This window comes from Bradyrhizobium sp. AZCC 1577 (assembly GCF_036924575.1).
Classification (GTDB): Bacteria; Pseudomonadota; Alphaproteobacteria; order Rhizobiales; family Xanthobacteraceae; genus Bradyrhizobium.
In genome coordinates this window covers 399903-512484 of the sequence record NZ_JAZHRQ010000001.1, presented here as the reverse complement: position 1 = coordinate 512484, position 112582 = coordinate 399903, and the positions used below count along the sequence as shown (strand labels likewise).

Annotated in this window: 109 protein-coding genes, 1 tRNA gene and 3 pseudogenes (2 of these 113 only partly in view); 59 read left to right on the top strand and 54 right to left on the bottom strand. The window is 62.8% G+C overall.

Annotated elements, in window-relative coordinates:
* Positions 1–960, bottom strand: partial view of an ArnT family glycosyltransferase gene (locus tag V1278_RS02380; RefSeq protein WP_334379577.1) — the 5' end (the start) only. Its footprint begins 975 nt before the window's first position; the window shows 960 of its 1935 coding nt (coding positions 1–960); its start codon is at positions 958–960; the stop codon falls past the left edge of the window.
* Positions 961–1236: 276 nt separating this feature from the next.
* Here V1278_RS02380 and V1278_RS02375 point away from each other — a divergent pair, with 276 nt between their 5' ends.
* The gene (locus V1278_RS02375) at positions 1237–1395 is read left to right on the top strand and encodes a hypothetical protein (protein WP_334379576.1); all 159 of its coding nucleotides are present in this window, start codon (positions 1237–1239) and stop codon (positions 1393–1395) included.
* Here V1278_RS02375 and V1278_RS02370 read toward each other — a convergent pair.
* The 9 genes from V1278_RS02370 to murJ form a co-directional block, all read right to left on the bottom strand.
* A complete protein-coding gene (locus V1278_RS02370) occupies positions 1388–1783 on the bottom strand; it encodes a hypothetical protein (RefSeq protein WP_334379575.1) in 396 nt (131 codons plus the stop codon). The two genes, V1278_RS02375 and V1278_RS02370, sit on opposite strands and share 8 nt — an antisense overlap.
* 78 nt (positions 1784–1861) lie before the next feature.
* Positions 1862–2566 (bottom strand): HAD family hydrolase, encoded by a 705-nt coding sequence (locus V1278_RS02365; RefSeq protein WP_334379574.1) that lies wholly within the window; start codon positions 2564–2566, stop codon positions 1862–1864.
* A 12-nt stretch (positions 2567–2578) separates the two neighbouring features.
* Positions 2579–3028, bottom strand: a complete 450-nt coding sequence (locus V1278_RS02360; RefSeq protein ID WP_028347833.1) for a Fur family transcriptional regulator — start codon at positions 3026–3028, stop codon at positions 2579–2581.
* A 52-nt stretch (positions 3029–3080) separates the two neighbouring features.
* Positions 3081–3566, bottom strand: coding sequence for a ribosomal protein S18-alanine N-acetyltransferase (rimI, locus tag V1278_RS02355; RefSeq protein WP_442893692.1), 486 nt, complete (start codon positions 3564–3566; stop codon positions 3081–3083).
* A complete protein-coding gene (gene tsaB, locus V1278_RS02350; RefSeq protein ID WP_334379573.1) occupies positions 3563–4258 on the bottom strand; it encodes a tRNA (adenosine(37)-N6)-threonylcarbamoyltransferase complex dimerization subunit type 1 TsaB in 696 nt (231 codons plus the stop codon). The genes rimI and tsaB overlap by 4 nt, the downstream gene beginning before the upstream one ends.
* Positions 4259–4345: 87 nt before the next feature.
* Complete coding sequence (locus V1278_RS02345) at positions 4346–4915, bottom strand: NifU family protein (RefSeq protein ID WP_334379572.1); 570 nt, start codon at positions 4913–4915, stop codon at positions 4346–4348.
* Positions 4916–5030: 115 nt separating this feature from the next.
* The gene (locus tag V1278_RS02340) at positions 5031–5525 is read right to left on the bottom strand and encodes a universal stress protein (RefSeq protein ID WP_213252785.1); all 495 of its coding nucleotides are present in this window, start codon (positions 5523–5525) and stop codon (positions 5031–5033) included.
* A 92-nt stretch (positions 5526–5617) separates the two neighbouring features.
* Positions 5618–6670: a tryptophan--tRNA ligase gene (gene trpS, locus V1278_RS02335; protein WP_334379571.1), complete on the bottom strand. Its 1053-nt coding sequence runs from the start codon at positions 6668–6670 to the stop codon at positions 5618–5620.
* A gap of 193 nt (positions 6671–6863) precedes the next feature.
* Positions 6864–8408, bottom strand: a complete 1545-nt coding sequence (gene murJ / locus V1278_RS02330) for a murein biosynthesis integral membrane protein MurJ (RefSeq protein ID WP_334379569.1) — start codon at positions 8406–8408, stop codon at positions 6864–6866.
* A gap of 112 nt (positions 8409–8520) precedes the next feature.
* Between murJ and V1278_RS02325 the strand changes: the two genes are divergently transcribed.
* From V1278_RS02325 to V1278_RS36815, 5 genes are all read left to right on the top strand, one after another.
* Positions 8521–9522: an adenosine kinase gene (locus V1278_RS02325; protein ID WP_334365940.1), complete on the top strand. Its 1002-nt coding sequence runs from the start codon at positions 8521–8523 to the stop codon at positions 9520–9522.
* A 155-nt stretch (positions 9523–9677) separates the two neighbouring features.
* A complete protein-coding gene (locus tag V1278_RS02320; protein ID WP_334379568.1) occupies positions 9678–9884 on the top strand; it encodes a hypothetical protein in 207 nt (68 codons plus the stop codon).
* Between the two features lie 4 nt (positions 9885–9888).
* The gene (locus V1278_RS02315) at positions 9889–10089 is read left to right on the top strand and encodes a hypothetical protein (RefSeq protein WP_334365942.1); all 201 of its coding nucleotides are present in this window, start codon (positions 9889–9891) and stop codon (positions 10087–10089) included.
* Positions 10090–10456: 367 nt separating this feature from the next.
* The gene (locus tag V1278_RS02310) at positions 10457–10621 is read left to right on the top strand and encodes a hypothetical protein (RefSeq protein ID WP_334365943.1); all 165 of its coding nucleotides are present in this window, start codon (positions 10457–10459) and stop codon (positions 10619–10621) included.
* Positions 10622–10905: 284 nt separating this feature from the next.
* On the top strand, positions 10906–11268 hold the full coding sequence (locus V1278_RS36815; protein ID WP_442894616.1) for a LuxR C-terminal-related transcriptional regulator: 363 nt from the start codon (positions 10906–10908) through the stop codon (positions 11266–11268).
* Here the strand turns inward: V1278_RS36815 and V1278_RS02305 are convergent.
* A pseudogene (locus V1278_RS02305) lies at positions 11256–11655 on the bottom strand (hypothetical protein). The gene V1278_RS36815 and the pseudogene V1278_RS02305 overlap by 13 nt on opposite strands.
* Positions 11656–11899: 244 nt before the next feature.
* Between V1278_RS02305 and V1278_RS02300 the strand changes: the two are divergent.
* Together V1278_RS02300 and V1278_RS02295 are read left to right on the top strand one after the other, a co-directional pair.
* Positions 11900–12163: a hypothetical protein gene (locus tag V1278_RS02300; RefSeq protein WP_334379567.1), complete on the top strand. Its 264-nt coding sequence runs from the start codon at positions 11900–11902 to the stop codon at positions 12161–12163.
* A 192-nt stretch (positions 12164–12355) separates the two neighbouring features.
* Positions 12356–12490, top strand: a complete 135-nt coding sequence (locus tag V1278_RS02295) for a hypothetical protein (RefSeq protein ID WP_334379566.1) — start codon at positions 12356–12358, stop codon at positions 12488–12490.
* A 1408-nt stretch (positions 12491–13898) separates the two neighbouring features.
* On the opposite strand, the gene V1278_RS02290 is transcribed toward V1278_RS02295, so the two are convergent.
* On the bottom strand, positions 13899–15092 hold the full coding sequence (locus V1278_RS02290) for a serine hydrolase domain-containing protein (RefSeq protein WP_334379565.1): 1194 nt from the start codon (positions 15090–15092) through the stop codon (positions 13899–13901).
* A 355-nt stretch (positions 15093–15447) separates the two neighbouring features.
* Between V1278_RS02290 and V1278_RS02285 the strand changes: the two genes are divergently transcribed.
* Together V1278_RS02285 and V1278_RS02280 are read left to right on the top strand one after the other, a co-directional pair.
* Positions 15448–15771, top strand: a complete 324-nt coding sequence (locus V1278_RS02285; RefSeq protein WP_334365946.1) for a hypothetical protein — start codon at positions 15448–15450, stop codon at positions 15769–15771.
* A 117-nt stretch (positions 15772–15888) separates the two neighbouring features.
* Complete coding sequence (locus V1278_RS02280; RefSeq protein WP_334365947.1) at positions 15889–17385, top strand: NAD-dependent succinate-semialdehyde dehydrogenase; 1497 nt, start codon at positions 15889–15891, stop codon at positions 17383–17385.
* A 134-nt stretch (positions 17386–17519) separates the two neighbouring features.
* Here V1278_RS02280 and V1278_RS02275 read toward each other — a convergent pair whose 3' ends face one another.
* The 3 genes from V1278_RS02275 to V1278_RS02265 all read right to left on the bottom strand — a co-directional run bounded on the left by V1278_RS02275 (position 17520) and on the right by V1278_RS02265 (position 20415).
* A complete protein-coding gene (locus tag V1278_RS02275) occupies positions 17520–18323 on the bottom strand; it encodes a crotonase/enoyl-CoA hydratase family protein (protein WP_334365948.1) in 804 nt (267 codons plus the stop codon).
* Between the two features lie 190 nt (positions 18324–18513).
* Positions 18514–19428, bottom strand: a complete 915-nt coding sequence (locus tag V1278_RS02270) for a phosphoribosylaminoimidazolesuccinocarboxamide synthase (RefSeq protein ID WP_334379564.1) — start codon at positions 19426–19428, stop codon at positions 18514–18516.
* A 69-nt stretch (positions 19429–19497) separates the two neighbouring features.
* Positions 19498–20415: a pirin family protein gene (locus V1278_RS02265; RefSeq protein WP_334379563.1), complete on the bottom strand. Its 918-nt coding sequence runs from the start codon at positions 20413–20415 to the stop codon at positions 19498–19500.
* Positions 20416–20694: 279 nt separating this feature from the next.
* Between V1278_RS02265 and V1278_RS02260 the strand changes: the two genes are divergently transcribed.
* Both V1278_RS02260 and V1278_RS02255 read left to right on the top strand, forming a co-directional pair.
* Complete coding sequence (locus V1278_RS02260) at positions 20695–21759, top strand: AraC family transcriptional regulator (RefSeq protein WP_334379562.1); 1065 nt, start codon at positions 20695–20697, stop codon at positions 21757–21759.
* 168 nt (positions 21760–21927) lie between these two features.
* Positions 21928–23340 carry a serine hydrolase domain-containing protein gene (locus V1278_RS02255; RefSeq protein WP_334384080.1) on the top strand — a complete coding sequence of 471 codons (1413 nt, stop codon included), beginning with the start codon at positions 21928–21930 and terminating at the stop codon, positions 23338–23340.
* 219 nt (positions 23341–23559) lie between these two features.
* Here V1278_RS02255 and V1278_RS02250 read toward each other — a convergent pair whose 3' ends face one another.
* From V1278_RS02250 to dnaA, 7 genes are all read right to left on the bottom strand, one after another.
* Positions 23560–24930 (bottom strand): MmgE/PrpD family protein, encoded by a 1371-nt coding sequence (locus V1278_RS02250; RefSeq protein WP_334379561.1) that lies wholly within the window; start codon positions 24928–24930, stop codon positions 23560–23562.
* Positions 24931–25129: 199 nt separating this feature from the next.
* Positions 25130–26542, bottom strand: coding sequence for an MATE family efflux transporter (locus tag V1278_RS02245; protein ID WP_442893693.1), 1413 nt, complete (start codon positions 26540–26542; stop codon positions 25130–25132).
* Between the two features lie 177 nt (positions 26543–26719).
* Complete coding sequence (gene murA, locus V1278_RS02240; protein ID WP_334379559.1) at positions 26720–28018, bottom strand: UDP-N-acetylglucosamine 1-carboxyvinyltransferase; 1299 nt, start codon at positions 28016–28018, stop codon at positions 26720–26722.
* A 14-nt stretch (positions 28019–28032) separates the two neighbouring features.
* Positions 28033–30471: a DNA topoisomerase (ATP-hydrolyzing) subunit B gene (gene gyrB / locus V1278_RS02235; protein ID WP_334365956.1), complete on the bottom strand. Its 2439-nt coding sequence runs from the start codon at positions 30469–30471 to the stop codon at positions 28033–28035.
* A gap of 391 nt (positions 30472–30862) precedes the next feature.
* Complete coding sequence (gene recF, locus V1278_RS02230) at positions 30863–31999, bottom strand: DNA replication/repair protein RecF (RefSeq protein ID WP_334379558.1); 1137 nt, start codon at positions 31997–31999, stop codon at positions 30863–30865.
* A 220-nt stretch (positions 32000–32219) separates the two neighbouring features.
* Entirely contained in the window at positions 32220–33338 is a 1119-nt protein-coding gene (gene dnaN, locus V1278_RS02225) for a DNA polymerase III subunit beta (protein WP_334379557.1), read from the bottom strand.
* A gap of 412 nt (positions 33339–33750) precedes the next feature.
* On the bottom strand, positions 33751–35181 hold the full coding sequence (dnaA, locus tag V1278_RS02220; RefSeq protein ID WP_334365959.1) for a chromosomal replication initiator protein DnaA: 1431 nt from the start codon (positions 35179–35181) through the stop codon (positions 33751–33753).
* Positions 35182–36300: 1119 nt separating this feature from the next.
* On the opposite strand from dnaA, the gene V1278_RS02215 reads away from it, so the two are divergent.
* Positions 36301–36483 carry a hypothetical protein gene (locus V1278_RS02215; RefSeq protein WP_334365960.1) on the top strand — a complete coding sequence of 61 codons (183 nt, stop codon included), beginning with the start codon at positions 36301–36303 and terminating at the stop codon, positions 36481–36483.
* 21 nt (positions 36484–36504) lie between these two features.
* Here V1278_RS02215 and rpsT read toward each other — a convergent pair whose 3' ends face one another.
* Complete coding sequence (gene rpsT / locus V1278_RS02210; protein ID WP_028347803.1) at positions 36505–36771, bottom strand: 30S ribosomal protein S20; 267 nt, start codon at positions 36769–36771, stop codon at positions 36505–36507.
* Positions 36772–37144: 373 nt separating this feature from the next.
* Between rpsT and V1278_RS02205 the strand changes: the two genes are divergently transcribed.
* The 4 genes from V1278_RS02205 (at position 37145) to V1278_RS02190 (ending at position 40434) form a co-directional block, all read left to right on the top strand.
* Complete coding sequence (locus tag V1278_RS02205; RefSeq protein WP_334365961.1) at positions 37145–37462, top strand: hypothetical protein; 318 nt, start codon at positions 37145–37147, stop codon at positions 37460–37462.
* Between the two features lie 124 nt (positions 37463–37586).
* Positions 37587–38243, top strand: coding sequence for a peptide-methionine (S)-S-oxide reductase MsrA (msrA, locus tag V1278_RS02200; protein WP_334379556.1), 657 nt, complete (start codon positions 37587–37589; stop codon positions 38241–38243).
* Positions 38244–38395: 152 nt separating this feature from the next.
* On the top strand, positions 38396–39139 hold the full coding sequence (locus V1278_RS02195) for a polysaccharide biosynthesis/export family protein (protein WP_334384079.1): 744 nt from the start codon (positions 38396–38398) through the stop codon (positions 39137–39139).
* Between the two features lie 287 nt (positions 39140–39426).
* A complete protein-coding gene (locus V1278_RS02190; RefSeq protein WP_334365962.1) occupies positions 39427–40434 on the top strand; it encodes a Bug family tripartite tricarboxylate transporter substrate binding protein in 1008 nt (335 codons plus the stop codon).
* Between the two features lie 143 nt (positions 40435–40577).
* Here the strand turns inward: V1278_RS02190 and V1278_RS02185 are convergent, their stop codons facing one another.
* The 4 genes from V1278_RS02185 to V1278_RS02170 form a co-directional block, all read right to left on the bottom strand.
* Complete coding sequence (locus tag V1278_RS02185) at positions 40578–41252, bottom strand: dienelactone hydrolase family protein (RefSeq protein ID WP_334379555.1); 675 nt, start codon at positions 41250–41252, stop codon at positions 40578–40580.
* A gap of 50 nt (positions 41253–41302) precedes the next feature.
* Entirely contained in the window at positions 41303–41647 is a 345-nt protein-coding gene (locus V1278_RS02180) for a hypothetical protein (RefSeq protein ID WP_334365964.1), read from the bottom strand.
* Positions 41644–42432: an alpha/beta fold hydrolase gene (locus V1278_RS02175; RefSeq protein WP_334365965.1), complete on the bottom strand. Its 789-nt coding sequence runs from the start codon at positions 42430–42432 to the stop codon at positions 41644–41646. The genes V1278_RS02180 and V1278_RS02175 overlap by 4 nt, the downstream gene beginning before the upstream one ends.
* Positions 42433–42634: 202 nt before the next feature.
* A complete protein-coding gene (locus tag V1278_RS02170; protein WP_334365966.1) occupies positions 42635–43246 on the bottom strand; it encodes a TetR/AcrR family transcriptional regulator in 612 nt (203 codons plus the stop codon).
* 98 nt (positions 43247–43344) lie between these two features.
* Here V1278_RS02170 and V1278_RS02165 point away from each other — a divergent pair, with 98 nt between their 5' ends.
* Together V1278_RS02165 and V1278_RS02160 are read left to right on the top strand one after the other, a co-directional pair.
* Positions 43345–44157: an oxidoreductase gene (locus tag V1278_RS02165; protein WP_334369101.1), complete on the top strand. Its 813-nt coding sequence runs from the start codon at positions 43345–43347 to the stop codon at positions 44155–44157.
* A 250-nt stretch (positions 44158–44407) separates the two neighbouring features.
* A complete protein-coding gene (locus V1278_RS02160; RefSeq protein ID WP_334365967.1) occupies positions 44408–45505 on the top strand; it encodes an HD-GYP domain-containing protein in 1098 nt (365 codons plus the stop codon).
* A gap of 9 nt (positions 45506–45514) precedes the next feature.
* Here V1278_RS02160 and V1278_RS02155 read toward each other — a convergent pair whose 3' ends face one another.
* Positions 45515–47092 (bottom strand): AMP-binding protein, encoded by a 1578-nt coding sequence (locus V1278_RS02155; RefSeq protein ID WP_334379554.1) that lies wholly within the window; start codon positions 47090–47092, stop codon positions 45515–45517.
* 95 nt (positions 47093–47187) lie between these two features.
* On the bottom strand, positions 47188–47607 hold the full coding sequence (locus V1278_RS02150; RefSeq protein WP_334365969.1) for a VOC family protein: 420 nt from the start codon (positions 47605–47607) through the stop codon (positions 47188–47190).
* 150 nt (positions 47608–47757) lie between these two features.
* On the opposite strand from V1278_RS02150, the gene V1278_RS02145 reads away from it, so the two are divergent.
* From V1278_RS02145 to V1278_RS02095, 11 genes and pseudogenes are all read left to right on the top strand, one after another.
* Positions 47758–48735: a Bug family tripartite tricarboxylate transporter substrate binding protein gene (locus tag V1278_RS02145; RefSeq protein WP_334365970.1), complete on the top strand. Its 978-nt coding sequence runs from the start codon at positions 47758–47760 to the stop codon at positions 48733–48735.
* Positions 48736–48817: 82 nt separating this feature from the next.
* Complete coding sequence (locus V1278_RS02140; protein ID WP_334365971.1) at positions 48818–49075, top strand: DUF3551 domain-containing protein; 258 nt, start codon at positions 48818–48820, stop codon at positions 49073–49075.
* 152 nt (positions 49076–49227) lie between these two features.
* Positions 49228–49698: an ArsR/SmtB family transcription factor gene (locus V1278_RS02135; RefSeq protein WP_334365972.1), complete on the top strand. Its 471-nt coding sequence runs from the start codon at positions 49228–49230 to the stop codon at positions 49696–49698.
* A complete protein-coding gene (locus V1278_RS02130; RefSeq protein WP_334369102.1) occupies positions 49698–50039 on the top strand; it encodes an SRPBCC family protein in 342 nt (113 codons plus the stop codon). The genes V1278_RS02135 and V1278_RS02130 overlap by 1 nt, the downstream gene beginning before the upstream one ends.
* A gap of 14 nt (positions 50040–50053) precedes the next feature.
* A pseudogene (locus tag V1278_RS02125) lies at positions 50054–50790 on the top strand (DUF899 domain-containing protein).
* Between the two features lie 182 nt (positions 50791–50972).
* A complete protein-coding gene (locus tag V1278_RS02120; RefSeq protein WP_334365973.1) occupies positions 50973–51335 on the top strand; it encodes a DUF1428 domain-containing protein in 363 nt (120 codons plus the stop codon).
* A 147-nt stretch (positions 51336–51482) separates the two neighbouring features.
* Positions 51483–52640 carry an ABC transporter ATP-binding protein gene (locus V1278_RS02115; RefSeq protein WP_334379553.1) on the top strand — a complete coding sequence of 386 codons (1158 nt, stop codon included), beginning with the start codon at positions 51483–51485 and terminating at the stop codon, positions 52638–52640.
* Positions 52641–52668: 28 nt separating this feature from the next.
* The gene (locus V1278_RS02110) at positions 52669–53583 is read left to right on the top strand and encodes a carbohydrate ABC transporter permease (RefSeq protein ID WP_334369104.1); all 915 of its coding nucleotides are present in this window, start codon (positions 52669–52671) and stop codon (positions 53581–53583) included.
* A gap of 14 nt (positions 53584–53597) precedes the next feature.
* The gene (locus V1278_RS02105; RefSeq protein ID WP_334365975.1) at positions 53598–54416 is read left to right on the top strand and encodes a carbohydrate ABC transporter permease; all 819 of its coding nucleotides are present in this window, start codon (positions 53598–53600) and stop codon (positions 54414–54416) included.
* Positions 54417–54446: 30 nt separating this feature from the next.
* Positions 54447–55721 (top strand): ABC transporter substrate-binding protein, encoded by a 1275-nt coding sequence (locus tag V1278_RS02100; protein ID WP_334379552.1) that lies wholly within the window; start codon positions 54447–54449, stop codon positions 55719–55721.
* A 76-nt stretch (positions 55722–55797) separates the two neighbouring features.
* Positions 55798–56622, top strand: a complete 825-nt coding sequence (locus V1278_RS02095; RefSeq protein WP_334379551.1) for a phosphodiesterase — start codon at positions 55798–55800, stop codon at positions 56620–56622.
* A 34-nt stretch (positions 56623–56656) separates the two neighbouring features.
* On the opposite strand, the gene V1278_RS02090 is transcribed toward V1278_RS02095, so the two are convergent.
* Positions 56657–57775 (bottom strand): amino acid ABC transporter permease, encoded by a 1119-nt coding sequence (locus tag V1278_RS02090; protein ID WP_334379550.1) that lies wholly within the window; start codon positions 57773–57775, stop codon positions 56657–56659.
* Positions 57776–57779: 4 nt separating this feature from the next.
* Positions 57780–58967: an amino acid ABC transporter permease gene (locus tag V1278_RS02085; protein WP_334379549.1), complete on the bottom strand. Its 1188-nt coding sequence runs from the start codon at positions 58965–58967 to the stop codon at positions 57780–57782.
* A 146-nt stretch (positions 58968–59113) separates the two neighbouring features.
* Between V1278_RS02085 and V1278_RS02080 the strand changes: the two genes are divergently transcribed.
* The 4 genes from V1278_RS02080 to V1278_RS02065 are packed head-to-tail and all read left to right on the top strand — an operon-like array spanning position 59114 to position 63064.
* Positions 59114–59989 carry a MurR/RpiR family transcriptional regulator gene (locus V1278_RS02080; protein WP_334379547.1) on the top strand — a complete coding sequence of 292 codons (876 nt, stop codon included), beginning with the start codon at positions 59114–59116 and terminating at the stop codon, positions 59987–59989.
* Positions 59990–59994: 5 nt separating this feature from the next.
* Positions 59995–61344, top strand: coding sequence for an aspartate aminotransferase family protein (locus V1278_RS02075; protein ID WP_334379546.1), 1350 nt, complete (start codon positions 59995–59997; stop codon positions 61342–61344).
* 10 nt (positions 61345–61354) lie between these two features.
* A complete protein-coding gene (locus V1278_RS02070) occupies positions 61355–62365 on the top strand; it encodes an amino acid ABC transporter substrate-binding protein (protein ID WP_334379545.1) in 1011 nt (336 codons plus the stop codon).
* Between the two features lie 57 nt (positions 62366–62422).
* Positions 62423–63064, top strand: coding sequence for an arylsulfatase (locus V1278_RS02065; RefSeq protein ID WP_334379543.1), 642 nt, complete (start codon positions 62423–62425; stop codon positions 63062–63064).
* Between the two features lie 28 nt (positions 63065–63092).
* Here V1278_RS02065 and V1278_RS02060 read toward each other — a convergent pair whose 3' ends face one another.
* Complete coding sequence (locus V1278_RS02060; RefSeq protein ID WP_334379541.1) at positions 63093–64160, bottom strand: MFS transporter; 1068 nt, start codon at positions 64158–64160, stop codon at positions 63093–63095.
* A gap of 154 nt (positions 64161–64314) precedes the next feature.
* The gene (locus V1278_RS02055; RefSeq protein ID WP_334379540.1) at positions 64315–64884 is read right to left on the bottom strand and encodes a hypothetical protein; all 570 of its coding nucleotides are present in this window, start codon (positions 64882–64884) and stop codon (positions 64315–64317) included.
* 35 nt (positions 64885–64919) lie between these two features.
* Between V1278_RS02055 and V1278_RS02050 the strand changes: the two genes are divergently transcribed.
* A complete protein-coding gene (locus V1278_RS02050; protein ID WP_334379539.1) occupies positions 64920–65990 on the top strand; it encodes a helix-turn-helix transcriptional regulator in 1071 nt (356 codons plus the stop codon).
* A 118-nt stretch (positions 65991–66108) separates the two neighbouring features.
* Here V1278_RS02050 and V1278_RS02045 read toward each other — a convergent pair whose 3' ends face one another.
* Positions 66109–66420, bottom strand: a complete 312-nt coding sequence (locus V1278_RS02045; RefSeq protein WP_334379538.1) for a hypothetical protein — start codon at positions 66418–66420, stop codon at positions 66109–66111.
* Between the two features lie 12 nt (positions 66421–66432).
* On the opposite strand from V1278_RS02045, the gene V1278_RS02040 reads away from it, so the two are divergent.
* Entirely contained in the window at positions 66433–66636 is a 204-nt protein-coding gene (locus V1278_RS02040; RefSeq protein ID WP_334379537.1) for a hypothetical protein, read from the top strand.
* Between the two features lie 44 nt (positions 66637–66680).
* On the top strand, positions 66681–68378 hold the full coding sequence (locus V1278_RS02035; RefSeq protein WP_334379536.1) for a methyl-accepting chemotaxis protein: 1698 nt from the start codon (positions 66681–66683) through the stop codon (positions 68376–68378).
* 113 nt (positions 68379–68491) lie between these two features.
* Here V1278_RS02035 and V1278_RS02030 read toward each other — a convergent pair whose 3' ends face one another.
* Entirely contained in the window at positions 68492–69595 is a 1104-nt protein-coding gene (locus V1278_RS02030) for a transporter (RefSeq protein ID WP_334379535.1), read from the bottom strand.
* Between the two features lie 386 nt (positions 69596–69981).
* On the opposite strand from V1278_RS02030, the gene V1278_RS02025 reads away from it, so the two are divergent.
* On the top strand, positions 69982–70500 hold the full coding sequence (locus tag V1278_RS02025; protein ID WP_334379534.1) for a copper chaperone PCu(A)C: 519 nt from the start codon (positions 69982–69984) through the stop codon (positions 70498–70500).
* 536 nt (positions 70501–71036) lie between these two features.
* The gene (locus tag V1278_RS02020; RefSeq protein ID WP_035726722.1) at positions 71037–71261 is read left to right on the top strand and encodes a hypothetical protein; all 225 of its coding nucleotides are present in this window, start codon (positions 71037–71039) and stop codon (positions 71259–71261) included.
* 163 nt (positions 71262–71424) lie between these two features.
* Here the strand turns inward: V1278_RS02020 and fabA are convergent, their stop codons facing one another.
* Positions 71425–71955 (bottom strand): bifunctional 3-hydroxydecanoyl-ACP dehydratase/trans-2-decenoyl-ACP isomerase, encoded by a 531-nt coding sequence (fabA, locus tag V1278_RS02015; RefSeq protein ID WP_334384078.1) that lies wholly within the window; start codon positions 71953–71955, stop codon positions 71425–71427.
* A gap of 211 nt (positions 71956–72166) precedes the next feature.
* Between fabA and V1278_RS02010 the strand changes: the two genes are divergently transcribed.
* The gene (locus V1278_RS02010; RefSeq protein WP_334379533.1) at positions 72167–73495 is read left to right on the top strand and encodes an MFS transporter; all 1329 of its coding nucleotides are present in this window, start codon (positions 72167–72169) and stop codon (positions 73493–73495) included.
* A 291-nt stretch (positions 73496–73786) separates the two neighbouring features.
* Here V1278_RS02010 and V1278_RS02005 read toward each other — a convergent pair whose 3' ends face one another.
* Both V1278_RS02005 and V1278_RS02000 read right to left on the bottom strand, forming a co-directional pair.
* Positions 73787–74185, bottom strand: coding sequence for an MAPEG family protein (locus V1278_RS02005; protein ID WP_334379532.1), 399 nt, complete (start codon positions 74183–74185; stop codon positions 73787–73789).
* Positions 74182–74331, bottom strand: coding sequence for a hypothetical protein (locus V1278_RS02000; protein ID WP_334379530.1), 150 nt, complete (start codon positions 74329–74331; stop codon positions 74182–74184). The genes V1278_RS02005 and V1278_RS02000 overlap by 4 nt, the downstream gene beginning before the upstream one ends.
* Before the next feature lie 550 nt (positions 74332–74881).
* On the opposite strand from V1278_RS02000, the gene V1278_RS01995 reads away from it, so the two are divergent.
* The 4 genes from V1278_RS01995 to V1278_RS01980 all read left to right on the top strand — a co-directional run bounded on the left by V1278_RS01995 (position 74882) and on the right by V1278_RS01980 (position 79338).
* Positions 74882–75748, top strand: a complete 867-nt coding sequence (locus V1278_RS01995) for a 2-hydroxycarboxylate transporter family protein (RefSeq protein ID WP_334379528.1) — start codon at positions 74882–74884, stop codon at positions 75746–75748.
* On the top strand, positions 75649–76161 hold the full coding sequence (locus tag V1278_RS01990; RefSeq protein WP_334379527.1) for a 2-hydroxycarboxylate transporter family protein: 513 nt from the start codon (positions 75649–75651) through the stop codon (positions 76159–76161). Before V1278_RS01995 ends, V1278_RS01990 begins: the two co-directional genes overlap by 100 nt.
* A gap of 43 nt (positions 76162–76204) precedes the next feature.
* On the top strand, positions 76205–77134 hold the full coding sequence (locus V1278_RS01985; protein ID WP_334379526.1) for a LysR substrate-binding domain-containing protein: 930 nt from the start codon (positions 76205–76207) through the stop codon (positions 77132–77134).
* Positions 77135–77256: 122 nt separating this feature from the next.
* Positions 77257–79338 (top strand): DUF4387 family protein, encoded by a 2082-nt coding sequence (locus V1278_RS01980; RefSeq protein ID WP_334379525.1) that lies wholly within the window; start codon positions 77257–77259, stop codon positions 79336–79338.
* A gap of 221 nt (positions 79339–79559) precedes the next feature.
* On the opposite strand, the gene V1278_RS01975 is transcribed toward V1278_RS01980, so the two are convergent.
* Positions 79560–79636 (bottom strand) — tRNA-Arg (locus tag V1278_RS01975).
* A gap of 69 nt (positions 79637–79705) precedes the next feature.
* On the bottom strand, positions 79706–80458 hold the full coding sequence (locus V1278_RS01970) for a GntR family transcriptional regulator (RefSeq protein WP_334365998.1): 753 nt from the start codon (positions 80456–80458) through the stop codon (positions 79706–79708).
* 149 nt (positions 80459–80607) lie between these two features.
* Here V1278_RS01970 and V1278_RS01965 point away from each other — a divergent pair, with 149 nt between their 5' ends.
* The 4 genes from V1278_RS01965 to V1278_RS01950 all read left to right on the top strand — a co-directional run bounded on the left by V1278_RS01965 (position 80608) and on the right by V1278_RS01950 (position 84214).
* Positions 80608–81615, top strand: a complete 1008-nt coding sequence (locus V1278_RS01965) for a TRAP transporter substrate-binding protein (protein WP_334365999.1) — start codon at positions 80608–80610, stop codon at positions 81613–81615.
* A gap of 70 nt (positions 81616–81685) precedes the next feature.
* The gene (locus tag V1278_RS01960; protein WP_334366000.1) at positions 81686–82234 is read left to right on the top strand and encodes a TRAP transporter small permease; all 549 of its coding nucleotides are present in this window, start codon (positions 81686–81688) and stop codon (positions 82232–82234) included.
* A gap of 26 nt (positions 82235–82260) precedes the next feature.
* Positions 82261–83571 (top strand): TRAP transporter large permease, encoded by a 1311-nt coding sequence (locus V1278_RS01955; RefSeq protein WP_334369109.1) that lies wholly within the window; start codon positions 82261–82263, stop codon positions 83569–83571.
* 166 nt (positions 83572–83737) lie between these two features.
* Positions 83738–84214 carry a universal stress protein gene (locus V1278_RS01950; RefSeq protein ID WP_334371323.1) on the top strand — a complete coding sequence of 159 codons (477 nt, stop codon included), beginning with the start codon at positions 83738–83740 and terminating at the stop codon, positions 84212–84214.
* Positions 84215–84233: 19 nt separating this feature from the next.
* Here V1278_RS01950 and V1278_RS01945 read toward each other — a convergent pair whose 3' ends face one another.
* Entirely contained in the window at positions 84234–84641 is a 408-nt protein-coding gene (locus tag V1278_RS01945; protein WP_334366002.1) for a YccF domain-containing protein, read from the bottom strand.
* 144 nt (positions 84642–84785) lie between these two features.
* Between V1278_RS01945 and V1278_RS01940 the strand changes: the two genes are divergently transcribed.
* From V1278_RS01940 to V1278_RS01930, 3 genes are all read left to right on the top strand, one after another.
* Positions 84786–85181: an LLM class flavin-dependent oxidoreductase gene (locus tag V1278_RS01940; RefSeq protein WP_334379524.1), complete on the top strand. Its 396-nt coding sequence runs from the start codon at positions 84786–84788 to the stop codon at positions 85179–85181.
* Entirely contained in the window at positions 85181–85864 is a 684-nt protein-coding gene (locus V1278_RS01935) for an LLM class flavin-dependent oxidoreductase (protein WP_334379523.1), read from the top strand. The genes V1278_RS01940 and V1278_RS01935 overlap by 1 nt, the downstream gene beginning before the upstream one ends.
* 167 nt (positions 85865–86031) lie before the next feature.
* Positions 86032–87966 carry a patatin-like phospholipase family protein gene (locus V1278_RS01930; RefSeq protein ID WP_334366004.1) on the top strand — a complete coding sequence of 645 codons (1935 nt, stop codon included), beginning with the start codon at positions 86032–86034 and terminating at the stop codon, positions 87964–87966.
* On the opposite strand, the gene V1278_RS01925 is transcribed toward V1278_RS01930, so the two are convergent.
* From V1278_RS01925 to V1278_RS01910, 4 genes are all read right to left on the bottom strand, one after another.
* Positions 87882–90989: a bifunctional diguanylate cyclase/phosphodiesterase gene (locus tag V1278_RS01925; protein ID WP_442893694.1), complete on the bottom strand. Its 3108-nt coding sequence runs from the start codon at positions 90987–90989 to the stop codon at positions 87882–87884. The two genes, V1278_RS01930 and V1278_RS01925, sit on opposite strands and share 85 nt — an antisense overlap.
* Positions 90990–91096: 107 nt before the next feature.
* On the bottom strand, positions 91097–92872 hold the full coding sequence (locus V1278_RS01920; protein WP_334379522.1) for a putative bifunctional diguanylate cyclase/phosphodiesterase: 1776 nt from the start codon (positions 92870–92872) through the stop codon (positions 91097–91099).
* Positions 92873–93034: 162 nt separating this feature from the next.
* A complete protein-coding gene (locus V1278_RS01915; RefSeq protein WP_334366006.1) occupies positions 93035–93997 on the bottom strand; it encodes a sensor histidine kinase in 963 nt (320 codons plus the stop codon).
* Positions 93998–94010: 13 nt separating this feature from the next.
* On the bottom strand, positions 94011–94187 hold the full coding sequence (locus V1278_RS01910) for a hypothetical protein (protein WP_334366007.1): 177 nt from the start codon (positions 94185–94187) through the stop codon (positions 94011–94013).
* On the opposite strand from V1278_RS01910, the gene V1278_RS01905 reads away from it, so the two are divergent.
* Positions 94186–95022: an SDR family NAD(P)-dependent oxidoreductase gene (locus tag V1278_RS01905; RefSeq protein WP_334379521.1), complete on the top strand. Its 837-nt coding sequence runs from the start codon at positions 94186–94188 to the stop codon at positions 95020–95022. The genes V1278_RS01910 and V1278_RS01905 overlap by 2 nt on opposite strands.
* 33 nt (positions 95023–95055) lie before the next feature.
* Positions 95056–95553 (top strand): cupin domain-containing protein, encoded by a 498-nt coding sequence (locus V1278_RS01900; RefSeq protein ID WP_334379520.1) that lies wholly within the window; start codon positions 95056–95058, stop codon positions 95551–95553.
* 144 nt (positions 95554–95697) lie between these two features.
* Here V1278_RS01900 and V1278_RS01895 read toward each other — a convergent pair whose 3' ends face one another.
* Together V1278_RS01895 and V1278_RS01890 are read right to left on the bottom strand one after the other, a co-directional pair.
* Entirely contained in the window at positions 95698–97074 is a 1377-nt protein-coding gene (locus V1278_RS01895) for a cytochrome P450 (protein WP_334379519.1), read from the bottom strand.
* A gap of 222 nt (positions 97075–97296) precedes the next feature.
* Positions 97297–98538 carry an LLM class flavin-dependent oxidoreductase gene (locus V1278_RS01890; RefSeq protein WP_334379517.1) on the bottom strand — a complete coding sequence of 414 codons (1242 nt, stop codon included), beginning with the start codon at positions 98536–98538 and terminating at the stop codon, positions 97297–97299.
* Between the two features lie 251 nt (positions 98539–98789).
* Between V1278_RS01890 and V1278_RS01885 the strand changes: the two genes are divergently transcribed.
* Together V1278_RS01885 and V1278_RS01880 are read left to right on the top strand one after the other, a co-directional pair.
* A complete protein-coding gene (locus V1278_RS01885; RefSeq protein ID WP_334379516.1) occupies positions 98790–100196 on the top strand; it encodes an MFS transporter in 1407 nt (468 codons plus the stop codon).
* Between the two features lie 127 nt (positions 100197–100323).
* On the top strand, positions 100324–101535 hold the full coding sequence (locus V1278_RS01880) for an extracellular catalytic domain type 1 short-chain-length polyhydroxyalkanoate depolymerase (protein ID WP_334366013.1): 1212 nt from the start codon (positions 100324–100326) through the stop codon (positions 101533–101535).
* A 34-nt stretch (positions 101536–101569) separates the two neighbouring features.
* Here the strand turns inward: V1278_RS01880 and V1278_RS01875 are convergent, their stop codons facing one another.
* Entirely contained in the window at positions 101570–102250 is a 681-nt protein-coding gene (locus V1278_RS01875) for an MBL fold metallo-hydrolase (protein WP_334379515.1), read from the bottom strand.
* Between the two features lie 185 nt (positions 102251–102435).
* Here V1278_RS01875 and V1278_RS01870 point away from each other — a divergent pair, with 185 nt between their 5' ends.
* The 3 genes from V1278_RS01870 (at position 102436) to V1278_RS01860 (ending at position 104504) form a co-directional block, all read left to right on the top strand.
* On the top strand, positions 102436–103269 hold the full coding sequence (locus tag V1278_RS01870) for an RMD1 family protein (RefSeq protein ID WP_334366015.1): 834 nt from the start codon (positions 102436–102438) through the stop codon (positions 103267–103269).
* 159 nt (positions 103270–103428) lie between these two features.
* Complete coding sequence (locus V1278_RS01865; protein ID WP_334379514.1) at positions 103429–103914, top strand: MmcB family DNA repair protein; 486 nt, start codon at positions 103429–103431, stop codon at positions 103912–103914.
* A 377-nt stretch (positions 103915–104291) separates the two neighbouring features.
* Positions 104292–104504: a DUF2945 domain-containing protein gene (locus V1278_RS01860; RefSeq protein ID WP_334366017.1), complete on the top strand. Its 213-nt coding sequence runs from the start codon at positions 104292–104294 to the stop codon at positions 104502–104504.
* A 49-nt stretch (positions 104505–104553) separates the two neighbouring features.
* Here V1278_RS01860 and V1278_RS01855 read toward each other — a convergent pair whose 3' ends face one another.
* Both V1278_RS01855 and opgC read right to left on the bottom strand, forming a co-directional pair.
* Positions 104554–104772, bottom strand: a complete 219-nt coding sequence (locus tag V1278_RS01855) for a hypothetical protein (RefSeq protein ID WP_334366018.1) — start codon at positions 104770–104772, stop codon at positions 104554–104556.
* Between the two features lie 61 nt (positions 104773–104833).
* Positions 104834–106216, bottom strand: coding sequence for an OpgC domain-containing protein (gene opgC, locus V1278_RS01850; RefSeq protein ID WP_334379513.1), 1383 nt, complete (start codon positions 106214–106216; stop codon positions 104834–104836).
* Positions 106217–106633: 417 nt separating this feature from the next.
* Between opgC and V1278_RS01845 the strand changes: the two genes are divergently transcribed.
* On the top strand, positions 106634–107296 hold the full coding sequence (locus V1278_RS01845) for a response regulator transcription factor (protein WP_334366020.1): 663 nt from the start codon (positions 106634–106636) through the stop codon (positions 107294–107296).
* Here the strand turns inward: V1278_RS01845 and V1278_RS01840 are convergent.
* The 4 genes and pseudogenes from V1278_RS01840 to V1278_RS01825 form a co-directional block, all read right to left on the bottom strand.
* The gene (locus V1278_RS01840) at positions 107291–109411 is read right to left on the bottom strand and encodes an MASE1 domain-containing protein (protein ID WP_334366021.1); all 2121 of its coding nucleotides are present in this window, start codon (positions 109409–109411) and stop codon (positions 107291–107293) included. The genes V1278_RS01845 and V1278_RS01840 overlap by 6 nt on opposite strands.
* A gap of 301 nt (positions 109412–109712) precedes the next feature.
* A pseudogene (locus V1278_RS01835) lies at positions 109713–111435 on the bottom strand (SulP family inorganic anion transporter).
* A gap of 193 nt (positions 111436–111628) precedes the next feature.
* Complete coding sequence (locus tag V1278_RS01830) at positions 111629–112183, bottom strand: ActR/PrrA/RegA family redox response regulator transcription factor (RefSeq protein WP_028347745.1); 555 nt, start codon at positions 112181–112183, stop codon at positions 111629–111631.
* Positions 112184–112298: 115 nt separating this feature from the next.
* A protein-coding gene (locus tag V1278_RS01825; RefSeq protein WP_334379512.1) for an ActS/PrrB/RegB family redox-sensitive histidine kinase crosses the window boundary here: on the bottom strand, positions 112299–112582 show its final stretch. Its footprint extends 1042 nt past the window's final position; 284 of the gene's 1326 nt are visible here — the last part of the coding sequence; its start codon lies off the right edge, out of view; it ends in the stop codon at positions 112299–112301.

Genomic DNA, 112582 nt, shown 5'->3' with positions numbered 1-112582 from the left:
CGACCAGGCGAAAACGAGGCCTGCGAGCGCAAGCGGAAGCAGCCAGGCGAATTGTGTTGCAGCCTTCGGCCGGAACAGGCGGAGAATACCTGTCGGCGAGTCATCCGTCATAACGGGTTGCGACCGGACTTCCGCGCCTGCAGGTGCCGTCTCGCCCGAGACGGCGGGGGAGGGGTTTGCCGAACTCGTGGCGAGGAAGCGGGCCGCGCCATTATGCACCAAGGCGAGCTCCAGCATCGAATTGTGCTTGGTGCTGCCCGCATAGGGCCGGTCCCGGGCCGGCGCCAGATCGAAGAAGATCGCCCAAGACAGCGAGACGGCAACAAGGACGACGCCCGCGATGGCCTGTCGTCCGATATGCCAGGTGATAGGCGCGGCCGGCCGGGCGAGGCTGAACGTCAGGGCCACGACCGGCGCCAGCACCAGCGCCGCGCCCATCTTCACGTTGAAGCCGACGCCGATCGCGGCCATTGCGGCGCAGAGCATCACGAGCCGGCCGGTTTCGGCGGCCCGTATCGCAAGCCATGCGCCGGCCAGCAGCACCAGGATGAGACAGCTCTCGGTATTGTTGGAGCGGTCGACGGCAACATTGACCGGGCTGAGCGCGAGCGCCAGTGCGGCCATGGCTCCGGCCGTCCTCCCCCAATATTTCTGCACGAGGACGTAAACGAAGAGGATCGCGGCCAATCCCGCCATCACTTGCGCGAGCAGGATCGAAAGCGCGCCAAAGCCGAACAGTTTAGCGCTTGCGACCTGCAGCCAGATCGCCACCGGCGGCTTGTCGATGGAGACAAAGCCGGCAGGGTCGAACGCGTTGAAGATGAAATTGTGCCAGCTATCCAGCATGCTGCGCACGCCGGCAGCATAATACTGTCTTCCAAAATCGTTCTGCGAAAGCTGCCAGGTTCGCGCAAGCGCAGCCAGCGCTACGACGAGCGAGAGCGGCAAGGCCGTCTTCAATATCTGGCTCTCGGGTAATTTCAGAATGCGCCGCTCCCCTCGCGCAGGTCGATCTAAAATTATCACCTGCGGCGCCCGCGCCCAGTTAACTCGCGGCAAGGTTGCTTGAGCTGGCGCCGAGTTATTGGCATCCCGTGTCCCGGACGCCGTGCAGCATGGAGCGCTGCACCGCAGAGCCAGGACCCATCATCGCTGCATATGGACCCCGGATCAGCAGCGCACCACGCCGCAAGTGCGGCGCGCTGCGCAGCATCCGGGGAACGCGGACCGACAGCGTTGCTTCTAGCCGACCTCTCGACCGATATCCGCGATCAGATCAGGCAGCCGTCGCATATCGTCAAAGATCATGGCGGCGCCGGCGTCAGGCAGTTGCCTGCCATAGCCTGCCCGGCAATGGCTGCCGCCGTGAAAGCCGACAAACTGACGCTCACTTGACTCCCAGGACGTCCTTGAGTTCTGCCGCTTTCTTCATGCACCCTGGCTCGTCGCCAGCCTCAGACATCTTGCGGGCTTCGGCCATCAGTTGGTTGGCTTGCTCGGCGCCCTTCTGGGTGCTGCTCTTGCTCGTGACTTGTTCCTGATGCGGTGAAGTGGGCTGCACGGCCGCTGCCGTTGATCCGGTGGTTTCAGGCTCAGCGCTCTTTTGCTTACCGGCCAGAACCTCCTCCTGGTGCTTGGTCCCCGGCATTCCCGTTTCGCTCGCGCCCGTCCCCGCGGCAACGATATTCGGCTCGAGCGCCTTCAGTTCCTGGTTACAATCAGCAAACGCTGGCGACGCGAGGATAAGGGCGAATGCTGTTGCGGTCACTATGCGTGTAGACATCTGAACCTCCTGCTTGAGGTTGTCTCTCGCTCGAAATGAGGGATACGAGAAAACGTCCACCGATATTCAGTGGTTCCTTCAAATCTGGCGACGGACTGATGTGCTAAGCGGCTCAGCCCCGATCTTCCTGATGAGCCCGGGCAATTGCCGCATATCGTCGAAAACAGCGACGGCTCCGGCATCGCGCAGCCTGTCCCCATAGCCGGGGCGGCAATGGCTGCCGCCGTGAAAACCGAGCACGGTCATGCCAGCGGCGCGGCCGCCGGTGATGCCGGCGACGCTGTCCTCAATCACGACGCAGCGTTCCGGTGCGACGTTCATCTGTTCGGCCGCGAACAGAAACAGGTCCGGTGCGGGTTTGCCATGGCGCACTTGCACGGCGGAAAAAATATGCGGCGCGAACCGATCGTACAAACCCGTGCGATTGAGGCTGGCGCTGATTTTCTCCGGCGGCCCGCTCGATGCGACGCAGACGGGTTGCACAATCTGCGCAAGGGCTTCGCCAATGTGAGGCATGGCTTCCAGTGAAGCCGCAAACAACCGGAAAATCTCGGCGTATGTTTGGGAGGCGAAGTCGTCCGGCAGACTGCGGCCGAGCTCGGTTTCAACTTCGATCGTGGCCTGACGCATCGAGCGGCCGAGAAACCTTTCGAGCACCTGTTCTGCCGTGATTGGATAACCGTGGCGCGTCAGTGTCTCCGCATGCGCGCGGCACGAAATGACTTCGCTGTCGACCAGCACGCCGTCGCAGTCGAAGATGACCAGATCGAAGTTCGGGTTCAAGTTGGCACGCGATCAGGATTTGTCGTCGTCGAGCGGCACGCAATAAAGCTCCAGCCGGTGGTCGACCAGTTTGTAGCCGAGCTTGCGGGCGATCTCGGCTTGCAATTTCTCGATCTCCTCGGAGGTGAACTCGATCACTTTGCCGTCGCGCAGATTGATCAGATGGTCGTGGTGGCTGTCGGGCATCTGCTCGTAGCGCGCGCGGCCCTCGCGGAAATCGTGCCGCTCGATGATGCCGGCATCCTCGAACAGCTTGACGGTGCGATATACCGTCGAGATCGAGATCTTGTCGTCGACCGCGACACAGCGCCGGTACAGCTCCTCGACATCCGGATGGTCGGCCGATTCCGCGAGCACACGCGCTATCACCCGGCGCTGTTCGGTCATGCGCATGCCGGTGGCGGCGCAGCGAGCCTCGATGCCGGTATTTTTTTGCGCAGACGGGGATTTCAGTACGGGCATGACCTTGGGGCCTTGAGGAACACGTCGGGGCTGTTGTGCCACCCTGCGCATATTACGACAAGTCACGCCGCATCAGAAGTGCATTCAATTGCTCCCCGCCGGGCTGCTGATAATAGCGTTCCCGGCGGCCGACGACCTCGAAGCCGGCCCATTCATACAGCCGCCGCGCCGGCTGATTATTTTCTTCAACCTCGAGGAACACCTTGCGCACGCCGCGGCCGGCGAGATGGCCGAGGTGCGTCAGCAACAGGTTGCGTGACAGGCCACGGCCACGCTCAGTCGCGTCGATGGCGATCGACAATAGCTCCGCCTCGTCGGCCGCCATGCGCGACACCGCAAAGCCGATGATCTTGCGCCCGAGCCTGAGACGGTGAACGAGCGTGTTGCGCTCGGTCAGCATCACCTCGAATTCGCCTTCGCCCCAGCCGCGGTGAAACGATGCGCTATGCAGTTGCGCCAGACGTCGCGCATCGCGTGGAATGGCCGGTTCGATCACCGAAGTGCCGCCGCCCCACCATTCGGTGAACCATGTCATCATGATGCCGGCGGTTGCGATGCGTCGGATAACGGACTCTTTGGCGGCTTGGCGTCGGGGGCGCGCAGATAATAGGGCCGTGCCGGTGAGCTCTCGGGATTGACCGCGGCGCCCAGCCACGCCACCCAGGCGATGTCTGGCGCGGCCTGCTGATTGATTTTGAAAGGCGGCGGCGCATCGGCCGGCCAGCGCTCGGCCATCATTTTCGCTGCATTGCCGACCAGATGCGGCGCGCCGAAGCGCGCCGCGTCGAGCGCTTCGGCGATCGGCGCTACCTTCGGCTTGACCAGCGAACTGCCGTCGCCGCCGAGCACCTGGAAATAGACGTGATCATGCCGCGCATCGATCGCGGCGATGACGGGGTGTTCGCTGCTCTCGCTGACGATGGGAGCGGCAAACACGGTCAGTGTCGTCACGCCCACCACGGGCTTGCCGGCGGCGAGTGCAATACCACGGGCGGCGGACAGGCCGACACGCAATCCGGTGAAGCTGCCCGGACCGGTCGTCGCGGCGACGCGGTCGAGCGCGGCAAAGGCAACGCCGGACGCCTTCATGACGCGCGCGATCAGCGGCATCAGCGCCTCGGCATGACCGCGCTTCATCGCCAGCGATTCCCGTGCGATGACGCCGCCCGCGGTGTCGAGCACGGCGGCGGCGCAGGCATCGAGCGCGGTATCGATGGAAAGGATCAGCATGAGGGGGCGAATAGCGAATGGTGAGTGACGAATAGATTATCGATATCCGTCTCTATTCGCCACTCGCTACTCGCCATTCGCGTCCCCTTACATCGGCCGGACTTCGACCACGTCGGGCACGAAATGCCGCAACAGATTCTGGATGCCGTGCTGCAACGTCGCCGTCGAGGACGGGCAGCCGGAACAGGCGCCCTTCATGTTGAGATAGACGACGCCGTCCTTGAAGCCGCGGAAGGTGATGTCGCCGCCGTCATTGGCCACTGCCGGCCGCACCCGCGTCTCGATCAGGTCCTTGATGGTCGCCACCGTGTCGGCGTCGGCCTCGTTGAAGAACTCGCCTTCCTCGTCCGCCGCCTCGTCATTGCCGACCGTGCCGTCCGCCAGCAGCGGCGCGCCGGACATGTAATACTCCATGATGGCGCCGAGGATCGCGGGCTTGAGGTGCTGCCAATCGCCGTCCGCCTTGGTCACGGTGACGAAATCGTAGCCGTAAAACACGCCGGACACGCCGGGGACGCCGAACAGTCGCTCCGCAAGCGGCGAACGGGCGGCGGCTTCGCGGCTTGAAAATTCCATCGTGCCGGTGTCGAGCACGGTGCGGCCAGGTATGAATTTCAGGGTGGCGGGATTGGGCGTGGCTTCGGTCTGAATGAACATTGGTTTTCTCCGGCGTCGCCGGTTCAAGGCCGGCGCGTGGGGTGTCCCATAGCAGATGGCGACCGCCGGCGCACGGTCAAGGGGGAAATCAGAAATTCTCTAACCAGATCAAGCCCTAAGACAGCCCGTCAATCTCCGCATCGCTGAGATCGCCGGGGACGATGACGACCGGAATCGGGAACGAGCCGGCGGCCTGGGCCATCATGCTGATCAGCGGCCCCGGCCCCTCGGGACCCGGATTGGCCGCCAGCACCAGCATCGAAATATCGACGTCCTGGTCGATCACGTCGAGAATCTGGGTGGTGGGATCGCCCTCGCGAATCACCCGTTCGGGCGTGATCGCGGCGATGCCGTTGGCGCGGCCGGAGGCGCGGTCGAGCGCCTCATTGGCGGCGTCCTCGGCCTCGGCGCGCATCAGGTCGGCGACACCAAGCCATTGCTGGTTCTGGTCTTCGATCGCGATGATTCGCAGCATCACCACGCCGCCGCCGACGCGCACGGCCCAGCGGCTGGCGTAATACACCGCGCGGTCCCATTCCGCGGTGTCGTCAACGATGACAAGGCATTTCGGTTTGTGACCCGTCTCGTAGCTTCGTCGCTGGGTGGTCATGCATGTCCCGGTGCTGCGCCAAACCGCCGCATGCTGCCACGGCGCAGCCGCTTTCGACAAGCGGCGACGCTGTTGCAACGCAGTGGCGAGCGCTAGCTCTTTCGGATGAAACCGACGATGTCCCGCGTCGCCCGCATGGTTTCGTCGGCGAGGACGCGCGCGCGGTCGGCGCCATCGACCAGGATCTTGTCGACATGGCCGGGATCGGCGACCAGCCGCTTCATCTCGGAGGCGATCGGCGCGAGTTTTGCCACGCAGAGTTCCACCAGTGCATTCTTGAAGCTGGAGAACTGCCCGCCGCCGAATTCGCGCAGCACGTCGGATTTGCTGCGCTCGGCCAGCGCCGCATAGATTCCGACGAGATTGTCGGCCTCGGGCCGGTTCTCCAGGCCCTTTTCCTCCGACGGCAACGGTTCCGGATCGGTCTTGGCCTTCCGGATCTTCTGCGCGATCAAATCCGCATCGTCGGTCAGGTTGATGCGCGAATTGTCCGAGGCGTCCGACTTCGACATTTTCTTGGTGCCGTCGCGAAGCGACATCACCCGCGTCGCCGGGCCGGTGATAAAGGGCTCCGGCTGCGGGAAGAACAGGCCGTCGTTGAAACCGTGGCCGCGTATAGAATCGCCGAAATCGTTGTTGAACTTCTGCGCGATGTCCCGCGACAGCTCCAGATGCTGCTTCTGGTCCTCGCCGACCGGCACATGGGTGGCGCGGTACAGCAGAATGTCGGCCGCCATCAGCACGGGATAGTCATAGAGCCCGACGGAGGCGTTCTCGCGGTCCTTGCCGGCCTTCTCCTTGAACTGCGTCATGCGGCTGAGCCAGCCGATCCGCGCCACGCAATTGAAGATCCAGGTCAGCTCGGCGTGGCCGGCGACCTGGCTCTGGTTGAACACGATATGCTTGTTCGGATCGATGCCGGCAGCGATGAAGGCCGCCGTGACCTCGCGGGTGTTGCGGGCCAGTTCCGCCGGGCCGCCCCAGACGTCCATGCCCATCGTGATCGCGTGCATGTCGACGACGCAATAGATGCAGTTATGGGTTTCCTGCATCTTCACGAAGTTGACGATCGCGCCGAGGTAATTGCCGAGATGCAGATTACCGGTCGGCTGGACGCCCGAAAAAACCCGTTCAACAAAAGCCATTGTCAGCTTCCCCAAGGATCCTGTTTCGGATGCCTGTTTCGCGCCGTCGTTTGCCACGCAGGGGCTATCAGCGCAAGTCAGGCATGATCCGGAAAAGTGGGTACCGGTTTTCCCTCGGGACAAACGCGAAGCGTTTGCCCGGAGATCATGCCCAAATCAAAGAGATAGAGCAGGATGACAAAGTCATCGTGCTCTACCCCTTTGTTTGCCTGACGGCGTTAACCGCGTCGCGCCAGCCGATGACGCCGAAAAGCCTTAAGAGCAGGCCGTAAATCGCAATTCCTGCCGAGATCACGACCAGCAGCAGGATGGCCTGCACAAGGCCGTGTGCGCCCGAGGTGAGGGAAGGCAGCGACCGCGTCGCAAGCCACAGCAACGCGCCCATGGCGAGCGCGGATAGCGCGATGCGCGGCAGCCGCCGTTTTGCTTCCCTGTCGATCGAAAACCCGAAGGTTTTCGCGCCGCGGCGGATCAGGCTGAACGCCATGCTCCAGGCGCCGACAGCAATGGCCGCCGCGATGCCCTCAGTGCCGTACCAATGGCTGAGCAGGAAGGCAGAAGCGATCGCCAGCACCACGCCTTTCAGCGCGGCGGTCAGCGGCGTCATCGTATCCTCGCGCGCAAAGAACGCCGGCGACAGCGCCTTCACCAGCACATGCGCCGGCAGCGCCAGCGTCAGCCACATCAGCGCGCGGGCGGTGGCTTTGGTGTCATCGGCGGTGAACGCGCCATGCTCGAACAACAGCCGCACGATCGGCGCAGCTAACACGATCAGGCCGAGCGTTGCCGGCAGTGCGAGGCCAACCGCGAGTTCGAGGCCGCGCGATTCGGCGTGAGCAACGGCAGCGCGGTCCTCAGCCCGCACCGCGCGCGTCAGTTCCGGAATCAATACCGTGCCCATGGCGACACCGACAATGCCGAGCGGCAGTTCGACCAGGCGGTTGGCGAAATAGAGCCACGATACCGCCGACGGCGAGGAAGACGCGATGATCGCGCCGGCCACGACAAGCAATTGCGGCGCGCTCGATGCCATCATGCCCGGCACAGCCTTGCCGAGAAAGCCGCGGATCTCCTTGTCGAACGAGACGCGCAAAGGTGTCGCGATGGTCTCGCCACGGCGCAGCACCAGCACGGAGAGTTGCAACAGCCCGGCGATGCCGACGGTCGCGGCGATGATCTGCGCGGCCCGTGTGGCATCCGGCTGCACGGCCAGCAGCACGGCCATCACCGCGATCAGCGCGATGTTGAACAGCAGCGGCGAAAACGCCGTCAGCGCAAATCGCCCCTGTGCGTTCAAGAGCGCCATCATCACCGTCACCGGACCGGCAAAGGCGAGGTAGGGCAGCATCAGCCGCGCATTGTCTGTCGCGAGCTGCAGCGTCTCGCGGCCGGCAAATCCCGGCGCCAGCACGGTGATGATCAGAGGCATGACGAGCGCCATCAATGCCGTGGCTGCGATCAGAGCAGCCATGATCGTGCCGAGCACCCGGCCCGCATAGGCCGCCGCAGCCGCCACGCCGCCGCTCTCGCGCACCCGCAGCCAGGCCGGCACCAGCGCAGCGTTCAGCCCGCCCTCGGTCAGCAGCCTTCGCGCCACATTGACTAGCTGAAACGCCGCCAGGAACGCATCCGCCACGGGCCCGGCGCCAAGCAGCGCGGCGAGCACGGAATCGCGCACGAAGCCGAGCAGCCGCGAGGCCAGCGTTCCCGAGGATACCGTGAGGAAAGGGCGGATCATGGCGGGCTGTATAGCAGCAGCTTCCCTTGCTGGCGCTACGCCGATCTGGTAGGCCGCAGCCTTCTTAGCCGTGCTCGGCTTCTTCGCGCAACGCCGTAAACAGGACGGGTGGATGACTGACGCAAAATACGACGTTCTCGCTATCGGCAATGCGATTTTCGACGTCTTCGCGCAAACCGATGAGAAATTTCTGGCCGATCACGGCATGACCAAAGGCGGCATGGCGCTGATCGACGAGGCCCGCGCCACCTCGATCTACCGCGACATGGGGCCGGCGACGGAGGTGTCGGGCGGATCGGCCGCCAACACCATCGTCGGCATCGCCAATTTCGGCGCCCGTGCCGCCTATGTCGGCAAGGTCAAGAGCGACCAGATCGGCGGCCTCTACACCCACGACATCCGTGCCGCCGGGGTCACCTATGAGACCAGGGCGGCTGAAGCCGGCCCGGCCACCGGCTGCTCCTACATTCTGGTGACGCCGGACGGCGAGCGCACCATGAACACCTATCTCGGCGCGGCGCAGGACCTGAGGCCGGCCGACATCGACGAGGCGCAGATTGCGGCATCGCGCATCGTCTATCTCGAAGGCTATCTCTGGGATCCCCAAAACGCCAAGGAAGCCTTCGTCAAGGCAGCGGGCATCGCCCATGGCGCCGGCCGACAGGTGGCGCTGACGCTGTCGGACTCCTTCTGCGTCGATCGCTATCGCGACGAGTTTCTCGATTTGATGCGCAAGCGCACCGTCGATCTGGTGTTCGCCAACGAGGCCGAACTGCACTCGCTGTACCAGACCTCGGATTTCGAGGGCGCGCTGAAGCAGCTCCGCGAGGATACCAAACTCGCCGTCGTCACCCGCAGCGAGAAGGGCTGCGTCGTGGTGTCGTCCGATGGCGTTGTCGCGGCGCCCGCATTCCCGATCGAAAAGCTCGTCGACACGACAGGTGCCGGCGACCTGTTCGCCGCCGGCTTCCTGTTCGGCCTGGTGCGCAATGCGAGCCATGAGACGTGCGGCCGGCTGGGCGCGCTGGCGGCAGCGGAGGTGATCCAGCACATCGGCGCAAGGCCGCAGGTGTCGCTGAAGGAATTGGCGGGGCAGAACGGGCTGCCGGTGTAGGCGGCGAAGGTCTTTCCACTCGTCATGGCCGGGCTTGACCCGGTCATCCACGTCTTCCTTCCTTGCTGCATCTCAAGAGCATGGATGCACCGATGTCGCTCCAATGAGCGGTCTACAGGCTTCCGATCAGGCGCAATTTCGCTTAGAAGTTGATCGTGAACGAAGCCGCGTTGCACCCGGAGGACAAGGCCGTCAGCAAGGTCCGCGACAAGCCGATCCCTGAGCCGCTGAAGAAGAAGCCGTTCGATGCGAAGGCGTGGTTCGCGCGTCTCGATGGGCTTGGTGGACGCGATTTCTTGCCAGAAGGTATCCCCGACGAACCGCCGGCTGAGCCGGACCCGTGCGTCTTCTTCGACGAGTGATTTGATGAAGGATAATTATGATTTCTTGACCGCAAAGCGCGGGAAGTTCTTTCGGGAAGGCGCGCGCCTGGTGCCGCCGATCCACCTGGACCCCGAGGTGCTTGACTATCTCTCCGAGCGGGCCTTGGCTGGGGGAGTCTCGTTGAGTTCGCTGGTAAACGCGCTGTGCAAGAAGGGCATCGAACTGATCGAAGCGGCAAAGTAGCCGCCGCGCATCAACTTCGCTATGCGCAGTCCGATCACGCGATTGCTTTCTAGCCCCAGCATCATCCAGTTCCACATGCTGTGATTCCTAGCCAAGGCGTTGATTTGCACGGCGGCACGCCGTTAGGAATCACATCGACGACCACGGTGTGCACGACGTCCAATCAAAGCCGCGTGGCTGTCATGACGGGCACAATCTGCTCGCTCATTCCCTCCTGAGCCTCCCTTGGCAACACACGTCCCTATGACCACCGACCTTGCAAGGGTTCCTTCACCTTGATCTAGGGAACACCCGAATTGGCAATAGCCGGGGCTCGCTTCGCGTGAAAAATCAGACTGCCGCTGCTGGGGGCCAACGGAGATATCCGATGGGTGTGGTAGGCTGGCGCTTTGCGCATGTGAAGAGAACTATCCGCGTCCGGGCGGCCCTTGTGGGCCTACTCGAAGAGTTGCCTTTTATCTGCCCGGTGGTCGTAGCAGTCGGCTCGACGGTCATGATCGTAATCAAGCTCTGCAAGGATTTGCCGCAGTGAGGCCGCCCGACCGCCAAGGCGCTCGTGTGCACGCCTTTGTGTGCCGATCGGCATAAAATATAGCCGACATTGCGCGACTGCAAATATCCTCAAACGGCGCGGTCGCGCGGTCCCGGCACCAATACCCCCCTCGTCAAAGGACCCGCGAAACGAGGAAGCCCATAACCTTTGAGTTGCCGACTGGCACAAAACTGCACATGCCATCAGCCGCCCTAGGGTGTATGGTTTCCGACGCGCAGTAAAGTTGGGGTACGGGCCATGGCAGACGACCTTACGTATCGCATATGCGTGACCGTAGGTGGCTTGATCCCCGTCGTGTTGGTCGCAATCGCAGTCTTCGCTTGATGGACAACCCGATACTCAGCCCGCGTGAGAAGCGCCTCTTGCGGCGTCTAGCCCGAGGCCGGTCTGACCATGCTATTGCGGTTCAGATTGGAGGAAGAGAAGATCAGGTTGGCGAACAGCGGAAGCGCCTGTTGCAGAAACTGCAAATCAGTTCGCAGTCTGAGATCGCAGAAGCCGCCGCGCGGTTGGCGTTCTGGCCATCTCACAGGGCCGCTGACGAGTTGGCTCTCCTTGGCCGAAGCGCAGGGAGGACGGCGGCCACGAACCGCCGTCCTGAACTTCGGTTGCATCAATACCGATAAGGATATTGCCCCGGACAAATGTACTGTCCGTAGCTGTCATAGTAGCAGCCGGAGTTGTAGTAGCCGTAGGCGCCCGCCGCAGCGGCTGCGCCCACTGCGGCAGCGCCATAGCCCCCAACCCGGGCGATAGTAGCCGCGGCCATAACCGGGGTAACCCGCGATCGGACGGCCGGGACGACCCGCGATCGGACGCCCCGCTATCGGATGCGCTGGCCGCGCAATGCGTCCGGCGTGTATGCCACCGGCATGCATGCCGCCGCCGTGAAAGCCGCCTCCACCGCCACGGAAGCCGCCGCCTCCGCCACGGCGCGCATACGCATCATCGGGAATGAGAGTTGCAGTGAGCAGGACAAATGCCGCTAGACCGGCGAGAATATATTTGAGCATCATGCTCCTCCCGACCTTGGAGTTCGCGAGCGAGACTGCTGCGCCGCCTGCAGGCGACGTTGATGTAGATCAACGTTTACCCGCGGCGGCCGGACGCTAACTGAAATCGCGGCGCGTCACCTAGCCCCGGCACACGCTCCCCTCGGACGACCTTGGTCTCGATCCCCACAATCAAGAAAGGCCAAATCGTTCGGAAGTCCGCGGCCGTTCCACGCAAGTCATCGTATTACAACGGAGCATGCCGATGTGGGTCCTGATGTACGTCTTCTCCTACTCAGTTAGCCCGGCCGCCACCAACGACAGGGCGGAATGGCGGCTCCTTCCGACCGTGGTGTTTCAAGAGTTCTCGAACGAAGAACGATGCAGGGCGGCTAAGTCGGCGCTTGAAGGAAGTTTAAGGGACGCCGGAGACAAGCTGAGAAGCGGCCTAGAAGACTTGAAGACCATTGGCAAAGCTGACCCGGCGCAGATTATCATTGCCTATCATGTGGAATGCCTTCCGAAATGAAGGCGGCAGCCACGGGGCTGAAGACATCAAGCATTTGCCGTGAGGTCTACTTATGGCCCATCGGCGCAACGCCATTGTGTACCGATCTGCATAAATTTAGGGCGATGCAAAGAACTTCAAATACGTTTCCAGTGGGCCATCGCGCGGTCCCGGCACTAACCCCTCCCTATCGGTAGTACCTGCAAGCAATGAATGGGCGCACACCTCGCCCTCACCATCGCCAGCCGTGGCGCGCGCATCACGTCGACCTCGACCTCGACCACGACCACAGCGGCAGCGTCACGACGGCAGCGGCAGGTGATCTGTTTCGCCAGGCGGCACGCCTGACCAACAATTGTCCCTATGGACAATTGCACGCTTCGGTTTTGTCGTCTTTTATGGGCGGGCGTATCACCCAGCCCGATATGCCCTCGGCAACGGTCCCGTAGCTGCCGCCAGTTGTGGGACTGTTGTTGGGGGGCGAGACCACCGAAATCATGCATGGCGTCGCGCGCTAGCGCTCGCACCGCATCGACCTTGTTGTCAGGGTTCGATGACGGACGGCATCCCGCACGGGAGCGAGACAGGCACAGAACAACGACTCGCATCGTCGCCGCATCACGGCTACCAAAGCTTATTTTGGACAGACAAGCTCAATGACGGCGCCCCACGATCTTCGCCCGGCTCGGCTAGTGGACCCACAGGGCTACGAAGGCACAGGCGAAGCCCACCACTAGGAGGCCTGAGGCTGCAATTGTGACTAGGTCAATTGACCAGTGATGGCCGACCAAATCGAGGTGTCTGGAGTGATTTTCGTCCCGATATGTCTGAAGGCGCATGGCAGCAGCACCTCCTCGTGCGCGTCTGGCACCTAATTCAATCGGCTGTTGCTAAAATAGTTCCCTGCGTCGCCCCAACGTTGCCGGTGACCCAAATCCAACACCGTGGCGGATGTGGATATTCGGTGCGCCGATCTCGCCAAATCCCACCGGAGACCATTTCGTGCGCGCGCCGCGTCGACCGAACGAACGCAGCGCCCGTTCGCACATTCTGGCAGATTTTGCAGACACAAGATCACGAAGTACGCCGTAAAACCATTGCGCAGGGAAGGCCGGATGCTCTCCGCTGGAGCTGTATGCTCGTGTGCGCGTTCTTTTTGCGCAATTGCACACGAGACCGCGGGTGCAGCGCGCACCCGGTCTTCCCTGCGCCCTCTTTCTCAAGGGGCGCGAAAGATAAGGGCAAAGCTCGGGCGGAACGCGCCGCGAGATCGCGAAAGCATGTTAGTAGATCAATGCGAATCTATCTCAGCCGTCATTGCGAGGAGCGACAGCGACGAAGCAATCCACCTTTCCGCATATGCGGCACGATGGATTGCTTCGCGGAGCCTGTCATCGGGCGCGCGTTCGCGCGACCCGGTGGCTCGCAATGACGCTGGGGAGACAGCGATGATTGAATCGATAGGCCGCAGCGTGCTGGATGCCCCGCCTTCGCGGGGCATGACACGCTTGGATGAGGTGAGGGCGTACCACGCGACGAAGCGTCGCCGCCCTCGTTGTTCATTTTCCAGATGCTCGCCACGAACTCCGCTGGGCCCTCTCCCCCCTTGCGGGGGAGAGTTGGAGAGAGGGGTAAGCCACGCACACCGGCGCTCGTGGCGACCCCTCTCCCTGATCCTCTCCCGCAAGGGGAGAGGGAACGGAGGGAGCGTGCTGTGACGCACGAAGAGCAAAGGCGATCGCGTCGCCTCTTGCGATCACGCCGCGCGCTGACCGCTGCCGGCATCGAGCCCGGCATAAACCCCGCGCTCAAACCCTGCAAAGGCCTCCAGGCATTTTGCGTCGGCGAACGGCAACAACTGCATCAGGATCACACCGCTGACGTCGCGCGCCGGGTCGATCCAGAAATAGGTGTTGGCGAGACCGGCCCAGGCCAGGCTTCCGGCGCTGCGCCCCTCGGCCGTCTGGGCGGTGTTGATGAGGAACGAGAGCCCCCACTTCTTGACGATGTCGGGATAGAGATCGACATCGTTGGTGTAGATCGGCGCCACCGTCACCATCTTGCCCATCGTGAGATCGCCGATGTGGTTCTGGCTCATCAGCGCGACCGTCTCGGGCTTCAGCACCTCGTTGCCGTTGCCGCGGCCCTTGTTGAGGATCATCTGGGTGAACTTGATGTAGTCGGCCGCCGTGCCGTAGAGGCCGCCACCGCCCATGTGGAATTCCGGCTCCTGCTCGAGTTCGAACGGGATCGGCGCCAGCGAGCCGTCCGCGCCGCGGGCATGCATGCCGACCAGCCGCTGGCGCATCGAGTCAGTGATCTTGAAGGCGGTGTCGTTCATGCCGAGCGGCGTGAACATGTGGTCGCGCAAATACGCATCGAGCCGCTTGCCGCTGACGGCTTCCACTGCCCTGCCGACGAAATCGATACTGGTGCCGTATTCCCAGCGCGTGCCGGGCTCGGTCATGATCGGCGTCTTCAGCGCGGCGAGCTGGCAGGTGGTGATCGCCGGGGTTCCGGTCTTGTCGAGATACTGCGCGCACTCGACGCTCCACATGTTGTAGGCAAAGCCGGCGGTGTGGGTCATCAGATGACGCAGCGTGATCGGCTTCGTCGCGGGACGCAGCTTCGGCTCGCCATTGGCGTCGAAACCCTCCAGCACTTGCGGGCTGGCGAGGTCAGGCAGCACTTTTCCGATCGGCTCGTCGAGCGAGAGCTTGCCTTGCTCCACGAGCTGCATGCCGGCCGCGGCCGTGATCGCCTTGGTCATCGAGGCGATCCAGAACACGCTGTCTGCGGTCATGGCATCGTCCTTGGAAAGGTCGCGCTGGCCGAACGCGCCCTGGTAGATCACCTCACTCCCGGTGGCCGCCATCGCGACCACGCCGGGAATTTCCTTCGCCTCGCATTTCTGACGCAGAATCTGATCGATCGCGGCCTTGCTTTGCATCGGTCTCCTCCCGCTGTTTTTTATGGAGTGGCGCGATCTTCCTCCCGGCCGCGTGATCCCGCAAGCGCTCGGCGGACGCTGCCGCCAATGTCGCGATCTCGTGATAAGCAAGGACGGTGGGCAGCAGGCGCACCGGGCTGGCGGCACAAAACGGCAACACCTCGCCGCATTCTGCGGGGGACGCAGGGCAATGGCAGTGACCGGTTTAACCATCCACGATAACGTGATTAGGCCTGCGATTCCCTTCGCCGATCTTTTTCAGTAAGGCGTTCAGATTCCAGCACAAACGCCAGAGCGTTGGCTGGGTCAAATTAACCAAAATGGTTGTCATTTCTCTGCTGTGCATAGGTACGCAATGATTTCGACTTGGAGTGAATGGAAGCGCTATCCCCGTCCCGGGCGTAGCGAAAATATCGAGGCGCCGATCTCGCCCGGCATTTATGAGGTGCGCTACGCGGGCACCGGCGCGCTGCACTCGTTCGAGGCGGTCGATAACGTCGCCCAGGCGCTGGCGCTTTTGCCGGTCGGTGGTTCCAAGTCCTGGTTCAGCCGCCGCGACCCCGCCAAACTGCCCGATCTCGAATACCGCACCTGCGCGACCTCCACCAAAGCCGACGCCAAGGCCGCCGCGCAGCGCATGATCGGCCGCCGCGAGGCGTATTTGAGCGGGGCGGCGTAACGCGACACCGTCACCCTCAAAATTGCTTGAAGCAGACCCGCGTCTGCCGCCGGTGCATCGGCGCTGGTTTGGGCCTATACTCGGACCAATCCTTCAATAAAATCCGAGGAGTACGCCATGAACCCGCCCGTCGCCGCACGCGCTTCAAAAACCTCCACCCCCTCGCTGCACGATCGCCTGAAAGACCCCTCGCTGCTGCGCGACCGCTGCTACATCGACGGCGCCTGGGTCGGCACGCCGTCGCGCCCGGTCACCAATCCGGTCAACGGTGTCGAACTCGCAAAAGTCCCGGCGTTCAGCACGGCCGAAGCGACGCAAGCCGTCGAAGCCGCCGAGCGCGCATTCCCCGCCTGGGCCAAGCTCACCGCCAAACAGCGCTCCAACATTTTGCGAAAGTGGTTCGAGCTGATCGCGGCCAACCGCGAGGATCTCGCGCTGATCCTCACGTCGGAACAAGGCAAGCCGCTGGCGGAAGCGCTCGGTGAAGTCGATATCGGCGGCGCCTATGTCGAATTCTTCGCCGAGGAAGCCCGCCGCGTCTATGGCGAAACCATTCCGACCCAGCGGCCGGATGCACGTCTGCTCGCCATCAAGCAGCCGATCGGCGTCTGCGGCGCGATCACGCCGTGGAATTTCCCGTGCTCGATGATCACGCGGAAAGTTTCGCCGGCGCTCGCCGCCGGCTGCACCGTGGTGCTCAAGCCCGCCAATGAAACGCCGCTGACCGCGCTGGCGCTGGTCGCGCTCGCCGAAAAGGCCGGCGTGCCCAAGGGCGTGTTCAACATCCTCACCGGCAATTCGTCCGCGATCGGCAAGGTGCTGTGCGAGCATCCCGCGGTGCGGTTCGTCGGCTTCACCGGCTCGACCGAGGTCGGAAAGATTCTCTATCAGCAGGCCGCCGTCGGCGTAAAGAAGCTCGGCCTCGAGCTCGGCGGCAACGCGCCGTTCGTGGTGTTCGACGACGCCGATATCGATGCCGCGGTCGAGGGCGCGATGATCTCGAAATACCGCAACATGGGCCAGACCTGCGTCTGCGCCAACCGCATCTACGCCCAGGACAAGATCTACGACGCGTTCGTCGAGAAGCTTTCCAAGAAGGTCGCTGCGATGAAGATCGGCGACGGCACGGAGCAAGGCGTGGTGCAGGGTCCACTGATCAACATGGACGCGGTGCTCAAGGTCGAGAAGCACATCGAGAATGCGGTGAAGGGCGGCGCCAAGATCGTCACCGGCGGCAAGCGCCATGCGCTCGGCGGCAGCTTCTTCGAGCCGACGGTGCTTTCGAATGTGAAGCCGGACGCGCTGGTCGCGCACGAAGAAACGTTTGGGCCGCTGGCGCCGGTGTTCCGCTTCAAGGACGAGGCCGACGTGATCGCGATGTGCAACGCCTCGCCGTTCGGCCTCGCCTCCTATTTCTATTCCCGCGATCTCGGCCGCGTCTGGCGCGTCGCCGAAGCGCTGGAATCAGGCATGGTCGGCGTCAACACCGGCCTGATCACGACCGAAGTAGCGCCGTTCGGCGGCGTCAAGGAGTCAGGCTTGGGCCGCGAAGGCTCGCATCACGGCATGGAAGAATATGTCGAGATCAAATACGTGATGATGGCCGGGGTGTAGCCCCTATCCATCGTGGTCCCCGCGAACGCGGGGACCCATAACCACCGGCTTCAGCTTCGAAAGAAGATGGAGCCACAGCGACCTTAACAACAGACATCAGTGGTTATAGGTCCCTGCGTTCGCAGGGACGACAGTCAATCGCTGGCGTCACTCGCAAACGCGCCGTGACGTCCCACGCCGGAAGCAAACCGCGTCGCGCCCGACAGCGTTTCGCCTGAGGCAATCACCGCGAGCCCGCCGCGCATCTCGTTGTCGATCGCTTCCTCTTCCGCAAGATCCCATTGCCGCAGCGCCGACAGCCGGTCGGCGCGCAGGCATTTTTGCGGAAAGCGCGCGATCTCCCGCGCCAGCGCAATCGCCTGGGCGGCAGCCTCGCCGCGGCCAACGACGCGATTAGCCAGCCCCATCCGCAGCGCTTCCTGCGCGCCGACCGGCCGGCCGGTGAGGATCAGATCGATCGCCTGCGAATGGCCGATCAGCCGCGGCAGCCGGATGGTGCCGAGATCGATCAATGGCACGCCGAACCGGCGACAGAAGATGCCGAAAGTCGCGTCTTCCGCAACCACGCGCATGTCCGCCCATAGCGCGAGCTCCATGCCGCCGGCCACCGCAAAGCCTTCGACCGCGGCAATCACGGGCTTCGACAGCCGCAGCCGGCTCGGTCCCATCGGCGCGATCGAATCGTGGCCGCCTAGCTCGCGCCGCTTATTGGGATCACCCGCCGCCACCGCCTTGAGATCGGCGCCGGCGCAGAAATAGCCGCCGGTGCCGGTGAACACCGCAACCGACGCGCTCTCGTCGGCATCGAAAGCAAGAAACGCGTCGTAGAGTTTCCGCGCGGTCGCGCCATCCACGGCGTTGCGGCAATGCGGACGGTTGATGGAAACGATGGTCACCGGACCATCACGCTCGACGAGCACGGAATCGACTTCGGTCATTGAGGCGCTCCCTGAATGTTATTTCCCGGAAGCTTGGCATTAGACGCGAGGGTGACGCAATCCCAACGCCATCATCGCGAGCCAACCGGTCGCGCGAATGCGCGCCCGACGAGAGGCTACGCGAAGCAATCCACACTTTCCGTGCGGCGGGATGGATTGCTTCGTCGCTGCGCTCCTCGCAATGACGCGGTTAAATACTCAACTCATCCCCCGTTACGCGCTGGTACGCTTCGAGATAGCGCTTGCTCGTCGCCTCCACCACGCTGTCGGGCAGCGGAGGCGGCGGGGCGTCGCCGTTCCAGCGGCCGGCATGGCGCTCGGCGTCGAGATAGTCGCGCAGCGGCTGCTTGTCGAAACTCGGCTGCGGCCGGCCGGGCCTGTAGACGTCGGCCGCCCAGAACCGCGAACTATCCGGCGTCATCACCTCGTCGATCAGGATGATGCGGCCGTCCGCCGCGCGGCCGAACTCGAACTTGGTGTCGGCGATGATGATGCCCTGGTGGCGGGCGATCCGCTCGCCGAAATTATAGACCGTGCGCGCCATGCTCTCGAGCTTCTCGGCGACATCGCTGCCGACGATCTCGCGCATGCGCGCGATGGTGATGTTCTCGTCATGGCCGGTCTCGGCCTTGGTCGCCGGGCTGAAGATCGGCGGCTCGAGCTTTCCGCTTTCGAGCAGGCCTTCCGCCAGCTCCTCGCCCGCAAGCGTGCCGGAGGCCGCATACTCCTTCCAGGCGGAGCCGGAGATATAGCCGCGGATCACGCATTCGACCGGAAACACGGTGGTGCGCCGGCACAGCATCGCGCGCCCGAGAATGTCGGCGCGGTGGTCCTTGAGGCCAGGCACCTTGCGGATGATCTCGTCGGCGTCGGCGCTGATCATGTGATGCGGGACCACGCCTTCGAGCTGGCGGAACCACCACGCGCTGATCTGCGTCAGCACCGCGCCCTTCATCGGGATGGTTTCCGCCATCACCACGTCAAACGCGCTGATGCGGTCGGTGGTCAGCAGCAGCACGCAGTCGCTGCCGACGGCGTAGATATCGCGCACCTTGCCGCGGCCGATCCGGGGCAGGGGCAAGTCGCTGGCGAGCATCGCGTTCATCTGGTCAGGCTTTCGAACAGGCGGCCTCGTGCAAGCGCGAGGCGGCAAATGAGAAAGCGGAGCAATAGCTCACTCCGGCAGCGGAATGAACTCATGTTCTTGCGGAACGGCTGCAAACCGGCCGGTTTTCCAATCCTGTTTGGCCTGCTCGATCCGCTCCTTGCTTGAGGAAACGAAATTCCACCAGATGTGCCGCGGGCCTTCCAGCGCGTCGCCGCCGAGAAACATCATCCGCACCGGCGTGACCGCCTTCACCGTGATGCGGTCGCCGGGCCGGAAGATCAGGAGCCGCGGCCCCTCGTAGCGCTCGTTCGCGATCTCGACTTCGCCTTCGACGAGGTAGATCGCGCGCTCTTCATGGTCAGGGTCGAGCGGCACGCTGGTCCCGGCCTGCGCCGTCACTTCAGCGTAGAACCAGGGCGAGACCATGCCGACCGGCGATTTCACGCCAAAGCCGCTTCCCGCGATAATGCGCGCGGTGAACCCGCTCTCCTTCACGGTCGGCAGCGCTTCGGCCGCGTAATGCTGGAACGACGGCGCGATCTCTTCGGAGCCCGCCGGCAGCGCGATCCAGCTTTGCAGGCCGAGCATCTTCTGGCCATCGCGGCGCTGCACATCGGGCGTGCGCTCGGAATGAGCGATGCCGCGGCCTGCCGTCATCAGGTTCATCGCGCCGGGCTGGATCTCCTGAATGTTGCCCTCGCTGTCGCGGTGCATGATCGAGCCGTCGAACAGGTAGGTGACGGTGGCAAGTCCGATATGCGGATGCGGCCGCACGTCCATGCCGCGGCCGGCCATGAACTGCACCGGGCCGAAATGGTCGAAGAAGATGAACGGCCCGACCATCTGCCGCTTGCCATGCGGCAGCGCGCGCCGCACCGCAAATCCATCGCCGAGATCGCGGGTGCGCGGCACGATGATGAGGTCGAGCGCGTCGCAGCTTTTGGGGTCGCCGAGCACGGGATCGTTGGACGGTTGCCAGCTCATGGGGAGCTCCTTGATGTTTGCGACGACTATAACAGGAATCGCGGGATTGCGTTCAAATGCCTCAGCATGTCGTCCCTGCGAACGCAGGGACCCATGCCCCGTGTCCTATTGTTTGGCAGCTATGGCAGATATCGTCTCCAACAATCGACAATGGTGGTTATGGGTCCCTGCGTTCGCAGGGACGACGTAACTGGAAGGGTTAATCGGCAGAAATTGAACCACGGTACGATTCACACTAGATTGACGGCGCGAAGATAAGCCGCGCGAACGGACCATGTGATGCTGCTATCCACCTTCGACATCGCCCTGCGCGGCGCCACCGTGGCGCTGCTCCTGGTGCTGGCGGCGTCGCTGTTTCGCAGTTTTGGAACGGTGCTCGCCGGGCGGCTCGCAGTGGCCGTTGCAGTGGGATCAGCGGCGCATGCCGTGACCTCTTCGATCGGTGTGACATCGAAGGTAGCCCCGGCGGTCGCGCCCGTGATCGCGCTGTCGACCGGCAATGCCGTGGTGTTCTGGCTGTTTACGCGCGCGCTGTTCGAGGAGACGTTCAAACTGCGCTGGTGGCACGCGCTGGTCTGGGCGGCGGTCGCAGCTTTCAGCTTCGTCAACTGCATGTGGCTGGCGCCCGCATCCGGCGTGCAGTTCTCCATCATCACGGTCAACATTCTCGCGCTCGGCTTCATCGTGCTGGCCGTCGTGCAGACCGTCGCGTCATGGTCGGCCGATCTGGTCGAGGGCCGACGCCGCATCCGCGTCTTCATCGTCAGCGCGGCGGCACTGTACGGCGGGCTGAATGCGGTGCTGCAGATATCACTGTCCGGCGGCGGCGCCGCGGACCTTGCCAACACGCTGAATTCGGCGGTGCTTGCCGCGGTGGTGGCGGCAATCGCGATTGCGATGATGCGTGTCGATGGGGCCGATTTGTTCCCGGCCGCCGCGGTCGGCAAGGCCGATCCAATCGAAGCAGCGATCGTCGCCGAGTCCAGCGCCGCCGATCGAAAACTCATCGATGCACTGACGCGCCTGATGGCCGACGAGCGCATCTATCGCCACGACAACGTCACCATCGGCACACTCGCAACCAAACTTGCCATTCCCGAATACCGGCTGCGGCGGCTGATCAACCAGCGGCTCGGCTACCGCAATTTCAATGTCTTCCTCAACGAGCACCGGATCGCCGAAGCCAAGGCGGCGCTGGCTGATCCAAGCCAGGCCGAGGTCCCCGTGATTACGATCGCGATGGATGCCGGCTTCCAGTCGCTCGGCCCGTTCAACCGCGCCTTCAAGGCCATCACAGGCGTCACGCCGACCGGATATCGCCGGCTGAAGACGAGCGCGGCCTAGTCCGCATCATATTGTTGTTGCTGCATAATTTTAGAATCGTCGAGGCGTGTCGAGCATTCGGCCAGCGCGAGTTCCAAATCCGGCGAGCGGCCGGCGGCGGCCTCATCAACATCTCCGGCACGCGCTGATGCGTCATACCGGAGGCCTGCGTGACCAGACGAAAATCTCATCCTCATCCTCGCCGCCACCACGGCGATCAGTGCGCTCGCGCTCTCAGTTGCCCGCGCCCGCGACGTGCCGAAGGTCGCGACCGGCTTCGTCGCCAGCGTGCTCTGCACCGAGACCTTCGTCTCCGGCCTCGACCCGGCGCGGGTATTCGCCGAGACCACGTCCGCGATGCCGGGCGCCGGCCTGATCGCCTGGGCGCTCGACTATCGCCTCGACCGCGCGCGCAAGGACGTCACCGTGACACTGTTCGGCCTGGGCGGGAGCCACGCCGTCTACCGCGGCGAAGGTCTGGGCTGTTATCTCGATCATGGTGGTGCCGTGGCCGAGATTGTGTTGCCGCCGTCGGAGACCAAACCGGCGCTGCTGCCCGACATCGCTGGCCGTGCCATTGTCGAACCGCAGGCGCCGCAACTGGCTCTCGCACTCGACCGCGCCTTCGCCGAGCCGGACAGGTCGACGCCGCCAAATACCCGCGCTGTGGTGGTCCTGAAGGACGGGCGCATCGTGGCCGAACGCTATGCCGAGGGCATCGGCGTCGACACGCCGCTGCTTGGCTTCTCCGCCACCAAATCGGTCATCTCGGCGCTGGCCGGCGTCCTCGTGCGCAAGCGCGCGCTGAAGCTGCATGAGCCCGTGCCGATCGCCGCGTGGCAACAGCCTGGTGATCCAAGGCGCGCCATCACGCTCGATCATCTGCTGCGGCACACCGCGGGGCTAAAGCTCGGCAGTTCGCTGCAGGCCTCGCTGGCGTCAGCGCTCGAGCCGGTCAATCGCATGAAGTTCATGGAGCCTGATATGGCGGCCTATGCCGTGAGCATGCCGCTGGAGTCGGCGCCGGGCGCGGCATGGAACTACCACGACGGCAACACGGTCATCCTCGCGCATCTGATCCGCCAGGCCACCGGCGGCAGCGCGGCCGATATGATCGACTTCGCGCGGCAGGAGCTGTTCGAGCCGCTCGGCATGCGCAGTGTGACGCTCGAATTCGACACCTCGGGCAATGCGGAAGGATCAAGCCAGTTACTCGCCAGCGCGCGCGACTGGGCGCGCTTCGGCCAGGTCTATCTCAACGATGGCGTTGCCGGTGGAAAGCGCATCCTCCCCGAAGGCTGGGTGAAATATACGGCGACGCCGACACCGAACGCCTGGGTCGGCCAGGGCGCCGGCTTCTGGACCAATCTCGGCGACAGTTTTGGCGCAACCTACCGCACCGAGCGCGGCTGGCCGCGCGACGCGTTCTACGCGAAGGGCACGCTCGGGCAATACGTGATCGTCGTGCCCTCCGAACGGCTGGTGATCGTCCGGCTCGGGCGCTCGCCGAATTGGCCACCGGAAGCCGACGGCGTGTTCGAGCTCGTGCGAAATGTGGTCGCCGCGACGGGCAATAAGGGGAAGGTGGCAGGGACGAATTAAGGCGCGCATACCCTCCCCTGGAGGGGTCCGAGACGAGCAAAGCTCGCTCGTGGGTCGCCGCTCATGAAATAAGCGGCGGGGTGGGGTGACGGTCTCTCCACCTCCAACAAAGCCCGAGTGGAGAGATCACCCCACCCCGTCTCGCATTCACTACGCTCACGCGAGCCGACCCTCCCCCTCCAGGGTAGGGTAAACGCCGCCGATGTTGATAGTTTCGGTCTACTGCCGCCCCAATTGCGTGGCCTTCTCGACGCGGTCGAACCGCTCCAGCGACAGGATCGCGTCGGCGAGCTGATCGGCGCGGCCGTTCAGCACGGGGCGGGCGAGCGTGAGGAATTTTTGCTGCATCGCCTGCGCGTCGGGAAACGTATCCGGCTCGCCGGAGGGATCGGCATAGAGCCTCTCATGCACGCCGTCGTCGGTGGTGATCGAGACGCGCGCACCGAAGGGATGGGTGCGGCCGATTTCCAGGCGATCGTCCTGCACCACGTCGAATTTATCCGCGAGCGCATTGACGGCGGCATCGCCGAGCCGCTCGTAATCGTCCCAGCCAAAACGGCCCTGGTCGAGCGCCAGCGCGCCGGTGAAGAACATCGAGAATTGTCCGCCGACGATCGAGGTCGGATGCCGCTTTGTGGCGGCATCGCCAGTCAGTGTGATGCCGTTGCGGTGCAGGCCAATCTCGACCCGCTTGATCTGATCCGGCGTCAGATTGTGCTCCCTGCGCATCGCGATCAGCGCATCGAGCGCCGCATGAGTATAGCGGCAGCTTGGATACGGCTTCACGCCGATCCGCAGCGTCTCGTAGGTCTTGCCGAGGCCGGCTGTCGCCTTGTCGGGATGAGCGTCGTCGCTGTAGCCGACGAGGAGGCCATGCTTGCCCTCGACCGACTCGGTCGAGCCGACAAAATTGTTGCGTGCCAGCGTGGCGGCGATGACGCCGTTCATGGCGGCGGCACCGACCTGGTAGCGCTTGTTCCACGCGCCGTTGACGAGGAACTGCAGCGAGCCGGCGGCCTGGCTGCCGGAAACGCCGAAGGCTGAGATGATCTGGTCCTTCGAGAGGCCGAACAGCTTCCCCGCCGCGGCTGCCGCGCCATAGGTTCCCGCCGTCGCGGTCGGATGAAAGCCGCGCGCATAGTGCGAGGTCGGATCGAGCGCGTTGCCGAGCCGACAGCACACTTCATAGCCGGCCACGATCGCAGTCAGCACGTCGCGCCCGGATGCGCCGAACATTTCGCCGACCGCAAACGCCGCTGGCACCACGGGTGCGCTCGGATGCAGCGAGGAGTCGGCATGCGTGTCGTCGAAATCGAGGGAATGGCCGAGCGCGCCGTTAAGCAGCGCGGCGACCGCGGGCGTCCAGGTCTTCGCATCGCCGAACACAGTGGCCTCGCCCTTGCCGTCCAGCGCCAGCGCTTCCAGCATCTTCAGCAGCGAGGGCGTGGATTCCGCATCGCGCCGCGCCCGGATCGTGCTGCCGAGGAAATCCAGCGTCAGCACCTTGGCGCGCTCCAGCACTTCGGGCGGAATATCTCTAAATTTCAGGTCGGCGACATAGGCTGCGAGCGTTGCGGTTTCGTAGGCCATCGTGTTTCCTCGTTCTGCCTGATAAGGGTAGGCGGGCCAAGTTGACCTTTCAAGCCGCCTCCCGTCGCAGGCGCCAGCCGTGCTTGACGTCGTCTAGCACAGACGCGGCGCGCAGATTCCGGAGCGCGGCGCATGATGGCCTTCGCAAAACGCATGCTTGGATCGCTTCGCAGCCGCAAGACGCAACTGGCGCTAGCGGTCAGGCTCGCCATCGTCGCGGCCTGCTCGCCAGCAGCCGGAAGCGCAACAGCAGAAGCACGGCATAGACAGCGGTCCCGACCGAGAGCCCGCTCCACACGCCGACGGCGCCCAGCGAGGTCCAGAAGCCAAGCCACCATGCGCAAGCGAACCCGATCAGCCAGTAACTGAGGATCGCGAACAACAGCGGCACGCGCGTGTCGTTCATGCCGCGCAACGAGCCGGCGGCAATCGTCTGGATGGCGTCAGCGATGAAGAAGGTCGATCCGACCAGCAGCAACGTTGCCGACAGTTCGGCCGTCGCGTCGGTGTTCTCACCAAGAAAAATCTCCGCAATGCCAAAGCGGCTGATCACCACCGCGAGTGTCAGAATCGCCGCCAGTACGATGCCAAGCCAGGTTGCAACGTAACCTGCACGCCGCACCGCGCCGGCGTCGCCGCGGCCGATGGCATGACCGACCCGCACGGTGGCGGCCATGCCGATGCCGAACGGCACCATGAACAGGATGGCCGCGACCTGCAGCGCGATCTGATGTGCCGCCAGCGCGGTGGTGCTGATGATGCCCATCAGCAGACCCGCGGCGCCGAACAGGCCGTATTCGAGCAGGAAGGAGAGCGAGATCGGCGCACCGATCACAACGAGCTGCCGCATCAGCTTCCAGTCGACGTGCCAGAAATGGCCGAGTATCTGAAATTTTCGGAATGGGCGGCGCCGTGCGGCAAACCACAGGCCCGCCAAGAATGTGCCGAGATTGACGATCGAGGTCGCCAATCCCGCGCCGAACAGGCCAAGCTGCGGCAGGCCGAAGGCGCCATACAGCAAGAGATAGACCAGTAGCGCATTGGCCGGGATCGCGGCGAGCGTGATCCACAGGATCGGCTCGGGCCGGTTGACCGCGCTCATGAAGCCGCGAATCGCCATGAACCACAGTGCGGGCAAGACGCTCCAGGTCAGGCCGAGCAGATATTCTTGCGCAAGGCGTGCAGCCGTCGGCGCCTGGCCCAGCATCAACAGGATCGGCTCGCCGTAGAACGACAGCGCCATCATCGGCAGCGACATCAGGAATGCAGCCCACATGCCGACGCGGAGCGACCGCCGGATCAAATGCGGATTGCGTGCGCCAAATGCCTGCGCCGCCAAGGGTGCTACGGCGGATACCAGTCCCATGCCGAAGGTGAAGCTGACAAAGAAGACGGTATGCGCCAGCGCGGCCGCAGCCATGGCCTCGCTGCCGAGCCGGCCGATCAGGGCAATGTCGGTCGTCATCATCGCGATCTGCCCGAGTTGGGTCAGCGCGATCGGCACCGCGAGTTTGAGCGTCTCGGCAAGCTCGATCGCGAGGTGACGGCCGGGCACGGCCGCAGAGACGGGCGGCGCCATCGCTGCGCGTTCAATTTTATCAAGCGAGGTCATTGCAACAGACTAACACCGGCGAAGGTCAAAAAAGTGACGCCGGCGTTCGCGGCCTGGAGCGTTTTCCAGCGAAAGCCGCCCCGGACTTGGTCCGGGGTGGAAACCGGTTCGCGTCAAGAAAACGCGTCAAAACAAGAATCTAGAGCCCGGTTCTGATGCAATCAGAACCGAAAGGCTCTAGTGGCCGTCGCGTGCCGGAACTCGGGTAATTCGCGCGCCCAGCGCATTGAGCCGCTGCTCGATGCGCTCGTAGCCGCGCTCGATCTGGTCGGCGTTGTTGATCGTTGACGTGCCTTCGGCGGCGACCGCCGCCAGCAGCATCGCCATGCCGGCGCGGATGTCGGGCGAAGTCATCGGCGCGCCGCGCAGCCGGCTCGGGCCGGCCACGATCGCGCGGTGCGGGTCGCACAGCACGATACGGGCGCCCATAGAGATCAGCTTGTCGACGAAGAACATCCGCGACTCGAACATTTTTTCAAACATCAGGATGACGCCGTCGCATTGCGTCGCGGTCACGATCGCAATCGACATCAGGTCGGCCGGGAAGGCCGGCCACGGCTGGTCCTCGAGCTTCGGCACATGGCCGCCGAAATCATCATGGATCTTCATGGTCTGGCCCGAGGGCACCACGAGATCGTCGCCCTCGACGCCGCAGACGATGCCGAGCCGTTCAAATCCCATCCGGATGGAGCGCAGATGCTCGACGCCGGCCTTGGCGATGCGCAGCGGCGAGCGCGTCACCGCGGCAAGTCCGATCAGCGAGCCGACTTCGATATGGTCGGGCTGGATCGAATAGCTTGCGCCGCAAAGCGTCGCCGGGCCGTGCACGATGATGGTGTTGGTGCCGATGCCCTCGATCTTGGCGCCGAGCGCTACGAGGAAATGCGCGAGGTCCTGTACATGCGGCTCGGAGGCCGCGTTGCGCAAGAATGTGGTGCCGTGAGCGGCGACCGCCGCGACTAGCGCGTTCTCGGTGGCCGTAACGCTCGGCTCGTCGAGAAAGACGTCGGCACCCTCGAGGCGGGAGGCGCGGAATTCCAGCCGGTGGGTGGCGGTGACGGTGGCACCTAACTGCTCAAAGGCGAGAAAATGCGTATCGAGACGACGGCGTCCAATGACGTCGCCGCCGGGCGGCGGCAGCGCCACCTCGCCGCAGCGCGCCAATAGCGGCCCGGCCAGCAGGATCGAGGCACGGATCCGCGCGCAAAGTTCAGGATCGAGATCGGCGGCGCGGACCTCCTTGGCGTGGATCGCAAGCGTATTGCGCGCCTGCCATTCGGCGGAAGCGCCGACCGAGCGGATCAATTCAACCAGCGTCTCGGTGTCGCGGATGCGCGGCACGTTTTCCAGCGTGACCGGATCTTCGGTGAGCAGGGCGGCCGCGATAATCGGCAGCGCAGAATTCTTGTTGCCGGATGGCTCGATTGTTCCCGCCAGCCGGTGGCCGCCTTCAACGATATACTGAATGGGCGGCATGGGCGCGTCCTGCCTCACACGTCGACATTGGCGCTGAGCGAATTATCCTGGATGAATTCGCGGCGCGGTTCGACGACGTCACCCATCAGCTTGGTGAAGATGTCGTCGGCCTCGTCGACCTCCTTGATCTTCACCTGCAGCAGCGAACGTTCGTTGGTATCGAGCGTGGTTGTCCAGAGCTGTTCCGGGTTCATTTCGCCGAGGCCTTTGTAGCGCTGCAGCGCCACGCCCTTGCGGCCGGCGTCGGTTATCGCCTCGAATAGGCTGACCGGTCCATAAACGGCGGTTTCCGTATCCTTACGGCGCAACACCCCGGTCGGGTTCGGATAGGCCTCCTGAAGTCTCACGGCATAGTCGTCGAGCTTGCGGGCGTCGGCGGAGCCGAGCAGGGCGTCGTCGATGATGGCGACATCCTTGACGCCGCGGATGGTGCGCTCGAAGAAGAAGCCTTCGCCTTCGGTGAAACGGCCGATCCAGCCGCGCTCGACCTCGTCGGCCAGCGCATCGAGACGCCTGGCGATGTAATCGGCGGCGGCATTGGCGGTGGCGATGTCGCCGGTGATCCTCGGGTTGAGCACGCCCGCGATAGCGGCTTGCTCGACCACCTTGCGGTTATAGCGGCTGTGCAGATTGTTCAGGATGCCGCGGATCACGCGCGCGTCCTCCACCAGCGACAGCAGGTCGCGCCCGCCGCGTTCCGAGCCCGACGCCGGCTTGAACACGCAGTCATCGAGGCCGGTCGCGATCAGGTAATCCTCCAGCGCCCGCTCGTCCTTCAGGTACTGCTCGGACTTGCCGCGCGTCACCTTGTAGAGCGGCGGCTGCGCGATATAGAGGTGGCCGCGGTCGATCAATTCGCGCATCTGCCGGTAGAAGAATGTCAAGAGCAGCGTGCGGATGTGGGCGCCGTCGACGTCGGCGTCCGTCATCACGATGATCTTGTGATAGCGCAGCTTGTCGGCGGAGAAGTCGTCGCTGATGCCGGTGCCGAGCGCGGTGATCAGCGTGCCGATCTGCTCGCTCGACAGCATCTTGTCGGTGCGGACGCGCTCGACATTGAGGATCTTGCCGCGCAGCGGCAGCACCGCCTGGAATTCGCGGTTGCGGCCCTGCTTGGCGCTGCCGCCGGCCGAGTCGCCCTCGACGATGAACAGTTCGGACTTGGCTGGATCCTTCTCCTGGCAGTCGGCGAGCTTGCCGGGCAGCGAGGAAACGCTGAGCGGGCTCTTGCGCGTCAGTTCGCGCGCCTTGCGGGCGGCTTCGCGCGCGGCCGCCGCCTGGATCACCTTGCCGACGATGACCTTGGCCTCGGCCGGGTGCTCCTCGAACCACGCCGCCAGCGCCTCGTTGATGACGTTCTCGACCACCGGGCGCACTTCCGAGGACACCAGCTTGTCCTTGGTTTGCGACGAAAACTTCGGGTCCGGCACCTTGACCGACAGCACGGCGGTGAGGCCTTCGCGGCAATCGTCGCCGGTCAGCGCGATCTTTTCCTTCTTCGCGTTGGCGTCAGCATAGCCGTTGACCTGGCGTGTTAGCGCGCCGCGGAAACCGGCGAGATGGGTGCCACCGTCACGCTGCGGGATGTTGTTGGTGAAGCACAGCACGTTCTCATGGTAGCTGTCGTTCCACCACAGCGCCGCCTCGACGCCGATGCCGTTGGATTCCGACCGCACCATGATCGGGACAGGCACAATCGCCTTCTTGTTGCGGTCGAGATATTTGACGAACTCCTCAACGCCACCGTCGTAGCGCATCTCCTCGCGCTTCTCGACCGCGTGACGCATGTCGGAGAGGATGATGTGAACGCCGGAATTGAGGAACGCGAGCTCGCGCAGCCTGTGCTCCAGCGTCGCGAAATCATACTCGATGTTCTTGAAGGTCTCGCCCGAGGCGAGGAAGGTGACCTCGGTGCCGCGCTTGCCTTCGGCCTCGCCGACCACCTTCAAAGGTGCCAGCGCGTCGCCGTGGGCGAACTCGACGAAATGCTCCTTGCCGTCGCGCCAGACCCTGAGCTTCAGCGAGCTCGACAGCGCGTTGACGACGGAAACGCCGACGCCGTGCAGCCCGCCCGATACCTTGTAGGAATTCTGGTCGAACTTACCGCCGGCGTGGAGCTGGGTCATGATGACCTCGGCGGCGGAAATGCCTTCACCCTTGTGGATGTCGACGGGAATGCCGCGGCCGTCGTCGCGCACGGTCACCGAATTGTCTGCGTTGAGGATCACGTCGACGCGCGTGGCATGGCCCGCGAGCGCTTCGTCAATGGCGTTGTCGACGACCTCGTAGACCATGTGATGCAGGCCGGAACCGTCATCGGTGTCGCCGATATACATGCCCGGCCGCTTGCGAACGGCATCGAGGCCCTTCAACACCCGGATCGATTCCGCACCATATTCAACGGGAATGGGATGCTCAGTGTCGGCAGGGGTCCGCCGGGCAGGTTCTGTCATGTGAGGCCTTCGAGGGTGTCCCGAATCAGCTGCGCAATATGAGGCGCTGATTAGTCTATTTGTGCCATGAAACAGGCACCGCGCCTAGCGCAATCTCTCTGTACGCAAGTTATTGAATAAATGGTGGTTTTTTACCCTTTTTCAAGGTCTCCAAGGGCCGATTCTGGAGGCCCCGAAAAGCGCGATTCGGGGGCAGACTCAGCGCCCCCGATCGTCGGATTTTTGGACGCCGCGCGATGGGAAATGGCAGTCTGCTGCGGACCTGCTAGAGAAGGCGGTGCGGCAGCTCGTAGTCGTTGTCCGCCGTCCACAGCGATCCCGGGTTAGCCCTCCAATTGACCTCGCCTTCACCACGGGCAGGCATCAGAGGGTAAGAGGCGTTGAATAGCTTCTAGCTGCGGCGGCTCACCTGGCCAGACTCGACGTCAAAAATCTCGCGGGTCTCGCCGATGTCGACGAACGCTGCCGGATCGGCGCCGGTCATCCAGACCTGCGCGCCGAGCTTTGCGAGTTCATCGAACAGCGCCTTGCGCCTGACGGGATCAAGATGCGCGACGACTTCGTCGAGCAGCAGCAGCGGCACGATCCCGGTCATCTCGGCGACCAGCGTGGCATGGGCCAGCACCAGCCCGATCAGCAGCGCCTTTTGCTCTCCGGTGGAGGCGTCGCGGGCCGGCATGTTTTTTGGTGCGTAGATCACCTGCAAGTCCGTGAGATGGGGCCCGTCCAGCGTGCGGCCGGCGGCGGCGTCGCGGGCGCGGCTGGCGCGCAGGATATCGCGGTAGCGATCCTCCACGGCGGTTGCGGATTCATTGACCAGCGCATTCTCCATCCAGCCGTCGAGCATGATCTGCGCCGACGGAAAGGCCGAAGCCGCGCCACGTTCACGGAGCATCGCCGCCAGTCTAGTCACCGTCTGGCCGCGCGTGGCGGCAACCGCAACCGCCAGCTCGGCAGTTTCGCGCTCGATCGCGTCACACCAATGGTCGTCATAATTGCGCACTTCGAGCAGACGGTTGCGCGAACGCAGCGAGCGCTCCAGCGCGGAAACGCGACTGGAATGCTCGCTGTCGATCGCCAGCACCAGGCGGTCGAAGAAGCGCCGCCGCTCCGAGGCCGCACCAAGGAACAGGCCGTCCATCGCCGGCGTCAGCCACACCATGCGCAAATGATCGCCAAACGCGGCCGCCGAACCCACCGGCTCGCGGTCGATCCGGCAGCGACGGCTGGACGAGGCCTCTGTTCCCGGCGCGTCGATGCCGGTGCCGAGCGTGGCAAGCCCCAGCGCGCCCTCGACCTCGGCCGACACCGCCCAGGAGCCGTCGCCCTGATTGTCGGCGACATCCTCCAGCCTCGCGCGCCGCAGGCCGCGTCCCGGCGACAGAAACGAGATCGCCTCCAGGCAATTGGTCTTGCCGGCGCCGTTTGGCCCTACCAGCACCACCATATCGCCGCGCACCTGCACGCTCGCCGCGCGATAATTGCGGAAATGCGTGAGCGAGAGCCGATGGATACGGGACGGCGTCATAGCCACTCGTCATTGCCAAGATTCAGAAAAATGGCGGCAACCTCTGTCGTCATCATCCGCGAAGGCGGATGATCCAGTACGCCGAGCTGCTCGATTTTTCCACTGAGGCTGGCGATTACTGGATACCCGCCTTCGCGGGTATGACAGTTGGATTCTTGTCGTGTGCCACCCTCTCCTCCAAGAGGAGCGGGACGATCAGTGCGCGTGTCACCAGAAGGGGTCACACCCGCATCGGCATCAGCACGTAGAGTGCGCCCTTGTTGTCCTTGTCCTGTACCAGGGTCGGCGAGCCGGGGTCGGCGAGGAGGAGCACGGCGACTTCGCCTTCGATCTGGGCGGCGATGTCGAGCAGGTAGCGCGAGTTGAAGCCGATATCGAGCGCGTCGGAGGCGTATTCGACTTCGAGCTCTTCGGTGGCGCTGCCGGAATCCGGATTGGTCACCGACAGCACGAGCTTGCCGGCGGACAGCGCCAGCTTTACGGCACGGCCGCGCTCGCTCGAAATGGTCGAGACGCGATCTACCGCCGCCTCGAAATCCTTCTTGTCGACGATCAGTTCCTTGTCGTTGTTCTGCGGGATGACGCGGCCATAATCCGGGAAGGTTCCATCGATCAGCTTTGAGGTCAGCACGACATTGCCGAGGGTGAAGCGGATTTTGCCCTGCGACAGCTCGATTTTGACCTCGGCTTCATTGTCCTCGATCAGCCGCAGCACCTCGCCCACCGTTTTGCGCGGCACGATCACGCCGGGCATGCCGGTGGCGCCGGAGGGCAGCGCCAGATCGATCTGCGCCAGCCGATGTCCGTCGGTCGCAACCCCGCGCAGCGTCGCGGCCTTGGCGCTGCCGGCCGTGTGCAGGTAGATGCCGTTGAGGTAATAGCGGGTCTCTTCCGTCGAGATCGCAAACTGCGTACGGTCGATCAGGCGCTTGACGTCGGCAGCCGCGAGCGAGAACGAATGCGTCATGTCGCCGGCGGCGAGATCGGGGAAATCGCTTTCAGGCAGGGTCTGAAGGGTGAAGCGCGAGCGGCCGGCGCGGATGGCCATCACCGAGCGGTCGCCGTCGGCCTCCAGCACGATCTGCGCGCCGTCGGGCAGTTTGCGGACGATGTCATAGAACATATGCGCCGGCACGGTGGTGGAGCCGGCGGTTCCGGTCTCCGCCGCCAGCGTTTCGGTCACCTCGAGATCAAGGTCCGTAGCCTTCAGCGACAGCCTGGCGTTTTCGGCGCGGACCAGCACATTGCCGAGGATCGGAATGGTGTTGCGGCGCTCGACCACGCGATGGACGTGACCCAGCGATTTCAGCAGTTGCGCGCGTTCGACGGTGACCTTCATTGCAATATCCGCCAGAGATGGAAAAGCCGGGCGGCCCGTCAAGGCAGCGCCGCGGCATTAGGAAACCCGAAAAGCCGGATCAGGACCGGATTTGATCAAACCCCCGGGGGGACCGCAAGGTGGCGCGGATGGGGCGCCGGTGCAAGGGAGGCAGGCCGCCGTTCCCCCACTTTTGCGGCGAAAATTGGCGCCAGAAAAAAATTCTCCCGCCCACCCAACTCGGGTTTACCCGAGTTGGGTGGGCGGGAGAGGCTGGGGAGGAGCCAGATCCTGTTCCCTGCTGGAGCATCGGCTCTGACTGAATTAGAACCGATGCTCTAGATTCGTGTTTTGACGCGTTTTCTTCACGCGAACCGGTAACCATCCACGGATCAAGTCCGAGGACATGCTTCGCTCGAAAACGCCATAGGCGCTATTCCTGCAATTGCCGCTTCAGAGAGTCGACCTCTTCGGACAGCGCGATATCCCGGGCCACCAGTGCCTCTATCTTGCGCACGGCGTGCAGCACCGTCGTGTGGTCGCGTCCGCCGAACCGTCGGCCGATTTCGGGCAGCGAGCGCAGTGTCAGCGTCTTTGCCAGATACATCGCCACCTGGCGCGGGCGAACCACGTTCGCGGTCCGCCGCGATGACAAGAGATCCGAACGGCTGACATTGTATTGCCGGGCGACAACCCGCTGGATGTCCTCGATCTTGATCCGCTTCGGTTCCTGCGGACGGATCAGGTCACGCACTTCGCGCTCGGCCATTTCCAGCGTCACCGGCTGGGCGTTGAGCTTGGAATGGGCGAGCAGGCGGTTGATGGCGCCTTCGAGGTCGCGGCCGTTGTGGGTAATGGTGCGCGCCAGATAATCCAGCACTGCCTCCGGCACATCGAAGCTCGCATGATGCGCGCGGGCTGCTGCGACGCGCGATTTCAGGATGCCGAGCCGCAGCTCCTCGCCGAGCGAGCCCATCTCGACAACGAGACCGCCAGCCAACCGCGAGCGCACGCGGTCGTCCAGGCTCTCGAGATCGGACGGCGGGCGGTCGGCGGCGATCACCACCTGACGTCCGGCATCGATCAGCGCGTTCAGCGTGTGGCAGAACTCGGCCTGGGTCGACTTGCCCTGCAGGAACTGCAGGTCGTCGATCACGAGCACGTCGATGCCGCGTAGCGCCTCCTTGAACGCCAGCGCCGTCTGTGTCTTCAGCGCAGCGACAAAGCCGTACATGAATTTCTCGGCGGTGAGATAGAGCACCTTGCGCTCGTTCCCCGAATTGCCGGCCCATGTCACGGCCTGCAGCAAATGGGTTTTGCCGAGGCCGACGCCGGCGTGAATGTAGAGTGGGTTGAACATCACGGGATCGCCGCGGCGGCCTTCTGCAACCTGGCGAGCCGCCGCGTGGGCGAGGGTATTCGAGCGACCGATGACAAAACTTGCAAAGGTCAGGCGCGGGTCGAGCGGAGAGCCGCCGAGCGCATCATGGCTGGCGGACACCGGCGCAGTGGCGGTGGCGCGCAGTTCAGGCGCGGGCCGGCCATTGATCTGCTCGATACGGCGTTGATCGGCCGGCGCGGTCGGTTCCTTGACGGGCGCGGCGGATCGCATCGCCGTGCGCACGGTGAGGTCGATCCGGTGTACTTCCGGCATCTCGGCCTGCCAGCAGGTCAGGACACGGTCGGCGTAATGCGCCTGGATCCAGCTCTTGAGAAAGCGGGTCGGCACCGACAGACGGACGCTTTCGTCCTGCACGCCTTCGAGGTCCATGCGCGCAAACCAGCTCGTGTAGACGTCCTCGCCCACACTCGTCCGCAACCGCCCCTTCACGCGCGACCAGCGATCCTGTTCCGTATTTGTCATTGCCTGAGAACTTTTCTGAATGAGTAATGGTGTCTTGTGAAATCGGCTGGCGGTACCTTTGCAGGTTTCCTGCCAGACCTGACCTCGGCGCGGCGCTTCAACCACCAGACACAGATCTAACGTTCGGCGGAATCGCCGTTGCACAGATCAAAGGCTGGATGGAGTGGAAGGCTGCCGCGAGGTCAGCGCGTACTCGACGCTCGGTGTGGAGCTCGCGTAGGGGGACGGCCAAAAACGTTGTTCAGGAATTCTGAAGCGGTCTCGATGGAAATAAGCGTGCCGAATGTCGCGTTGATTTCGTAAAGCATAGTACCTCCCCCTCTCGCCGCGAGAGCGCGCGGCGAGTAACCAAATCACCAGTGTTTCAAAGCCAGTCTGCCGCTACCGAACATCCGCTTGTCCGACCGCTGCGTCCGCCGCGTACCTCAGTCTGTCGTCTTCAACACGTTCACGAGCTCCGCGTTCCCAATCGCTGCATGGTCGGCAAGCATCTTATTCCCCTTGTCCGGAGCGCGCTTCAAACGTGAGCGCCACGTCGGGAAATTTAGACACAGAACAACCGTCCTCATATTGCTATGAGTTACCAACTCAGCTTCGCTTGGAAAGCGTCGCTAACGCGCACACCGCCGCCGATTTGCACGTCCGCTCTTGGGTCTCATACCGCGCTGGTCAGGAGAGCCTTGAGCGTCGCGAACGAGTAACAAATACACCAAGCGTGATTTCTGACAATCCGTGATTCGACGATGTCGCGTGACTCTTCGGCTGTGTTGCAACACTGCAAATGCGACACTCCACACCAAGTTTTTGAATCAGCGCAGAGAATCCCGCGGCGCGAACGATCGTGACAATTTTCGCCGCACGCGCAAAATTTTTTAAGAAACCGTTACAATCTTGGTTACCGGGACCAATTTTCAAAACGCTTGTCCTCGCTATGTGGATAAGTGACTAGCGAGACGAAGCTTTTCGGAATTGTTTTTGCAGGGTAACTCGCGCGGCGATGCCGGCGGAGAGGCGGGTGTTGTCTGATCAGGTCAGCCGCCGCGATCGCACTTCGCGCAAATGCGCACGGCAACGATGGTGCAATAAGTTGCACCTCGTAAAACTACGGGTGCCCGAAATATGACACGCAAGCCGGCGCTCAGCAACGAGACAATTGAATTGTCACGGTTGATCCGGCGCGCGGCCTTTGGTGTGTGTCCGAAATCCAACAGGGTGCACGTCCGTGACGAAAATGAATTTCGTGCTCGTGCTCATGCGCCGGTATGGCAGAAAAAGAAAAGCCCGGCGGCGCCGGGCTTTTGACGAATATCTATTTCTGTCAGTTCACTTCGCGAGCTTGGCGATCGCATGCGTCAGGCGCGACACCTTCCGGCTCGCATTGTTCTTGTGAATGATGTTGCGCTGCGCCGCCTGCATCAGTTCTGGTTCCGCGCGCTTCATTGCTTCCAGCGCCGCATTGCGGTCGCCGCTCTTGATCGCTTCCTCGACGGTCCGGACCGCGCCGCGCATCTGGGTGCGACGCGACTTGTTGACGATGGTGCGGCGGGCAATCTTGCGGGTCGCCTTTTTGGCGGAAGTCGTATTGGCCATGTTCTCAACTATCCTTCGGCTGTCATCGCTCGGGTGGTCGGCCCTTGAGCGCGCCGGCCGTTCAAATTGCGTGATCGCTGGTTGTATTTTCCAGGGTGTTCGTAACGTAAGCCGTTCTTGAGGATGCCATGGACGGAAGCCAAAATGCTCCCGCAAGCGGCGCTGCTCAAAGAACAGCGGCGGCGGGATTGCGCCCGCCGCCATTGGGGGTCTTATAGAGGGCGCATCCTGCACCGTCAACGCTTTCCGGCCTCCCCGAAAGGCCGGAAAAGGCGGCGGAACGGGGCACGTAAGGTGCTGACGAGGTTGAATTTCCGGGGTGCCCCCGGTATTGGCTGACGGCCTTTTGGGGGCGACAGATATAAGGTGACCCATGATCCGCGGTTTTTTCCGGCTTATCGGCCTGCTCCTTCTGGCCGGCGGATTCATCTTCATGGTCTATGACGGGGCCCGTTTCGTTGCCGACCAGACCCTGCGGTTTACCCGGTTCGGCCAGTTCTGGAACGATGTCCATCAGTCCAGCCAACTTGCGTTCCGGACCTGGATCGAGGCTAACGCACCCTGGCTCTGGGACAGTATTATGAAGGTCCTGCTGGACCAGCCGGTTTTCGCCGTCCTGGGCGTGGTCGGCATTCTGCTGATGATCCTGTTCCGGCCCCGCAAGCCGTTGATCGGCTATTCGCGGGACTAACCTGGCCGGCCGCCGGCCTCGGGCCAGGTAACAGGGCTGCGGCAACAAGCGTAAAGACATATATAGAAGTCCGACCGGACGATGCCGTCGTCACGTCCGCCGATCTCCCGCCTGGAGGTACTCCATGTTGTTCATGCGCAAGACCACCGCGTTGCCGAGCGCAGCCGAAGCGCTGCCGGGCCGTGCCACCCCGATACCGACCGCAACCACGCATTTCGTCAACGGCCGCAAGCTTCAGCCACCCTATCCTGCGGGCCTCGAACAGGCAGTTTTTGGATTGGGTTGCTTCTGGGGCGCAGAGCGCAAGTTCTGGGAGCTCGGCGACGGCATCTATGCGACCGCCGTCGGTTATGCCGGCGGGCATACGCCCAACCCGACCTATGAAGAGGTTTGCTCGGGCCGCACCGGTCACACCGAAGTGGTGCTGGTCGTGTTCGATCCGAAGATGATCACCTACGAGCAGCTCCTAAAGACGTTCTGGGAAAATCACGACCCGACGCAGGGCATGCGCCAGGGCAACGATGTCGGTACCCAGTATCGCTCGGCGATCTACACGTTTGGGGACGCGCAGCGCCAAGCCGCCGACGCATCGAAGACTACGTACCAGAAGGCGCTGGCGGCGAAAGGCCTTGGCGCCATCACCACCGAGATCACGCCGGCGGGCGAATTCTATTTCGCCGAGGACTATCATCAGCAATATCTCGCCAAGAATCCGGCGGGCTACTGCGGGCTAGGCGGCACCGGCGTGTCCTGCCCGATCGGCGTCGGCGTGAGTGCTTGATTCTTGCTTCTCTCTCCCTCTCCCCGTGAAGAACGGGGAGAGGGAGCTTTGAGCGCCGTCGTCGCACTCGACCTTCCAAAAAACCGTTTATTAACCATACCCGATGCAAGACTAGAGCTGTCTCGCTTTGAGGGATGGCCTAGGTGCGGGTTGTGCGCGCGTTTCGAATACCGATCACTGCGATCATCACCGCGCTCGCGCTGTCGGGCTGCATGCGCACGACCGGGCCGGTTGCGGTCGCACCACAAGGCGATCTCGACCAGATGGCCTATGGCCAGCCCAACAGTCCGCCGCCGCGGACGGTCGCGGTCGATTCCGGTGGTGGCGCCATTGGCGCGCTTCGCGCCGCCTTTGCCGCGGCGCCACGCACGGCGTCGGCACCCGCCGTCGTTGCCGCGCCTGTCGCCTATCCCGAACCCGCGCCCGCGCGATACGACGCGGCCTATCATCTCGATGCCGGCGACAAGCTGCGCGTCGTCGTCTATGGTCAGGAGGGCCTGACCAACACCTACGCGATCGACGCCGGCGGCGCGATCACGATGCCGCTGATCGGCTCGGTGCGGGCGCGCGGCCGCACGACCGCGGGGCTGGCGGCGGCGATTTCAGCGAAACTGCGCGCCGGCTTTATCAGGGAACCATCGGTCGCCGTCGAGATCGAAGCCTATCGGCCATTCTTCATCCTCGGCGAGGTCGCAGCACCCGGGCAATATCCCTACGTCCCCAACATGACGGTCGAGCGCGCGGTGGCGATCGCCGGCGGCTTTTCGCCGCGCGCCCGCCGCGACAGTGTCACGGTCACCCACGCCGATGCGTCCGGCACGTCGCGCTTCGTCGTTCCGCCCGGCAGCCCGATCAGCCCCGGCGATACCGTGCTGGTCAGCGAGCGCTGGTTCTAAAGCGCCACGCCATCATCGAATTGTCATCTCGACCGGGCTTGTTTCCTGAGCATTTGTGTCAGGCAAATGCCTCGCATTTGACCAAGAAAATTCACCATCCGTTGTGCGTGAGCGCGAACGCTGCGTTCTGCATCACCTCGAGCCGCTTCGGTGCGATGAATTGGCGCTATGCGCCGAATGCGTTCGAAAGCATGTTCCATCTTGCGCTGCAGCGATGTAGAAACCCGCGTCATTGAATCGAGGCGCTCCGGTTTGTCGGTTGAGTGCCTGCAATCCGGAGTATGACCATGAACTATCACTTGCCGGTCCGCGTGGTGCGCGCGGCGACTGCGGCAGCGTTGCTCGCTTCCATCGCCGTGACGGCCCTGTGCGCCTCTTCGCATCCGGTGTCGGCGGCGGATCCCTATCCGAGCCGGCGCATCACCTTCGTCGTGCCGTATCCCGCGGGCGGCGCCACCGACGTCCTCGCCCGTCTGCTTGCCAACAAGCTGTCGGAGTCGTGGAAGCAGACCGTCCTCGTGGAGAACAAGTCCGGCGGCGGCGGCGTGGTCGGCAACGACTACGTGGCCAAGGCACAGCCCGATGGTTACACCGTGCTGGTCGGCATCACGCAGATCATTCAGGCGCCGAGCCTCGTTACGAAGCTGCCCTACGATGTCTTCAAGGATCTCGCGCCCGTTACCCAGATCGCCTTGTCGACCATCGTTCTGGTGGTCCCCGAGCAGCAGCCGATCAAGTCCGTCAAGGAACTGATCGAATATGCCAAGGCGAATCCCGGCAAGCCTTACGGCACCTTCGGCAACGCCACGACGTCCCACCTCTACGGCGAATTGCTCAAGAAGACCGCCAATATCGACATGACCCATGTCCCCTATCGCGGCTCGGCTCCGCTGACGAACGACCTGCTCGCCAACACGGTTACCTCGGCGTTCCAGGATCTGACCACGGCGAGCTCGCAAATCAAGGCGGGCAAGCTCAGGGCGCTGGCGGTTGGCGGCGAGAAGCGCAGGAAAGCGTTGCCCGACGTGCCGACGATGGGCGAACTCGGTTACCCCGGCTTTGAAATCGAAGGCTGGCTCGGCGTGTTCGTGCCTGCCGCAACGCCCAAGGAGATCGTGAAGAAGCTTTCGGACGAACTCGCCCGCATCATCGCCTCGCCCGAGGGCGTCGCCGGGATCGAGACGCTCAGCCTCATACCGGTGGGCGGATCGGCGGAAACGTTCGAGAAAGTCCTGCTCCGCGACCACGCGAAATGGGCCGATGTCGTGAAGGCTACCGGCGTCAAGGGCGAGTGAGCAGGGGGCACTAGTACTTGTGTCGTCGTTCCGGGGCGCGTCGAAGACGCGAACCCGGAACCTCGAGATTCTCAGGTGCGCAATTGCGCGCCATAGTTCGCGCTAAAGCACGCCCCGGAATGACGGCGGAGAGAGTGCGCGTCCTACTTCTTCAAATGCTTCTCAAAGAACGCCAGACTGCGCGGCCAGGCGATATCGGCGCTGGCCTTGTCGTAGCTGGCGCGTTCGTCGCAGTGAAAGCCATGCTGCGCGCCGGGATAGAGATGGACTTCGACGTCCGGCCGCTTGGCCTTGATGGTTTCGACGTCGGTTAGCGGAATGCCCGCGTCCTTTTCGCCGAAATGCAATTGCGTCGGCACTTGCGGCTTGTCGTCGGCAAAGCGGACAACGGCGCCGCCGTAATAGCCGACCGCGGCAGACAAGCCCGACAGCTTGGTCGCTGCCGCATAGGCGATGCTGCCGCCGAGGCAGAAGCCGATGATGCCGACCGGGCCGACATCCTTCACGGCGTCGATCGCGGCCTGGGTATCGCGCAGCATCGCGGCCCAATCCGGATTGGCGATGAACTTTCGTGCGTTTGCAATCTCGTCAGGCGAATAGCCGCACTGGAAGTTCGGTTGCGTGCGATCGAAGATCGACGGCGCAATCGCGACATAGCCTTCGCCCGCCAATCGGTCGCACACCGAGCGGATGTGGTGGTTGACGCCAAAAATCTCCTGGATCACGATGATCGCCGCTTTCGGCCGACCTGCAGGATCGGCGCGATAGCCGCCCAGTTTGAAACCGTCCGAAGCCGTCAGTTCGATATCTTGTCCCACGGGTCATCCATTTGCGTTTGAGTTGCACGAGATTGATGTTCTGGGGTCGGCTACTGCCACATCCAGTTGTGACCCCAGTCGCCCTTCCAGCCGGCCAGCCTGCCCTTGCGAAATTGCAGATAGAGCCGGTCCTTCTTGTAGAACAGCCCGCTGCCGCCGACGTTGCGGAACGCGAGAAAGATTTCATCGCCGGGACGGCCCCTTATGTAATTGAGCGGGACGCCGAGCGCGCGTGCGGCTTCATCGGTCTCCATGCCGAACGCCAGCGGGATGTTGTTCGACAGCGTCTCAGTGAACGGTGGCGGGTAGGGGCCGTGGAGCGGCGGCAAGTGCTGCGCGGTCGCTTGCGTGAAGCTGCCTGCGATAAGGGCGAGGGCCGCCGCGGCTGTCTTCATGACGCGGCCCTCTTTGGTGTCTTGGCATCAAGGCTATCGAGGAACGGCAGCACGGCATCGATGAAGGCCTGCGGCTGGTCGATGTTGACGGCGTGGCCGGCAGCCGGGATCACCACCTTCTGCGCGCCCGGAATCTTGGCCGCCATGTAGTCGGAAGCGGCGAGGAACGAGGTGTCGTCGGCGCCGACCACGATCAGCGACGGCACCTTGATATCGGGTAGCGATTCGATCACGCGGGCATCGCGCTGGGTCAGCATGCCGCGCGCGGCGCGCGCCAGTCCCGACGCATCGCGATGGGTGACGCTGGAGCGTTCGCGGCTGGCCGATTTCAAAACCTCCAGGCCCTCGCGCTCGAAGCGATCGCCAGTATCGTTCGCGCGCTTGTTCCAGGCCTCGCGGGCCTCGTCCTTTTTGAAGCCCGGGCCGGTATCGATGATCAGCAGCGCGCGGACGCGGTTTGGATGGGCACGGTAGAACGCCAGCGACATGTAGCCGCCCAGCGAGAGCCCGCCGACGATCGCCTTGTCGGTGCCGACGGCGTCAAGCAGCGCCGCCATGTCGGCAACCGTCAGCGCTTCGCTATAGGCTGCGGGATCACTGGGATAATCGAACTGGCCGTGGCCGCGCATGTCCCACAACACGAGCTTGTGATGCTTCGACAAGGCCGCGATTTGGCCCTGCCACATCCCACTGGTCGATGAATAGCCGTGGGTCAAGAGCAGCGGTGGGCCGGAGCCGTGAACCTCGTAATAGATGCGGACCCCGTCGCGATCGATCGTCGGCATTGCGGCTCCCTGGGAATTCCCATGCAATTGTCGGCCGCATCCTAGCGCGATCTGATCGCGAATGGGAAATGCGGAAAGCGAGGGGCATATCAGCGCTTTGACAAGGCCATGACCGCTTGTTGACGACAGCCCGAATTACTCCAGCGAACGATGAGCAAAACAGCGACCAGCATCGGCTCGCGATCTCCGCCGCTTTAATATTTCATCCTTGTACCCCTTCATGTTCGGCCGAACCGTCAGCCAAGCCGGCAAGCGCAGTTGCAGCGCGAATGCCCGCAGCAAGCATGGCGTCTGACAACTCCGGGTCATCGACGGCGCGCGAAAGCTGAAGCGCCCCGATGAAGACGGCAAGGATCGCGATCGCTGTATTCTGCGCTTCAGGGATGGAGTTCTCCTGCGGCAACCGTCGCGCTATCTGCTCGATGAGCGTGCGTAACCGAGCGGTGTAAGCCTTCCGGACGGAGAGGGGCTGGCGGGCAATTTCGGGCAGTAGCGCCGCGGAGGCACACCCGGTGCCGGGCCGGTCACGATGATGCTGAGACAAATAAGAACGGATCAGGTGAGCTAATGCGCCCGGCCTGGGGTCGGGCTCGGCCAGGCTTTGCAGTTGGTCGGCGAGCGCTCGCTCTAGGCCTTCCCTGACCAGGTCACTCTTCGAGCGGAAGTGCGAGTAGAACCCGCCGTTCGTCAGTCCTGCCTCCGCCATGATCCCGGTCATTCCGGCGGCAGCAATGCCGTCCCGTCTGAACCTTTTCGCTGCAGCCTTCACGATTCGCTCGTGCGAGATATCTTTTTGTCGCTTGGCGTAGCGCATCGCGGGGTCCTCCGGCCGAACGCCTATTGCATTACGATCATCATGTGATATTTATACCTTAATCTAAGCTGTTGTTCAACGCGTCGACGGAGGTCCTCATGCGGCAAGACGGTAAAGTGGCGATTGTGACCGGGGCTTCCACGGGCATTGGGTTGGCTTCAGCAAAGGCCTTGCGCGAGGCCGGATTTCGCGTGTTCGGCACCAGCCGACGGATGGCCGCAAGCGGCCCCGACGGCATTACGATGGTCGCCTGCGATGTGACCGATGACGGTTCGGTGAAGCTTGCCGTCGACAAGGTGCTCGATACGGCGGGCAGGATCGACGTTCTCGTCAACAACGCCGGGACCGGCCTGATGGGCGGAGCTGAGGAATCGTCAATCGGTCAAGCCCAGGCGCTGTTCGACGTAAACCTGTTCGGAGTCATGCGCATGAGCAATGCGGTGCTGCCGCACATGCGAGCTCGGCAGGGTGGAAGGATCATCAATATAAGTTCGGTGCTTGGCCTGATACCGGCGCCGTTCTCGGCGCTCTACGCCTCCACAAAGCATGCGCTCGAAGGCTATTCGGAATCTCTCGATCACGAGGTACGGAGCTTCGGCATCCGCGTTTGCTTGCTGGAGCCGGCGTATACCAGCACTTCCTTCGAACAGAACATGGTGCTTCCGGATCAGGCACTGGATGCATACCGCTCGGCGCGAATGCGAGCGGTCACGGTTCTGCAGGACGTGATGAAGACGGCAGATAGGCCCGAAGTCGTCGCCACGAGAGTGGTTGAGGCCGCGACTACAGCATCGCCTCGTCACCGATACACGTGCGGTAAGATGGCTGGCCGGGTGAGCGTGCTGCGCCGCTTTGTTCCCGAGAGCATGTTCGACAAGAGCCTTCGTAAGCAAATGGGGCTGCCGGCATAGTCGTTTTCACGCGCCATCTTCAGACCAACGGTGCGGCTCATGCGCAACGACGTGGGCAATCGCATGCCAATGCCCGACAAGACATCCGCTCTCGCGGATGATGACGTCGCGGGTGCGGCGCATCGCGAACCAGATCGCTAAAATTTTAGCGTTCACAGTAGCCTAAATTCACGATGCCTCTTAAGCCTCGGGGAACCCCTTATCCGCTAGCCTCGGTTGCAAGTCATCATCGCTAGGGGTCTGGGGTTTCATGACATCCGCAACCAACAAGACTGCGACCAGGCGCCGGCTGTTGCTCGCTTCGGATCGGAGCGATCAGAGCAGCGAACTCGCCAGCATTTTGCGGTCCGTCGGTCAGGTCGACACCATCGCAACTTCTGACATTCCCGACAGCCCGGAACGGGACCTGGCGGGCATCGTGGTCGACATCAATCTGCGTTCCGCCGAGAGCGTGCAACTGGTGCGCAACAAGCTGCGGGCCGAGGCCTATCGCGAGATGCCGCGGCTGTTCGTGCTGGCGGACGCGCTTCACCACGGATCGATGCAGGCCTGGGCGCTCGGTGCCACCGACACGATCGCGCGGCCGTTCGATGCACAAGGCATCCTGCAGCGGATCCGCGCCGCGTTTCCGGACAGCGACGGCTACGACGAGACCGATCGCGGCAAGGCCCTCAACAGGGGCGTCGAGGCGGCGCATGCCGTGATGGTCAAGATCTTCGAAAAGCTTCCGGCCGGCGTTCCCCTAAAGTTCAGCGACATCGTCGAGGCCGAAAGCAAGATTCTCAAGGCGATCAAGCACTCCTCCTTGCGGGAATGGTTGACTGCGGTCGGCTGCCACCACACCGGCAGCTATCGCCATTGTCTCTTCGTCACCGGCTTTGCGGTGGCGTATGCGCAGCATCTCGGCATGCGCGACGACGACCAGCGCCGTCTCGCCCGCGCTGCCCTGCTGCACGACGTCGGCAAGGCGTTCATTCCGGTGGCGATCCTGGACAAGCCGGGCCCGTTGACGTTGGAAGAGATGGAAGAGATGCGCCAGCATCCGCGCCGCGGCTACGACGCGCTGTCCGCGCAAGGCGGCTTCCCGCCCGAAATGCTCGACGTGGTGCTGCACCACCACGAATTCCTCGACGGCACGGGCTATCCCAGCGGCCTGAGCGGCAAGGAGATCAGCGACATCGTGAGGCTGACCACGATCGTGGATATCTACGCGGCCCTCGTCGAGAAGCGCGCCTACCGGCTGCAGTTCACCCACGCCCGGGCCTATGGCATGATGGAAGAAATGGGCGACAAGCTCGACCAGCATCTGCTGCACGCCTTTCGCCCGGTGGCGTTTGGGTATTATTGATCTCTCGCTCTACGTGCTGCTATCCAGCATCTTCCGCAGTTCCGCCTTTGCGACCTTCTCCAGCGTCGAGCGCGGCATGTCGTCGACGAAGTGAATTTCGCGCGGTACCTTGAAGTCGGCGAGGGCGGTCCTGCAGGCGGCCATCACGGTGTCGTGCAGATCGCGAGGGGCGCCCGCGACGCCGGCTTGCGGAATGATGAAGACCACGGGCACTTCATCCAGCATCGGGTGCTTCTTTGCCACCACCGCGGCCTCGCGCACGCCGGGCACCACAGCGATCACCTGTTCGATCTCGGAGGCCGCGACGTTTTCGCCGCCGACCTTCAGCATGTCCTTGGTGCGATCGCCGAACTGGATGAAACCGTTCTCGAGCAGCGAGACGCGGTCGCCGGTGATGAAATAGCCGTGCTCGTCGAAACTTTCGCGCGTGGCTTTTTCGTTGTGGAGGTACTCTGAAAACAGCGACAAGCCGGGAATGCCCTTGATCAGAAGATTGCCGGTGTCGCCGACTTCAGTCGGCGTGCCGTCGTCCTCGACGATGCGGATCTGATATTCCGGCGCCGCGCGGCCGATCGACATCGGCCTATTGGGCTGGTCGACTTCGCCGACGATGCCGTGGGTGATGGTCTCCGTCATGCCCCACCAGCCGATCGTCTTGACGCCGAAGGCGGCGAACGGCGGCGGCTCGGATACCGCGGTGCCCCAGAGCCGGAATTTGTGGCTCTTCGGAATCTCGTGTTCCAGCAGCGCTTTCATGCAGAAGGGAATCGTCGAGGTCCATGTGCAGTTGTGCTCAAGCGCCACGCCCCAGAAGCGGCTCGCCGAAAACCGCGGCTGGATCACGCAGGTCGCGCCGACCCACAATGACGCCAGCATCGAATAGGCCAGCGCGTTGGTGTGAAACAGCGGCAGATAGGTCTGGTGCACGTCGCCCGCATGCAGGTCCTCATGCGCGGCGTTGATCTTGGCGCCCCACAATGCGTTGGCATGCGTCCATAGCACCGCCTTTGGCCGCGACGTGGTGCCGGAGGTATATTGCACGCTGCACGGCGCGAACGGATCGGTGGCGCGGCGCGGCCGGTCGGCGCTGTCGGCGAAGAGCTTCTCAAAACTGTCGCCGCGCGGCGCGACTTGCGCCGGCGTACTGCCAGCGTCGTGCGAGATCACGGCGATCCAGCGCAGGTCGCGGCAATTGGCCGAGATCAACTCGGCATAGGCCGGCTGGGTGATGGCGGCGACCGCGCCGCAATGGCCGGCGAAATACTCCATCTCGGCTGCCGCCGAGCGGGTGTTGGTGGTGACGGCGATCGCGCCGAGTTCGACGCAGGCGAACCAGGCCAGCATGGCCTCGATGCAATTGTCGAGATGGATCAGGACGTATTCGCCGGGCTTGACGCCGCCAGCGGAAAGCGCGCCGACGCGCTCGTGGAATTCCCCGTAAGACCAACTCCGCGCCGGCCCCTCGAACGGCGCCCAGATCAGGAATGGATGGTTGCGGCGGCTTTCGGCGCGCATCCGCAGCAGCCACGGCACGTCGAGCCCTGCGAACGGTCCGACAATGCCCGGTGCGGCCTGCGAAAGTGGCATGATTCCTCCCGCGCGGCTCTACGGCCGCCTTGATTTTTGCTTGGGAGTAGTTCTGCCATCGGACGGCGCGGGGCGCAAATCGGGATTCCTACGCTTTAGCCCGTCCTGTCCTCGTACGACGAAATCTCGATCAAGCTCCCGTCCGGATCACGGCAGTAGACCGAGCGCAGCGTGCCGCGGGCGCCTTGCTTCGCGACTGGGCCTTCCTCGATCGCGACGCCGTTGGCCTGCAGGTGCGCCACGACTTCGTCCGGCGTGCTCGACGTCAGGAAGCACAGATCGTCGCTGCCGGCGGTTTCGTGGTCGGCCGTGAACCACTCGACCTTGTCGGCGTCGCGCGGCCGCACGTTGATCTTCTGGTCACCAAACACCAGCGAAGTCCGCGGCGTTTTGCCCGGACCGGGATCGAACACCTTGACCTCCATGCCGAGGATCTTCCGGTACCACTCGGCGGAACGCGCCACGTCCGACACATTGATGACGAGATGGTCGAGAGCGTTAACCCTGACAGACATGCCTTATCCTTTCGTCGCGGTCGGAGACGCTGCGCCCCACTGGCCGCACCCGGGTTTGTTTGTTACAACGCGCGCCGCGTTCGGTTCAATGGAACCGCGCCTCAATAGAAACGGACCGGGCCTGAACCCCGGCCTCCAAGGAGAAGTTTTATGATTTCACGCCGTACCGCGATTTGCCTGGCCGTCATCGGCCTTTCCACTGCCGCTTCGATCGGCAGCGTTTCGGCGGCGGATTATCCGACCCGGCCGGTGAGATGGGTCGTTGGATATCCGCCGGGTGGCGCGACCGATATCATTGCGCGGCTGATCGGGCAGCGGCTCTCCGAGCGGCTCGGCCAGCAATTCGTGATCGAGAACAAGCCCGGCGCCGGCAACAATATCGCGACCGAATCCGTCATCAACGCCGAGCCGGACGGCTACACATTGCTGCTGGTCAATCCCGCGAACTACATCAACGCCACGCTCTACTCCAATCTGAAGTTCAACGTGGTCCGCGATCTTGCGCCGATCGCGGCGTTCAATCGCGTGCCGAACGTGATGACGGTGAACAAGGACGTGCCGGCCAAGACGGCCGCCGAGTTCATCGCCTATGTGAAGGCCAATCCGGGCAAGGTGAACCTGGCTTCGTCCGGCAACGGCACGTCCGTGCATCTATCGGGCGAAATGTTCATGGCGATGTCCGGCGCCAAGATGCAGCACGTGCCCTATCGCGGTGCCGCGCCCGCGATCACCGATCTGCTCGGTGGCCAGGTCCAACTGATCTTCGACAACATGCCTTCCATCCTCCAGCATGTCCGCGCCGGTTCGGTGCGGGCGCTGGCCGTCACCAGCACGACAAAGTCGCCGCTGTTGCCTGATGTGCCGGTGCTCGCCGACACCATCCCCGGCTATGAGGCGAGCGCGCTGTTCGGCGTCGGTGCACCGAAGAACACGCCGAAGGAAGTCATCGCCAAGCTGAACAAGGAGATCAACGAGATCCTCGCCGAGCCGGCGATCAAGGCCCGCCTGACCGAGCTTGGCGGCGAGCCGCTGATCGGACCGCCGGAGGCATTCGGCAAGATGATCGTGGCCGAAACCGAAAAGTGGAAGAAGGTGATCGAGGAAGCCAAGGTTGAAAAGGTGCAGTGATCTACGTCACGGAACATAGGCGCAGCCGCGGTGTTTTATGGCAAAGGCGACGCGGCCTTGCGTCCTGTGAAGGAGATCGAAGATGCGCAGTGCAATACTAGCGACATTGGCGCTGACGGTGGCGACAGTCGCCACCGTCGCGGGCAGTTCACCCGCGGCGGCGTATGACTATCCCTATTGCCTCCAGGGTCGCACGATCGGCATTCCTGGCGACTGCTCCTACAGCAGCTATGGTCAGTGCATGGCATCGGCGTCGGGGCGCGGGCTCTACTGCAACGTCAATCCACGCTTCGCCTATGGGCAACAGCAGCGGCGGATGCGGGTTTATCGGGATTATTGATCGCGCCTCGCAAGCCTTCCGCATGATGGCCGGGCGAGAGCGCTGTTCGCGCTGAACGATCCGGCCATCGGTGTCTCTCTCTTCCGCCACTCCCGACTTCGTGATGCACACGCCGGCTTGACGGCGTTTTGTTTGCATCTATACTAAACCACATGGTTAAGTATCAGGAAGACGTTCTCGACCGCACCTTTGCCGCACTGTCCGACCCAACCCGGCGCGCGCTGCTGGCGCGGCTTGGCGATCGCGAAAGCCTGTCGGTCAGCGAACTGGCCAAGCCGTTTTCGATGTCGCTGCCCGCGATCATCAAGCATCTCGATGTGCTGTCCGATGCCGGCCTGATCGCGCGCGAAAAGACCGGACGCACGGTCGCGTGCCGGTTGACCGCCGAGCCGATGGAGCAGGCGATGGACTGGCTCAACCGCTACCGGCGCTTCTGGTCCGACGCGCTCGACCGCCTTGCCGCTTTTGTGGAGGAAGACCCATGGCCACCCAGTCAAGCCTTGCCAAGCACGATACTGCCCGCGACGCCGAACTCGCCGCGCGGCCCGGCCTCACGCTCACGCGCCGGTTCAGCGCGGCGCCCGAAAAAGTCTACGCCGCGTGGGCCGACCCGCAAAAGCTAGTGCAATGGTTCGGGCCGACCTCCGTCGAGGAGGGCTCGGTCAAGGCCGACATCGATCTGCGCGTCGGCGGGCGCTACCGCATCAGCTTCCGCGCCAATGGCGATTACAACGAGGTCGGCGGCGTCTATCGGGAGGTCGTTCCGAACGAGCGGTTGGTGTTTAGCTGGGCATGGCATTCCACGCCGGAGCGGGAATCGCTGGTTACCATCTCGATCAGGCCGGAAGGAAGCGGTTCGCTGCTCGTCTTCAATCACGCGCAGTTCGTCGACGAGAAAGCGCGCGACAATCACCAGCGCGGCTGGACCGAATTCCTCGTCAAACTCGAAAACTATATGGCCTGAACGAGGAGCCTGCCATGCCATCGAACGCCGTTGTTTCCCGCGAGGAATGGATCGTCGCCCGCAAGGCGCACCTTGCGCGTGAGAAGGAATACACCCGAGCGCGCGAGCGTCTGAGCGAAGAACGGCGCGCGCTGCCCTGGGTCAGGGTCGAAAAGAACTACGTATTCGATGGGCCCGGCGGAAGGGTCTCGCTCGGCGACCTGTTCAAGGGGCGGAGCCAGCTCGTGGTGCAGCACCTGATGTTCGCGCCCGACTGGAGCGAGGCCTGCAAGAGCTGCTCGTTCTGGGCAGACGGTTCGAGCGCATGATCCCGCATCTGGCCGCCCGCGACACCACGATGGTCGCGATCTCGCGCGCACCGCTGCAAAAGCTTACCGCATTCAAGCAGCGGATGGGCTGGACCTTCGATTGGCTGTCGTCGGGTGCAAATGAGTTCAATTACGATTACGGTGTCTCGTTCACACCCGAGCAGCTCAAGTCAGGCGCCACGCTCTACAATTTCGGCACGACTCCCTTCGGCGGCGAAGAGGCGCCGGGCATCAGCGTGTTCTACCGCGACGAGGCCGGGAACGTCTTCCACACCTATTCCTGTTTCTCGCGCGGCCTCGACATGATGAATGCCGCCTATCACTATCTCGACCTCACCCCGCTCGGGCGTCACGAGGAGGGCCTGCCGTATCCGATGGACTGGGTGCGACTACGTGACCAATACCAGCCGTCACAGGTTCAGGCATCCTGTTGTCATGGTTAGTCGTCGCTAGCCCCACATTCCCAGTCGTCATTCCGGGATGGTGCGCAAGCACCAGACCTCAGATGTGCAATTGCACATCGGGGAATCTCGATATTCTCAGGTGCGCAATTGCGCACCACAGTTCGATGCTGCGCATCTCCCGAGATGACGTCGTATCGACAGAAATACCGGAGAGTAATGCAATGCCTTACGTCGATGGCTTCATCGTCGCCGTGCCGAAGAAAAATCTCGAGGCCTACACCCGCTTGTCGAAGAAGGCCGGCAAGATCTGGCGCGAATATGGCGCGCTCGACTATCGCGAATGGGTTGCTGAGGACGTCAAGGTCGGCAAGGTCACGTCGTTTCCGCGCGCCGTGAAGCTCAAGCCGGGCGAAACCGTCGTGTTCGCCTGGATCACCTACAAGTCGCGCGCCCAGCGCGACAAGATCAACGCCAAAGTGATGGCGGACCCGCGGCTTAGCGAAATGATGGATCCGAAATCGAAGCCGCCGTTCGACGGGAAGCGGATGATCTATGGCGGATTCGAGAGCCTGGTGAAGGTGTAGGCGGAGCTTCGCCGGTGCATCAGCCATGTTTCGGGGGGCGGCCGGTGGAAAGCTGGGGCCAAGCCCGGCGGTTCGTTCCATTGTGATACAACTGTCAAACAAGCCCTTTAGGACATCCGGTACCGCAGCCACGGATACCGGATTGAAATGGCCGAGATCGAGATTCGGGCGCTTCGCAAGGCTTTTGACGGCGCCGAGGTTCTGAAAGGCGTCGATCTCACGATTCAAGACGGGGAGTTCATCTCCCTCGTCGGCCCATCCGGGTGCGGCAAATCCACGCTTCTGCGCGCTATCGCCGGTCTCGAACCGCAGTCCTCCGGCGAAGTCCGGATTGATGGTGTCAGTGCCGACGGCATCAGGCCGAGCGCGCGCAATCTGGCAATGGTGTTCCAGTCCTACGCGCTTTATCCGCACCTGAGCGTGTTTGACAATATCGCCGTTCCGCTGCGGATGAAGCGCCTGTCTGCGCTGGAGCGGGCGCCGTTCGTGGGCCGGCTGATGCCGAGCCGCCGCCGCGCCGAACGCATCATTCGCGACGATGTCGAAAGGGTGGCCGAGCAGCTCGAAATTTCGCCGCTGCTGAAGCGCAAGCCCGGGCAATTGTCCGGCGGTCAGCGCCAGCGCGTTGCCGTCGGCCGCGCCATCGTGCGTCAACCGCGCGCGTTTCTGTTCGACGAGCCGCTATCCAATCTCGACGCCAAGCTTCGCGTGCACATGCGCGCCGAGATTGCCCAGTTGCACCGCCAGCTCAAGACGACCTTCATCTATGTCACCCATGACCAGGCCGAGGCCATGACCATGTCGGGCCGGATTGCCGTCATGATCGGCGGCGAGCTCATTCAGGTCGGCACGCCCGCCGCTGTCTATGACGACCCCTGCGATATCCGCGTCGCCGAATTCGTCGGAACGCCGAAGATAAATGCATTTCCCGGTCGTATCCGCAGCGATGGCCGGTTGGAGATGCTCGGACATGTTCTCCATATGGCGACCGCGGCGCCGGAAGGAGAGTGCCGCATCTGCGTCCGGCCGGAGCGGATCGAGCTGGCTTCGCACGGATTGCTTTCCGGCACGGTCGTGCATCTGGAAAATCTGGGATCGGAAGCCTTCGTCCATATCGGCAGCGCGGGCACGGATGCGCCTGTGGTGGCGCGCGTCAACGACCCCAGTCAGTTGCCCGCGATCGGGGCCACCGTCGGCTACGGTTTTGCGCCGGAGGCGGTTCGCGCCTTCGACGCTGATGGCAAGCGCATCGTGACTTCGGTCCCGTCGCGCGTCGAGCGGCCGCGGGAGATGGCCGTTGTCTGACGCCGCCACCGCGCTGCAGGGAGTGGCGATGGCGCCACGCGTCCCAGCGCGGGTGATTGCCAGTTTCCGCCGGACAGGGCGATCGCAGGCAGCCTATGCGCTGGCCGCGCCAGCCTTCGTGCTGATGCTGCTGATGCTGATCGGCCCGCTCGCCGGCGTGATCGCGCTCTCGTTTACCGACTATCAGCTCGGCGCGCCGGCGTTCTCCTGGATCGGCCTCTCGAACTACCGGGAGATGTTCGCCGACCGGGTGTTCTGGATTTCGCTGAAGAACACGCTGACCTATGTCGCGATCGTAGTGCCCGGCGCGGTGGCGCTCGGGCTCGGCGTTGCCCTCCTGATCCAGAGCGGCGCCGGGCTCAAGAGCTGGTATCGCACCGTCTACTTCCTTCCTGTCATGGCGACGTTGATTGCGATGGCGATCGTCTGGGAATTCATGCTGCATCCGCAGTTCGGCCTGGTGAATGGACTTTTGCGCGTCGCCGGCCTGCAGGGCCATAGCTGGCTGCAGGATCGCGGCACCGCGCTTTATTCGCTGTGCGTGATCGGTATCTGGCAGGCCACTGGCTTCAACATGGTGCTGTTTCTCGCCGGCCTCGTCTCGATCCCGAAGCATCTCTACGACGCGGCCGAGATCGACGGCGCCGAAGGCGCGTGGTCGCGTTTCCGCCTGGTGACGTGGCCGATGCTCGGGCCGGTCACCCTGTTCGTGGTGGCGATCTCGGCCATCCGCTCGTTCCAGGTGTTCGACACCGTTCAGGTCTTGACCAAGGGCGGCCCCTCGAAATCGTCGGAAGTACTTATCTACACGATGTATACCGAAGGGTTCGAGTTCTTTCGCTCCGGTTACGGCGCGGCCGTTACCGTCGTGTTCCCGGCCTTCGTGCTGCTGCTCACCCTGCTCAAATCGGCGCTCGGCAACCGGGAAGTGCACTACGCATGACGCCGCGGGCTCGCATGCTTCTGTGGTCTGCGATCCGGCACATCGTGCTGCTGGCGGGAGCGCTGGTGATGCTGACGCCGTTCATCTGGATGGTGTCGACCGCGTCAAAACCTCAAACCGAGATTTTTTCATCCGATCTGCACCTGATCCCCTACCACTTCGCGCTGTGGGACAATCTGCTGATAGCTTTCGCCAAGGCCGATCTATGGCGCTATCTGCTCAACGGCTTGATCGTCACGGCCTCGATCTTCGGCCTTCAGGTGCTGGTCGCCCTGCCGGCCGCCTACGCCCTCGCCAAATTGCGCTTTCTCGGCCGTGACGTGCTGTTCGCGCTCGTAGTGTTTTGCATCCTTATTCCGCCGCAGGCGACCGCGATCCCGGTCTTCCTGCTGCTGCATAAACTGGGTGTTCTCGATAGTTATGCGGCGCTGGTTCTGCCGTTCACGATCTCGGTGTTCGGGATTTTCCTGATGCGCCAGTTTTTCAAGACCGTGCCCGACGACCTGATCGACGCCGCGCGAATGGACGGGATTTCCGAGTTCGGCATCGTCTGGCGCGTGATGCTTCCGACTGCGATTCCGGCGGTGACCGCGTTCGGCATCTTCTCGGTGGTCGCGCACTGGAACGATTATTTCTGGCCGCTGATCGTGCTGAACAGCGAGCATTTGCAGACGCCGCCGCTTGCGGTCGCGCACTTCCGCAACAATGAGGCCGGCACCAATTACGGCCCGCTGATGGCGGCGGCGATGGTCATCATCGCCCCGCTCGTCATCGCCTTCCTGTTCGCCCAGCGGCGCTTCATCGAAGGCATCACGCTCACCGGCATCAAGTAACCGAGTTTTTTCAAACCTCAGGAGACGACAATGTTCAGAACATGGATTGCCGCAGCCGCCCTTTCGCTCGCCGCCGGCCTCGCGCATGCGCAGACCGAAGTCGTCGTTCAATACCCCTATGCCGAATTGTTCGAAGGCACGCACAAGCGCATCATCGAGGAGTTCGCCAAGGTGCGGCCGGACATCAAGGTCACGCTGCGTGCGCCCTATGATTCCTACGAGGAAGGCACCCAGAAAGTGCTGCGCGAGGCGGTGACCAACCAGATGCCTGACGTGAGCTTCCAGGGTCTCAATCGCATCCGCGTGCTGGTCGACAAGAACATTCCGGCCGAACTCGACGGCTATATCGCGGCCGAGAAGGATTTCGACAAGCAGGGCTTCCATCAGGCGATGTTCGATATCGGCACGGCGAGCGGCAAGGTCTATGCGCTGCCGTTCGCGATTTCGCTGCCGATCGTCTACGTCAATCTCGATCTGGCGAGGAAGGCCGGCGCCGACCCGGCCAATCTGCCGAAGACCTGGGACGGGCTGATCGATCTCGCCAAGAAGATCAAGACATTGGGCCCTGATATCAACGGCATCACCTACGCCTGGGACATCACCGGCAACTGGCTGTGGCAGGCGCCGGTGTTTTCGCGCGGCGGCACCATGTTGAACGCCGAGGAAAACAAGGTGGCGTTCAACGGGCCGGAAGGCCAGTTCGCGATCAGGACCCTGGCGCGCCTTGTCAGTGAAGCCGGCATGCCCAATCTCGACCAGCCGGCGATGCGCGCGACCTTTGCCGCCGGCAAGACCGGCATTCACGTCACCTCGACCTCCGACCTCAACAAGACCACGCAGATGATCGGCGGCAAGTTCGAGCTGAAGACCCACACGTTCCCGGACGTGGCATCGCCGAACGGCCGGTTGCCGGCCGGCGGGAATGTCGTGATGATCTTGGCCAAGGACAAGGCCAAGCGTGACGCAGCCTGGGAGGTCGTGAAATTCTGGACCGGCCCGAAGGGCGCTGCGATCATGGCGGAGACCACCGGCTACATGCCGCCGAACAAGGTCGCCAACGACATCCACCTGAAGGATTTCTACGTCAAGAATCCGAACAATTACACAGCGGTCAGCCAGCTCGCGCTGCTGACCAAATGGTACGCCTTCCCCGGCGACAACGGTCTCAAGATCACCGACGTGATCAAGGATCATCTCAACTCCATCGTGACGGGTGCTCGCACCAAGGAGCCGGAAGCCGTGCTCGCCGACATGTCGAGCGACGTGCAGAAGCTGCTGCCGAAGACGGTGGGTTCGGTGCGTTGACGACAACTGCCTTACCAGGAACCGCTGCGGCTACCACGCCACGCCGCGGCGGTCGCTAGCAGGGAGACATGGTTCGATGAAATTCGTCATTCTCACCGACACTCATTTCGTCGCCCGTGGCCGTAGGCTTTACGGGCTGGATCCCACCGAGCGGCTTGGCGCGGCGGTCGAGCGGATCAACCGCGATCATCCGGATATTTCCTTTGTGATCGTGACCGGTGACCTTGCCCATTGGGGCGAGGACGCCGCTTACGAAAATCTCGCCTCGGTCCTGGCGCGGCTGAAGGCGCCGACCATCCTCTTGATGGGCAATCACGATAAGCGCGGTCCGTTTGGCCATTTCTTCCCCGGCGTGCCCCGCGACGAATCCGGCTTTGTGCAGTCCATTCATTTGTTCGATGCTGCCACGATCGTCACGCTGGATACGCTGAACGAGGCCGCCCCTGATCATGCCGGATGGCTGTGCGAGGCGCGGCTCGCGTTCCTCGAACACGCGCTCGGCTCGGCACCAGCCGATCGCCCGCTTCTGCTGTTTCAGCACCATCCGCCGTTCGATGCCGGGTTGCGCTACATGGACGACATCAAGCTCGCCAATCCCGAGGCCGAATGGGACGTGATCGCACGCACGCGAAAGCCGGACTATCTGTTCATGGGCCATCTGCACCGGCCGATCTCGGGCGTCTGGCGCGGCATCCCCTTCCACATCCAGCGCGCGCTATCGCATCAGGTGGCGTTCGACCTCGATACGGCGGATCACATTCCCGGGTCGCACGAACTGCCGGACTATTCGCACGTGACCGTCAGCGCCGGGCAGGTGGTGATTCACCAATGCTCGTTCCTTTACGATGGACCGCTGTTTTCGTTGCAGGACCGCGCCGCAATCGAATGGACCGACCGATAACGCCGGGTAAGGCCGGGCACGCCGCGATCGGCCGTCAGCCCGGCCGGGACTGCGCTTCCAATTGCCGGCTGTAGCGCGACATTGCAAAGCAGAACACGAAATAGATCAGCCCGACGAACACGTAGACTTCAACGCTGAACTGCTGCCAGGCGGGATCGATGATGGAGGTCTTCGCCGTCGTCAGCAGGTCGAAGATACCGATGATCAGCACCAGGCTGGTGTCCTTGAAGAAGGCGATGAACGTATTCACCAGTGGCGGGATCACATGCCGAATCGCCTGCGGCAGGATGATCAGGCCGTTCTTCTTCCAGTAGGTGAGTCCGAGCGCGTCGGCGGCGTCGTGCTGTCCTCTCGGAATGGCCTGAAGGCCGCCGCGGATGACTTCGGCAAGATAGGCGCCGGCGTACAGTATGAACGCGATCTGCGCCCGGAGCAGTTTGTCGATGTTGACGCCGTCGGGCAGGAACAGCGGAAACATCACGCTCGCCATGAACAACAGGCTGATCAGGGGAACGCCGCGGATCAACTCGACATAGAGCACGCAGAGCGACCGGATCGCAGGCAATTTTGAACGGCGGCCCAGCGCCACCACGATCCCGAGCGGGAAGCCGAACGCCAGCCCGAACGTCGCCAGGATCAGCGTCACCGGCAGCCCGCCCCAGCGATCCTGTGAAACGTAGGACAGCCCGAAGACGCCGCCCCACATCAAGACGCCAATCAGGACCAGCGCCGCCGCCCACACCAATACCAGTTCCTTGCGCCACCAATTGCGCCGGCTCGACACCCAGAACAGCGCAATGAAGGTGAGGCACACCAGCGCCGGCCGCCACTGCTCATTGAAGGGGTAAGTGCCGAACAGGATGAAGCGATATTTTTCAGGGATCACAGCCCAGCAGGCGCCGAGCCCACGGATCGACCGGCAGGGGCCGGTCTGGTTGCCGGAAACGATCCAGATTGCATTCCAGTAGCCCCACTGCACCAGGCTGACGAACGCCTTGGCGAGCAGCGCGATCAGGAGCACGGAAATGATGCTTGACGTGACCGAGGCGAACAGGTTCGCGCGCAGCCACCGGATGGCGCGACCGGCCGGTGTCCTGCGGGGTCGCGCGTCGAAGGGTAGCGGATTTTTCGGAGCGTCCGTGATCGACGTCATGGCATCAGCGCTCCACCAGCGCGATGCGCGCATTGTACCAGTTCATGAACAGGCTGATGCCGAGGCTGATGGTGAGGAACACGGCCATGATGAGCGCGATGGCTTCGATCGCCTGTCCGGTCTGGTTCAGCGTGGTATTCGCGATCGACACCACGTCCTGATACCCGACCGCAACCGCAAGCGAGGAATTCTTGGTCAGGTTCAGGTATTGGCTGGTCATCGGCGGAATGATGACGCGGAGCGCCTGCGGCAGCACGATGCGCTGAAGCACAAAGCTACGGCGCAGGCCGAGCGCATTCGCGGCGTCCCATTGGCCCCGTGGAACAGCCTGAATGCCGCTGCGCACGATTTCGGCGATGAACGCCGAGGTGTAGGTGACGAGCGCGATCAGCAGCGCAAAATATTCCGGTGCGAGTGTCAGTCCGCCGACAAAATTGAAGCCGCGCAGTTCGGGCAACGTGATGGTCCATGACGCGCCGAGGCCAAACGACACCAGCGCCGGCAGGCCGACGAGCAGGGCCATCGCATAGGGCCAGAACGGACGCGCCTTGCCGTCCGCCATCTGCCGCGCCACTAACTGCCGTCGCAATAGATACAGGGCGCCCAGGCCGGCAGCGGCCGCAGCGATGACCCACAGATTTGCTTCCTCGATCGGAATCGCTGGCAAGACCAGGCCTCTGTTCGACAGAAAGACGCCTTCGATCGGCTTCCAGGCCGCGCGTGCCGCCGGAAGTCCCTGCATCAGCACGTACCAGAACAACAACTGCAGCAGCAGCGGAACGTCGCGCAGCACTTCGACGTAGACCGCAGCCAGCCGCGACAACAGCCAGTTCGACGACAGCCGCGCGATGCCGATCAGCGTGCCAAGCACGGTCGCGAGCACGATGCCGATGACCGCGACGCGGAGCGTATTGACGATGCCGACGATGAAGGCGCGGGCGTAAGGATCCCTGGGGCTATAGGCAAGCCAGCTATCCGCGATCGGCATTCCGGCCTCGCGGCCGAGAAAGGCGAAGCCGGTCGAAATCCGGCGCACCGACAAATTGTGCAGGGCGTTGGACCAGAGCCAGCCAACGATCGCGACCGCGATGGCGACCACCACGATCTGCCAGACGAGGCCGTTGATCTGCTGGCGATTCAGGCGGAGGCGCATCCGCCGGCGGCGAGGGAATTCGGGCGTGGATGTCGTCACAGCACAAGGATCCTCGACTTAAGCGGCGATGACTTTGAGCAACGATGTATTGCAGCAGCGACCTTCCAGTAGCGATCTTCGGCGATGGGCCCGCAAGGCGCATTTCAAATGTTGCACCAAAATGAATTCTGTGCAACATATGTTTCATGGCGCAGCTCCGGCCGAAATCCTCGCCGCTGAACGATTTGTGCAGTGCGCTGCCATCGTTGCCGATGCGGCTGCAGCAAGTCGGCCGGTTCGTTGCCGCCAATGACTATGACGCCACCACGCGCTCGATGCGTGATCTCGCCGCCGAGGCCGGCGCCGATCCCGCCGCTTTCACCCGGCTTGCAAAAGCGCTCGGCTATTCCGGATGGGACGAATTGCGCGCCGCGCTGACCGAGGCCCGCCGGCCCGCGCAATCTTCGCCGTTTTCGGGTCGCGCCAAAGGCGGCGGGAAAGGGCCCAACGCCGAGATGTCGCTGGTCTCCGACAAGCTGGAAGCCGAGGCGGCAGGTCTTGCGCGCATTTCGGCCGGCTCGGTGGCCAATGCGGCCAAGGCTCTGCACGCCGCGCGGCGCATCTGGATCGCCGGCTTTCGGAGCTGCCGCAGCGTTGCGGAATTGCTCAATTATCAGCTCCGCCTGTTCCGGCCGGACGCGGTGCATCTGGTCGGCGGCTCGGGTCCCGAAGATCTCGATCTGGGCGCGTTCCATAGCGGCGATGCCGTCGTCGTTATCGGGTTTGCGCCCTATTCGAGGGCAAGCGTTTTGTCGGCGCGGGCGGCCCATGATTCCGGCGCCACGCTGGTTGCGATTGCCGATACGATTACGGCGCCTATGGCGGAGGGGGCTGACCATCTGTTGCTGTACGAGGCCGCCGCGTCGCCGGGATTCTTTCCGAGCCTCACCGGCGCCATCGCCATCGCACAGTCGCTGGCCGCCGTGACCTTCGTGCTGGGCGGCGCCGGCGCCAAGCGGCGCCTCGAAGAGACCGAAGGCCGGTTGGCCGCGCTGTCGCAATATGTCGCGGAGAAAGGTTGATCGCCATGGGAGCCAGCAAAAGCCGGTTGCTGCACCGAAGCCTGCGTGAAACGCCGCCGAAGGCCATCGGCGGCGATGGCGTCTGGCTGGTCGCCGAGGATGGCAGACGGATTCTGGATGCTTCCGGTGGCGCGGCCGTCTCCTGCCTCGGCCACCAGCACCCTCGCGTGCTCGAGGCCATGACGCGGCAGGCATCGAAGCTGGCCTTTGCCCATACCGGGTTCTTCTCGTCGGAGCCCGCCGAAGCGCTGGCTGAGGCGCTCGTTGGCGACGAGCCCGGCGGCCTGGCCTACGCCTATCTCGTCAGCGGCGGGTCGGAAGCGATCGAGGCCAGCATCAAGCTGGCGCGGCAATACTTTGTCGAAAGCGGCCAGCCGCAACGCCAGCGCTTCATCGCGCGCCGCCAGAGCTATCACGGCAATACGCTGGGCGCGCTCGCCGCCGGCGGCAACGCCTGGCGGCGCGAGCCCTACGCGCCGCTATTGTCGTCGGCCTTCAGCCACGTGACGCCGGCGTTCGCCTATCACGAAAAACGTGACAGCGAATCCGAGGCGGATTTCGTGGCGCGACTGGCGGCCGAGCTCGAAGCCGAATTCCAGCGCCTTGGTCCGGATACAGTGGCGGCATTCATTGCCGAGCCGGTGGTGGGCGCCACCGCCGGATGCGTGCCGGCGCCGGAGGGATATTTCCGCGCCGTCCGCGAGATCTGCGACCGGCATGGCGCGCTCTTGATCCTAGACGAGGTGATGTGCGGCATGGGCCGCACCGGCACGCGCCACGCCTGGGAGCAGGAGGGCATCGCGCCCGATATCCAGACCATCGCTAAGGGGCTTGGCGGCGGCTATCAACCGATCGGCGCCATGCTCGCCGGCGGGCGCATCGTCGATACGATCCGGGATGGCTCGGGCGCATTCAAGCACGGCCACACCTATCTGGCGCATCCGCTCGCCTGTGCCGCGGCGCTCGAGGTGCAGCAGGTGATCGATGACGAGCAACTGCTCGACAGGGTCAAGGATCTTGGCCGCCAGCTCGAACGGCGCCTGACCGAGCGTTTCGGCAATCACCGCCACGTCGGCGATATCAGGGGGCGGGGCCTGTTCCAGGCCATTGAGCTCGTCGCCGATCGTGCCGCCCGCGCGCCGTTCGATCCTGCGCTCAAGCTCCACCAGCGGATCAAGGCCGCCGCGTTCGAAGGCGGCCTTGCCTGCTATCCCTCGGGTGGAACGGCGGATGGCCGCAGCGGCGACCACGTCCTGCTGGCGCCGCCCTATATCGCGACATCAGACGATATCGACATGATCGTCGACCGGCTGGGTCACGCCGTCGACTGGGCCTTGAAGAGTGTTGGTCATTAGGAGGAGCAGAATGAAGAGAATCATCATCGCTACAGGCTTGCTCGCCGCGTCGGGCTTGATGGCGCAAGCCGCAACGCTCGATACGGTCAAACAGCGCGGCACGCTGGTGTGCGGCGTCAGCATCGGCTTCGCCGGGTTCTCCACCCCGGACTCGCAGGGCAATTACAAGGGGCTCGACGTTGACTATTGCCGCGCCTTGGCGGCCGGTGTGCTCGGCGACGCCAGCAAGGTGCGCTATGTCGCGCTCACGGCGCAGAACCGCTTCACGGCTTTGCAGTCGGGCGAGATCGACGTGCTCTACCGCAATTCGACGCAGACCTATCTGCGCGGCGCAACACTGGGGCTGCGGCAGGGGCCGGTCAATTTCTACGACGGCCAGGGTTTTGTCGTAAGGGCCGACGCCGGCGTAAAGGACCTCAAGGGCCTCAATGGCGCCACCGTCTGCGTCGCGCAGGGCACGACCCATGAAGTGACGCTCGGCGACTACGGCCGCGCCAACGGCATCGAATGGAAACCGCTCGTGTTCGACCGCACCGATACCATGTACCAGACGTTCTTTGGCGGGCGCTGCGATGCCATGACCCAGGACGCTTCCGCGCTCGCCGGCGCGATCACCACCGCGGCTTCCAATCCGGCCGACTACACCGTGCTGCCGCAGACCATCAGCAAGGAGCCGCTCGGGCCGTTCACCCGCAACGGCGACGACGTGTGGACCGACATCATCGCCTGGCTTCACTATGGCTTGATCGAGGCGGAAGAGCTTGGTGTCACCGCTGCCAACGCCGAACAAATGGCAAAATCCAATGTGCCGGCCATCCAGCGGCTGCTCGGTACTTCGGGCGAGCTCGGCTCGCGATTTGGCCTCGACAACAAATGGATGCTGCAGGCGATTAAGGCGGGCGGCAATTACGGCGAGATCTTTGAGCGCAATGTCGGCAAGGCGAGTCCGCTAAAACTCGATCGCGGCCTCAACGCGACCTGGACCAAGGGCGGCCTGATGTACGCTCTGCCGTTCAAGTAGTGACACGTTGCGGCGCGGCGGGTTGACACAAGTCGCGCCGCAGCCAGACTGACCCATATGCGCATTACCCTGATCCACGCCCTGAAACACTCGATTGCGCCGATCGAGGCTTCCTTCGCCAGGCTTTGGCCGGAGGCCCGCCTGATGAATCTGCTCGACGACAGCCTGTCGGCCGATCTGGCGCGTGACGGCGGGCTCACCGACGCGATGACCGCGCGTTTCCTCCAGCTTGGACGCTACGCCGTCGGTACCGGATCGGATGCGATCCTGTTCACCTGCTCGGCGTTCGGTCCCTGCATCGAAGCCGTCGCACGGGCCCACGCCCCGATGCCGGTGCTCAAGCCCAATGAAGCGATGATCGAGCAGGCCGTCGCGCGTGGCCGCAGGATCGGGCTGTTGTCGACGTTTCCGCCGACGCTCGCCTCGATGCCGCCGGAGTTTCCGTCGCAGGTCGAGCTGGTGCCGATACTGGCGGAAGGCGCGTTAGCCGCGCTCGATCGCGGGGATCGCGCGACCCATGACCGCCTGGTGGTGGAAGCATCGAGGAGCTTGGGCGACTGCGACCTGATCGCGCTCGCCCAGTACAGCCTGGCGCCAGCGGCAGACGCGGTCGCCGAGGCGACGGGACGGCCGGTGCTGACCACGCCCGACAGCGCGGTGCAGAAACTTATGAAGATGCTCGGCGTGGACCGAACCTAGGCTTCTTCCTCGTTTGGCGTCTTTTCGGCTAGGCTTGCTCAACGTCATCTCTTGCCGCGGGCCGCTGGCCAGCGGCAAATGCTGCTCCAATCGCAGCAACAAGCAGAGCGGCTCCTCCCCAAGCGAGCGCATCCGCACCGAACCAAGTGATCAGGCCGCCACCGAAGGCGCTGCCGAGCATTTGCCCGAAATACGTGGCGGACAGGTTCAATGCCGCCGAGGCTGAAGCCAGTTCCGGCGCCAGGAGCACCAGCCGTGCCTGCTGAGACGGATGAATAGCGAAACCGCCAAGCCCCCAGATCGAGATCGCCAGCATCGTAGTCGCCAGCGAGCCGTATGCGATGGGCCACATCGCAAACGCTGCAATCATAAGGGCAAGGCAAACGCCAACCACACGTCCGGCGCCAATGCGATCAATCACGCGGCTCGCGAAGTAATTGCCGGCAAGCCCCGCTACTCCGAACCAGCCGAACAGAAGGCCAATTCCCGTCGCATCGATGCCCAGGCTGTCCCTGAGGATGGGAGCCAGGTAGGTATAGAGTGTAAATTGACCTGCACACTGGAGAGCCGTGGTCAGCAACAAACATAGAATGACAGCGTTGCCCGCCAAAGACCGCCATGCGTTCCAGTCTACCGGTGTATTCGGCAGTTTGGCTGAAACCGTGAGCGCGACCCACGCCGCGCTCGCGAACGACATTGCGCCGACAAGGCCGAGCGTTACGCGCCAGCCAAGAACCGCTCCGAGTGCGTTTCCTGCAGGTATCCCGATCACGATCGAGAGCGTGAACCCGAGAAACATCGTGGCGATGGCTCTTCCGCTCCGTCCGGGCGGAGCTGCAAGACCCGCGGCAGCGATCGAGTGCGGAGTGGCGACCGCGGCAGCAAGGCCTGCAAATATGCGCGCCGCTGCAAGCGTGCTGTAGGTCGGCGCCACCGCCGCGGCAAACTGCAGGACTCCAAACAAGCCAAGTCCCGCCGCAATCAAGTCCCGCCGACCAAATCGCCTCGTGAGAGGTATCAGCAGCGGCGCCCCGACCGCGAGCGCAAGCGAGTAGGCGGACATCAACTGTCCCGCACCCTGCGACTGACGTCCCAAGCTCCCGCGCGATTTCGTTGAGCAGACCAGTCACCGCGAAAGCGCCGATCCCCACAACGAAGTAGCCGAATGCAAGAGCTGCGGTGGATTTTGGTTCTGCGCACACGACCTCACGTAAGCTCCGGATGTGGTCGCTGGACACGCCGGCAGCCGCTCACATGCGGCGCGCACGAATATCGACTTCCTTCCGCCAGTTTTCGTGGTCCAAACTCCGCTCCGCCGTCCAATGAAAAGACGCCGGTTCAATTTCGGAAAAGGTCCAGCGCATCGAGCCGCCTCGTGGATCCGGACCTTCCTGCACAATATCTCGGTCTCGTGCGCGGCCGATCTGTTGCGTGAAAACGTCGGTCGCAGGGTCATTCCATAGAATGCGCCAAGCATCGAGATTCGGATCGTAGATGCGCAGCGTCGTTCCGTACCAATTTCCTGCCCCGGGGAGCTGTTCAATACCCGGGCGCCGTTGCTCGAGGCGCGGGATCATCCAAACGTCCTGTATGGCGCGGCCCTGCAATATCCAGCCTGCGTGAATCTCGCCGCGACCGGCATGGGTGGACCCGTCCTCAAGTATTGTGGTGACGTCCATCTCCCACTGACCGACGAGCCACGAATACAGTTCTAGCTTGGCCTTGCGCTCTGGATCCGGGCCATCGGCGTGGAGCACGCGAGGAAATGATGTGGTAAGCGAGCTTGGCGCTTGCGCATTTCTGGTGTGCGCAGATGTCATCGTAGCCTCCTCTGACTCTAACGATTGGCCTCACAGTGGGCCTCGATCCGATAATCCATCGGGATAAATCAAAGGTCGCCGCATGGAACTTGCTGACTGTCACGGGCCGTGCCGCGAAACTGAAGCGCAAGCCTGAGGCGGGATCCGGATCGACCGGTTGGCCCTGCAGATGTGGCGCGGCGCCGGTTTTCGCTTGGGAAAAATTGCTAAATATGGTGGGGCTGGCCGGAACAGCCCGTTGCCCGCTCTGTTGGAGAACCCGAGACCGAATTGTGCGTTCTGGCGTTATGGCACTCAAGATTCAGGTATTGGCGTCTGGCCCCGGTTGGAGCGTGCGCGACGTGGTCTGCGACTTCGGGCCGCACGACCACTCTTTCGTCGAGCAGCATGCCGAAACGGCAATCTCGCCAGTGGCGCAAGGAAGCTTTCAGTACCGGACGCAGGTTGGAGCCGCGACGCTCGTGCCGGGATCGCTTCTGCTCGGCAATGCCGGCAGTTGCTTCGAGTGCGGGCATGAGCATGCGCAGGGCGACCGGTGTCTCGCGTTTCATTTCGCGCCAGCATTCTTCGAGAGCATTGCCGCAGGCGTGCCGGGCGCACGCAGGACTACATTCGTCCATGCCGGCTTGCCTCCGACAAACGAACTCATTGGGCTACTCGCCGATGCTGAAGTCGCCCGCGATCAGCGCGACGGAGCAGCTCTTGAGGAAATCGCGACCCGACTTGCCGGCGCCGTTTTGATGATGACCGCCGACAAAGTTGCGCCTATCCGCACTCCAAGCGCGCACGATGAGCGGCGGATTACCCGGGCGATCCGCCGTATCGATGCACAACCAGATGGAAGGCTAGGGCTCAACGCGCTTACCCGCGAAGCTGCAATGAGTCCCTATCATTTTCTGCGCACGTTCCGGCAAGTAGCCGGAATGACGCCGCATCAGTACATTCTGCATACGCGGCTCCACCGTGCTGCAAGGCGGCTCCGCGAGAGCTCGGATCCGATTTCCAGGATCGCTTTCAAGGCTGGCTTCGAGGATCTGGCCACTTTTAACCGGCGATTCCGCCGACTGATCGGTACAACGCCGAGCACCTACCGCGCGGTCAGTTAGACAGTCACTGCGGCGTGCTCGAATAGAGAGCAGGTTCTTGAGCACTTTGCTGGCAGGATCGCTATTGTAACCGCTGCGACAAGCCGCATCAGAAGGCGATGCTTGGCACCGATCGCGGCTAGGCCTCTTTCTTCTTGGCCGGCTTTTTCGCCGCCTTCGCCGTCGCTGCTTCCTCGGCCGCGTTCCTGATCGCCCGCGCGTAACTATCGGCGGTGTTTTGCGCCGAGTTTTGCAGCCGCTTGGCCGCGGCCGTACCGAGCTCCATCGTGCTCTTGGCGATCAGCCGGAATTGGTCTCGCGCCTCCTTGTCCTTTGCCTTGGCCGCGCGGGCCATGATCTGGTCGCGCCGCTTCTTCACGGCTGCCATCAGGCTCTTGTTCTGCGCTTTTGCGATTTGCCGGATGACGACGTCGAGATCGGCTTCAGCCATTATGAGTCACTCTTGCCGCACCATGCCACCGGTCAGGGTGCGCTGATGCATTGGCGCATTACGGTTGATGAAGGAACAGGCAGCATTGTGTCGCCCCGGCGTGATGATTTCAAGCGCGATTTGGCAGCGGTGCGGCGTGACGGCTTGCTCAACCTTGAAGCTGACGCACAAAGCCGGGCGTCATGCCGGAAGGATCCGCCGATAACCGTCGGTTAACGTTGTGTTGCTACGCATTCGCAACCGACAGGAAAGGCAAGCGGATGCGAAACCTCACCGTCTATCAGCGCTTTGCGATGGTCATTGCGGCGCTGACGATCGTGCTGCTGGCCGTCTCCGCCTTGCAGATCCTGGTGCTGCGCGATGCGGTCCTGGCCGAGCGGCGCACCACGGTCCGCAATCTTGTCGAGGCCGCGACGAAGATCCTCGCCCAGTACGAGGGTGAGGCCAAGGCCGGCAAGATCGAGCCTGACCGGGCGCGTCAGATGGCCTTTGCTTCGATCGGCGCCATGCGCTGGGGTGAACACGCCGACTACATCGGCGTGTACGGCACGGGAAGCGCCGATGCCGGCGTCACCTATGTGCACGTCAATCCGAAATACATCAACGTCAACCGCTGGGAGTTCAAGGACAAGAGCGGCAAGCTGTTGATCCAGGATATCGTGCGGACCGCGCGCGCCGGCGGTGGCTTTGTCGAGTATCTGGCGCCCCGCTCCGCCGGCGGAGCCGAACTTCGTAAGCTCGCCTATGTCGGGGCGTTTGGCACAGGCGACAAGCTTCTCGCCATCCAGGCCGGCGTTTATGTCGACGACATCGACGCGGTGGTCTTCAGTCGGATGATCTGGGCTGGAATCGCCGGGCTGGCCGGCCTGGCAATCGCGGCCTTCTCTGCATTCTGGCTCGGCCGCGGCATGGTCGTCCCGCTCAACAGAACCTGCTCGGCGATGGACGAACTGGTCAAGGGCAACCTTGCTGCCGAGATTCCGTTCGTCGACCGGACCAACGAGATCGGCCGGATTGCGCGAAGCCTCCAGGTCTTCAAGGATCATCTGGTGGAAACCACGCGGCTGCGCACCGAACAGGAAGCGATGAAGACGCGTTCCGCCGAGGAGCGGCAAGCGGTTCTGTCCCGCATCGCCGACGAATTCGAGCGTAGCATCGGCGGGGTGATCCAGGGCACCGCAACGGCCGCCGACGAATTGCAGAATTCGGCTTCGTCGATGTCCACGATTGCGGTGGGAACGACGGATCAGAGCGCGAAGGTCGCGGCCGCCGCCGAGCAGACGGCGTCGAATGTCCAGACCGTTGCTGCGTCAGCGGAGGAGCTGTCGTCCTCGATCCAGGAGATCGCGCGGCAGGTTACCCAATCTTCGTCAATTGCCCAGAATGCGGTCGGGCAGGCCAACCGGACCGAGGCCATGGTCGGCCGCCTGGTCGAGGCCTCGCAAAAGATCGGCGAGGTCATGGCGCTGATCCAGACCATCGCGGGACAGACGAACTTGCTGGCGTTGAACGCGACCATCGAAGCTGCGCGGGCCGGCGAGGCCGGCAGAGGCTTCGCCGTCGTCGCCAACGAGGTGAAGGCGCTGTCGGCGCAGACCGCCAAGGCTACCGACGAAATCACCAGCCAGATCCAGGAAATCCGCGATGCGACCGGTTCGACGGTCAATGCAATCCGCGAGATCGGCACCACGATCGGGCAAATGAACGAGATCGCAGGCTCCATTGCGGCCGCCGTCGAAGAGCAGGGCGCTGCGACCAACGAGATCGCCCGCAGCGTCCAGCAGGCGGCGCAAGGCGCCCAAGAGGTGATGCAGAACATCACGGGCGTGCGCGAAGCTTCGAGCAAGGTCGACGCTGCCGCGAGCCTCGTGCTTAATGCCGCCGGTCAACTGACGTCGCAATCCGAGCAGCTCAAAACTGAAACCGGCAAATTCCTCGGCAACGTCCGGGCCGCGTGACATCTCGCGTCAGCCCTTCCGCGTTTGAAAGGGACTTGCGATGATCAGTCGCCGAGCCGCAAATTGAGCTCGCGCCCGAGCCACTCGCCTCGATCGGCCAGCGGCGTCAGCGTTCAGTTCAGCCGCGCGCCGATCCCCGTGAGCACGCGATAATCCGGCTTGGATTGAACGCCGTTGTGCTGGTTGATGACCGGCACGCCGACGGAGACAAAGCCGGAGAAGCGATCGAAGCCCACCCGCACGCCGGGCGAGAGATAGACCGTGGTGCCGCCCGAATTGGGGTCGGGAATTCCGGCGATGCGCTGCTTGTCGTGCCACTCGCCATTGAGCTCGAGAACGAGGTCGAGCGTATAGGGCGTCTTCTTCATGTCGCTGTGGTCGTGGTTGGCGTGATAGAGGCAATGCTCCTGCAATTGATTGCGCGGCTGCATGCAGTATTCGTGCAGCTCCACCTCTTTCGCGGATCCGGTTGGCCCGACCAGGCGATACGACACGGCGGTGCCGAACAAAAAGCGGTCGCCGAGATTGGTGTCCTGCGTGCCCGTGCTGATCAGGTAATAGAGGCCGCTCACGTCGAACGACCAGCGGCCAGCGCGTTTGGTCAAGGCGGCGCCGAACAGGCCGTCCCAGGACCCCGAGCCCGGCTGAAATTCGGCCTGAAAAAGTTGACCGGCGGCGTCACGCCGGTTGGTGACACCGGTCGGTGCCTTGAAGCCGAACAGCACGGCGGCCGACGTTCCCGTCTGCGCGTTGTTGTGGAAGCGATATTGCCCGAGCATGGTCACGTCGCCGAACCCTGCCGAATTGCCGCGCCTGTTGATGCCGTCGGGGCTCATCAGGCTGCTCATGTCGCTCATATTCATCATGCCCATATGGCCGCCGCTCAGCATGTCCTCGGCGGGCTCGCTGATACCCGAGCGGCGGACGCCGGCGGCGCGAACGGCAACGGTCAGGTCATTGGTGATGCCGTAGGCCACCGAAAGCGAGACGGCATCGATCGAGCGGATCGAATGCGCGTGCGTGCCGCGGCTCGCGGCGGCAAGCAGGTCGGCGTCGCTGAGCTGGCCCAATCGGATGAACTCGTAGCGGACCGATGCGGCGATCAGTCCTTCGGAAAGCGTGTCGGCCGAGATGGTGTTGATGGGACCGCCGCTGCCGGTATTGCCCCCACCGCCCGGATGATGCGCTTCTGCGGGAGCGGTGAAAAAAAGCATCATGGATGAAAAGATGCCGGCCGCCGGCCGTCTAAGATACGCACACACATACGCCCCCTGTACTCACTGTCTGGCGATTAGCCATCGCAATCGGGCGCGAGATTGACTGGATCTTGCGAGAAGCGCGGCTTGCCCGCGACGGAAGGGAAGCGGAAAAGCGGACGCGCCGTCGCCGGCGTGACGTCCGTGTGGCTGACGCGTGTTGGGCGAATGGCGAGAGAGGCGCAATCGTTTGCTTGGTTGTATGTCCGGGGTCGCACGCGTCACAGCGCAGTGGCCGCAATCACGTCCGGCAGTGGCCGTAATCACGGCGAGCGCCAGCCGTAATCGCGTCCGATTGATTCTCTACACGCTTCACTGTCCAGCGCGCGTATCGGAGTAGGACAATTATGACAAGTATCGTTAGAGATATCTTTGTGTTTGTCACCGCGGCTATTTTTGTCGCAGCGAGTTTGCTCATTGCGACCAGCGTCGGCGCGCATGAGTACAAGGTCGGCGCGCTCGACATCGGCCATCCCTGGTCGCGCCCGACTCCGAAGGATGCCAATATCGCGGGCGGCTATCTCACCATCACCAACAAGGGAAAGACTGCGGATCGTCTGATCGGCGGCACGTCGCCCGTGGCAGGCCAGATCGAGGTGCACGAGGTGGTCGATGTGGACGGTATGGCGAAGACGCGGCCGCTCGCGAACGGTCTCGAGATCAAGCCCGGCAAGACCGTGGAGCTCAAGCCCGGCGCCTATCGCATCCTGCTGATGGGCCTCAAGGAGCCGTTCCTGATTGGCCAGAAGGTGAAGGGCACGCTTGTGTTCGAGAAGGCCGGGCCTGTCGATATTATCTACAACGTCGAGGAGAACGTCGGAGCCGCCGTCAGTGGTGTCAATGGTGTCGCGCACAAGCACCATTAGTGCGGTCGCGCTCTGCCAGGATCTCGGGCCGTGTCCAGCTCAAGCCAAATGTCGCTCGTCACCATCGGCAGGCCACCGTCGTCACCGCAGAGAACGCAGGCTGCCTGGCGTTCCGCCGCCACGGTCTTGTCCGCATCACTTCTCGGTATCGGACTGGCCTACTCTGCCTGCATATTGCTGATCCCGGCCGCAGGGCATGGGAACAGCGCGTCCTTCTCTTCGGCCAACGATCGTTCGCAAGGTGTGATCTGCTTAAGCAGCAATTCGCTGCAGGCAGCTCGCGCCAATGAGTGAACCGGTCGAGCTTGGCCCAACTTGTCCGGCATCGAGATAGTTTGCGCGGTATCGCGGCGCCGCCGTGCGCATGTCCGCAGGCGACGATGCTGGCGGCATTGCCGTGACAAGCCGCGGCCATCACCTGCATCCGCCGTCAACAGTTCGGAAACCACACGCGCTCTCTTCCAGTCCCGCTAACTAATCGAAAATCGTTCTGCCGCAAATTCGTGCCCGGGAAAGGGAATGGGGAGATCCAAACAATGAACGGGCTGGCCATCATGGAAAACGTTCGCCGCTACCGCACAATCGCATCGTTGTACCGCCAGACCGCGGCCTTCCGGCCGCTTCATAGCGGTTCCCTGCTGGCGCAAGCCAGGGAATGGGAGCATCGCGCCGTAGCGGAGCTGGAAGCCTATTATGAGGCTTTCTGTCAGGCCGCTTCCGGCAATACGCCAACCCACTCCGCAAGCTGCGCGGTGAACTGACGGCGGTGCGCTCCGGGAGTTAACGAATTCAGGCGGCGTGGGTAAGATCCATTTACCTTCGCCGTCCCAGATGGGTAACTCGATCGATCCAACTGCCATCCTCGACAGTGATACGATCGAAATTTACGGTGGCCCGCTTGGGGCTTCTTTCGTGGGTTGCATATCAGCTCGCCGACGCTATCAGTCCGACCCGCATGTCCCTGGCGACATAGACGCATGTATCGTCGGCAAACACACGGCCGTTCGCAATTGCAACCGCCAGTTTGCCGCGCCTGACGTGGCGCATGCTGACCTCGTATCGCACGCGCCTTGTGTCCGGCTTGACACCGCCTTGTAACTTGACCTCGCCAACGCCGACCGCGCGTCCTTTGCCTGGGGAGCCCGACCAGCCAAGCCAATAGCCAATGACCTGCCACATGGCGTCGAGACCGAGGCAGCCCGGCATTACCGGATCACCGGCAAAGTAGCAGTCAAAAAACCAGAGGTCCGGCGTGATATCGAGCTCGCCGATGACATGGCCTTTGCCGAATTCGCCGCCGTCTACGCTGATCTCGATGATGCGGTCCATCATCAGCATCGGCGGTGCCGGGAGCTGAGCATTGCCCGGGCCGAAATAGCCGCCTTCGCTCGACTTGAGCAGATCTTCCCTTGTGTAGGACGGTTGCGGAGCGTGAAAGTCGCGCGGGTCGGACACGGCCATGTCACCTCTGACGATGTTTAGCGGGCGGTTGTCAAATGTGCTTTCCGTAGCCTGACTTCAAGCAAAGTTTCCGCCGCATGCCTTCGGGGTCGCGCTCGATGGCCGGCTATGGTCCGCGCGGGGCGCGTTCGGCACGCCGGGCGCGAAACTTCTTATGGTCTGCTGCCTTATCAACACATTGCGGATTCAGTGAATCTGGACTCTGATGACTGTTGGGTCGATCCGGATGCCGAAGACCTTGCGCCCGATCGTGTCGTTGCTGCTGGGGCTCGCGTTCCTGCTGGCAGGCAGCGGCCTGCAATTCACGTTGCTGCCGTTGCGCGGCAGCGCGGAAGGCTTTGACGATCTTGCGCTCGGTGTCATCAGCTCGGCCTATTACGTCGGCTTCGTCAGCGGCTGTCTGCTCGCGCCCTATCTGATCCAGCGCGCGGGACACATTCGCGCTTTTACAGCGATGGTGGCGGTGGCGGCGGCCGTGGCGCTTGCCCACGCGCTCGCGCCGGTGGTCGCGGCCTGGATAGTTTTCCGCGGCGTAACCGGCCTCTGCCTCGCCGGTCTCTACCTGGTGGTCGAGAGCTGGCTCAACGATCGCGCCTCCAACGAGACTCGCGGTCTCGTGCTGTCGGCTTACGTGGTGGTCAACTACGGCGCCATCACATTTGGTCAGGCCCTGGTAACGCTTTATCCGATCGCTGAGGCTGGGAACTTCATGGTGGCCGCCATGCTTTCCTCGTTGGCCATCGTTCCGGTGGCCCTGACCCGTGCGGCGCAACCAGCACCGATTACCACAGTCAGCTTTCGCGTCGGACAGCTATACCGCGCGGCACCCGTCGCGCTGGTCGCAAGTTTCATGATTGGCGCGGCTAACGGTGCATTCTGGGGCCTTGCGCCGCTGTCGGCCGCCGGCAGCGGCCTCAGCATCGATCAGGTGGCGCTGTTCATGAGTACGGCGGTGCTGGCAGGAGCGATCGTCCAGTGGCCGGTAGGCCGTCTGTCCGACCGCGTCGATCGCCGCCTGGTGCTGCTCGTTCTCTTGATCGGAGCCGCCGCCGCGGGCATTGCCTCGTGGCTGATCTCCGCATCCGGAATGATGCTGCTGCTGTTCGGTATCCTCTTCGGGGCGCTCGCGCTGCCCGGCTATTCGCTCGCTGCGGCTCATGCCTATGACAAGACCCCAGCGAGTGATGTCGTACCGATCGCCGCCACGATCCTGCTCACCAACGGCCTCGGTTCAGTGGTCGGACCGCTCATTGCCGCTGCCTTCATGTCGGCGGAAGGGCCACGCGCCTTGTTCCTGTTCACCGCGATGGTCCAGGCGTTGCTTGCGGCCTACGTTTTGTATCGCACGCAGGTGCAGGTCTCGCTGGCTTCGCCACAGAAGACCGACTTCGATCTTGCCGCGACAGCACTCGTGGGCACGGTTGTCACGCACGATGCGCTGGACCCGGCCGATCCCTCGATTATTATCCCGGAGGCCTATGCGCGCGCGCCCATGCAAGCCAATGCCAGATCGACTCCATCGTCGGAGAGCTGACCTTGGGCGGGCTCGCCGGTTGACGCGGCATCATGAACGACAAGGCCTGCTGGTCGAGCCGCACGCTTTTAGCGGAGGCGCAGCGTGAACTTGGCCGGTAGAGCCGCGACTATCTCGTCGCACGCGTGCGCCCGGCAACAGTGCGCGCGCCACGGTCGATGGAGAGGGCACTATTGCTTCGCCGTGGCGCTATGATGGCGCAGCAAATTCGCTGATGGTGTACGCTGTTGCGCGCGGCGATGCGCAGGGTGCCTACGCAAAAGAAGCCCGCATCCGGTGCCGTCGGGCGCTTCAGCGCGGCACGAAAGGCGCTGCCAGGACCGCGAGCATGCCAAAGGCGGCGATGTTCCAGAACAGCGAGCGGATGAGCGGTATTCCGGATATATAAAGCGCGGTGTAAGCGATGCGCCCGCAGATATAGGCAATCGATCCCCAATGGGTCAGCTCATTGTGAACGCCCGCCGCCTGAACAGTGAGAACCGCCGCGGCAAAGAACGGAAACGTCTCCATGTAGTTGCGGAAGTTACGGTTGATGCGCCCGGGGATGGGCGTGAGCGGCGGCATCTCGACGTCGCGCGGGCTCGCGGCCCATTTGAGGCCGTACTGTGCGTTTGCGGCCTGCGCCGCAGCGACGAGCTGAAGGAAGCCCCAAAGAGTTGCGGTTGCCAGCACCATTAGCTCGAAGCTCATGCCCATCCTGTGTCCTCTTTCAAAAAGGTGCGGCCGGCTTTCAGCATTCCTGCGTTACCCCGCACTCCAAACGCCATGCCGAGGGCCCCGTCGACCATTTGCGCGACAAAGCCGATCGCGATCAGAGTGAGAAACTGAATGTCCATCGAGGGGCAATCCCCGGCCTGGGTCCCGCGTGGTCACGTGTTATAGAGGAGGCGCGCCTCTCTCGTCAGGTGTCGATGGCGCCTTTGATACGTTTTCGCGCAAGCGGCGGTTCGCACAGAAGCGTGCCGGTGGCGCTCACCACGGCATTCGCAAGGCAGCCGCGATTGCGGGGGAAACGCTTGACCGGGACGTATATCAGACATCAGACGGACGTCGACGTACCCGGCAGCCAGCTAGCGAAACAGCGGGATCGAACAGGTGCTCCAGTCGTGGTGGTGATCCAGGTCTGCTTCGGCGTGGCGCACCCGACACGATTCGAACGTGTGACCTTTGCCTTCGGAGCAAGATAACGTGCCCATCCGAAAAATGCGATAGGGCACGCTATGCTACTATCCATCTGAAGCAACTGGATATTCTCAACAACACGAGCGGCGTTCCTATCCGAAAACCCGCACTGATTTTTCTCCCGCGTGCTTACGCACTGCTTACGCGGCTTGTGCAGGCTGTGGCGCTTGTGCCTTATGATGGCCAAGAGCGCAGGTGGCCCCGATGCCCGAGTTCAAAAAAAGTGCGATATCCAGCACGGCAAGTTCGCATCGGTGGATGGCGCTAAGTACGCGTCTCCTAAGCGCTGTTGTATTAGCGCTCGTTGTTGGCGTCGTTGCGGCTGTCGCGGATTCGGCTGTGTCTGTGGGCAGCCTTGGCGCCGCTCTCGCGATTGTAGTTCTCGGCGCCTTCGTCTGCGCGGAGTTCCGCCGCGTTTCGTGGCTACGCTTGATCGGCATTGACACCGCGCTCTGCCTAGTCGTCCCATCGCTGCTTGCAGACCTTTCATGGGTGCCCCGAAACACGATCGGGTCGCTGGGCGCCGCCATGGAGCGTTTGGACGTCGTGGGATGGGTTATCAGCGTTCTTGTTCTCGGCGGCTGCGTGCAGGTCGACTGGAAAATCATGCGGAGCATGGCCATGAAGCTTGGCGTCCCGGTCTTCTGCGGAAGCCTCGCGGCATTGGCGGCGACATGGGGTTGGGCGGCCCTATGGGCGACGGATTTCTCCAGTGCGCTTTTCCTGCAGGTGGCACCGATGATGGCCGGTGGGTTGACTGCTGGAGCGCTGCCGCTTGCGACGGGTTACGCCAACCAATGGGGGCAGATGCAGGGCGCGCTGCTGGCTCAGATGCTTCCTTCGCTGCTCGTCGCCAATCTCCTAGCGATTGCCGTCGCGGGGATAATCGGCATGATCCATCCGGCCGATGGGGTCCGGGGCGGCGCCGCTACATCGGCCGCCGCGGAGTCCGTCCGTCCGGCGATATCGGCATGGCGATCGGTGCCGTCATCGCGCTGTATCTCTGCGGCGCCGTGGTTTCGTATTGGTTCGGAGTCTCCGCCCCCTTGGTCGTCATCCTCGTGGGCATGACGGCCAGCGCGCTGGATGGTATACCGGCACCCGTTGTGCGCGGAATGAAAGCCGTCCAGAACTACTTCACGTCCTATCTGCTCTTTCCCGTGTTGTGGCTGGTCGGCCTGATGCTCGTGCCTTGGGAATACCTCGTGGCGGGCTTTGCAGCGCCCCTCCTGAGCATGGCGTTCGCAGCGGTCCTGGCTCTTTCCGTTACCGGTTATCTCGTCTCGAGATGGATGGGGCTGAACCCGGCCGACGGCGCAACGATCACGCTTTCAAGGGTAGCCATGGGCGGAACTGGCGCCATTGCGATCCTCAGCGCAGGAGATCGCGTGAACCTGCTACCCTTCGCGCTTCTGGTGACGCGCCTCGGCGGAGCGCTGACCGTGTTGCTCACGTTGCAGGCCGCGACTGTGCTACAACCTTGACGAGGTAAGCCGAGAGCGCACGCGGGTGCGAAAAGGGGGCAGCTTGCAACTGCGGCACCTGCGATACTTCGTCAAGATCGTCGAAGCGGGAAGCTTCTCCCGGGCCGCCGCGACGATCCATGTGGCGCAGCCCGCGCTCAGCCAACAGATTGCGGAACTCGAAGAAGAACTCGGCGTGCCGGTGTTGCAGCGCCATGCGCGGGGCATAAGCCCTACGCCCGCTGGCGAGGTGCTTTACCGCGAAGCAGTGGTCATATTGCGGCGGATCGAGCAATTGCCGGGAATTGTGCGTTCGACCGGCGGCGAGCCTGACGGCGTCGTGGCTCTCGGCATGTCGTCCACTCTGGCGGCGACGGTGGGCGGGCCCTTTATCCAGACGTGCCGCGAGCGGCTTCCAAAGGTGATGGTGAAGTTTTACATCTCGGACAGCGAGACGCTGAAACGTGAAATCTCGACCCATGCGCTCGACCTAGCGCTTCTTTTCGAGGATCAGTTTGCCGCCGGCTACTCTCGAGCGCCTCTTTTCCGACAGCGTCTCTATTATATCGGAGACAAGCGGATATCGCGGTCCACCGGGACGATCTCGATGGAAAAGCTCGCAAAGCTTCCGCTTGTTCTTCCGACTGCACCGAACATCCTGCGCTCCGTTCTCGATCGCGAGTTCGCCGGGATCGGCGTGTCGCCGAATATCGTCAGCGAGGGAGATCAGCTCAGCTCGATCATGTCTCTTGTCCGACAGGGGCTGGGCGGGACAGTGTTGCCGCGCGGCTTCGAACATGGCGAAGGAGCCGGCGATCTCGGGGTCCCGTCACTGATTGAGCCGCCTCTCTTCCTGACAGCCTCCGTGATGTGGTCGAGCGACACTGCGCTCAGCCGTGCGGCGGAGGCCGTACGCCTCGCGCTAGCGGACTACGTCATCGCGCTTACGCGCGAGCATGTCTATCCAGGGCTCGAGCTTCTTGGTCAAAGTTAGCTATCGGCGGTCAATATAGGCGCATACGAAGACGGTATTTGTGCGCCTTATGGAGATCGGGTTTGTCTGCGGTCCAATGAAGTCGCGCCAATACTGGCGGCCGGCATTGAAGGATCGAAGCAATGGCAAATCTGATTTACCGCGTGGTGTCTGCCTGTGGCGCGCTGGGCTACGGCTATCCGAAGGAATGCCTCGACGAAGCGCTGAAGGGTCGCATCGACGCCATCATTTCCGACGCCGGCTCGATGGATGCCGGTCCCTACTATCTCGGGACGGGCACGGAATATTTCGAGCGTGATGCCGTCAAACTCGACTATCGGCACATGGTCGAAGCTGGCAGCAGGCTCGGCGTTCCCGTCATTCTGGGAAGCTGCGGCATGGCCGGCGGCGACCGCAATCTCGACTACATGCTGGATATCGCCAAGGAAGTCTTCGCCGAACTGGGGATCGCCAACGCCAAAGTCGCCGTGATCAGCGCCGAGCTGGACCCCGAAGTCGTCATCAACGAGCTCAAAGCGGGCGCGCTGCGCTGCACCGGGCTCGGTCCGGAGCTCGACGAGGAAGCGCTGCGTGAGAGCACGATCGTCGGACAGATGGGAATCCACCCGCTGATCACAGCGCTGGAGAGTGGCGCGCAATATATCTTTGCCGGCCGCTCTTGTGACATCGCGCTCTTCGCCTCGGATATGATCCGCCGCGGCATCGATGCCGGCCTCGCCTACCATGTCGGGCATGTACTTGAATGCGGCGCGCTAGCCTGCGATCCAGGTTCGCCGTCGGATTGTCTCGTCGCCGAAGTCTACGACGACAACTCGGCGCTGTTCGTCGCCCCCAATCCCACACGCCGCTGCACTTCGTACTCGATCGCCGCGCACTCGCTCTACGAAGAGAGCCATCCGCAGCTCCAGTTCTACCCCGAAGGTATCCTGGCGATGGAGAAGACGGAGTTCTTCTCAAAAGATTCGCGGGTCGCCGGCATACGCAACAGCCGCTTTGTCCGATCGGGTAAGCCCTGGCCGTGGAGCATCAAGCTGGAAGGAGCCCGCCGCCTCGGCGCCCGCAAAGTGTCGCTGCTCCATATCGACCCCGCCGACCTGCCGAAAGTGCCGGCGGATGTGCTGGTCTACGGCCGCAACGGCGTGCAGGCCCGACCCACGGCTTCCGGCCATCGTGAGCTTGGCATCATCATCGAGACCACCGCAAAGTCCGAAGAGGCTGCCGTGCTGCTGGCTAGCCTGCTCACCCATTACCTCATCCACTACGGCTATCCAGGACGAAAGGCAACCGCCGGCAACATTGCTTATCCGCTCTCGCCCAACCTCGTCAGCTTCCGCCGATCTAACGGCTCGTTCGGTGCGATCGTTCCTAGCGGCACCCGCGATCCGGTGTTCTTTGCCAACTATGACAAGATCAAGAAGGCGGTGATCAACCTGATCGAAGCCGAATTTCCTACGGCACTTAAAGATGCGAGCTACCGGATCATCGATGCCGACGAGACTGCCCCCGCGATCCTCGTACGCACCATCGATCGCGATGCCGCATCGCTCGCGGCGCGACACGCTGCCGAGGTCGCACGGATCACCAATCTTGTCACGCCCAAGCCAGGCTCTTTGATCGGGCTCGATGCACCCGACGCTTACGAGTGGACGCTCTACCACCTCCTTCAGAACGAGGATGTGATCAAGAACGCCATGTTCCCGATCACCTACTACGACGCGAAAGGAGCGAGCTGGACGAAGACCGGAGAAGCGCGGCCTGCCTATTTCGACGTTGGCGAGACCGGATACTCGCGAAGCCTGGACGACCGCACCCTCTGCCTCATTCAGGAAGTGCCCGTCTCCGGCCTCCGGGTCGGTGAGCATCGGCTGCTCGACATGGCGGTGGTCATCCGCTCCAAGGACGCCGGCATCAATCGGCTTACCTTCGATGTGATCTTCACCTCCGGCGAGAACTACGAGATCGCGTTGAGCTCGAACATGTTCACGCGCGAGAGCGTGGCGCGCATCCTCGACCTGCCGTTGGATCGCGTCGTCGGCACCTTCTTCGTCGATACGTGCAACGCGATCAAGATCTCGATCGACCGGCTCAATATTTCGGCCTCGCCCGACGAACGTGATGTGTTCGGCGCACAGCAGCAGTCCGCGATCGAGAACCTTTCGGTACCCGTCTATGCCCAAGCACTCGCCAAGGTGTCTTCGTTCTGAGCCAACGTCCGCGGGGAGCACTGTCTCCCGCTCCCCGCGACTTTCCTTCAGCAATACCACTCATGGAAGCAATTGTTCTTCGAGCTTCCGACCAACATCGTCAGTTGCCATGCTATCTGCACTCGGTGACGATTTCCCTCGGAATTGCCTACTCCCTCGAATGAGACAGAACTGGAGTTTCGGTTCGCGCGCGCATATCGCGTTGTAAAATAAAGGAAAGATGGCGCACCCGACACGATTCGAACGTGTGACCTTTGCCTTCGGAGGGCAACGCTCTATCCAGCTGAGCTACGGGTGCAACAGGGCTTCATTTAGCCGATTGGCCGGGCAGGGGCAACGGCCCTGCGGGATTCGTTTTTGGAGTGTGTCAGGCACCTGCGCCGTCCCCGAAACGTTGCCGGTAGGCGCGGACATAGGCCTGCTCCGCCGGCTTGAGGTGACGCCTTGTCAGCATGATCAACTCGTCGCGGCGGGAATGCCGAAGGGCCTCGATCATGGCAATGTGATCCTGGCGGGCCTCATTCAGCGCGCCCGGGTTGGCGTAGGCATAGGAGCGGATGCCCGAAACCTTTTGCGCCAGATTTTCGATAGTCTCGATCAAGCAGTTGTTGCCGCATAGCCCGAACAGGGCGCGGTGGAATTGCACATTGCTGTGGAACACCGCCAGGAGGTCGCCGGCATCCACGGCCTTGCCGTGCTCGCGCTGCACGGCTTCCAGCCGGACGATATCGGCGGGCGCGACGGGAAACGGTAGAATCCGCACCGCCATCACCTCGAGTTCCTCGCGAACATTGTAGATGTCGCTCACCTCACGCGGCTTCAGATCGCGCACGATCGCGCCGCGGTTCGGAATGCGCTCGACGATGCCCCGCTTTTCCAGCTCGAACAGTGCCAGGCGGATGTCGCCGCGATGGGTGTCGAAGGCCGCGCACAGATCCTGCTCAACCAGACGCTCGCGCGGATGCCGCCTGCCAAGCACGACATCTTCCTCGAGCTTTCTGGCGATCAGATGCGCGATCGGCTCGCGCTCATGCGTCGCCGCCGGCGGCAAGACAGCCCCGGAAGTTTTCGCAATGTCGCCGCGAGGGGGCGGCCTTTTGAAGGTTTTGGCAGTGGCCATGGCGCCAATGTGCCATCGGCCGAAACAGTATACAATCTAAAATACTATCTTGTTAACAGAGTGGCTTCGGTCATAATGACCTGCCGCGGCCTGTCAGGGCGAGCGGCGGCAATCAGCCCGCAAAAGCGGCGAAGCAGGGGAGGAATTCAATGTCCGTTTCACGGTATCTGCCGTTCGTTCGCGGCATTCTGCTGGGCGTTGCCATTGCGATGGTGTCGTCGCCAGCGTCGGCGCAAAAGCGCGAATTCTCGTTCGCCTACGACCAGCCGAAGAACAGCGGCTACGGCATCGGCGCCGAAATGTTCAACAGGAAGCTGATGGAGCTCAGCAAGGGCACGCTCTCGATCAATCAATATCCCGGCGCCCAGCTCGGTACCGAGGCGCAGACCCTGCAAAAAGTCCAAACCGGCGACATCGATTTCGTGATGCTGTCGACCGCCAATGCCTCGACCGCGCAGCCGGAGTCGGGCGTGTTCTCGCTTCACTATATCTTCCGCGATGAAGCGCACGCCATCAAGGTGCTCGGCGATCCCGCCGTCATCGCGGCGATGAAGGAATTATACGCGGCCAAGATGAAGGGTGCCCACATGCTGGGGCTCGGCTCGCAGGGCCTGCGGCACATGTACGGCAAGAAGCCGGTGCAGGCGGTCGCCGACCTCAAGGGCGTCAAGGTTCGGGTGCAGGCGACCGTGACCGAAGATACGCTTTTCCCGGCCTATGGCGCCCAGGTCGTGCACATGCCGTTCGGCGAAGTCTACACCTCGCTGCAGACCGGCGTCGTCGACATGGCCGAAAACGGCATCAACAACTATCTCGTCAACAAGCACTACGAACCCGCCCCGGTGCTCTCGCTCACCGAGCACGAAGCGAACAATGCCGCTCTGTTCGTCAGCGACAAGGTATGGAGCAGTCTCACCGACGAGCAGAAGAAATGGGTGCAGGCGGCCGCCGACGAGGTCAGCAAGAACGAGCCGGCCCAGGCCTTCAAGCTCGAACACGAGGCGCAGGCGAAGCTCGAAAAAATCGGCGTCAAGGTCGTCAAGAGCGTCGACAAGAGCGGCTTCATGGCGATCAGCAAGCCGATCCAGGACAAGCTGGCGGCCGATCTCGGACCGAACGCCGTCAAGGTCCTCGGCATGGTGCGCAACGTCCAATAGCTGGCGGTTGATGGGCGGGCAGCCCGGCGGTTGCCCGCAGCGCCAGTGCCTTGCGGATCAGAGACTCGACATGCCCGGATTCAATAGCCTCGTCCTGGAGGAGCAGCGTCACCTGAAGTGGCGCGCGCTCGACTGGCTCGAGCAGGTTCTGATGATTCTCTGCGGCGTCGCCATCACCGGGTTCTCCGTCCTGGTGATGTGCGACATCGTTACCCGCACCATCGGTCATCCCTGGCTCTGGCTCCAGGAGGCGACGATGACATTCTTCATCTATGGCATCTTCATCGGCGTGGGCGCGGCGACGCGGCGCAACGATCATCTCTATCTTGCCGTGCTGGCGGAATCGCTCACCGGCAACACGCGGCTGTTCTTCGAGACGTTCAACCGGCTGGTGGTGCTCGGCGTCGCGCTCTGCATGGTCTATTTCGGCTATTTGAATTTTCTGGACGGCTTCAAAAGCTTGCGCATGCCGTCAATGACGCCATTGGCCAGCCTGTACGCAGCCATTCCGCTCTGCGGTGTGCTGATCGCCCTTTTCACCATCGAGCAGATCGCCAACGGCTGGAAGAACGGCTTCGGCGGCTCATCGGATGCCGACGAGAAGAGGAAAGCGCTGTGACGACCAGTGGCGGGCTCATCTTCCTGATGGGATTTCTCTTTCTGTTTCTCGGCTACATGGGCGTGCCGGTGGCCTTTGCCTTGATTGCGTCTGTGCTGGTGGTGACGGCGTTCACGCCGGTCAGCCTCGCCTCGATGATGGCGCAGCTCTTCAACGGAATGGACACCGAGGCCCTGCTCGCGGTGCCTTTCTTCCTGCTCGTCGGCGACCTCATGACCTCGGCAAACGTCACCGCCCGCATGATTGCGCTGTCGCAAACACTGGTCGGACATTTGCGCGGCGGTCTGGCGCAGGTGGTGACGATCTTCAGCATGTTCTTCGCGGGCATCTCCGGCTCGTCCGCCGCCGACGTCGCCATCCTGTCGCGAACGCTGGCGCCCGAAATGAAGCGGGAAGGCTATGATCTCGCCTTCACGGCGGCGCTGATCGCCTCCGCCTCGACGATGGCCAATCTCATCCCGCCCAGCATCATGGCCGTGGTGTATGGCGCGACCGGCAATGTCTCGATCGGCGGCTTGTTCCTCGCTGGCGTGGCGCCTGGCGTATTCGTCGGCATCGGACTGATGATCTACAGTCACTTCTTCGGGCCCGTCGGCATCAAGCGCGAGCGCGCGACATTTGGCATGGTCGCGACTGCCACGAAGGAGGCGGCCGTGCCGCTGATGATCCCGTTCATCATCATGGGCGGCATCCTCACCGGCCAATTCACGCCGACCGAGGCGGGCATCATTGCCGTGGCCTATATCGTATTCGTGGCGATCCCGTTGCTCAATCGCCGGCATTACCGGCACTTGCCGCGCGACATGGCGCTGACCGGACTGCTTTATTCGATCCCACTCATCACCATCGGCGCCGCATCGGTATTCGGCTGGATGCTGGCCTATCTACGGGGGCCTGCCGTGGTGTCAGGCTGGATATCGTCGGCGGCTGGCGGCGATCCCTTCCTGATCATGCTGTTGCTGGTCCTCTTGTTCGTCGTGGTCGGGGACTTCATCGACGCGATCCCTGCGATCATCATTTTCATGCCCATCATCGACGATCTGACCAAGAACGCCGATATCAATCCGGTGCACATGGGCGTCGTCATCATCGTTACGCTGGCGTTCGGGTTGATCACGCCGCCTTACGGGCTTGCGCTGCTGATGGCATCGAAATTCGTCGGGGTGCGCTTCGGCCGGGCGATGCTGGCGTCGCTCCCCATCTACATCGTGTTCCTCGCCGCGATCGCGTTCTGCATCTTCTTTCCCGAAGTCGTGCTGTGGCTGCCCAAGCACCTGCTTCCGGAATCGGTCGGCTGCTTCAAGAATCCGAGCGGTGCGGGCTATATCTGTCCCTGAGACGACCGATGTGCCCGCAACAATGGTCATTCAGCCGGCAGGCCGGCCGGAGCGCCCCCCAATGGGCAGGGACACGGTTCGCGCCTTCCGCCAAAATTCTGATCCGTTCCGGCGAATTGGTGCTAGTCTTGACGCGTTGATCTTCTACCATGGATGGGGACGTCCGATGTATAAGAAGGTTCTTCTCGCCTATGACGGTTCGGTCGAGGGGCGGCGCGCGTTGCGGGAGGGCGCAAAGCTCGCACAACTCTGCCGTTCCGAGGTCTTTTTGCTCGCCGTCGTCGAGGTCTCCTCGATCATGACGCCCGAGGCCGGGCTTACGATCCCGATCGAGCTGCAGACCGAGGATTACAAGGCCATCCTGAACGAAGGCGCCGAGCGGCTGAAGGCGCTGGGATTTTCGCCGACCGTGCGGCTCGAGGTCGGCGATGCCGGGCAGAAAATTGCCGAGGTCGCCGAAGAAATCGGCGCGCATCTCGTCGTGGTCGGGCATCGCCCGCAGGGGACGCTGGCACGCTGGTTCGGCTCGATCGGCAGCTATCTGGTCAAGCGCCTGCGCTGCAGTGTGCTGGTGGCCCAGACCGAGATCAGCGACGCCGAATTCGAGCGGTTGAAACCGGCGGAAACGGTGGCCTCGGGATAGCCGTAAGGCTGCGCCGAACTTAGTTCGCGGGAACGATGATCTTGCCGATCGGCCACAGCGCGATCCCGGCAAGTTTTAAGTGTGCCCAGGCAAAGGGAACGCCGATGATGGTTACGGCCAGCAGCACGGCCGTGACGACATGGCCGAGCGCCAGCCACCATCCCGCCAGCACCAGCCAGATGATGTTGCCGATCACCCCGAGCGGGCCGGTGCCGATATCTTCCTGGCCCGTATAGGCGTCGCGCGAGACCGCCGTGAAGCCGAACGGGAACAAGGTGTAGGCCGCGATATTGAACGCGGCCCGCGCCCAGGGAATGCCAATGAGCGTGATCGCCATGACGACGGACGCGACCAGCCAGCCGAACGCCATCCACGCGCCGCCGAGCACGACCCAGATCACATTGAGGAGCAGTGAGACCGGTGACATGGCTGCTATCCCTGTGTTGACGCAATGCTGACGAAACCGCGCTGCGGGCGAACCCGATTGCCCCAGGCCCGGCAGACGCTAGACTGATTCCCACGACGATCAAGCAACAAGCGCGCCAAAGAGCACGTCAAGGGAGAAGCGTTCATGCGTCCGCTCGAATTCGGCTGGTATCTGCCCACGCATGGCGACACCACGGCCTATGGCCTGATGGAAGCGCAGATTCCGGGGTCTCCTGAACTGTGCGACCGCGTGGTGCGGGCGGCGGAGACGGCTGGCTTCGAATATCTCCTGATCCCGGTCGGTTCCGTGTGCTGGGAAGCCTGGATCACAGGTGCGTTCATGGCGGCGCGTTCGTCGTCGATCAAGCCGCTGATCGCGGCGCGGCCTAGGTACATCAATCCGGTGCTGCTGGCGAAGATGATCTCGACCTTCGACCAAATGTCGGGCGGGCGGATCTGCATCAATCTGATCGCCGGTCAGAACGAAGCGAGGTCGAGGGCGAGGGCGTCCGTTATCCGAAGGAAGCGCGCTACGAATTGATGGAAGAGGAAGTCTCGATCCTGAAGGCACTTTGGACGACGCGCGGGCCGGTGAATTTCGAAGGCAAGTTTCACAAACTGTCTGGCGCGCACATCCGCCCGCGCCCGCACCAGCAGCCGTTTCCAAAGTTCTATCTCGGCGGCGGCTCGCGCCAGGCCTGGGAATTGTCGGCCAAACATTCCGACGTGCATTTGTTCTGGGGCGATCTGCCGGAAAAGATCGCCTCGAATATCGCCGAGATCAGGGAGATGGCGCGCGCGCATGGCCGCGAGAACGACATCGGCTTCGGCATGCGCCTTCAAGTGATCTGCCGCGAGAACGAGGCGGACGCCTGGGGGGCCGCCGATCATCTGGTACGGCATGCGACCGAGCGGCAGAAGCAGGAAATGAAAACGCTTTACAACAAATCGGAAGCGAACCAGCGCGTACAGCAGCTCGCCCGTGAGCATGGCGATCTCCTGCTGCCGCATCTGTGGACCGGCATCACAAAAGTCCGCCCCGGCGCCGGCATTGCCGTAGTCGGCAATCCCGTCCAGTGCGCCGACACGCTGCAGCAATTCATCGACGCCGGCTGCCACTCGTTCTGCCTGTCCGGCTATCTGCATGACGAGGAAGCCGAGCGTTTTGGCCGGCTGATCCGGCCCATTCTCGCTGAGAACAATCGCGGCCGGTGGGTGGCGTAGCGCGGACGGCGGATGCCGGCCGTCATGCTGCAGTGCAGCCGAATGCCCGATGACGCCGGGCGCATTGCTGCGCTGCGCCGAGGCACACTCTTTATATCGCTATATCGCTCGCGGTGGTGTGTGGGCGGCGCTAAAGTCGGGCCGCGAATTCAACTGGGTACCGCCAAATGAGTGGATCGAGCTCGGTACTTGCGTGGAACTCCGCGTTGGAGGAATTCGCGCTGTTTCGAACACTCAGTTCCGAACAGCGGCTAAAAGCCCTCAACGCCATGGTCCGCCAGGATCTGGTGCGCGGGCAAATGCTGGTCGCGCAAGGCGGGCCGTCGGACTCGCTCTTCCTGGTGCTGCACGGCGCGCTGGCGGTGCGCAAGACCGGCTATCTCGAACCGATTGCCGAGCTGCGCGCTGGCGAACTGGTCGGCGAAATCGGCTTCTTCGCCGATGTCCCGCGCACCGCTGATGTGATCGCCATCCGCGACACCAGCGTGCTGGCGTTGACGCGTCCGGCCTATCAGAAGCTCGTCGAAGAAGCCCCCGCCATCGTGGAGGCGCTGCTCGCGGCGCTGGCGCGGCGGTTCGCCAAGGAGACCGCGCGCATCACGCCGTTCCCCACTTCGCCGAAAGCGCGAACGGTGGCGCTGATCGACGGCGGATTGGAGCCTCTGCCGGAAACCTTCGATCGCCGGATGCGCGAGGGGCTGGCTGCGACCCATGCCGAGATCGTCGATGCTGCGCGTTTGCATGCGATGTTTCCCGGGCGCGCGCTCGATGCGCATGAAGTCACCGAATGGCTCAACAGGCTCGAACACGCCGCGCCGCTGGTGGTCTATCTCGGCGGCCGCGAGGCTCAGCCCTGGGCGCGCAAGGCGATCCGTCAGGCCGACATGGTCGTGTTCGCCTGTCGCGGCGATGCGCCCGCGGCCCCATTGACGGAAATCGAGGCTTTCGCCTGCGAGGTTCATTCGATTTCGGCCCGCCGTCTCGTCCGCATCCATGACCGGCGAAGCGGCGAGGTCTCCGGCACCGCGGCATGGCTCGCCCGGCTGCCGGCCTTCATGCACCATCATGTCGCGCTCGAAGACCAAATCGATATCGACAGCCTGATTCGTTTTCTATGCGGCCGCGCCGTCGGCTTCGTCGCTGCCGGCGGCGGCAGTTTTGGAACCGCGCATGTCGGAATCTACAAGGCCTTTCGCGAGCGCGGCGCGATGTTCGACATCTTCGTCGGCACCAGCGTCGGCTCGGCCATGGTCGCCGGTTTTGCCAAAAATCTCGAAGCCGAGCATCTCGAGCGCGGCACGCATGAAATCTTCGTCAGGAGCCGAAGCTTTCGGCGGCCGACCTGGCCGCGCTACGCGCTGTTGGATCACAAGGCGTTCGATCGGGCGCTCGCCAATCAATACGGCGCTGACTGCCGGATCGAGGATTGCTGGCGGCCGTTCGCGGCCATCGCTACCAATCTTTCGACGCACAATCTCGAACTGATCCGCACCGGGCCGCTTTGGCAGGCGGTCCGCGCATCGAGCGCGATACCCGGGCTGTTGCCGCCGTTCTACACGGCTGAGGGCGCGATGCTGGTCGATGGATGTCTGATCGACAATGTGCCGGTGGCATCGATGCACCAGCTCAAGAGTGGCCCCAACCTGGTCGTGCATTTCGGCGAACCGGCGGCGGAGATGTTCGATGTCGATTATGCCTCGCTACCGGGACGGCTGGAATTGATCGCCGCGATGCTGACGCCGTTCCGTAAAAAACTGCTTCCGGCGGCGCCGAGCGCGGTGAACGTTTTGTGGCGAAGCCTGGTGGCGCACCAGCGCTACGATACGTTGCCGGTCGGGCCGTTCGATACGGTGATGCGGCCGCCGCTTCCGCTCGATATCGATGTGACGGATTTCGATCGCCACACGGAAATCTTCGAAGCTTCCTACCTCTGGGCCAAGGGGGCCATCGCGGCGCTGGAAGCGGGAGGCAGTTCGGCCATCTCAGCCATTCTCGACGCCGGCGCGCTGGAGCGGCGTCAGGCGACGGCTGTCGCGGCCTCCAATCGCCCACCCAGCAATCGTCTCGCCTCGGCCGCCGGCTTCGGCGCGCTGAACAGATAGCCCTGCATCTGGGTGCAGCCGAGCTGGCGCAGCAGCTCGCGCTGCTGTTCGGTCTCGACACCTTCCGCCGTCGTGCTCATGTTGCGGGCGGCTGCAATGTTCACCACTGCCTGCACGATCGCCGCCGAGCCGTCGACCTCGATGTCGCTGACGAAGCAGCGGTCGATCTTGATCTTGTCGAACGGGAATCGTTTCAGATAGCTCAGCGAGGAGAAGCCGGTGCCGAAATCGTCGAGCGCGATGCGCACGCCGATGGCGCGAAGCTGATGCAGGATGGCGAGAGCCGATTCGTCGTCATGGATCAGCACCGCCTCGGTGATTTCGATCTCGAGCCGGTCGGGCGGCAGGCCGGAGGCGGCCAGCGCGCCGGTGATCCGCAGCGCCAGCGTCGGCGACTTCAACTGGATCGGAGAAACGTTGACGGCGAGCCGAACCCGAGACGGCCAGCTAGCCGCCTCGGTGCAGGCGGTCTGCATGACCCAATCGCCGAGTTCGTTAATCAGGCCGGTGTCTTCGGCAATCGGAATGAATTCGGCCGGAGAGACCATGCCGCGTTCGGGATGCCGCCAACGCAACAGTGCCTCGCAGCCCGTCACCTCACCGCTCGTGAGATCCAGCAGCGGCTGGTAGTGAATTTCGAAGCCGCCGTCGGCCAATGCCTGTCGCAGATCCTGCTCCATGGTGAGCCGTGCCTGGGCGCGCGCATCCATCGCTGGCTCGAAGAAGCGATGGGTGCGGCGTCCCTCGGCCTTGGCGGCGTACATGGCAAGGTCGGCGTGCTTGATCAACTGGTCGAGTTCGATGCCGTCCTCCGGCGCGAGCGCGATGCCGATGCTCGCATCAGTCGAGAGATGATGGCCGAGGCACCGATAGGGCTGCCGTATTGCCTCGTAAACGCGGGCCACGAATTCCTCAACCTCCGTGCGGCCGCCGATCGCGGTCTGGATCACTGCGAATTCGTCGCCGCCGAGACGGGCAATTAGATCGCCGGGCTTGATGCAATCCTTGAGGCAGGCTGCGATCGCCTTCAGTAGTTCGTCGCCGACATGGTGTCCGAGCGAGTCGTTGATGCCCTTGAACTCGTCGATGTCGATATAGAGCAGTGCGAATCGGTCTCCGCCTGCGGCCTTGCGAAGCTCACGCTCGATCTGCTCGCGGAACAGCACCCGGTTCGGAAGGTCGGTCAGCGCGTCGTAATGCGCCAGATGCGCGATCTTCTCGTTGGCAAGCCGGCGCTCGGTAACGTCGTCGACAACGTTGATGATGTAATGCGCCTGGCCCGCCGAGTTGCGGATTCCGAGCCGTTTGGAGGTGACGTAGCGCGGGCCCATCCCCTGGGTTTCCCAGACATGCTCGTCCTTGAACAGGCCGTCGGGAGATTGCAGCGTTTTCTCTTCGTCGGCCGCGATGATCTCGGCGGCGGCCTGCGGAAAGATGTCGGAGGCCGTCCTGCCGATGATCAGGTCGCGCGAGATGCCGAACTGGGCTTCCGCCACGCGGTTGACCAGCAGATAGCGCCGGTCGTGCACGTCCTTCACGGTGATCTGGGAGGGGATGTGATCGATGATCTGGCTCAGGAAGGCGTAGTTGCGGTCGCGCTCCTGCTCGAGGTTGCGCCGCTCGGTGATGTCTTCCATGGTGGCGATCCACCCGCCATCCGCCAGCGGCTTTCTCACCGTCAAGAATGTGCGCCCGTCGGCGCATTGGATGACGCTGTGACCCGCCTGGCCGCGCGCGATGTTCTGCACGACCGAATCGCAGAATTCATCGACGTCGCCATCGAACGAGCCGCGATCCTTGCGATGCTGCATCAGGTCGCGAAGATGACAACCGGGCTTGACCACGTCGGCCGACAGATTGTGCATGTCGATGTAGCGCTGGTTGAAGGTGACGAGGCGAGCCGAGGCGTCGAACGTCGCCAGACCCTGAATCATGTTGTTCAGGGCGGTATCGAGCCGGCCCCGCTCCGTTTCCAGCCGCTGCTGCGCTTCGCGGCTCTGCCGGGTGATCTGGCGGATGATCAGGAACAGGATCAGGGCGATCACCACAGCGGACAGCGTTGCCGCGATGAGCAGGAATCTGGTTTGCTCCTGCCAGTCGGCGAGTGCGGCGGCAACCGTGTTGGTCGCGACCACCACGCCCGAGTAGTGCGCGAGTGGAGCCGCAGATCCCAGCCTGGCAGTCTGGTCGATCGGACTTTGCACGCGCAGCGTCTGCGCGCTGCCGCTTTCCCGCACGCGCTGCAGCAGCGGCGCGTTCGAAAAATTCTGACCGATCAGTGCGTCAACACGCGGATAGCGGGCCAGCAAGGTGCCGTCGGCATGAAACATCGAAATAGCGGCGCCGGTTCCGAGCGCGACGGAAGCGAAGAATTTTTCGTAGTTGGCAGGGTTGATGCGCCGCGTCATCACGCCGAGGAAGATGCCGTCTTCGCCCTTCAATCGATGAGCAATGACGGAATTCAGGTTGCCCGTCAGATAGCCGCGAACCGACTCGGCTAGAATGGAAGGTGATCGCGAATCGAACTTGAAGCTCTTGAAGTAGGCCCGCTCGGAAATGTTGAGCTTGGGCGCCGGCAGCGGCCGCGACCAGTTGATCATGTCTCCATTGGAATCGAAGATCGAGATGTCGCCGAGATAGGACAAGACGCCCGCCTTCGATCTCAGGACTTCGTGCGCTTCTGCGCTCGCGACGCGTTGCCGGAATTCCTTCTCCGAGCCGATGCCGGAAATCTGCAGCCGGGAGATCACGTCGTCGGCGAGCGTGTCGGAGTCCTCGAACTGCTGGTCGAAATGGCGGGTGAGCAGAAGAACGGTGTTCTCCAGCTCGCGCTCGCTGTTGACGAGCGCGCGCTCACGGAAATCGCCGGCCATCATGATGGTACCGACGAAAATCGCTGCGACCAGCAAGCCGCCGCAAAGGGTCAGCCACAACACCGGGCCCCGGATCGTTGCGGCAAGGTGCCGTCCGGCGGCCGCGGTCCGGGCCTTCATGCCTCGCAGGTGGTGAAACAGGTCGCGCATTCTCCCTTCTCCCCGGGAATATGCATACGATGCGCGCATGTCATAAGCCGTTAGGAAATCCGGTTACCTAAGCCTTAATCGAGGGTCCTTCGGGGCAATCGCCAAGTCTAACGGCGATAGCCACCGGCTCGTGAATAGGTGGGGCGGTTTGCCTGTGCCGGCCGGCTAGTCTGGCTGGCGCGCGCCTCGCTGGCGCGCGGGGTCGTCAGTTTGAGGTCTTCCAGGAAGATCGGCTTTGAAAAATAGTAACCTTGGGCGTAGCGGATCTTGGTCGCTGCTTGCAGGTAGGCCAGTTCCTCGAAAGTTTCGATGCCTTCGGCGATCACGGTCATCCCGAGCGCTTCGCTCAGGGATTCGATTGCCCGCAAGATGCCCTGGCTGCGCGGACGCTTATGGATATCGGTGATGAAGGAGCGGTCGATCTTGATCTCGTCGGCGGTAATGTCGGCCAACGCCGACAGCGACGAATAGCCGATGCCGAAATCGTCGATCGAGATCTTGACGCCGAGCTTGCGGAAGATCGGCAGGATCTCGTCCTGGAAATGCGTCTTGGTGACGAAGGCGTCTTCCGTCACCTCGATCATGAAGCGCTTTGGAAATCCGGTGGCTTCGATCGCCTGGGCGAACGGGCGCATGAATTCGAGATTGCCGGCCTGTTTGGCCGCGACGTTCATGCTGATCGTGGTGTCCGGGCCGAAGTTTTCGTTGATCAGGTCGATCGATTTGACGATCTCGGCCAGCACCAGGTGAGTCAATTCGTCGATCAGGCCGAGTTCGGTGGCAAGATTGATGAAGGTGCTGGGGGCTTGAATCACCCCCTCGTCGTCGCGCAGTCGCACCAGCGCCTCGACGCCCATGAGCTCCTGGGTCCGGATATCGACCTTGGGCTGGAACGCACAGCAGAAGCGCTTTTCCAGGATCGCCACCCGCAGCGCCTGCTCGACCTTCATCCGCGCCAGCGCTTCGCGTTCCATGCTGGCGTCGAAGAACGCGGCGGCGCCCTTGCTGCCGTTCTTGACGCGGTACATCGCGATATCGGCGTTTTGACGCAACTCTTCATAGCTGCGTCCGTGCTCGGGGTAGAGGCTGACGCCGATCGAGGTGGAGGCGAAGATTTCAGACTGGTCGATGAAGAACGGCGCCTTCAGTCGCTGCAGAATGAAGCGGATGAATTCGGCGACCTCGCTCTCGCTCTGGACCGGGTTGAGCAGCAGCACGAACTCGTCGCCGCTGATCCGCGACAGAATGTCGGTGTCGCGCAAATCAAGTCCCACCCGCTTGGCGATCTCCGCCAGCAGCCCGTCGCCGACCGAATGTCCGTAGTAGTCGTTGATGTGCTTGAAATTATCGACGTCGAGGAAGGCCAACGCGAAAAGGCCCTGTCCGTTGTCGTACTTCAAGAGACTGTTGACGCGATGTTCGATCACGCGCCGCGTCGGCAGCCCGGTCAACTCGTCGTAGTAGGCGGAGCGGAACAGATGCTCCTCGAACGCCTTCTGTTCGGAAATGTCGGTCGAGCTCGAGATCAGTAGATTGCGCTCGGCGATCCGAACCGGCCGGTGGGATGTCAGGAATACCTGCTTGGCTTTGCCACCGGCAATGGATTCTTCCAGCACCGCCGGGCGGCCGGAACGCAGCAATTCGAGGCAGGTTTCGCGGCGATCGTTCAGGTGCGAGGCCTCCGGCGCGGCGGTGGCCATCTGCAGCGCGGCTGCCGCGGCGTCGTTCACCAGCACGAACTCGCCGTTCTCGTCCTGAACCGTCACGCCGGTCGGAAGCAGCCTGAAGATATCCTTTAGGATATTCAGTTCGGATTCGAATGCGCTTTCGTTGCCGGCCTGCGTAGCCGCCGTCTGAAAGTCGTTCTTGTAGGGACTTTGCATGCCGCGGAGCTTGGCAAAGTCGGTTGTAGTATTGGTTAAGCGCACTTCCGAAAAGCCGCAACAACCGTAGGAGTCGGCGATTTCGAACCGCACCGGGCTCGATCGTCATTAACAGAGTGTCAACGCAATGCGAGAGAGTTCGCGCGTGCCGGCGGCAATCGCCTAGCTCGCCGGGATCTTGCATTGCATCGTGCAATGCACGCCGGTCTTCAGGAAGCTGATCTCGGTCTTGCCGTCGAACGAGCGCAGTGCCGATTGCAACAGTTTGGTGCCGAAGCCCGGCGGGCCGACGCCTTCGATCACGGGGCCTTCGGTTTCATCCCAGGTGAGATTGAGGCGATCGTCCGACACCGACCACGACACCTGCAGCAGTCCGCGGGCCGAAGAAAACGCGCCGTACTTGCCTGCATTGGTGGCCAGCTCGTGGAAGATCAGCGCCAGGCTGACCGCGAGTTTGGCCGGCAGAAACAGCGCATCGCCGTTCAAATTGAACCGGACATGGCCGTAGGGTCCGAGCTCGGAACGCAGCATATCCTTGATGTCACAGCCGCTGCCGTCCAGCCGCGCGATCAAATCGTCGGTCGCCGACAATGCGCGGAGGCGGCGATCGATACTGCCCCAGATCTGCGGCTGGTCCTGCAGGACCTGGTGCAGCACGGCGTGGATCGTCGATGTCTTGTTCTTGAGCCGGTGCTGCAACTCCTCGACCAGGAGCTTGCGATATTCCTCTTCCTGGACCAGGCGTTTGGCGTCTTCCCGCTGTTGCGCGACGATCCTCCGGTAATGGTCGACGCCCCAAATGGCAAAGCCGCAAACTGCCCAGAACATCACGAGCAGCGCAAACCGTGCGGAATCGGCCGTGGCACTGCTGAAATTGACGAAGACGCCGAGCGCGCCTCCCGCGATTGCCGTCGCGATCCCGACCCGGGCGCCGCCGACGGCGGCGGCCAGGAACACGGCTGGAAAATAAGGCGTGAAGAATACGTCCGGACGAATCTGGGCAATGCCCCACCGGGCGATCGTCGACAAGGCAAGACAGCCGGCCGCGAACACGGTGCTGGAAAGCAGGGAGGGCTGGGAGATCCCCTGCCAGCCGTGCCTGAGCTCGTCGATCAATTTCTTCATCGGGGTTGTCACTTCACGTGATCAGCGCATCCAAAATATGGCCGATCATACCGAAAATCGGGGATTTCGTGGCGCGGAAGGCAGCAAGGCCAGCCGAGCGCCGGGCGATTGCGATGGAACAAGCTCGCTTGCCTTGTCCTTGAGAGGCGGGAATATTGGCATCAACGAATTTCGACGGGGGTAACAACATGGGACGGCTGGACGGCAAGGTCGCAGTGATCACCGGCGCGACCAGCGGCATCGGATTGCACACCGCGGAGCTATTCGTCGCCGAGGGCGCAAAAATCGTCATCGCCGGGCGCCGCGCGCCGGAGGGCGAGGCGCTGGCCACGAAGCTCGGCGCCAACTGCATCTTCCGCCAGACCGACGTCACGGTGGAAGAACAGATGAGCGCGCTGATCGGGCTTGGGGTGGAAAAGTTCGGCCGCATCGATTGCCTGTTCAACAATGCCGGCGGCCCGGCGCAGACCGGCGGCATCGAAGGCCTCGAGGTCGAGCGGTTTGACGCCGCGATGGCGACGCTGGTGCGCAGCGTGATGCTCGGCATGAAACATGCGGCGCCGCATATGCGCAAGCAGGGTTCCGGCAGCATCATCAACAACGGCAGCATTGCCGGCCGCCTCGCCGGCTTTTCGTCATCGATGGTCTATAGTGCGGCAAAGGCCGCCGTCATTCATCTCACCAAATGCGTGGCGATGGAGCTCGGCGAAGCCAACATCCGCGTCAATTCGATTTCGCCCGGCGCGATCGCGACCGGCATTTTCGGTAAAGCGCTCGGCCTGTCGGTGGAAGCCGCCGAAAAGACCTCGGCCGTGATGCGCGAGGTCTACAAGGCCGCGCAGCCGATTCCGCGCGCCGGTCTGCCAGAGGATATCGCGCACGCCGCGGTGTTTCTGGCCAGCGACGAATCCTCCTTCATCAACGGCCACGATCTGGTGGTCGACGGCGCCATGACCGGCGGCCGCAATTGGAGCCAGCAGCAGCAGGGCTATGTCACGCTGAGGAAGGCGTTCGATCAGGGGTAGGGTCACGGCTACAAATTGCAAGCGGAGACGCAAATGTCTGCAACATTTCGGCTGTCACAACCAGCCAACTCTCGCCCGTTCTATCTCGCCATCATCGCCGGGCTCGCCTGTGCCTTCGTCATCAGCAAGACGCTGCCGTCGACCATGGACGCGGTGTCAGCGATCATCGAGCCGCTCTGCGCCAACAGTGTGACCGGCTCCACGCAGGATGTCGTCGAGCCGATCAGCTCGCATGCACTGCCGAACGTGCCGGGCAAGCGCGTCACCATCGTGCGCGTATTCTACGGCCCGGGCGGCTTTACGCCTGCGCATCAGCATGCCGGCTCCGTCACCGCCTACGTCACCAAGGGCGAGATCCGCTCGCAGCTTGCCGGCGGCCCGATCGAGACGTTTGGGATAGGTCAGTCGTTCTTCGAGCCGCCTGGCTCAACCCACCTGGTCTCGGCCAATGCCAGCACTACGGAGCCGGCGGAATTGATCGCGGTGTTCGTGGCCGATGAAGGCGCGCAGCTCACGACGCTGGTGAAGTAAGAGCGCACCCCGATCCCAACTCGTCATGCGCGGGCATAGCCGTTCGAAGAACGGCGTCGCTTCCGCTCGCCTATGCCCCGCGCATCCATCGAAAAGAATCAAGCGAAGCGCGATGGATTGCCGGGTCAAGCCCGGCAATGACGGCTAGATCGCCTTCACCACCACCCGCAGCCCGTCCCGCGGCTTCGGGATTGGCCACATCTGCCAGTCCGCCTTGTAACCGGGCTCCAGCGACACTTCGAGATTCTGCAGGAAATGCCGTGCAAAGGTCTTCGCCTGCATGTAGGCGAAGTGCAGGCCGAGGCACATATGCGCCCCGCCGCCGAACGGCACCCAGGCGAAGCGGTGGCGGGTGCGCTGCGCCTCGTCGGAGAAACGCCTCGGATCGAACTTGTCCGGCTCGGGCCAGATCTCCGGCATATGGTGCGTGAACAGCGGATTGACGCCGACCAGCGTGCCGGCGGGAATGTCGTACCCCTTAAACGAAAAGTCGCGCACCGCGCGGCGCGGCATCGACGGCACCGGCGGCTTCAGCCGCAGCGCCTCCTTGAACGCCATTTCCGACAGCGGCATCTTTTCGAGATTGTCGATGCTGGAGGGATCGTTGGCCTCGATGCCGAGGCCTTTGACTTCCTCGCGCAACTGCTGCTGCCATTCGGGGTGGGCGGCAAGCTCGCCGACAAAGGATGTCAGCGACGATGTCAGCGTGTCATGCGCCGCCATCATCAGAAAACTCATGTGGTCGATGATGTCCTGGGTCGACAGCAGCGCACCGTCCTCGTGCGTCGCCTGGCATAGCTGCGAGAATAGGTCATCGCCGCCGCCACGCGCGCGGCGGATCGGAATCTGCTCGGAGAAGTAGGCAACGATCCGCTTGCGGCCCGCAACGCCGCGACCCATCTGCGTGAACGGCAGCGGCCGCCGGATCGGCGCCACGGCGGCGGCCACCATGTCGATGAAGGCGCGGGTGATCTCGTCGACCTCAGGCCCGATATCGGCGCCGAGGAACGACGTCGCCGCCAGATCGAGCGTGAGCTGCTTCATCGCCGGATACACCAGCATCTCGCCTGGCTGCGCCTTCCACTGCTTGACCCGCGCGGCAATGCCGCGGTCGAGATCGACGAGGTAGGACTTCATCGGTCCCGACTTGAACGCGACCGACAGCGCGCGGCGGTGCAGGCGGTGCTCTTCAAAATCCAGCAGCATCAGCCCGCGCGGAAACAACAGGCCGAGGATCGGCCCCCAGCCATGGGTGGAGGAGAACAGGCGCGCCTGGTCGAATAGCACGAGCTCGTTGGCCTCGGGCCCGAGCATCGTCACGCTGGTCTCGCCGAACAGATGGGTACGGTAGATCAGACCGTATTTGGCGGCCGACTTCTCAATCTGTCCCTTGGGGTCGGCCAGCACCGCCAGCGTGTTGCCGATGAACGGCCACCCTTCGTTACCGGGAATGTGCCGCAACGCCTTGGGGTTCGGCGGCACCGGGATATTGACGGGGGAAGCCACACTCTGCATCGACATGGCAATTGCTCCGGTTGAGCTTCGGATTGCGAGTATTATCGCCCGTGTCAGCGGCTTTGTCGCGGCCTTAAATTGTCTCCCGGTATGGCAATAGGGCAAAGCTGCCAACCCCGTCATTGCGAGCGTAGCGAAGCAATCCATGTCCCCCGCTTGTGGCGCTATGGATTGCTTCGCTTCGCTCGCAATGACGGGGACAGATCTCGTTGCCCCTCACAAAGCCCATTACGCCTTGCGCTTCGCCGCTTCCTTCTGCAGGTCGGGCGCATTCACGGCGGGAATCGCGACGCGGCCGGGGCCGGTGTGCTGCAAGGCGGCGGCGGCCTTTTCGTTTTCCATGATCTTGGCCATCACGGCCTGGCCCGCGCGCTCGAACACCGCGCGGTTCTCGACCAGGAATTTCTGCGATTCGCGCAGTTTTGCGACATAGCCGTTGATTTCGGGGATCACGTAGCGCGCGACCATGTCCCAGCTACGCCTTGTGTTTTCCGGATTGGCCCAGTCGTGCACGAAGCCGATGATGGCCCCGACGCCGCCCGAGACCTGCATCAGGTTCTTGATGGTTTTGACCAGATCATCCGGCGTGCCGATGGTGGAGGCGGCATTTTCGCCGCCGGCGGTTTTCTCGATCGCGTCCTCGGGCGAGGTGAACGGCTCCAGCCCCGGCCGCTGCAGCGTGCGCACATTATATTCGTTGTGCCAGCGCATCAGGCCGGCACCGGCCTCGCGCTGCGCCTGTTCGCGCGTCTCGGCGATGTGCCAGCTTAGCAGCACGCGCCAGTCCGAACGGCTTACGGTGGTGCCGGCCTTTCTGGCGGCATCCTCGGCAAAGCCCCATTGCGTCGGCAGCGCCATCAGGCCCTGCGTCGACATCGAGCCGAGCGAGATGATGCCGATGCCGTATTTGCCGGCAAGCGTCATGCCTGACGGTGAAATCTGCGACGCCACCGCGAACGGCATGTCTTCCTGCAGCGGCAGCAATTGCAGCGCCGCGTCCTGCATGGTGAACCAGTCGCTCTTGGCGGTGACGCGCTCGCCCCTAAACAGCCGGCGGATGATCGCGATCGCCTCGTCCTGGCGGTCGCGCTGCGTCATCGGATCGATGCCGAGCGTGTGCGCGTCGGAGGCGAGCGCGCCCGGACCTGAGCCGAAAATGGCGCGGCCGCCGGTCATCCAGTCGAGCTGCACCATGCGCTGCGCGACATTGTAAGGGTGGTGATAGGGCAGCGAGACCACGCCGGTGCCGAGCTTGATGCGCTTGGTGCGCTCGCCGGCAGCGGCCAGAAACATTTCCGGCGAAGCGATCATTTCCCAGCCCGAGGAATGGTGCTCGCCGCACCAGAATTCGTCGAAGCCGAGCGTGTCGATCTGTTCGACAAAGTCGAGGTCGCGACGAAATTGCAGCAACGGATGCTCGCCAATCGGATGATGCGGGGCGAGAAAGGCTCCGAATTTCAGGCGTGCCATGGGTGGTTCTCTCCGGGTCTATTGTTCTTTGGAATTGCTTGGCAGGAAGCCTACGGGGTGGGCCGTAGCAAGGCAACCTCGTCAGCCCGCCGGCAGCGCATGGTTGTCGCGCGTAGCTGGCTGACTTGCCGCCGCCCGGAATTACGCGGGCCTTCCCGGCTGAATTTGAGGAAAGTTACCCGCCAGGTAATCGCCGGGATGATCAGGGCTTGAGATCATCGGGCGCAAGGACCCCGGACAAGGCCGTTCTCATGCATCAGATCGTCTCCAATCCCGTCGATACTTCGCGTCGCTGGCTCGTGCTCGCGACCGTCGTTGCGGCACAGTTCATGTTCGGGGTCGATGCCTTCATCGTCAATGTCGCGATCCCGACCATTGCGGCCGAGCTGCACGCGAGCGCGGCGCAGATCGAGGCGGTCATCGCGATATACCTGATCGCCTATGCCACCCTCGTCATCACCGGCGGAAGGCTCGGCGATATCTACGGCACGCGCAACGTGTTCATCGCAGGCGTCGCGGGCTTCACAATTACCTCGCTGTGGTGCGCGCTGGCGCAATCCGGTTCCGAACTGATCGCCGCGCGCTTGGCGCAGGGCGCGACCGCGGCATTGATGGTGCCGCAGGTGCTCGCCACCATTCACCTCTTGTTCGCGGACGCCTCGCGCGCCCGCGCCTTCGCAATCTACGGCATCGTGCTCGGTTTGGCCGGTGCCGCCGGCTTTCTGCTCGGCGGCGTTCTGGTGGCGCTCGATCTCGCAGGCCTCGGCTGGCGCGCAGTGTTCTTCGTCAACGTGCCCTTTGGCGCTGTCGTCATGGCCGCGGCTTTCAGGATCATGCCGATGGCGCCGCGCCGGGCCGGGACGCGGCTCGATATATCAGGCGCCATCGTCCTGTTTCTCGGGCTGTTGTGCCTGATCGGCCCGCTGCTATTCGGCCATGACCTGCACTGGTCGCTAGCGGTCTGGCTGGCGATGGCGGTGGGTCTTGCCATCATCGCCGCCTTCCTGCGGCTGGAGCGTGCGGTCGCCTGCCGCGGCGGCATGCCGCTGATCGATCTCTCGTTGCTGTCGGATGCCGCGTTCATGCGCGGATTGGCTGCGGTGTTCTCTTTCTTCTTCGCCAACCTGTCGTTCTATCTCGTTATGACAATTTACATGCAGAAGGGACTGCACATTCCGCCGCTGCAGGCTGGCCTCGTCTTCCTGCCGCTGGCGCTGACCTTCGTGATCGCCTCGCGGCATAGTGGAATACGGGCCAAACGTCGGGGCACGCTGGTGTTGATCGAGGGCTGTGCGGTGCAGATTGCGGGCCTTGCGGTCCTGGTGGCAGCGGTCGAATGGATCGAGGCGCCGTCCGCGATCGTACTTGCGCTGGTGCTGACGATTTTCGGTTATGGCCAGGGGCTCGTGATGGCACCGTTGTCGAGCGCCGTGCTCTCGACTGTGAAACCGGCAAGCGCCGGTGCGGGCTCCGGCATGTACGGCACGACCGCGCAAATCGCCAACGCGGCCGGCGTGGCCGCAATCGGCGCGGCCTTCTTCGCGATCGAAGCCGCCCAGTCGGCGCGGCCGGCGCTGCTCGTCGCGTGCGCGCTGTTTGCGTTGTCGATCATCGTCTGCGCCGCATTCCTGACATGGATGCGTCGGATCACAGGATGACAAATTAACGTCAACTGCCAAAATTTGATTGTGGGGAATGACAGTGCACGGCCTTTCTATTTTGCAGTGCAACAACTATCTGTTCTGGGTAGCGTGATTTAAGAACAATCGCCCCAGGAGCCTGTCGTTGTCTCTCGCCAAGAACGTCGAATTCTTGCGCCATTTCCCGAAGCTGAACGGGTTCAATGGCCTGGGAATCTATGGCCGAAGCACGTTGCCCGGGGCCGGCAGTCCGCTCGTCGAAATCAGCGGATTCGGCACCAATCCAGGCGCGCTCAAAATGTTCGCGTTCGTGCCGGAGCAATTGCTGCCCGCACGCGCCCTTGTCGTCGTGCTGCATGGCTGCGGCCAGACCGCGGCCGGTTACGATTTCGGCACCGGCTGGTCGACGCTCGCCAAACGCTACGGGTTTGCGTTGCTCATGCCCGAGCAGCAGGCGTCGAACAACGCCAACACCTGCTTCAACTGGTTCAATCCGGGCGACATCGCGCGCGGCCGCGGCGAGGCCGCTTCGATCCGTCAGATGGTTGCGCGGATGGTCGCCGATCACAAACTCGATTCGCGCCGCATCTTCATCACCGGGCTTTCCGCCGGCGGCGCGATGACCTCGGTGATGTTGGCGACCTATCCGGACGTGTTTGCGGGCGGCGCCATCATCGCCGGTCTGCCCTACGGTATCGCCAGCAATGTCCGCGAAGCGCTCGGCGGCATGATGCAGTCGACATCACGCCCCGCTGGCAAGCTGGGCGATCTCGTGCGCAAGGCCTCCAAGCACAGGGGGCCATGGCCGAAAGTATCGGTATGGCACGGCAGCGCCGACCGCACCGTCAACCCGGGCAACGCCAATGAGATCGTCAAGCAGTGGCTCGACGTCCACGGCCTGCCGGCGGCGCCGATGTCGATGGGAGACGTCGACGGCCATCCGCGCGAGGTCTGGTGGAATGAAGACGGCGAGACCGTCGTGGAGTCCTATACCATCACCGATATGGCCCACGGTACGCCGCTGGGGCTTGCCGGCAATGACGAGCGCTACGGCGCGGAAGGCGCGTTCCTGATCGAGGCGGGAATTTCCTCGTCGTATCACATCGCAAATTTTTTCGGCTTGACCGAGCGCGTCAGTCCGGCCAGCGAAGCGGCGAGGCCAGCGCAGGCGCCAAAGATCGTTCGGTCGGCTGCCACGGAATCCCTGCAGTCGTCCGATATCGCCGCAAGACTCTGGTCGAGGACCCACAAGCCGGTTCGCGAACACAAGCCGGCGCCGCGCGAACCGAAGCGCCGCGGCATCGATGTCGGCAGCGTCATCACCCGCGCGCTGACGGCCGCAGGCTTGATGAAGTAGCCGGACACCACAGCGTCAGCCGGACAATTTCAGCTCACATCGCGTCGGTAAGGAACGGATTGGTCAGCCGCTCCTGACCGAGGCTGGAGCCGGCGCCATGGCCGCAGATGAAGCCGACGTCGTCGCCGAGCGGCAATAGCTTTTCCCTGATCGAATTGATCAGCATGGCGTGGCTGCCGCCGGGCAGGTCGGTGCGCCCGACCGATCCGTTGAACAGCACGTCGCCGACATGGGCGAAGCGCAATTCCTTGTTGAAGAACACGACGCTGCCGGGTGAGTGGCCGGGGCAGTGCAGGATGTCGAAGGTGAGTTCGCCGATCGAGACCTGATCGCCTTCGTCGAGCCAGCGGTCGGGCCCGAAATTGCGCACCCCGGTGATGCCGAAGCGCTCGCCGCTCGAGACGACGTTGTCGAGCAGGAATTTATCGGCGATATGCGGACCCTCGATCTTGACCTGCAGCGCGTCACGCAAATCGGCGGCGCCGCCGACATGATCGATATGGCCGTGCGTCAGCCATATCTTCTCGACCGTGACGCCGGTCTGCTTGATCGCCTCCAGAATTTTGGGAACGTCACCGCCGGGATCGATCACCACGGCCTTCTTGGAAGGCTCGTGCCAGATGATGGTGCAGTTCTGCTCGAACAGCGTCACCGGCACGATCATCGCGCCGGCCTTCGCCTGGTTCTCGGCCTGGGTATCGGTTCTGTTTTCCATCTGGGGAACATATTCATCCCCGGAAGGTCGTCAACACGGGGTTTGCGATCATTTTGTATCCGGCGTGCGATCCACACGGCTCCGTGATAGCGTTGCGCGTCGTGTGACGGGTTGGAGTGCGACGTCTTGTATCGCCTTCGCCGGCCAGTTTCGGATTTCATCGGGGTTCGGCAGTTGGGATTTCCATGAGCCAGGATTCTGCATCGAATAAGGCTTCGACATCGTCGCTGGTCGGGCCTCGCACCACGGCTCGCGCCTTCTTTGTCAGCGATCGCCTGAACACGTCGGGCCTTGAGCGCGGCGATGTCCTTGCCACCACACCGCTTGCGTTTCGCGTCAACGAGAATGGTGTCGCGATTCTCTTCCGCTATGGCGTGGTGGTCCTGATCGGACTGAACGCGCTGGAAGAAGAGGAATTCCTTCGCGGCCTTGACAAGCGCATGACGGGCAAGTTTGCGCGGCGTGACGAGGAAATCGCAATCGTCGAGCTGGCCCCGGAAAGGGAGGACCAGATTCCACCGGGCGGGCCGATCTGTCTGCAAAGCCTTTCGCCCGAGCGGCTGATCCTGATCGGCGAGGCGCTGGCGAAGAGCGTCGTTCTGGCTCGGCATGAACGCGAGGTTGCCAGCGTCTTCGACACGACCGAACCGTTCGCGCGGGAACTGGCGCTGAGCGGGCGTATGCGCGGCAGCCGTCGCTCGATCCTGAAAAATATCGGCAGCGCGCTACTGGTGCGGCATCGGGTGTCGGGGCCGGTCGAGGTGGCAGAGAAACCCGACGTGCTCTGGGACAAGCCGCATTTGGAGCGGCTGTATGCCCGGCTGGAGGACGAGTACGAGCTCAATGAGCGTGCGGAATCGCTGAACCACAAGCTCGCCGTGATTGCCGAGAGCGCGCAGGTGTTGACCGATATCATCGACACGCGTCGCTCGCTTCGGCTCGAAGTGATCATCGTGCTCCTGATCCTGTTCGAGGTTCTGGTGACGATCTATCAACTCGCCATGGGTCGGCACCCCTGAGCTTTGTCGTCCCGGCCAAGCGAGCCAACGGGTCGCGCGAACGCGCGCCCGATGACAGGCTCCGCGAGCGCCGAGCCGGGGGCCGGGGAACAAATTTGCGGCCGACGCGGCGAGGGACCGCCTGTTGGACGGCCCGGAATCGGCTAAGGTTCGAGCGCCATGGAATCACCCGCCCGCCACATCAGCCTCGTGCCTCCGCCCGACCGTCGTCAGTCGGAGACGGCGCTGGCGATCGCGCGCGGCACCGCGCGGCTGCTGCGGTCGCTGGGCTTTTCGTGCGTCAGCGAATTGCCGCTACCGTCGGGCCGGCGTGCCGACCTGGTGGCGCTGAACGAGAAGGGCGAGATCTGGATCATCGAGATCAAGTCATCCGTGGAGGATCTGCGCGCCGACCAGAAATGGCAGGATTACCGGATGCATTGCGACCGGCTGTTCTTCGCCTTCACGCAGGATCTTCCTTGCGATATCTTCCCGCAAGACACCGGCCTGATTATCGCCGACGCCTATGGCGCCCATCTGCATTGCGAAGCGCCCGAGCATCGCCTGCCGGCGGCCACGCGCAAATCGATGACGGTGCGCTTTGCGATGGCGGCAGCCCAGCGGATCAACCGGCTGGTAGATCCGCAGGGACACGGCGAGTTTTAGACCGCGAAGCGGCTCGCCGGCTCAAATCCGCAGTTCGAGAGCGCGCCTGCCAAATCAGCCGGCGAAACAGGCGGGCCGGTTCAGAGCCCGCCGCGCTAGCGGCGCTCTGCCCCGAATTCATAATCGATGATGTCAGCTTTTGAGCGCACAGCGGACTCGGATCGGAGATTGCGCGAGGTTCGAAATGGGCCACTTCCGGACATCGCCGGACTCAACGTCACGCCACATCTCGACTGATCGATCTTCGCTCTCGCCTGTGCGGCGCGACATGGCTATTCGCTAGCAGGCAGGAACACAAAATTTGCGATCAAGGTTATACAGACGCGCTCTTCTCATCGTGCGTAGCCCTACGATAGGGAGCGGACCAGGAGTGAGCCATGGCCAAAGCGTTTAAGGTTGGCGATCACGTGAGCTGGAATTCGGAAGCCGGACGTGTGCGCGGAAAAATCATCAAAGTGCACAAACGAGCAGTCAACTATAAAGGCCACATCCACCGTGCTACACGGGAGGATCCGCAGTATGAAATCAAGAGCGACAAGACCGATCACATCGCCTTGCACAAGGCCGGGGTGTTGAGGCGCCTCGGCTGATGGCCCGACCGTGAATTCGAAAGCACTGCGGCCGGCGTGACGTCGTGTACTAAGTCCGCTTGCGCACGCCAGTGGAAACGGTCTCGTGTGCACGCACCGGGGTGCAGGTCGTGACTACGAGCGCAAACCTGCTGCACTGCCAGTCAGCGCCGAGCGCGGCGCTGGTGGGTGATGTCAGGTTGACCGACAGTAATGCCACTACGCAGGCAAACACCATCCACGCCGCGATCAGCACCGCTCCCTTGTGGGTCCTTGGGTGGGAAATCATGGCCTTGGCTCCTGTACGATGGCCGGAAGAATAAGGGGCAGGCTCCACAGTCCTTGGTGATCTAACTCACATCCTGGTCCACATTTTTCGCTAATGGCCCCACGGCGTGCGCGATTGCTGGCACTGGATCAGCGCCGCAGCCGAATTCGCGCACCGGGGCAAACAGCATCTTTATTCGATCACCTCGCCGGCACGCGGCGAGCAGCGTGGGCGGAATGTCAACGCCGAGCGCCTTGGCTGTCCTGAGATCGACGACCAGCTCAAACTTGGTTGGCTGCTCGACGGCCAGGTCGGCGGGCTTCGCGTGCGGCTGCCTGGGTTTGATCTTGATCAAGTTCAGCATCGTCGCCGCCACGATCATCACCAACACGCCACCAACGCTGAGCGTGATCTGCAGCGCAAGTCCGTCCGAGATGTCGAGCAGCGCCAGGTGGCTGGCGAACGTCAAGAGAACGCCGACGCAATAGATTGGCAGCGAGTTCTGGCCACAGAGGATCGCGCCGCGCATCACCGGTGTCATCAACCCTCGCCACTTGCGGGGCACGAGCCATGACGCCAAAACCGCAAGGGCCAAAAAATGCAGCAGTCGCAATGGATCGAGATTCGATTTGTCCATCGGGAAAAGCACCGTCAGCAGCGCCTGCGGGACCAGCACTTCCAGCGGTTTGATGCGCCAGCTCAACGCGATGATGAGGCTGAACACCAGATAGAGAACGGCAGCCACAAGCGCGGCGCGCGAGGTCCCCCACGGCCGGGCTCTCTCGCCTTCGATCATCCACCACGCGCCAAGCACGATCAGCAGCTGCCAGGCCAGCGGATTGAAGGCCCAGTGGCCGTTTGGCCAGGCCGGGACGGTCCAGCCAAAGACATGCACCAGCGCATAAAGCGCCAGCGAGGCGCCAAGCGTCACGTTCGGCGCTCGCAGCAGCAGCCACAGCAGCGGCGCAAACAAGAGGTGAAGAAGCACGAAGACCGGCAACACGTCGGTGTTGACGGGACGGTATTGCAGGACCGCCGCGCGCGCGAGCGTTGCGCCCGGATGGTCCAGCAAGATGCGCGTATTGCTCTCGTCAGCAAGGCGGCCCGTGCCTGCGAGGTGAACCAGGATGGCGCAGGCGAGCGTGAGCAGCAGAAATGCGACATAAATGTCCCAGCTTCGCCGCAGCGTTCGGCTGATCACTCCGGTCCAGCCCTCGCAGCGCCATGCTTTGCCGTAGGCCAGCGCGCAGGTTACGCCCGAGACGAACATGAACACTTCCGCGGCATCGCTGAAGCCGTAGTTCCGCAGCGTCAGCCAGCTCCCGATGTTGTTGGGGACATGGTCAAGAAAGATGCACCAGAGCGCGATGCCCCGGCAGGCATCTATTCGCAGGTCACGACCCTGGCCTTTCAGCTCCGGCAGCGCGCCTACCAATGGCTTCGGGGTGGCGGTTCGATCATCCATCTGGTTGCCCCATCCGGCGTGCGAGCGCGCTTCAAGAGGGACCGAATTTGATAAAAAACATCGCCGCCGCACTGCCGGATCGTGACAACGCCGCAGTCTAGAGCTGCTTCACGCCGAACTCGGCCACGAAAAGCTATTGCGATAACGACCATATGCGCTTGGTAGAATCTCCTAGCGCGTGAGGCTATCCGTTGACGATTATCGTTCAGCGGCACGGCGCGCGTAAATCAGCCGGAGGTCCACACAGACAGGTTCCTAGGTCCTATGATTAAGGTACCGTAGAGATCTCGGCATCAATTGATGGACGGATTCGGGAGCCAGTCTTCCGCCAGCCTCTTCCTCGCCAAAGACCCGAAGGTGGGTATATGATATTCTTTTCAATTGGATCTCCGTGCAATGGGATGACGGAGAGCTTTTATGAAAGTTCTTATTGTCGACGATCATGCATTGATTCGCGAGGCGTTGCGCGGTGTCCTGAAACAACTGAAGCGAGACGCCGTCATATTTGAAGCTTCGAACAGCCGTCAGGCAATGCACATAGTCGAGGAACATCCCGACATCAGCCTCATTTTGCTTGATATCAATTTGCCTGATCGAGATGGCTTCTCTGTCCTCCGCGAACTGCGAGACCGCTATGCGACCATTGCTATCATCATTCTCTCATCCTCGGATGATCAAGATACAGTCAAGCGCGCTTTCAAACTTGGCGCTCTGGGTTTCATCCCGAAGACTACCGAACGTGAGGTCATGCTCAACGCCATTAAGTTAGTGTTCTCCGGTGGTATTTACATTCCCTCGGAGATTCTGGAGGAAACAACGTCTCCGCGGCTTACAAATAAGCTAGCAACGCACGACTCTCTTAAGGATCTCGGGTTGACTGATCGGCAGATTGAAGTGCTTGCGCTCCTGATGAAGGGAAAAAGCAACAAGGTCATTGCCAAGACCCTCAATATGGCGGTGCCGACAGTGAAGAACCACGTCACGGTCGTTCTCAAGGCACTCGGCGTAACAAGCCGCACCGAGGCAGTAATTAAAGTAGGAAAAATGGGCTGCGAATTGTCGCCGAAATCTGAGTCATAAAGCCGTCCCGGTGTCTCTCCTATCGTCATGATCCATAAAGAGCTCGCGCATAACAGCGCGGAGCCGCATTGGGTCGACAGGCTTGTGCAGCAAAATGTATCCTCTATCCTTAGCGTCACGTAATGGTTCAGGTGCCGTATCGCCGCTGATGAGAATAGCTGGAATTGATGAACCAAACGCCGCATTGATTTGTTCAATTGCTCGAATCCCGGTCTTGCCGCTCGCAAGATGATAGTCCGAGATTATAAGATCGGGGCGTTGTTCGCGCTCAGCAAGTCGGTAAAGTGCAGCTTCGTCGGACCCGGCGGTAAGGACGGAGTATCCCCATTTGCCAAGCAATCCGCCCGTTCCCTCCTGCACAATTGGAGCATCTGCAATAACAAGAATTACCTTGCCTTCGACAGCGAATGCTGCGGGTTGAGGTGGGTCGACCGGCTCGGTGGACGTGACGCATTGATCTGCCATCGGAACCAGGATCGCGAATCGCGAACCTCGGCCCACAGTCGAAGCTAACTCGATTTGATGGTTGAGAAGCAGGCGAAGCCTGTCGACAATGGCTAAGCCAAGCCCCAGGCCGCTGTACTGGTTCCGTCCGGGGGCAGGAACTTGGAAAAACTCGCCGAAGATATTCTGCTTCTGATCCTCAGGAATGCCGGGACCGCTATCCCATACTTCGATACGCAACATTTCACCGCGGCGACGACATCCAACAATGATCCCGCCCTGCAAGGTATAGCGCACAGCATTGGATACCAGATTGAGCAGTATGCGTTCGAGCAGCATGGCGTCGCTGCGCACCCAGGCGTCACTTCGCCTAACACGTAGACGCAGGCCTTTTTCTCGCGTTGCCTGATCAAACCTCGTCTCTAGCGTTTCCAACAGGCGCGCGATCGGGAACTCGGTAATTTTGGGGGTAAGCATCCCAGCATCGAGCCTGGAGATATCCAGAAGCGAATTGAACATATCGTCCATTTCTTTACGCGTTGCATCGACCCGCTCGATCGTCTTTGTTCTTTCCCGCGATTTGAGAGGCGTGCGCAACTGTGCAACGAACAGGCCTAGTGCATGTAAGGGTTGCCGCAAATCATGGCTTGCCATGGCAAGAAAGCGCGATTTTGCTGCATTGGCGAGTTCCAGCTCTTGCGTTCGCTCTGCGACCTTCCGTTCGAGTTCGATCTGCGCGCGGCGCAGACTTTCCTCCGCTTTCTTGCGCACCTCGACATCAGCACTCAGTAACAAGCTTGGAACGGTAATACTGATCAAGAACATCAACACCAGCAGGAATGAAGCGTTGAGATCCGCAGTCGTGAAGGGACCGCCGCCCATTAGCGTCCCCCAAATCGTGATGCCCGCAAGCACCAGCGCAACCGTTGCGGTGTCGCGTGGACCGCGGCGCAGCGCCGCCCACAACATTGGCAAGATCGCAAGAAAACCCAATGGATCTCGGCTTGGCGTTTGCTCGATCAGGGGACTGAAAGCAATGAGTCCAACAGTCGCTGCGGTCGCGAGGACGCCGACCGTCTCCAAAAATTCATTGCGGTTGAAAGCGTGATAGTGGCTTGATGCCCAAAGCACAATAACAGGGGCAATGACCAGCGCACCGGTCACATCTCCCAGCCACCATGTGACCCAGGCGTCCACGAAATTCGTCGGTTCGATGTACCCGGCGGTTGCAAGGCTGATCAGTCCAATGCTGGCGCTGATTGGTGTCGCGATCACGAAGCAAATCAGAGCAAACTTCGCGACAGAATTTGGCATCGAAAACGTATTACATCCGCCCGACCATCGATTGATCAGGTAAGCGCCAACAATCGCTTCAAGAGAGTTACCGGTCGCAATCGCAATTGCGGTGGCAACCGAGCCGGCGGTCGTCGCATTGGCGATCACCGCCGCCGTGAAAATTGCGGGCCAAGTCCGATATCCCCACAATAGCACCGCCCCCAGCGCGACACCCGTCGGTGGCCAAATTGGTGTTGCACTGGGATGAATAGAGGCGAGAGCAAGGCCGCCTTTTGCCAGGGCGAAATAGATCAGTCCAATTGCGACCAGACCGCCGGCATAGCTAATGCCTCGGCGGAACTTTATCTCCGGCGTTAGTGATCGTGGATCGGACATCGTTGACGCCTGGACTAGGCAGTTGGATCGTCTGCCTGACTGACCCACCCCGGCGGCCACCGCAATTGCCCTGCATAATCGCAATTCGGGTTCGTTGAGAAAACTACCCAGAGGTAGCAGAACGCGCAGCTGGCAGTAAGCCTTTGCCCCGCGAAGTCTGAAAAGGGGTCATTCTCGGACATCGCGGCTAGACCCTCGAGGTCCGCTCTTCCCTGACCAGCGGACATTTGTCGGGACGTCGATCACGGCCACCAAGTGCCAAGGGCGGAAGTCGATCAGCGTGTGCCCGGCATGTCACCCCCTAACGTTTGGCTCGGTCTTCCCAGTCGACCCACTCTACGTCATGGACTTCCAGGTAGCCGGAAACGGCTGCGCCGACGGTTGGGAAAAAGCAATTCTCGCCAAGCTGCGCCAACAGTCCGAATTTTTTCAGCTTGTCCTTTACGGGATCCTTGAGTTCGGCAAAACAAAGCTCGATACCCTGTGCGTGCAACGTCTCGTCCAACACGGCGAGCGTGTCGCCGGCGGTGACGTCAACGCTGGTGACCGGCTCCGCCGCAACGACCAGCCACACGGACGGGCGTCGGGGATTTCGCAACCGCGTCCAGAGCGCGCTCCTTGAAAAATTCAGCATTGGCGAAGAACAGAGGCGCATCCCATCGGAACAGAACCAGCCCGGGGATCTGGCGTGCATCCGGATATCTTGTGATGTCATGATAACCTTTGACGCCGTCGGCGCGGCCCAGTACGGCGGAGTGCGGGCGCCAGGCGTCCCATAGAAATTCGGCAATGGCGATAGCGATTGCCAGGCCTATTCCCGGGATCACTCCGAGCGCTACCACGCCGGCAAAGCAGACGATCGATAGCCAGAACTCCCACGGCTGAATGCGAAAGATCCGTTTGAGATCGGTGACCTCAATCAAGCTGATCGCAGCGGCGATGACGACAGCGGCCAACGCAGCGTTAGGCAAATACTGAAGGAGATTGGGTGCCGCCAGCAGAAGGAAAGCGATGGCAAGCGCACCAACGATGCAGGTCAGTTGAGTGTGGGCGCCGGCGGCTTCCGCAACAGGCGTACGCGAACTGCTGCTGCTGATCGGAAAACCTTGAAAAAGACCGGTTGCCAGATTGGCGGCGCCGAGCGCCACCATCTCCTGGTTGGGATCAACGTGATCGCCCAATCGTGCGGCATAGGCGCGCGAAAGCACGCTGGTATCTGCAAAAGATACCATGGCGATCGCGCAACCGCCGATCAGCACCGGAACTATATCGCCAGGACCGATCCAGGGAACGGCGAAACCCGGCAGACCCTGCGCAAGGGGACCCAGAACCGCCACGCTGTAACGCGTCGTAAGGTCCAGCGCAGCGACAGCGGCGGTTGCCCCGACGACTGCAATCAGAATGCCCGGCAGCCGCTTGTATTTCTGGAGCAGCAGGATAACCGCCAACGTGCCGAGCCCGATCCCGAAGGCCACCCAGTTGGTCTTTCCTTCAAGGACGGCACCGGCGATCGCCCACAAGCTCCGCAAAGATCCTTCGCTCTCGATCGAGAAGCCGAACAGCTTTGGCAGCTGGCTGATCAATGCGGTCAATGCAATTCCGTTCATGTAGCCGTAGCGTATCGGCTTGGAGAGCAGCTCGGTCACAAAGCCCAGGCGCGCGATGCCTGCCAGAATGAGTACCGCCCCGGAAACGATTGCCATCATGCCGGCCAAGGCTGCCGCGCGGACCGGATCCCCGCCAGACAACGGAACGACAACGCCAAGGATGATAGCTACAAGCGCCGAGTCCGGTCCCAGCACGAGGATGCGGCTTGGGCCGAACAATGCGTAGGCAAAGAGCGGAATGATGGTTGCGTACAGACCGTAGATGCCGGGCAAGCCCGACGCCTCCGCGTAGGCAATGCCAACCGGGACCAGCATGGCCGACAGCGCGAGCCCGGCGAGGATATCGTGCCTGAGCCACCCCGCTTCATATCGACGGAGGGTGTCGAGACCTGGCAGCCAGCGAATCCAGTGCTTCATTGCCGGTCACTCCCAAGCCTAGCCGGGCGCGCTTGGGCTCGGCGCCGTTGCGACCGGTCTTCACGCATACCCTGCCGTGCGAGATTTTCCGTTGATCCGGGCTGATTATAGCCGATGCCTGCGGCGCAGGACGACGGCCGCCTTCGGCAAACCTGGAGGGGCTCCGAGATGATCGGGGATTGACAGCGGGGGACTACCGCGGCGCGCGCTTGGCGAGAATGCGCTGCAGGGTCCGGCGGTGCATGTTCAGACGCCGCGCGGTTTCGGAGACGTTGCGGTTGCACATTTCATAGATGCGCTGGATGTGTTCCCAGCGCACGCGATCCGCCGACATCGGATTGGACGGCAGCTCGGATTTCTCGGTGCCGCTGGCGAGCAGCGCCGCGACCACGTCGTCGGCGTCGGCAGGCTTCGAGAGATAGTCCACCGCGCCCATCTTCACCGCCGTGACGGCGGTTGCGATGTTGCCGTAGCCGGTCAGCACGATGGTGCGCGCGTCGGGGCGCTTGCGCTTGAGCGCCGACACCACATCGAGCCCGTTGCCGTCGCCGAGCCGCAGATCCACGACCGCAAAGGCCGGTGCTGACTTGTTGATCTGCGCCAGCCCGTCAGACACGGTGTCACAGGATGTCACCGCGAAACCGCGGGTTTCCATCGCTCGCGACAGGCGCTCCAGAAACGGCTTGTCGTCCTCGACGATCAGCAGCGAGCGGTCGGCGAGATCGTTCAGTTCGGCGATGTCGTTCAAGGCAAGGTATCCCGGTTGCGGATGCGGAGCACTTATAGACCATATGGCGCGGTAATTTTGCACTGCCAAGGGCCCCAGCGTCGAGCAGCCCCGGTTTCCTGAATCTTAACGCCTTTTAATCTACTGGCCCGGCAGCACTTTCCTCGGCCTCGAAGCTGACGCGCGGCCACGCGATCCGCACCACGGCGCCGTGATCGGGAAAGGTCCGGTTGGAGAACGAAACTTTCGCGCCGGTGCGTTCCAGGAGCGTCCGGGCGATGAACACGCCAAGGCCGAGGCCGGCGCGTTCGCGGTGGGGTTCATCGGCGCTGCGGCGCCTTGATAAATAGGGCTCGCCGATCCGTTTCAGCATGTCGGGGGCGATGCCGGGGCCGTCATCGGAGATGACGATTTCGACCG

Excerpts from the sequence above, each read along its gene's own strand:
- V1278_RS02370 (WP_334379575.1), bottom strand. The coding sequence starts at position 1,783 with ATGTCTACACGCATAGTGACCGCAACAGCATTCGCCCTTATCCTCGCG.
- V1278_RS02360 (WP_028347833.1), bottom strand. The coding sequence starts at position 3,028 with ATGCCCGTACTGAAATCCCCGTCTGCGCAAAAAAATACCGGCATCGAG.
- rimI (WP_442893692.1), bottom strand. The coding sequence starts at position 3,566 with ATGATGACATGGTTCACCGAATGGTGGGGCGGCGGCACTTCGGTGATC.
- tsaB (WP_334379573.1), bottom strand. The coding sequence starts at position 4,258 with ATGCTGATCCTTTCCATCGATACCGCGCTCGATGCCTGCGCCGCCGCC.
- V1278_RS02345 (WP_334379572.1), bottom strand. The coding sequence starts at position 4,915 with ATGTTCATTCAGACCGAAGCCACGCCCAATCCCGCCACCCTGAAATTC.
- V1278_RS02340 (WP_213252785.1), bottom strand. The coding sequence starts at position 5,525 with ATGACCACCCAGCGACGAAGCTACGAGACGGGTCACAAACCGAAATGC.
- trpS (WP_334379571.1), bottom strand. The coding sequence starts at position 6,670 with ATGGCTTTTGTTGAACGGGTTTTTTCGGGCGTCCAGCCGACCGGTAAT.
- murJ (WP_334379569.1), bottom strand. The coding sequence starts at position 8,408 with ATGATCCGCCCTTTCCTCACGGTATCCTCGGGAACGCTGGCCTCGCGG.
- V1278_RS02325 (WP_334365940.1), top strand. The coding sequence starts at position 8,521 with ATGACTGACGCAAAATACGACGTTCTCGCTATCGGCAATGCGATTTTC.
- V1278_RS02315 (WP_334365942.1), top strand. The coding sequence starts at position 9,889 with ATGAAGGATAATTATGATTTCTTGACCGCAAAGCGCGGGAAGTTCTTT.
- V1278_RS02310 (WP_334365943.1), top strand. The coding sequence starts at position 10,457 with ATGGGTGTGGTAGGCTGGCGCTTTGCGCATGTGAAGAGAACTATCCGC.
- V1278_RS36815 (WP_442894616.1), top strand. The coding sequence starts at position 10,906 with ATGCGTGACCGTAGGTGGCTTGATCCCCGTCGTGTTGGTCGCAATCGC.
- V1278_RS02300 (WP_334379567.1), top strand. The coding sequence starts at position 11,900 with ATGTGGGTCCTGATGTACGTCTTCTCCTACTCAGTTAGCCCGGCCGCC.
- V1278_RS02295 (WP_334379566.1), top strand. The coding sequence starts at position 12,356 with ATGGGCGCACACCTCGCCCTCACCATCGCCAGCCGTGGCGCGCGCATC.
- V1278_RS02290 (WP_334379565.1), bottom strand. The coding sequence starts at position 15,092 with ATGCAAAGCAAGGCCGCGATCGATCAGATTCTGCGTCAGAAATGCGAG.
- V1278_RS02285 (WP_334365946.1), top strand. The coding sequence starts at position 15,448 with ATGATTTCGACTTGGAGTGAATGGAAGCGCTATCCCCGTCCCGGGCGT.
- V1278_RS02280 (WP_334365947.1), top strand. The coding sequence starts at position 15,889 with ATGAACCCGCCCGTCGCCGCACGCGCTTCAAAAACCTCCACCCCCTCG.
- V1278_RS02275 (WP_334365948.1), bottom strand. The coding sequence starts at position 18,323 with ATGACCGAAGTCGATTCCGTGCTCGTCGAGCGTGATGGTCCGGTGACC.
- V1278_RS02270 (WP_334379564.1), bottom strand. The coding sequence starts at position 19,428 with ATGAACGCGATGCTCGCCAGCGACTTGCCCCTGCCCCGGATCGGCCGC.
- V1278_RS02265 (WP_334379563.1), bottom strand. The coding sequence starts at position 20,415 with ATGAGCTGGCAACCGTCCAACGATCCCGTGCTCGGCGACCCCAAAAGC.
- V1278_RS02260 (WP_334379562.1), top strand. The coding sequence starts at position 20,695 with ATGCTGCTATCCACCTTCGACATCGCCCTGCGCGGCGCCACCGTGGCG.
- V1278_RS02250 (WP_334379561.1), bottom strand. The coding sequence starts at position 24,930 with ATGGCCTACGAAACCGCAACGCTCGCAGCCTATGTCGCCGACCTGAAA.
- V1278_RS02245 (WP_442893693.1), bottom strand. The coding sequence starts at position 26,542 with ATGACCTCGCTTGATAAAATTGAACGCGCAGCGATGGCGCCGCCCGTC.
- murA (WP_334379559.1), bottom strand. The coding sequence starts at position 28,018 with ATGCCGCCCATTCAGTATATCGTTGAAGGCGGCCACCGGCTGGCGGGA.
- gyrB (WP_334365956.1), bottom strand. The coding sequence starts at position 30,471 with ATGACAGAACCTGCCCGGCGGACCCCTGCCGACACTGAGCATCCCATT.
- recF (WP_334379558.1), bottom strand. The coding sequence starts at position 31,999 with ATGACGCCGTCCCGTATCCATCGGCTCTCGCTCACGCATTTCCGCAAT.
- dnaN (WP_334379557.1), bottom strand. The coding sequence starts at position 33,338 with ATGAAGGTCACCGTCGAACGCGCGCAACTGCTGAAATCGCTGGGTCAC.
- dnaA (WP_334365959.1), bottom strand. The coding sequence starts at position 35,181 with ATGACAAATACGGAACAGGATCGCTGGTCGCGCGTGAAGGGGCGGTTG.
- V1278_RS02215 (WP_334365960.1), top strand. The coding sequence starts at position 36,301 with ATGACACGCAAGCCGGCGCTCAGCAACGAGACAATTGAATTGTCACGG.
- rpsT (WP_028347803.1), bottom strand. The coding sequence starts at position 36,771 with ATGGCCAATACGACTTCCGCCAAAAAGGCGACCCGCAAGATTGCCCGC.
- V1278_RS02205 (WP_334365961.1), top strand. The coding sequence starts at position 37,145 with ATGATCCGCGGTTTTTTCCGGCTTATCGGCCTGCTCCTTCTGGCCGGC.
- msrA (WP_334379556.1), top strand. The coding sequence starts at position 37,587 with ATGTTGTTCATGCGCAAGACCACCGCGTTGCCGAGCGCAGCCGAAGCG.
- V1278_RS02190 (WP_334365962.1), top strand. The coding sequence starts at position 39,427 with ATGAACTATCACTTGCCGGTCCGCGTGGTGCGCGCGGCGACTGCGGCA.
- V1278_RS02180 (WP_334365964.1), bottom strand. The coding sequence starts at position 41,647 with ATGAAGACAGCCGCGGCGGCCCTCGCCCTTATCGCAGGCAGCTTCACG.
- V1278_RS02175 (WP_334365965.1), bottom strand. The coding sequence starts at position 42,432 with ATGCCGACGATCGATCGCGACGGGGTCCGCATCTATTACGAGGTTCAC.
- V1278_RS02170 (WP_334365966.1), bottom strand. The coding sequence starts at position 43,246 with ATGCGCTACGCCAAGCGACAAAAAGATATCTCGCACGAGCGAATCGTG.
- V1278_RS02165 (WP_334369101.1), top strand. The coding sequence starts at position 43,345 with ATGCGGCAAGACGGTAAAGTGGCGATTGTGACCGGGGCTTCCACGGGC.
- V1278_RS02160 (WP_334365967.1), top strand. The coding sequence starts at position 44,408 with ATGACATCCGCAACCAACAAGACTGCGACCAGGCGCCGGCTGTTGCTC.
- V1278_RS02155 (WP_334379554.1), bottom strand. The coding sequence starts at position 47,092 with ATGCCACTTTCGCAGGCCGCACCGGGCATTGTCGGACCGTTCGCAGGG.
- V1278_RS02150 (WP_334365969.1), bottom strand. The coding sequence starts at position 47,607 with ATGTCTGTCAGGGTTAACGCTCTCGACCATCTCGTCATCAATGTGTCG.
- V1278_RS02145 (WP_334365970.1), top strand. The coding sequence starts at position 47,758 with ATGATTTCACGCCGTACCGCGATTTGCCTGGCCGTCATCGGCCTTTCC.
- V1278_RS02140 (WP_334365971.1), top strand. The coding sequence starts at position 48,818 with ATGCGCAGTGCAATACTAGCGACATTGGCGCTGACGGTGGCGACAGTC.
- V1278_RS02135 (WP_334365972.1), top strand. The coding sequence starts at position 49,228 with ATGGTTAAGTATCAGGAAGACGTTCTCGACCGCACCTTTGCCGCACTG.
- V1278_RS02120 (WP_334365973.1), top strand. The coding sequence starts at position 50,973 with ATGCCTTACGTCGATGGCTTCATCGTCGCCGTGCCGAAGAAAAATCTC.
- V1278_RS02115 (WP_334379553.1), top strand. The coding sequence starts at position 51,483 with ATGGCCGAGATCGAGATTCGGGCGCTTCGCAAGGCTTTTGACGGCGCC.
- V1278_RS02110 (WP_334369104.1), top strand. The coding sequence starts at position 52,669 with ATGGCGCCACGCGTCCCAGCGCGGGTGATTGCCAGTTTCCGCCGGACA.
- V1278_RS02105 (WP_334365975.1), top strand. The coding sequence starts at position 53,598 with ATGCTTCTGTGGTCTGCGATCCGGCACATCGTGCTGCTGGCGGGAGCG.
- V1278_RS02100 (WP_334379552.1), top strand. The coding sequence starts at position 54,447 with ATGTTCAGAACATGGATTGCCGCAGCCGCCCTTTCGCTCGCCGCCGGC.
- V1278_RS02095 (WP_334379551.1), top strand. The coding sequence starts at position 55,798 with ATGAAATTCGTCATTCTCACCGACACTCATTTCGTCGCCCGTGGCCGT.
- V1278_RS02090 (WP_334379550.1), bottom strand. The coding sequence starts at position 57,775 with ATGACGTCGATCACGGACGCTCCGAAAAATCCGCTACCCTTCGACGCG.
- V1278_RS02080 (WP_334379547.1), top strand. The coding sequence starts at position 59,114 with ATGGCGCAGCTCCGGCCGAAATCCTCGCCGCTGAACGATTTGTGCAGT.
- V1278_RS02075 (WP_334379546.1), top strand. The coding sequence starts at position 59,995 with ATGGGAGCCAGCAAAAGCCGGTTGCTGCACCGAAGCCTGCGTGAAACG.
- V1278_RS02070 (WP_334379545.1), top strand. The coding sequence starts at position 61,355 with ATGAAGAGAATCATCATCGCTACAGGCTTGCTCGCCGCGTCGGGCTTG.
- V1278_RS02065 (WP_334379543.1), top strand. The coding sequence starts at position 62,423 with ATGCGCATTACCCTGATCCACGCCCTGAAACACTCGATTGCGCCGATC.
- V1278_RS02055 (WP_334379540.1), bottom strand. The coding sequence starts at position 64,884 with ATGACATCTGCGCACACCAGAAATGCGCAAGCGCCAAGCTCGCTTACC.
- V1278_RS02045 (WP_334379538.1), bottom strand. The coding sequence starts at position 66,420 with ATGGCTGAAGCCGATCTCGACGTCGTCATCCGGCAAATCGCAAAAGCG.
- V1278_RS02035 (WP_334379536.1), top strand. The coding sequence starts at position 66,681 with ATGCGAAACCTCACCGTCTATCAGCGCTTTGCGATGGTCATTGCGGCG.
- V1278_RS02030 (WP_334379535.1), bottom strand. The coding sequence starts at position 69,595 with ATGATGCTTTTTTTCACCGCTCCCGCAGAAGCGCATCATCCGGGCGGT.
- V1278_RS02025 (WP_334379534.1), top strand. The coding sequence starts at position 69,982 with ATGACAAGTATCGTTAGAGATATCTTTGTGTTTGTCACCGCGGCTATT.
- V1278_RS02020 (WP_035726722.1), top strand. The coding sequence starts at position 71,037 with ATGAACGGGCTGGCCATCATGGAAAACGTTCGCCGCTACCGCACAATC.
- V1278_RS02010 (WP_334379533.1), top strand. The coding sequence starts at position 72,167 with ATGACTGTTGGGTCGATCCGGATGCCGAAGACCTTGCGCCCGATCGTG.
- V1278_RS02005 (WP_334379532.1), bottom strand. The coding sequence starts at position 74,185 with ATGAGCTTCGAGCTAATGGTGCTGGCAACCGCAACTCTTTGGGGCTTC.
- V1278_RS02000 (WP_334379530.1), bottom strand. The coding sequence starts at position 74,331 with ATGGACATTCAGTTTCTCACTCTGATCGCGATCGGCTTTGTCGCGCAA.
- V1278_RS01995 (WP_334379528.1), top strand. The coding sequence starts at position 74,882 with ATGCCCGAGTTCAAAAAAAGTGCGATATCCAGCACGGCAAGTTCGCAT.
- V1278_RS01990 (WP_334379527.1), top strand. The coding sequence starts at position 75,649 with ATGGCGATCGGTGCCGTCATCGCGCTGTATCTCTGCGGCGCCGTGGTT.
- V1278_RS01980 (WP_334379525.1), top strand. The coding sequence starts at position 77,257 with ATGGCAAATCTGATTTACCGCGTGGTGTCTGCCTGTGGCGCGCTGGGC.
- V1278_RS01970 (WP_334365998.1), bottom strand. The coding sequence starts at position 80,458 with ATGGCCACTGCCAAAACCTTCAAAAGGCCGCCCCCTCGCGGCGACATT.
- V1278_RS01965 (WP_334365999.1), top strand. The coding sequence starts at position 80,608 with ATGTCCGTTTCACGGTATCTGCCGTTCGTTCGCGGCATTCTGCTGGGC.
- V1278_RS01960 (WP_334366000.1), top strand. The coding sequence starts at position 81,686 with ATGCCCGGATTCAATAGCCTCGTCCTGGAGGAGCAGCGTCACCTGAAG.
- V1278_RS01955 (WP_334369109.1), top strand. The coding sequence starts at position 82,261 with ATGGGATTTCTCTTTCTGTTTCTCGGCTACATGGGCGTGCCGGTGGCC.
- V1278_RS01950 (WP_334371323.1), top strand. The coding sequence starts at position 83,738 with ATGTATAAGAAGGTTCTTCTCGCCTATGACGGTTCGGTCGAGGGGCGG.
- V1278_RS01945 (WP_334366002.1), bottom strand. The coding sequence starts at position 84,641 with ATGTCACCGGTCTCACTGCTCCTCAATGTGATCTGGGTCGTGCTCGGC.
- V1278_RS01940 (WP_334379524.1), top strand. The coding sequence starts at position 84,786 with ATGCGTCCGCTCGAATTCGGCTGGTATCTGCCCACGCATGGCGACACC.
- V1278_RS01935 (WP_334379523.1), top strand. The coding sequence starts at position 85,181 with ATGGAAGAGGAAGTCTCGATCCTGAAGGCACTTTGGACGACGCGCGGG.
- V1278_RS01930 (WP_334366004.1), top strand. The coding sequence starts at position 86,032 with ATGAGTGGATCGAGCTCGGTACTTGCGTGGAACTCCGCGTTGGAGGAA.
- V1278_RS01925 (WP_442893694.1), bottom strand. The coding sequence starts at position 90,989 with ATGCGCGACCTGTTTCACCACCTGCGAGGCATGAAGGCCCGGACCGCG.
- V1278_RS01920 (WP_334379522.1), bottom strand. The coding sequence starts at position 92,872 with ATGCAAAGTCCCTACAAGAACGACTTTCAGACGGCGGCTACGCAGGCC.
- V1278_RS01915 (WP_334366006.1), bottom strand. The coding sequence starts at position 93,997 with ATGAAGAAATTGATCGACGAGCTCAGGCACGGCTGGCAGGGGATCTCC.
- V1278_RS01905 (WP_334379521.1), top strand. The coding sequence starts at position 94,186 with ATGGGACGGCTGGACGGCAAGGTCGCAGTGATCACCGGCGCGACCAGC.
- V1278_RS01910 (WP_334366007.1), bottom strand. The coding sequence starts at position 94,187 with ATGTTGTTACCCCCGTCGAAATTCGTTGATGCCAATATTCCCGCCTCT.
- V1278_RS01900 (WP_334379520.1), top strand. The coding sequence starts at position 95,056 with ATGTCTGCAACATTTCGGCTGTCACAACCAGCCAACTCTCGCCCGTTC.
- V1278_RS01895 (WP_334379519.1), bottom strand. The coding sequence starts at position 97,074 with ATGTCGATGCAGAGTGTGGCTTCCCCCGTCAATATCCCGGTGCCGCCG.
- V1278_RS01890 (WP_334379517.1), bottom strand. The coding sequence starts at position 98,538 with ATGGCACGCCTGAAATTCGGAGCCTTTCTCGCCCCGCATCATCCGATT.
- V1278_RS01885 (WP_334379516.1), top strand. The coding sequence starts at position 98,790 with ATGCATCAGATCGTCTCCAATCCCGTCGATACTTCGCGTCGCTGGCTC.
- V1278_RS01875 (WP_334379515.1), bottom strand. The coding sequence starts at position 102,250 with ATGGAAAACAGAACCGATACCCAGGCCGAGAACCAGGCGAAGGCCGGC.
- V1278_RS01870 (WP_334366015.1), top strand. The coding sequence starts at position 102,436 with ATGAGCCAGGATTCTGCATCGAATAAGGCTTCGACATCGTCGCTGGTC.
- V1278_RS01865 (WP_334379514.1), top strand. The coding sequence starts at position 103,429 with ATGGAATCACCCGCCCGCCACATCAGCCTCGTGCCTCCGCCCGACCGT.
- V1278_RS01860 (WP_334366017.1), top strand. The coding sequence starts at position 104,292 with ATGGCCAAAGCGTTTAAGGTTGGCGATCACGTGAGCTGGAATTCGGAA.
- V1278_RS01855 (WP_334366018.1), bottom strand. The coding sequence starts at position 104,772 with ATGATTTCCCACCCAAGGACCCACAAGGGAGCGGTGCTGATCGCGGCG.
- opgC (WP_334379513.1), bottom strand. The coding sequence starts at position 106,216 with ATGGATGATCGAACCGCCACCCCGAAGCCATTGGTAGGCGCGCTGCCG.
- V1278_RS01845 (WP_334366020.1), top strand. The coding sequence starts at position 106,634 with ATGAAAGTTCTTATTGTCGACGATCATGCATTGATTCGCGAGGCGTTG.
- V1278_RS01840 (WP_334366021.1), bottom strand. The coding sequence starts at position 109,411 with ATGTCCGATCCACGATCACTAACGCCGGAGATAAAGTTCCGCCGAGGC.